The following is a 108,853-nucleotide window of genomic DNA, read 5'->3' on the forward strand; positions in this document are numbered from 1 at the left end:
CATGACGCGCCTCGGATTGCTCGAATTCGAGCACCCATTCATCGGTACGGGCCCTGCCCGACTGCATCGCGTTCTTGGGTCGCTGATAGATTCTGGCGGTCATGTGGAGCCCTGTAATTCAGCCTTCGCTTCTTGAAAAGGCGTTCTTGGTCTTCAAACTGGGCTTTTCCGTCCAAGGTTCCTCCGGCCAGCGGTGCCTGGGATAGCGGCCCTTCATATCTTTGCGCACATCGTCCCAGCTGCCGCGCCAGAAGCCGGGCAAGTCGCGGGTCGCCTGGATCGGGCGTCCGGCGGGGCTGGTCAGCTTGAGCAGGAGCGGAGTCTTGCCGACAAGCGGATGACGATCGAGGCCGAACAGCGCCTGCACGCGGACTTCGACGCTTGGGGCATCGTCACCAGTGTAATCGATCCGGTGTGAGGTCCCGGCGAGCGAGGCGAATTCGCGCGGCGCCTCGCGGTCGAGCCGCTGGCGGGTGTCCCAATCGAGCATGCCGAGCAACGCGTCGACGAGCTTTCCCCTGGGCACGTCGCAATCGCGCCGCCCCTCGAGCAGCGGCGCCAGCCAGAGATCGGCGGTGTCGGCCAGCCTGGAGGCAGCGAACGCGTCCAGCCCGATGAAGGCGGCGCGCGCCTGCAGGTCGGCAGGAACAAGTTTTGCCGCGTTCTTCAACGCCTTTTCCACAAGCATATCCACAAGCGCCCGAGGATCGGGTTCAGGATCGGGGCCGGAGGCGAGCGTTATGGCGCCAAGCCGCTTCTCCAGCAGCGCTTCGACTCGGTCGCCTTTCCAGCGCAGGACCGGGCGGCGTTCGATCCGCTCGTCCAGCCAGCGTTCCAGATCGCGCTCATCCAGCGCGATAGCGGAGGTAATCCGTGCGCCCTTCGCCTGTCCCTGTGCATCGCCGATCACCAGGAATTCGGCACGCGCCAGAGACGATGCCGGATCGAGCATGAAACCGCGCCCCCCCGCAGCAATCCAGTTCTCGCCCGAAGAATCGCGGCGCTTGGCCACGAAGTCTGGACGACCTGCGGCAAGGAGGATCGCCGGCGGGACGTCCCGTCTCTCACGCCGCTCGGTCAACCTGTTCGCCAGCTTCGCCCATCGTCCGGCCAGCTTGCTGCTGGCCTCGGCGCGCGCTCCGCGATCGCCGTTCCACCGGGCAAGGCGGGCCTCGAGATCCTCGCCGCGCCCACCCAGTCCGCGCTCCTGCAGGAGTAGCGCCAGCCGTGCGGCAGTGTCTGCCGCGCCATGCTCTGCGCCGAACAGCACCATCGCGGCCGAGGACGGGTCGAGCGGCAGGCCTGCAAGTTGCTGCCCCCGCTCCGTAATACGCCCTTCCCCGTCCAGTGCACCGAGCCCTTCGAGTGTCTGGCGCGCCGCTGAAACCGAGGCGGCTGGCGGCGGGTCGAGCCATTGCAGGCTTGCCGGATCGCTCGTTCCCCATTTGGCGAGATCGAGCACCAGCGGCGCAAGGTCGGCAGTCTCCATTTCGGGCGGATCGAAAGCGGGCCTCCCCGCATGTCCGGCTTCCTCCCACAGACGGTATGCTACGCCCGGCCCCTGCCGAGCCGCGCGCCCTGCCCGCTGCGCGGCGGCGGCCTGGCTGGCCCGGTGAGTCACGAGATGCGTCGTCCCGGCCGCCCGGTCGAATTCAGCACTTCGCGACAGGCCCGCATCGACTACCACGGAAACCCCTTCCAGCGTCAGCGACGTTTCGGCAATCGCGGTCGCCAGCACGATCCGCCGGCGGCCTTCAGGATCGCGGCGGATGGCGGCGCGCTGGTCGGCGGGCTGGACCTGGCCGTGAAGCGGCAGGATCAGCGCTTGGGGCAGCCGGTCCGCCAGTCTCTCGCGGGTCCGCTCGATCTCCCCCACGCCCGGCAGGAAGGCGAGGATATCGCCCTCTTCCTCGCGCCAGGCGATGGCGATCGCAGAGGTCACCGCGTCTTCCATGCGCGTCTGGGGCGAGGAACCCAGCCAGCGGATGTCCAGCGGATATGCGCGGCCCTGGCTTTCGATGACAGGCGTGTCTTCGCCCATCAGCGAAGCGAAGCGCGACCCGTCGATGGTCGCCGACATGACGAGGATACGCAAGTCCTCTCGCAGCACCGCCTGCGTTTCCAGCGCCAGCGCCAATCCAAGGTCGCTATCGAGATGCCGCTCATGCGCCTCGTCAAACAGCACGGCGGAGATGCCGGACAATTCGGGATCGCCAAGGATCGTGTTTACGAAGATCGCTTCAGTCACCACGAGCACCCGGGTCTTGCCCGAACGCTTGCTGTCGAGGCGAGTAAGGTACCCGATGGTCTCGCCCGGCTTCTCGCCCAGCACCTGTGCCATGCGTTCCGCCGCAGCCCGCGCGGCAACGCGGCGGGGCGAAGTCAGGATGATCGTGCCGGTACACCAATCCTCGCACAGGAGCGCAGGCGCGACGGCCGTTGTCTTGCCCGCACCGGGCGGCGCGACAAGCACAGCTTCACTTTTTGCGCGAAGGGCCGACAAAAGGTCGGGCAAGACAGCATGTATGGGGAGCGCCTCGGTCACGGATTCGCTCTTCGCATACATCCCGCCCCTGCACAGCCCCCACTCCAACTGCATTTTTCAAGCCGTTGTAAAATGACCCTTTCACCATTGCATTAGGTGAAACCGAGAGAAAGCTGCTATTCCGCTGCTTCCTTGTTCTTCCGATCGGGTGGGTGGAGCGGGGTTTTTTGCCGATGCGCCGCCAACGGGCGGGCATGCGAAGGGCCGCGAAACAAGGGAGAAATACATGAAAAAGATGATGACGGCGCTTGCCGCCTTTACACTCGCTACGAGCATGACCGCTTGCAGTAGCGCGGACGACACTGAGGCCGTTGCAGAAACCGCCGGCATTGCGGGCGACTGGATGATCGATGTCGATTCGGCACAATGGGAAAACGATGTCGGCGAATATGTACTTGCCAACGGCACCTACAACTGCCTTTCCTGCAATCCACCCTTTGAGGTGGCAGCCGATGGCGGCTGGCACGATGTCGAAATCCCCGCAACCGACAGCATCATGATGGAAGTGGTCGATAATAATACGGTTCGCTCCGCGGGCCGCCTGAATGGTGAAGACACAGGCAGTTCGACCTGGACCGTGAGCGAAGACGGCAATGCACTGGAAGTCAGCTGGACGAACCTTCGCGGCGATCAGCCAGTGACCGGCAAGACCAACTACACCCGTAGCGAGGCAGGGCCCGAAGGCTCACACGCGGTGTCGGGCAAATGGACTACTGCCGGCGTGAGCGACATCGACGAGGCGGGCCTGCGCTTCAGCTTCGGGCTCGACGGCGACACGATCACCAGTCAGGGCAATTCGGAAAGCTACACGGCCACTCTTGGTGGTGATGCCGTCGCGATCGACGGAAACGATGCAGGCGAAATGGTCAAGGTCGAAAGGACCGGCGACAACAGCTTCCTCGAAACCTACACGCGCGATGGCGAGGTTGTCGGGACTACCGAACTGACGATCGACGGTGACACGCTGAATGGCGTCTCTACCGATCCCCGCAACGGCAGCGTTGTACGCTGGTCGGCTACACGCCAGTAACATGTGATCTCCCGGCCGCTACGCGCGGCCGGGAGCCATGTTCGTCGAAGTCAGTATCCCCGGGAGACCGCGAAAAGCGCAGCCTGCGTCATGGCGCGGCGGGCTTGGCCGTCGGGGAAAATCGACAGGGCATCGATGGCGCGCTGGGCGAAATGGCGGGCACGGGCCTTGGTGTCGGCGACGGCGTTGTGGCTGTCGATCAGGCGGATCGCTTCTTCTAGGTCTTCGTCCGACGTGCGGAAACCGCCGATGGCGGCCTTCCAGAATTCGCGCTCTTCCGCGCTCCCGCGTGCATAGGCGAGGATCACCGGCAAGGTCATCTTGCCTTCGCGGAAATCGTCGCCGCGATCCTTACCCATCTCCTCGGCATCCGAATCGTAATCGAGCGCATCGTCGACTAGCTGGAATGCAACGCCGAGATTGCGGCCGTATTCGTCGAGCGCGCGTTCTTCTTCCTCGCTGCATTCGCCGACCACCGCCGCGATGCGGCTGGCAGCGGCGAAGAGCGCGGCAGTCTTGGCGCGGATAATGTGGAGGTAGCGTTCCTCGCTCGTGTCGATCTTGCGCTGGGCAGTCAGCTGGTCGACCTCGCCCTCGGCGATAATCGCGCTGGCACCCGAGAGGATCTTGAGCACCTTCAGGCTGCCGTCCTCGGTCATCAGTTCGAAGCTGCGGCTGAAGAGGAAATCGCCGACCAGTACGGTGGCGGGATTGCCGAAGATGATGTTCGCCGCCGCCTTGCCGCGCCGCAGGTCGCTGCCGTCGACGACATCGTCATGTAGCAGCGTGGCGGTGTGAATGAACTCCACCGCGGCGGCGAGCTTGTAATGACGTGCGCCGGTGTAACCGACCAGTTCAGCGCCCGCGAGGGTCAGCATCGGCCTCAGGCGTTTACCGCCGCCGGAAATCAGATGCCCAGCCAGCGCTGGGATCAGCGGGACCTCGCTCTGCATCCGGCCGAGAATGACCTGGTTGACCTGGTTCATGCCCTGTGCGGTCAGCGCCAGCATGGGCTCGATCGAGGGCTGCGGGGCCTTGCGCGGAAGGGGAACGACGTCTGCTGTCATGTCAGCTTGGCCATGTCCTGCCTAACCTTTCTTGGCAAGAGCGGGATTGGCGCTAATCTGGCAAGCAATGACGCAAGACGCGCAACAACCAGTCGCCGAAGACCCAACGCTCGCGAGCTTTCGCAAGAGCATCGACAATATCGATGCCGCGCTGGTCCACATACTCGCCGAACGATTCCGGATCACGCAGGCGGTCGGCGCCTACAAGGCGAAGGCTACCCTGCCCCCCGCCGATCCGGCGCGCGAGGCCGAGCAGATCGCCCGCCTTCGCCACTTGGCCGAAGAGAGCGAGCTTGACCCCGAATTCAGCGAGAAATTCCTCCGCTTCATCATCGACGAGGTCATCCGCCACCACGAACGGGCGCGGCAGGACGAAGCCTAGTCGTCGACCTTGCGGTCCCTGCCTGATGGACTGGGGACGGCAGTCGCGCGCCGCTGCGGCCTTGCAGGGCGTTCCGCACGTACGGGAGCGCTGGACCGCGGCGGGGCAGGACGGGCTCGTCTCGCGCCAGTCGCAGCCGGCGGCGCGGCTCGTTCGCGCCGGGACTCCCGGCGTTCCTCACGCTGGTTGCGCGCTGCGGCTTCGGCAGCACCACGCACGGCACCGGCGGCGAAGCCTTCGTCCCGGTCGCGGCGACCACCGGAGCGATGATCCCGGTGATGTCCATCTCGGTCGCGCCTGTAGCCGCCCCAGTTGTCGCGAATTTCACGAGCGCCACCGCGCCGCGCTACCCAGTAGTTGCGATGACGGTCGTTCCAGCGATGGCGATGGCCGCGCTGGTCATAGACGTAGTAGCCGGTGCCCGGATAATAATAGTCGTCGTACCAGCCGTAGTAGGAGTCATAATACGGGTCGTAATAGGGATCGTAGTACCCGCCCGAATTATATCCCACGCCCACCGACACGCTGGACCCGTAAGGATCGAGCATCGTGGCGCAGCCTGACAGTGCAAGGCCGGAAGCCATGACGAGCCCCATGCGAAGAGGGGGGAATTTGCGGGGGGATATTCTTTCCATGACCCGTGTCTTGCCAGCGATGGATTGAACGGATGGTGAACTAAACACCCGGTCGCGGCAGGCGCAGCGTAACCATCAGACCGCCGAGATCCTCGCTTTCGCCAAGTTCGACGGTGCCCGCGTAGATTTCCGCGACGTCGCGCACGATCGCCAGTCCCAGTCCGGTGCCAGGCTTACCTGTATCGAGGCGAGCGCCGCGGTCGAAGATCCCCGCGCGCTGCGCTTCGGGAATGCCCGGCCCGTCATCCTCCACCCAGATGGTACACATCTTGCCGTGCGGTTCGGCATCCACGGTCACGAACACGCTTCCTCCACCGTATTTTGCCGCATTCTCGATGAGATTGCCGAGGATTTCGTCGAGATCCTGCCGTTCGATGGCGACGGCGGCCTGTCGATTTCCGTCCAGATCGAAACGCGTATCCTCGTAAATCCGCGTTACGGCGCGCAATACGCTTTGTACGCTGGGCCATACCTCTGCACGGGCATGTCCCGATGCGCGGCGTCCGACCGCCCTCGCCCGTGCGAGATGGTGTTCGACGTGGCGCTGCATCGTCTTCGTCTCACGGCAGACGAGATCCGAAAGCCTGGGATCATGGGCGGTCGCCGCATTGGTGAGTACGGTCAGCGGAGTCTTCAGGGCATGGGCAAGGTTGCCGGCATGTGTCCGGGCCTCTTCGGCCTGCTTTTCGCTATGGGCGAGAAGCGCGTTGATTTCTTCGACCAGTGGCTCAACTTCGAGCGGTAGCGGATCGTCGATCCGGTTGGCCCCGGCCGAGCGCATCGACTGGATCGCAGCGCGTACGCGGCGAAGCGGAGACAGGCCGTAATAGCTTTGCAGAACTGCCATGATCAGCAGTCCAAGGCCGAGAGCCGCGAAGCTCCAGACCAGGATCGAACGAATGCGCGAAATCTGGAAGTCGAGTTCTTCCCTCGCCGAGGCTACGGTAAAGGTCCACTGCGTCTCGCTGTCGGGCAGGATGATACTCCGCTCGACCACACGCAGCGGCTCGTCCGGGAACTGGTTGCTGTCGTAAAAATGCGGCTCATCGTCCACGTGATCGCCTTCGACCTCCAGCGTCCGGTCCCAAAGGCTGCGGCTGGGATAGGGATCCTTGCCGGGGCCGGTGATCTGCCAGTACACGCCGCTGTTCACCTCGAGAAACCGCTGGTCACCAAGCGAGCGATAAAAACGGACGTCGCCCCAATCGTCGACCTCTGCGGAAGCGATCAGGGCGGTCAGGACATATTCCAGCTGATCGTCGAAATTGCTCTGGACCTGGCTGGTCAGCGCCCTCTCGAGCGCAAACCCTCCGCCGAGAAGCAGGACGGAAATCCAGATCGCCGCAATCGCCATCATGCGTGCGGCCAAGCTTCGCCTTGGTGCAAGCGGAGTGCCGATCGTCACCGGATCGGCATCGACGGCGCTAGCAGGCGCAGACGCACCTCCGGTCGGGGAACCCGACGCCGGATGCGCCTCGCCTATGTCCTTTTCAGGATGCGCGCGGCTGTTCGGCGGGGTCGTCGAGGCTGTAACCGAGTCCACGGATCGTTGTGATTACCTCTGCACCCAGCTTCTTGCGGATGCGTGTGACGAAGACCTCGATCGTGTTCGAATCGCGGTCGAAATCCTGATCGTAGATGTGTTCGATCAGTTCGGTACGGCTGACCACCTTGCCCTTGTGGTGCATGAGGTAGGACAGCAGCTTGTATTCCTGTGCAGTCAGCTTGACCGGCTCGCCCTTCAGCGTGACGCGGCCAGAACGCGTATCGAGCCGTACATCGCCCGCAGTCAGTTCGCTGGAGGTGTTGCCCGAGGCGCGGCGGATCAGCGCGCGCAAGCGGGCGATGAGCTCCTCGGTCTGGAATGGCTTGGCAAGATAATCGTCCGCGCCGGCATCGAGGCCCGCGACCTTGTCCGACCAGCTGTCGCGAGCGGTGAGCACCAGCACGGGGAACTTGCGCCCTTCTTTCCGCCACATGCCGAGCACGGTGAGACCATCGATCTCGGGCAGGCCGAGATCGAGAATGACGGCGTCGTAATCTTCCGTCGAACCGAGGAAGTGTCCATCCTCGCCATCGGTCGAAAGATCGATCGCATAGCCGTTCTGTTCGAGTGTAGTCTTGAGCTGCAGACCGAGCGTGGGCTCGTCTTCGACGATCAGGATTCTCATGAATTTCCGTCCTCGCTAATAATCTTGCGCGTGTTGTTCATGTAGATGAACGCGTCAAGATGAACGAGGTTTCTGATTGCGAAATACTCAGCGGCTGCGGCGCAGGATCCGGCCGGTGCGTGCGTCGACATCGACATAAAGCACGCGCCCGTCGCGAATGAACTTGAGGCGGTAAGCCATGGCCGTCGAATCGTAATCGAAGCCCAGATATTCCGCATTCTTCATCATCGGCAGGATGCGGTTCTCGATCTCGCGAGCGCGCAGGATATTGCCTGCGCGCATTTCCTTGCGCGCTTCGCCCTGGTCGGAACGACGCTGCGCTTCCGCCGGGGTGGCAGTAAGCGGCCCGGCGATGAGGCCGAAGGCGAGCAAGGATGCGAGGATCGGTTTCATGATGGCTGTGTGCCTATCGGCGGAGCATTGAACAAGGTGTGAATACCCTTGTTCACACCGGTTCAGCGGGTCATCTCGTATTTCACGGTGACGCTGATGCCCGTGCTGACGAGGCCCGGTTCGACCGGTGCGGATTCGGCCTTGTCCATCATGCGGCTGGCAGTGACCACGATTGGCTGCGGACCTGAACGGCCCTGTATGGATTCGTTGATCTCCAGCAGACGGATGTTCGAGTAGCCTGCCATCGAGGCGTATTCACGCGCCTGTGCTTCGGCTCTCTGCATCGCGGCACGGCGGGCCGAAGCCTTGGCGGCCTCGTCATCTTCGAGACTGAACTGCGGACCATTGAGGTCGGTCGCCCCTGCCGCGACCAGCGCGTCCAGCACTTCGCCCGTTTCCTCAATCTCGCGCAGCTTGACCGTGACGCGGTTGCTGGCCTGATACCCGCGGAACACCTGTTCCTGGCGCTGCTGGTCGTAATCGTAGCGCGCGTTGAGGTTGATGCTGCTGGTCTGGATATCGCGCTCAGCAACACCCAGCGACTTGATGCGGTCGATCACCGCGCGCATCGCCTGCGAGTTCTGACGCAGCGCCTCGACGGCAGTCGGTGCGTTGGTCGTCACCCCGGCGCCCACCGTCACGATGTCCGGCTCGGCCTCCACTTCTTCCATCACGGTCAGTTCCACCACGGGGCCGGAAGACGCGATCTGTACTTCGGCGGCATGGGCGCTCATCGGAAGGGCGGCAGTAAGCATCAGGGCTGGAACGGCATAACGCGTCATGGGCAAATCTCCTTTTTGTCGAGCGGTATGTCCGCTTTGCAGCTTTACGCACGGCTGAACAAAGCCGTTCCGCTAAATACTTTGCCGGAAAGGAAATTGGTCGCTAGCCAGCGGCTGAGCAGGGGAAGAGTAGTGATCAGATTACCGAAATTCACGGCCATCATCTTTGCGGCATTGGCAAGCGTACAGGTTGCAGCCCAGCCGATGGAGCGGGTTCCGGATCGGAGTGAAGGCGAAGGCCCCTTCCCCGTGCTGATCATTTCGGGCGCCAACATGATCGAAGGTTCGGGCGCGCCCCCGACCGGTCCGGTGGATATCGTGGTGGAGGGTAATCGCATCACCGCCATCCACGGCGGCAGCGCACCCGACGAAGTTCGCGCAAGGGCCGGAAGGATTGTCGATGCGCAGGGCATGACCGTCCTTCCCGGCTTCGTCGATACGCATGGACACAATGGCGACACCGGCAAGGCTTCGCAGCCTGCCTATGGCTACAAGTTGTGGCTCGCCCACGGGGTCACGAGCGTTCGCGGCCTCTCGTTTTACTGGGGGCCGGACCAGCCGGATCTTTCGGATACGCGCCGCAGCGCCGCCAACACCATCACCGCCCCGCGCCTGTTCCCCTATGCCGCAATGGGCGACAAATGGGAGGGCGGCGCGATCGACAGCGAGGCGCAGGCACGTGCCTGGGTTCGCTGGGCGAAGGCGCAGGGATATTGGGGCATCAAGTTCTTCAACTCGCTCGAACCGGCCATCCTTGAAGCAGCACTGGACGAGGCCGAGCAGCAGGGCCTCGGCACGGTCGCGCATCTGGCGCAGCCCGGCGTCCAGCGCGTGAATGCGCGCAAGGCCGTCGAGCTCGGGATGGACGGCATCACCCATTTCTACGGCCATTTCGAAAGCCTGCTCGATAACAACGCCCTCCCCCGTTATCCGCAGGGCTATAACTACAGCGATGAACAATCGCGCTTCGGCTGGGTTGCACGGCTGGCCGATCAGGTGGTCGAGCCGGGCAGCGAGGAGTGGGACGAGTATATCGACTTCCTCGTGGAAAGCGACGTGACGCTGAGCCCGACGTTCAACATCTATTCCGCCAGCCGCGACGTCATGGCGGCCAAGAACCGCGATTGGCACGCACGTTACACGCTCCCAAGCCTGATGGATTTCTACGCACCCAGTGCAACCAATCACGGCAGCTATTACAAGGACTGGAGCACCGAGGACGAAGTCGCCTGGCGCAAGTTCTATCGCTACTGGTTCGATCTCACCGCCGAGTTCCATCGCCGCGGCGGACGCGTCACCGCGGGTAGCGATCCGGGCTATATCTACCAGACCTGGGGCTTTGCCTATATCGGCGAACTTGAAATGCTGCGCGAGGCAGGACTGTCGCCGCTGGAGGTCGTTCGCGCTGCCACCGTCGCAGGGGCCCGGGAAATCTACGAACCGCGCGGAGAGGCGCCGCCCATGGGCACCATCCAGGTCGGCAAGCTGGCAGATCTGGTGATCGTCCCGGGTAATCCGCTCGACAATCTCAAGCTGCTCTACGGCACCGGTCATACGAGGCTGAATTACGACAGCGGAGAGATCGAGCAGGTCGGGGGCGTTCGCTGGACCATCAAGGACGGCATCGTCTACGACGCGCCAGCTTTGCTCGAAGATGTGGCGCAGATGGTGGAAGCACAAAAAGCGGCGCGCTAACCGCTTGCAGCATGGGGACAGCGCGACTACCTCGCGCCCCCTATGGCACAGCCCCCTATCCTCAGCCTCGAAGGCATGGGCCTGCAGCAGGGCGGCAAATGGCTGTTCGGCGGGCCCGACCACGCGCCGCTCGACCTGCACATCGGCCCTCGTGACCGCCTGGCACTGATCGGCCGCAATGGCGTCGGCAAGACAACGCTGTTCCGCATGATCGACGGGCAGATCGAAACCGATGCGGGCGCCCGCAAGATCAAGCCGCACGCGAAGATAGTCCTGCTCGAACAGGACCCGGACCTCTCCGGCCACGCCACCTTGATGGACTGGGCGCTGGACGGCACCCACGCGCCGGAGGAATTCGAGGTTGAAGCCATTGCGGGACAGCTTGGCATCGACATGAGCCGCGAAACGAGCGGTGCCAGCGGGGGCGAAAGGCGCCGCGCCGCCATTGCACGCGCACTGGCGCAGGACCCCGATCTCCTGTTGATGGACGAGCCGACCAACCACCTCGACCTCGGCGCGATCGACTGGCTCGAAAGCTGGCTCGACCGCTACAAGGGCGCTTTCGTGGTCATCAGCCACGACCGCACGTTCCTCAAGCGCCTGACGCGCGCGACCATCTGGCTCGACCGCGGCGAACTGCGCCGCAAGGAAGTCGGCTTCGGCGGTTACGAGGCCTGGGAAGAGCAGGTCTATGCCGAGGAAGCCCGCGCGGCGGAAAAGCTGGACGCGAAACTCAAGCTCGAAGCGCACTGGCTCGAACGCGGTGTAACCGCGCGGCGCAAGCGCAATCAGGGGCGGCTCGAGAAGCTGTGGGAAATGCGCGCGCAGCGGGCGTCGATGATCTCTGCTGGCGGAACCGCCAAGCTGAAGCTTGCGACGGAAGCGGAGTTCAAGTCCAAGTCGGTCATCACCGCGGACAAGATCACCAAGGCTTACGGTAATCGCACCATCATCAAGCCCTTCTCCCTACGCATCCAGCGCGGCGACCGGATCGGCATCGTGGGTGCGAACGGCGCCGGCAAGACAACGCTGCTCAAGATGCTCACCGGCGAGCTGGAACCCGACAGCGGCACGGTGGACATTGCCAAAACGCTGACCGGCGTGATGATCGACCAGCAGCGGCAAATGCTCACGGCCGACAAGACCGTGCGGCAGGTGCTGGCCGAAGGCGGCGACTGGATCGATGTTCGCGGGGTGCGCAAGCACGTGCAGGGGTATCTGAAGGAATTCCTGTTCGACCCCAAGATCGTCGACATGAACGTGTCGGTGCTGTCGGGCGGCGAACGGTCGCGCCTGCTGCTGGCGCGCGAGTTCGCGAAGGCATCCAACCTCCTCGTCCTCGACGAGCCGACCAACGACCTCGATCTCGAAACGCTTGACCTGTTGCAGGAAGTCATCGCCGATTACGAAGGCACCGTTCTGATCGTCAGCCACGACCGCGACTTCCTCGACCGTACCGTGACCATCACGCTGGGCCTCGATGGCACCGGCAATGTCGACGTGGTCGCAGGCGGCTATGAAGACTGGCAGGCGAAGCGGCGGCAACCAGTCGCTGGCAAGACGAGAGCGGACAAGGCAGGGGACAAGCCCGCACCCCCGCCTCCGCCGTCAAAGCCAACCAAGCTGTCCTACAAGGACCAGCGCGATTACGAGCTTCTCCCGGCGCGCATCGAGGAGCTGGAAGCCGCGATTGCGCGCGGTGAGCAAATCCTCGCCGACCCAGATCTCTATACTTCCGATCCGCAACGCTTCGCCAATGTCTCGAAAGGCATCGAAAACGCCCGGACCGAAAAGGACGCTGCCGAAGAACGCTGGCTGCAACTGGCCGAGCAGGTCGAGGCACTTTGAATCACGAAGAACTCGCCCGGGAAATAGCGGGCTGCCGCGCCTGCACAGCCCACCTTCCCCACGGCGTTCGACCCGTTGCCAGCTTCTCCCCCACCGCGCGCCTGCTGATCATCGGCCAGGCCCCGGGGTCGAAAGTCCACGAAACCGGCATTCCCTGGGACGACAAGAGCGGCGACCGGCTGCGCGACTGGACGGGCCTCTCGAAGGTCCAGATGTACGATGCTGCGTGCGTTGCGCTGGTGCCGATGGGCTTCTGCTATCCCGGCAAGGCAAGCGGAGGGGACAAGCCGCCCCGCCCCGAATGTGCGCCGCAATGGCACCCGCGGGTGCTGGATGTTCTGCCCGATGAGCGGCTGACCTTGCTGGTTGGTACTTACGCGCAGGCGCATTACCTGCCCGGTACGCGCAAGATGCCGATGACCGAACGCGTCCGGGCTTTTCGCGAATTCCTGCCGCGCTTCTTCCCCTTGCCTCACCCCGCCTGGCGAAGTGCGATCTGGATGAAACAGAACCCATGGTTCGAAGCGGAAGTCCTGCCGGTCCTGCGTGACGAGATCACTCGGATACTGGAGACATAAGCCTGTCAGGTTGACACAGTTGACACAGTTCTGGGCATCCATTCGATCCGGTAGAAATCGGCCACCCGGTCGAGCGCAAGCTTGAGAACAAGCTTGCCGCTACGCGCGGGCCAACCGAGATCCCTTTCGGCTTCGGGCAGCCCGTCGCAGGCGCAGACAACGCGCCACAGTATGTCATTCAGCCCCGCACCGGCTTCGGCCATCGCACCGTCGAACCGTGCCTTGGCGGATAGCTGGCGTTCCGTCGGCGTTAGGCCATCACCGCCGCCGCCGTCGACGCGCACCGGGTCCCAGCACATTGTTACCGATGGCGATAGCTGAGCGCGTTCGTAATCCGCCCTCAGCCGCTCGCCAGCGTCGAAGAGGCGATCGTCGAGGTGCCCGCGCGCATGCGAGAGGGGATTCGCCGAGGTTCACCGTGACGGTGCGCCTCTTTCCCCTGACCGAGTCACCACGCTTCGGCCCTACTTCCGTCAGTTCGCGTTCGACCAGTTTCCTGCGCATGCGTTCCCTCCAAATAATGCGGGCAAGCCTTGCGTTGAAGCGGTTCGTGTAGGAAAGACTAAATCACCGTTTTGGTTAGCAGGGAGTTGGAAGTGATCAACCGTATCCGCGATATCCGCAAGCAGAAGGGAATGACGCTGGCGGACCTTGCCGAGGCGTGCGACCCGCCGACCACGCCGCAGACGCTTGGCCGGCTGGAAACGGGCATGCGCAATCTCTCGCTGAAATGGATGGAGCGGATCGGTGCGGCCCTCGGGGTCGAGCCGGAAATGCTCGTCCGCTCGGAAAAGGCAGGCCACCCGCAGGTGGTGGCGACGCTCGGGCAATCGGGGGCGGAAGCGCTCGGCATAACGCGGGATGCCATCCTCGCCACCGATCTGGGCGGAGACGGTGCGCTGGTGGTCATGACAATCGATTATCCCCACGGGGAATATCGCCCGGGTGACCAGCTATGGCTTCGCCAGCTGGCACCGGAAGACTCCGCCCGCGCCGTCAATCGCGATGTGCTGGTGCCCAGAAAGGGCGGCCGCTTCGCCTTCGGCCGCCTGATCGACCGGCAGGGCAAACTGGTCGGCCTGCTGCCCCCCGGTCATGGGGAAAAGCAGCAGGTGGTGGACAGCCCTGCATGGATCGGCGTGGCCGAAATGCTGGTCCGCCGCCTTTGATTGCGGCGGCGGACATCAGCCTTACACTTCGCCGCGCAGCTTCTTTTCCTGCTTGTCGGCCACGGACTCCTCAGGGATGAAGCTGTTCGAATTGACACCCATCCACACGAGCAGCGGCGCGGACATGTAGACCGAGCTGTAGGTGCCGACGAAAATGCCCAGCGTGATGCCTGCAGTCAGGCCGAAGAGGCTGGCCGGACCGAAGAACAGCAGCGGGACCAGCGCGATCAAAAGCGTCAGCGAGGTCATCACTGTACGCGCTAGCGTCTCGTTTACCGAGAGGTCGAGCAGCTCCGGAAGCGGCATCTTGCGATACTTCTTCAGGTTCTCGCGGATGCGGTCGTAGATGACGATCGTATCGTTCAGCGAATAGCCGATAATGGCCAGGATCGCCGCGATGATCTGCAGGCTGAACTCTATCTGGAACAGCGCGAACATCCCCAAAGCCAGCGAAACGTCATGGAACAGGGCGAACAGGCCGCCAACGCCGAATTGCCATTCGAACCGGATCCAGATGTAAAGCGCCACGGCGAGCATTGCCGCCAGCAGAGCAAAAACGGCGTCCTCGCGGAATTCGCCCGATACCTTGCCGGAAACGTTGTCGTTACCGTCCAGCCGGAAATCGGGATAATTGCCCTGCAATTCCGCCACTACCGTATTCGCAGCTTCCTGCGCGGCCTCGTTATTGGCCGACACGTCGTCGGGCAGGCGGACGCGGATCGAAACCTGATTGTCCTCGCCGAAGCGTTGGACCACCGGCGTACCGTAACCGAGACCTTCAATGTCCTCGCGGAGTTCGGCGACCGGCGCATCCGTCCGTTCGGTGAATGTCGCGCGCACTTCGAGACCACCGGCGAAATCCACGCCGTAATTGAGCCCCTTCGTCATCACGAGGGCCCAGCTCGCCGCGATCAGCAGGAGGCTGACGACGAAGAAAGGCACGCGCCATTTCAGGAACTTGATGTTGGTATCGTCGGGGACGAGCTTGAGCAGTTTCATCTTCCGTCGTCCTTAAATGTTGAGGTCCGTCGGCCGCGCCTTGCGCAACCAGCCCGCCACCCACATCCGGGTAAGCGGAACGGCGGTGAAGACCGAGGTAAACAGGCCCACGACCAGCACCACGGCGAAGCCCTTGATCGGGCCCGAACCGAACTGGAACAGCAGTACGCCGGCGATGAAGTTGGTGACGTTGGCGTCGTAAATGGCGCGGCTGGCTTCGATATAGCCGTTTTCCACCGCCGCCATGACCCTGCGCCCGCGTTTACGCTCTTCGCGAATACGTTCGTTGATCAGCACGTTGGCGTCGACCGCCGCACCGATCGTCAACACGAAACCGGCGATGCCGGGGAGCGTTAGAGTCGAACCGAGCGCTGCCATGATCCCCAGCAGCATCAGGACGTTGATGACCAGAGCCACAGTCGCATAGATGCCGAAGCGGCCGTAAGTGACAATCATCAGCACCATGACCAGCAGCGTTCCGATAGCCATCGCAAGAAGGCCCTGCTTGATCGAATCCGCCCCCAGGTCGGGCCCGACGGTGCGTTCCTCGACCACGGCGAGGTCCACCGGGAGCGCACCGGAACGCAACTGGATCGCCAGTTCGTTGGCCGATTCGGTTGTGAAGCTGCCACTGATCTGTGACTGGCCGTTCTGGATCGGCTCGAGCATCCGAGGGGCGGAAATTACCTCCCCGTCGAGGATGATGGCGAACTGGCGTCCTGTGTATTGAGTAGTGAGGGTTGCGAAGCGGCGACCACCTTCGGGATTGAAGGTGATGCTGACGACCGGTTCGTTGGTCTGCTGGTCGAAGGTCTGGATCGCACCGGTGAGGGTTTCCCCGTCGATGCCGCCCAGCCGCTGCACGACCACGCCCGAACCCTGATAGACCTCTTCGTCTGCGTAGGGGAGCACTTCGCCGCCGGAGACGAACCCGCGGCTGACTTCTTCCGCCGTGGCTTCGCGCTCGACCAATTTGAATTCGAGTTGCGCGGTCTTGCCGAGCAATTCCTTCAGCTGTTCGGGATCCTGCAGGCCCGGGACCTGCACCACGATCCGCGTATCTCCCTGACGGAGGATTGTTGGCTCGCGCGTGCCGAGTTCGTCGACGCGAATTCCGATGGTGCGCAGCGCGCCTTCCATGGCCGCATCTACCGCATTGCTGAGCCCGGCTTCGGTCGGGGTGAGGACGAAGCGCTGCCCATCGACGACCTGGAGTTCCCATTCCTGCACCGGCCCGGTGCCTGCCATCAGATCCTCGATAGCGGCGCGCGCCCGGTCGATATCCGCGGCATCGTCGAGCAGGAAGCTCAGCTGGCCATCCTCGCTGGAGACGTCGCCGATACGGATCCGCGGTTCGGCGCGGCGCATGGCGTTGCGCACGCCTTCTTCCATGTCCTCGAGCCGCTTGCTCGCCACCTGCGCACGCTCCGCTTCGAGCAGGATGTGGCTGCCCCCAGCAAGGTCGAGCCCGAGATTGACGGTCGGATTGGGAAGCTGCTCGGGCCAATCATTGTTGGTCAGCGAAGCGATCGAGGGAAGCGCTGCGAGCACGCCAAGTATGGCGATGCCCCAGAGCATGACCTTCTTCCAGGTCGGGAATTCCAGCATGTCGGCGTTCTATCCTTTTCGCGCGCTCAGTCGTTCGCAGGCTTGGCGGGCTTCGCGTTCAAGACCTCGCCGATGGTCTGCTTGACCGCGCGCACCTTGACGCCCTTGGCGAGTTCCAGTTCGACGAATTGTTCTTCGACCTTGGTGATCTTGCCGACCAGTCCGCCTGCGGTAACCACCTCGTCGCCCCTCTTCAGCCGTTCGACCTTTTCCCGATGAGCCTTCTGCTGACGGAGTTGCGGACGGATCATCAGGAACCAGAAGACCGCGAAAATCGCGACCCAGGGCAAAACCTGCAGCCAGATCGGCGGCTGGGCAGCGGCGGAGCCGGCGGCGGCGAGAATGTCGAGCATGGAAGTCTTGCCTGTCTTTATGAAGCGTGTCGAACCGATGTCAGTTGGGCGCTGGCCGCACACGCTTCAAGGCACGCGGTCATCCCCTCCTGCAAATTGTGGCGCGCGACTAGCAGCAATGTATGGGGCTGGCAACGAGATGGGCCGAGACAGGTGCTTGCCATGCGCAAAACCCCCGCCTATAGGGCCGCCTCCACTGGCTTCGGGACGTAGCGCAGTCTGGTAGCGCACCACACTGGGGGTGTGGGGGTCGCTGGTTCGAATCCAGTCGTCCCGACCAGTGGAGATTTTCCAAACATAAGAGCAATTCCGCCGTGTGGCGGGATGGAATGCTAAGGTTCGCGCCGCAAGCCAGCGGTTCGCACTTTCCTACACAAACCGATCTGGTTCAGCTGACCATTTGGAGGTTAGCATTATGGCACTTATAGATTCGCTTATCGGCCCTATCGCTTCGATCATCGACAAAGTCATCCCCGACAAGGAAGCGCGCACCAAGGCCAAGCTCGAACTGATCGCGCTGGAGGGTTCGCACGAACTGAAGGCGATCGAGGCGCGGTCGTGGGCCATTGTTGCGGAGGCCCAGTCGCCCGATCCCTGGACGAGCCGCGCACGACCGAGTTTTCTCTATGTGATGTACACGATGATCCTGTTTGCGCTGCCGATGGGAATCATTGCGGCCTTTTCCGCCGAAACGGCAAAGGATATCGGTGCCGGGATCTCCGCCTACCTGCGCGGTCTTCCCGAAGAACTCTATGCACTCTTCGGCACCGGCTACCTCGGTTATACCGCCGCTCGGCAATAGAGTAAGGTGAAAGGCGTTGAAGGGCGATGACTTACCGCTAAGAGTGGGGCCATGACCGGAACGGTATTTGTCCTGAATGGCCCCAACCTCAACCTGCTCGGTACGCGGGAGCCGGAAATTTACGGGTCCGACACGCTGGCCGATATTGAGCGGGCGCTCCACGAACAGGCCGGGACGCTCGGGCTGGACATCAGCTTCCACCAGACCAATCACGAAGGCCAGCTGGTCGACTGGCTGCACGAAGCCAGCCGGCAGGGGGCGAAGGCAGTCCTGCTCAATGCGGCCGCCTATACGCATACCTCGATCGCCCTGTTGGACGCCATCAAGGCGATCGAGGTGCCGGTGATCGAGGTTCACCTTTCCGACCCCACCAAGCGCGAAGAGTTCCGGCACGTGTCCTATGTCGGCATGGGCGCCGCCGATTGCGTGCAAGGACTTGGCGCACGCAGCTATTCCGTAGCGTTGGAGAAGGCGGCGGCGCTCTAAATACGCCCCCTCCCCCTTGTCTTGGCGCGCCAGCCAGAGCATAGGCGCGTCCGATAACAGACAAGGGACCATTCATGGCCGATCGCAAAGGCGCCGGACATTCCGGCATGAACGTCGACACCTCTCTCGTACGCGAACTTGCCGAGATGCTGGGTGAAACCGGGCTCACCGAAATCGAAGTCGAGGATGGCGACCGCAAGATCCGCGTTTCGCGCGGTGGCGGCGTGGCCATGGCGGCGGCTCCCGCACCGCAGACGGCCCCGGCGGCACCCGCCGCCCCCGCTTCGCCTGCGGAAGCCGCAGCACCGGAAGCCGACACGGCTGGTGCCATGAAATCGCCCATGGTGGGGACTGTCTATCTTGCCCCCGAGCCGGGTGCTTCGGATTTCGTAACGGTCGGCGACAGCGTCAAGGAAGGCCAGACGCTGCTGATCGTCGAAGCGATGAAGGTCATGAACCCGATTACTGCCGACAAGGCAGGGACGGTAAAGTCGATCCTGGTCGAGAACGCCCAGCCGGTCGAATTCGACCAGCCGCTGATCGTTATCGGGTAAGCCATGCCGATTTCACGCATCCTTATCGCCAACCGCGGCGAAATTGCGCTCCGCATCCACCGCGCCGCGCATGAGATGGGCATCGAGACGGTTGCGGTTCACTCCACCGCAGATGCCGACGCCATGCATGTGCGTCTTGCGGACCATGCGGTCTGCATCGGCCCCCCTGCCGCAGGCGACAGCTATCTCAACGTCGCCAACATCATCTCTGCTGCCGAAATCGCGCAGGCCGATGCGATCCACCCGGGCTACGGCTTCCTCTCGGAAAACGCCAAATTCGCCGAGATCGTCGAGGCGCATGACATCAAGTGGATCGGCCCCAAGCCCGAACATATCCGCACCATGGGCGACAAGGTCGAAGCGAAACGCACCGCAGGCGCGCTCGGCCTGCCGCTTGTCCCGGGCAGCGATGGTGCGGTGTCGGATTTCGACGAAGCACGTAGTATCGCGGGAGAGATCGGCTATCCAGTAATCATCAAGGCGGCCAGCGGCGGCGGCGGCCGCGGCATGAAGGTCTGCGAAAGCGAGGACCAGCTCGAAACCCTGATGCAGCAGGCCGGCAGCGAGGCGAAGGCCGCTTTCGGCGATGCCACCGTCTATATCGAGAAGTACCTCGGCAATCCGCGCCACATCGAATTCCAGGTCTTCGGCGATGGGCGCGGCGGTGCCGTGCACCTTGGCGAGCGTGATTGTTCGCTGCAGCGCCGCCACCAGAAGGTTCTGGAAGAGGCGCCCTCGCCCGTGATCTCCGAGGAAGACCGGATGCGCATGGGCGAAACCTGCGCCAAGGCGATGCGCGACATGGCCTATCGCGGCGCCGGCACCGTCGAGTTCCTGTGGGAAAATGGCGAGTTCTATTTCATCGAAATGAACACCCGCCTGCAGGTCGAACATCCCGTCACCGAGATGATCACCGGGATCGATCTCGTTCGCGAACAGATCCGAATCGCTGACGGCAAGGACCTTTCCTGCAAACAGGAAGACATCCGGTTCACCGGCCACGCGATCGAATGCCGCATCAATGCGGAAGATCCATGGACCTTCGCGCCCAGCCCCGGCAAGGTGACCTACTACCACGCCGCCGGCGGCATGCATGTGCGCGTCGATAGCGGTCTCTACGCCGGTTATTCGATCCCTCCCTATTACGACAGCATGATCGCCAAGCTCATCGTCTACGGCCGCGACCGCGAACGCTGCATGATGCGCCTGAAGCGCGCGCTAGAGGAGATGGTGATCGAAGGCGTGAAGACCTCGGTGCCCCTGCACCAGGCATTGCTCGAACAGGACGACGTGAAAAGCGGCGACTACTCGATCAAGTGGCTCGAGGAATGGCTGAAGACGCGGACCAGCTAAGGCAAGTTCGCGAAGGCCTTTTTGGTTGGCCCACATCGATGTTGCCCCCTATCGGGATGGGCGGTTTGCCAGCGTGCCCGTCGCGGGTGTATGCCGGGTACCATGAACCGAACCCCGATCCTGATCATGTCCGCTCTTCTGGCAGCATGCCAGATTGCGCCTGCCGAAAATCCTGTGCCCCCGACATATGGATCGGGCGTTTTCGAAAGGGATACGGCCGAGTATCGCGGGCAAAAATTCGCGCGCAACCGGTGTTCGGATTGCCACGCAGTCGAGCCCTTGCAGCTATCGCCCAACCCGTCGGCGCCCAGCTTGGTAGATGTCGCTAACACGCCGGGCCTCAGCCGGGAAAGCTTGGCGAGCTGGCTCAAAACCACGCATGACTTCCCGAGCGAGATGTATTTCGAGATTCCGGAAGAACATATCGACGATCTGGTCGCCTACATGCTGACACTGCAAAGCGCGGACTACGAACCCGCGATCTAGGTGCGCTGAGAAAAGCGTCGGAGAACCCTTAGAATGGCGGACGATTGACGCCCGCCATCCAGAAGTCAGAGCGGAACGCCGGGATCGTTCTTGCTGGTCCGGATGGTCAGTGAAGTCTTCACGCTCGCCACATTCGGTGCGGGGGTGAGCTTGCTGGTCAGGAATTCCTGGAACGCCTGCAGGTCGCGCGCCACGATCTTGATGATGAAATCGATCTCGCCATTGAGCATGTGCACTTCGCGCACTTCGGGCAGGTCCTTCATCGCCTGTTCGAATTCCTGCAACGCTGTTTCGGCCTGGCTCTTGAGGCTGACCATGGCGAAGACCGTGATCGAGAAGCCCAGCTTAGAAGGGTGGAGTTCGGCGTGATAGCCGCGAATGACACCTTCTTCTTCCAGCGAGCGGACACGGCGCAGGCACGGCGGTGCCGTCAGGCCGACACGATGGGCCAGTTCGACATTGGTGATCCTGCCTTCATTCTGCAATTCGCGAAGCAGACGACGATCGATCTCGTCGAGATTGGCCATGAGACGGTTCCTTTATTAGTCCGGAGCCTTTGCGAACACATTGCGCATATGAAATGTTGAAAACGCGCAACCATCCGATTGGCTAACATTATTATGTTTGCCAGCAATTGTCCTCTTTTGCAACGCCGTGTTGCAACCATCTTGGGTAAATGAGCGCTTAACCATACCTGTTGTCCGTCCTTGAGTGCGATTCTGCGATGGCGGACACTCTAGAGAAGCCCCGTTTGCCGGAGATGGAATGCATTTCGATGACCGCCTTGCTACCGTATTGCGTCTTCGCGCAACCGGTGAGCGTGCGGCCAACACGCAGTTCCGGCAGCTCATCGACTTGCTCGGCGAGCGTCCGCAGGCGGGTGATCCCGCGCTGAAGGCGGCCGCTTATCTTCGCCTGATCGCCCTGGGGGAGATGATCCCCGTGAAAGTTCGCGCCGCCCTTGTCGGCGAAAGCGGATGGCGTTTTCGCAACCCCGAACTGGTGAAGTGGTTTGGCGGCGCGCATCCACATATCGCTGCTGCGGCGCTTTACCGCGCGCAGCTTACCGGGCCCGAATGGGCCGCACTCATTCCCAAACTGCCGATCCGGGCACGCGGCTTCCTGCGCCACCGCCGCGACCTCCCGCAGGAGGCGGTGAAAATCCTGGACCGGCTGGGCGTATCCGACCGCGCGCTGCCGCAACCCGAGCCGTTCGAGCTGATCGACGAACTCATTCCGCCGGACGATGTTGAACTAGCCCCCGCAGAGCCGGAAATCACTGAGCAAACAGAGCAGAAATCCGGACAGTCCCCCGGCAAGGAGGACGTGCGCTCGCTGGTCGAACGGATCGAGGGCTTTCGCCGCGCTCGTCAGGAGCAAAGGGAGAGCGAGCCAGACGCGCAGTCCCCACGCCTGCCGATGGGCGACGAGGACCGGCATGACGATTCGGAGCTCGATCACTTCCTCTTCGGTGCCGATTACCAAGGAAGGATCGACTGGGCGGAGGGGAACATCGCGCCCATGGTGGTTGGGATCGACTTGGCAGGGCTCGGGTCGACTGCGGTCGCGCAGGCGCTTTCGCGGCGTCAACCGCTTCATAACACGCGTATCACCCTACGCGGCGCCAAGCGCATCGAAGGCGAATGGATCGTCGATGCCACCCCGCGATTTACGCGCGCCGAAGGACGATTTTACGGCTATGTCGGGCGTTTCCGCCGGGTGATGCCCGAAGTGGCCGACACGCGCGGTGCCGAGGCGGATCGCCTGCGCCAGTTGCTTCACGAGCTGCGCACGCCGGTCAACGCCATGCAGGGCTATGCCGAGATCATCCAGCAACAGGTGATCGGCCCGGTCCCGCATGAATATCGGGCAATCGCGGCAACCATCGCTGGCGATTCGGCGCATATCCTGGCGGGCTTCGACGAACTCGACCGGCTGGCAAGGCTGGAGACGGGCGCACTTGATCTCGAAGCCGGGCAATGTGACTTCGCCGAAATAGCCCGCCGTCAGGTGATGCAGCTCCAGACGGTACTCAGCCCTCGTGTCGCGCGTTTCGATGCGAGCCTGGGAGAAGTGCGCGCGCCGCTCGGACTGGCCCAGTCGGAGGCCGAGATACTGGCCTGGCGCCTGCTTGCCACGCTGGCCGGGGCGACCAGCGCAGGCGAGGCGATCCGCCTTGATCTTGATACGGCAGGTGACCAGATCGAGTTCGCGGCAACCCTGCCCGCGACCTTGCGCGAGGCGGAGGACATTTTCTCGGTCGAAACGCGTCCCGCCATGGGAGCCCTCAGTGCGGGCATATTCGGAGCGGGTTTCTCGCTCAGGCTGGCCCGCGCCGAAGCCCGCGTCGCAGGCGGCGACCTGATGCGCGACGGCGAGCGGCTGGTGCTCTCGCTCCCGCTGCTGACCGGCGCCGAAGCCGTCCCTGCGCCGGAAAGTGCCGCCGGATAGGCAAAAGGCGTGCATCGCCGCTTGCCCTTGGCCTGAAGCGCGGCTAGGCGGCGTTTTCGCCTTCTCGGACGGTTGGCGGGGGCCCGTAGCTCAGTTGGTTAGAGCTGGCCGCTCATAACGGCTAGGTCGCGGGTTCGAGTCCTGCCGGGCCTACCAACCCGCCGTCCGGCATGAAGATCGACGTATGTGTCGGGGAGTGGCGCAGCCTGGTAGCGCACTTGTTTTGGGTACAAGGGGTCGCAGGTTCGAATCCTGTCTCCCCGACCACACGTCGATAAATCCGGAGGAGCGATAGGTGACAGCGAGCACTGCCTCCCCGCCTCTGGATACCCGCGCGATCTGGGTGATCGCTATTCCCGCCATGGTCACGAATGTCGCCACCGCGCTGATCGGAATCGGCGACATGTGGATCGTCGGGCGGCTGGGCGATGCACCGACACAGGGCGCGGTCGATATCGGCGCGCGACTGTTCGCCGTGCTCTTTACCGTCATGAATTTCCTCAAGACCGGGACGACCGGACTGGTCGCGCAGGCAGGTACCCGCTTGGGTGCCGACGAGCAGGCTGCGGTCCTTCTGCGCGGGCTTCTGGTCGGGCTGGCCATCGCGGCGATCCTTTTGCTGGTAAAGCCTCTGCTGCTGCCCCTGGCCCTCGATGCGCTCGGTGCAACCGGGGAAGTGCGCGAGGCAGCTGGCGTCTATGCCGACATCCGTTACTGGAGCGCACCTGCGGTCATGGCCAACTTCGCGGCCATCGGCTTCCTCGTGGGCCAGCGGCGGATGCGGACGGTCCTGCTGGTGGAAGTCGCCTACAATCTGCTCAACGTCAGCCTTGGTCTCTGGTTCGTGCTGGAGCTGGAGTGGGGCATTGCCGGGATCGGCTGGTCGAGCCTCATCGCCGAATTCGCCAAGCTGGCGGCGCTCTCCGCTATCCTGCTTTCGGGCGCGAAAGGCAAAGCCCTGATAGCGCGGGCACGGTCTGGCGGGATCGCGAAGCTGGCCGAACTTCGCCCCTTTCTCTCGGTCAACCGGGACTTGTTCCTGCGAACACTGGTCCTCGTCATCGCATTGGCGGGCCTAACCCGGCTGTCCGCAGAACGCGGTGCAGTGGTACTGGCCGCCAACGGCATCATGTACCAGCTGTTCGTCTTCACCGCCCTGCTGCTCGACGGGTTCGAGAATGCCGCGCAGGTGCTCAATGGCGAGCGTGCCGGGGCTCATGACCGGTCCGGTTTCGTGGCCTATGTGCGGGCGATCCTGCTGCGCGGCATCGCTGTGGCCGCCGTCGTGGCGCTAGGCTTCGCACTCTTCGCCGACCCGATACTAGCAAGCTTTGCCGCAACCGAGGCGGTGCGGATCCAGGCACAGGATCTGGGTCCGTGGCTGATCGTCATTCCCTTCCTGGGCCTTGCTGGTTTCGTGCTGGACGGCGTCTATGTCGGCGCCAGCTGGACGCAGCGCCTGTTCGTGACGATGGTCGGCGCAGCACTCGTCTACGCCGTGGCACTTTGGCTCAGCTGGCCGTTGGGAAGTCACGGTTTGTGGCTATCTTTCAGCCTCTTCCTCGTCGTGCGCGCCGCACTACAGCTAGCGTTCATGCCCTCGCTCCTAAATCGGCATTTCGGAAGATCGGGGACATAACCGGGTGCCGTTCGTTCCGTTGGCGAAGGATGATGAGACGAAATTGATATGACGCCGACATCGATCGCATTGAACCGTTTCGGCCTCGGCTATCGCCGGGACGCCCCGCTGCCGAGCGATGCCAGCGGCTGGTTGAAGCGGCAGATCGCGGCTTTCGATCCCGCCCCGCCTGCCCTGGGAGACAGGGCCATCGGTAGCGCCGAGTTTCGCAGGGTCGTCGAGGACAGCTTTGCCTACCGCGACGAGCGCAACGAAGCGCGCAAGATGGCCGGTAATGTCGAAGAACGCCGGAAGATGGCGCAGTCGCGGAAGCAGCAGGTGCGCAATCGCCTCGTCGGTGACATCGCGCTGCGCGCACGCATCGCCCTCGAAAGCGAAACGCCATTCATGGAGCGCATGGTCCATTTCTGGTCGAACCATTTCGCCGTCTCGGCCGACAAGCCGCATGTCCCGCTGCTTGTCGGGCCTTATGAATTCGGCGCGATCAGGCCGCATATCGGCGGATATTTCAAGGACATGCTCAAGGCCGCTTCACTCCATCCGGCGATGCTCGCCTATCTCGACCAGTTCCGTTCGCAAGGTCCCGCCAGTCAGGCGGCAAAGGCGCGCGAGAAGCGCGGAGCATTGGAGCGAGGCCTCAACGAAAACCTCGGTCGTGAGATTCTCGAGTTGCACACACTGGGCGTAGGCGGCGGTTATACGCAGGAAGACGTGAAGGAGCTGGCCAAGGCGCTGACCGGCTGGACCCTGCAAGGCATTCCTTACGCGAAGCGCGCTCGCCCGCAGGAAAATGGTGCGGCCTTTTTCGGCTGGATCCACGAACCCGGCAGCCGAACGGTACTGGGACGTACCTATGCGGAGGGGCAAGCAGGACAAGCGTTCGCCATTCTCGACGACCTTGCTGAACATCCATCGACTGCGCGGTTCATCGCCACCAAGCTGGCACGGCATTTCGCTGGTGATGTGCCTCCCGAGCCGCTGGTAGACAGGCTTGCTCGTACTTTCACCGAAAGCGGCGGGCACCTGCCCACGGTTTACGAGGCGCTGATCGATGCGCCAGAGCCATGGGTGGAGCAGCCCGTCAAGTTCCGCCAGCCATGGGAATGGGCCGTCGGCATGCTCCGTGCCAGCGGCGACATCGCCCTGGCCGACCGGCAGTTCGTCCAGATGATGCGCGCTCTCGGCCAGGAAGTCTGGTTGCCCGGATCTCCGGCCGGTTGGGACGATCGCGAGGGCAGTTGGGCCGGCTCGAATGCGCTTCTGCGTAGGATCGAAGCTGCCGAGCGTTTTGCCGCCGAAACCCGGCTGGACGATGCGCGGGAATTGGCTGAGGCAATGTTCCCTGGCTCCCTGTCCGAGACTACCGCGCAAACCATTCGCGGGGCCGAAAGCAACGAGATGGGCTTCGCGCTCTTGCTCGTCTCGCCCGAAATGATGAGGAGATGAGCATGCTGACACGCCGTTCCATGCTGGCTGCAGGCGCCACCGGCCTTGCAGTTGCTTCTCTCGGGCCGACGTTCGCCTTTGCCAAGACGCCGGGCCACAAGCGGCTGCTGGTGCTGGTCATGCGCGGAGCTGTCGATGGTCTGGCGCTGGCCGCGCCGCTGGGCGATCCCGCCTTCCGCCAGCACCGTGCAAAATGGCTCGATACCTACGCCGACGCGTCAAAGCTGGACGGCATGTTCAGCCTTCACCCCCAGTTGGGCGAAATTGGCAAGCTCTATACCCAGGGCGATGCCCTGATCGCGCATGCCGTGGCCACCGATTATCGTGACCGTTCGCATTTCGATGCGCAGAACATGCTGGAGACAGGCGGTACGCAGCCCTACGCAAGGCGCGACGGTTTCCTCAACCGCCTCGTCGGGATGATGGCTGGCGAAAAAATGTCCGCAGTAGCGCTCGCCTCGGCCCTGCCACTTGCCCTGCGCGGCAAGAACCCGGCCTCCACCTATGCGCCAAGCACGCTACCGCAGGCGAGCGAGGGACTGATTGACCGGCTGCCCGACCTTTATGCCGGTGACGAGCAATTGGCCTCGCTGTTCCAGCAGGCCCAGGCGGCAGAGGACATCGCCGACGCTTCCGGCATGCGCAACATCAACCGCGCCAAGGACGCAGGCACGCTGGCAGCGCGGATGCTGAGCGATCCCCAAGGTGCACGCATTGCCATGCTCGACCTGCCAGGGTGGGATAGCCATGCCGGGCAGCTGCGGATGCTCGACAAGGGCTTCGGCCAGCTCGACATATTGATGTCCGCCTTCCGCGGCGGGATGGGCGAGGTCTGGAACGATACGCTGGTTCTCGCCGTGACGGAATTCGGACGTACCGTCGCGATCAACGGCACCTTCGGCACCGATCACGGCACCGCCAGCGCAGCCCTGCTAATGGGCGGCGCGGTCCGCGGCGGCCGGGTGGTTTCGGACTGGCCGGGACTAGCCCAGGGTCAGCTCTACCAAGGGCGCGATCTCAGGCCGACAATGTCGCTCGAGGCGCTGATCGCGGGCGCGCTGGGCGAGCACTTCGCCCTCGATTCCGCGAAGGTCATGCGCGAGCTGTTCCCCGACCGCAACGAGCGTCCGGTCGAACAGCTGATCGCCTGAGGGCCCTATTCGGCGCCCGGCAAGACGATCTCTTCACCGTGATTGGCTAGCACCCCCACCGCTGCGGTCCACACTGCCACATTCTGGCGAAGCTCGGCCGGATCAACCTTGTCCAGCGTATCGTCCGCCGTGTGGTGCAGGTCGAAATAGCGCGTGCCGTCCTGCTGCAAGTCGATCAGCGCACCCTTCTGCTGGCGGACCAGATTGAGGTCGGCACCGCCGGTCGCCACGGTCCCGCTCGGCGCCACGCCGAAGCGCGCCACTGCTGCAGCGAGCTGGCGATAAAGGGCAGTATCGCTCGAGGTGAAATTGCTTTCCAGACGCCAGATACGCCCTGCCCCGAAATCGCTTTCAAGCCCCACGAACACCGGTTCATCGGCATGGGCAACGGCATAGGCTTCCGAGCCCCACAGGCCGGTTTCCTCCGCCCCTGCGAAAAGCACGCGGATCGTGCGCAGCGGCTGGCCCTGCGCCGCCACATGCTTTGCCGCCGCCGCGATGATGCCGCAGCCCGCCCCGTCGTCGATCGCGCCGGTGCCGATATCCCAGCTGTCGAGATGGCAGGCCAGCAGCACTGGCTGCAGCGAGGGGTCGCGGCCGACAATTTCGCCCACCACGTTCCCGCTGCGCGTCGTGCCCAGATCGCGCGGGGTCATGACCAGCTTCATGCGGATCGGCTGGCCCTCAGCGCGGGCGAACATACGTTCGAGATTGTCGGCATCGGGATTTGACAGCGCACCTGCGGGCGTCGGCTCGACACCTTCGGCAAAAGTCGTGGTCCCGGTGTGGGGGACGCGGTGATTATCGGTGCCGATAGAGCGGATCACGGTTGCAATCGCGCCCTTGCTCGCGGCGAGCGAAGGAGCCGTCCAGCGCGCCGGACCGGCAAAGCCATAATGCGATCCGTCCTGCGATGCGCGCATATCGTGGCTGACGAAGGCGATCTTGCCTGCAAGGCTTCCGGGGGCGGCAGCCTCGAGATCGGAATAGTGCGGGAAATAGACCACTTCCGCCTCGATCCCCTCGGCCCCGGTCGAACTCGATGTCGAGAGTGCGGTGATCGCCATCGGCTGGGCGAATGGCGCAGTCACCTCGGCCATCTCCTCGCCGCGGACCCATGTTTCCATGTCGAAGGGTTCGTCGGCGATATTGGCGAAGCCATTGGCGCGCAGCCAGTCCATCGCCCAGACACGCCCCCTCGCCTCCTGCTCGGTGCCCGGCATGCGTGGGCCCACTTCGGTGGTGATCCCTTCCACGAAATCCCACGCGTTCGTATCGCTTTCCAGCGCCTCGTCGGCGCGGTCGGCGGTGGCGGGAACGGAGAGCGAGAGCGCGGCAAGCGCGATGAGCGACCTTTTCATGGGGCCGCTTGCTAACAGCCCCAGCGCGTTTGCCAAGCCCCGACCATTTGCTCTCCCGCCTTGCCCATCGCCCCTCGCGCGACTATCTGGCGCACCAACTCTCCCATTCTCGCAGATACATCCAAGGATTCGCCCGATGGCCGCGCAATACGCCTTCGTCATGAAGGACATGACCAAGACCTTCCCCGGTGCCAGCAAGCCGGTACTCAGCAACATCAGCTTGCAGTTTTACCAGGGCGCCAAGATCGGCATCGTCGGCCCCAACGGTGCGGGCAAGTCCACGCTGATCAAGATCATGGCCGGGATCGACAAGGATTTCACCGGCGAGGCATGGCCGGGCGAAAACATCACCGTCGGCTATCTGGAGCAGGAGCCCGAACTCGATCCGACCAAGACCGTGCTCGAAAACGTCAAGGACGGCGCGCGTGGCATTGCCGACATGGTTGAACGCTTCAACCAGATCGGCATGGAAATGGGCGAGGAAGATGCCGATTTCGATGCGCTCAGCACCGAGATGTCGGAACTCCAGGACAAGATCGATGCGGTCGACGGCTGGACGCTCGACAACCAGCTCGAAGTCGCAATGGAAGCGCTGCGCTGCCCTCCCGGCGACTGGCCTGTTACCGACCTTTCGGGCGGTGAGAAGCGCCGCGTGGCGCTCACCCGCCTGCTGATCCAGAAGCCGTCGATCCTGCTGCTGGACGAACCGACCAACCACCTCGACGCAGAATCCGTCCAGTGGCTGGAAAACCACCTCAAGGAATACGCGGGCGCGGTGCTGATGATCACCCACGATCGCTACTTCCTCGACAATGTGGTGGAGTGGATCCTCGAACTCGACCGCGGTTCCTACTATCCGTACGAAGGCAATTACTCGACCTATCTCGAAAAGAAGGCCAAGCGTCTCGAACAGGAAAGCCGCGAGGAATCGGGCCGCTCGAAAGCCCTGTCGCGCGAACTTGAGTGGATCCGCCAGACGCCCGCCGCCCGCCAGACCAAGTCGAAGGCGCGTATCCGCAAGTTCGAGGAACTGCAGGAAGGCCAGAAGGACCGCAAACCCGGCAAGGCGCAGATCGTCATCCAGGTGCCAGAGCGTCTCGGCGGCAAGGTGATCGAGGCCAAGAACATCTCAAAGGCCTATGGCGACAAGCTGCTCTTCGAAGACCTGTCCTTCATGCTGCCCCCGGGCGGCATCGTCGGCGTGATCGGGCCGAACGGCGCGGGTAAATCCACGCTGTTCAAGATCCTGACCGGCAAGGAAACGCCCGACAGCGGGACGGTCGAAATCGGCAGCACCGTCCACCTCGGCTTCGTGGACCAGAGCCGTGATCACCTGAACCCGAAGAACAACGTCTGGGAGGAAATCTCGGACGGGCTCGATTACATGAAGGTCAACGGCCACGACACCAGCACTCGTGCCTATGTCGGCGCGTTCAACTTCAAGGGCGCGGACCAGCAGAAGAACGTCGGCAAGCTGTCGGGCGGTGAACGCAACCGCGTGCACATGGCCAAGATGCTCAAGGAGGGCGGCAACGTCCTGCTGCTGGACGAACCAACCAACGATCTCGACGTGGAAACGCTGGGCGCGCTGGAAGAGGCGATCGAGAACTTCGCCGGCTGTGCCGTGGTCATCAGCCATGACCGCTTCTTCCTCGACCGTCTGGCCACCCACATCCTCGCCTTTGAAGGCGACAGCCACGTCGAATGGTTCGAAGGCAATTTCGAAGCCTACGAAGAAGACAAGCGCCGCCGCATGGGCGACGCTGCAGATCGTCCGACGCGTTTGGCGTACAAGAAGCTGACGCGCTGAGCTCCCGCAACGGGTCGTAGGCTGCTGGTCGGCTTACGACCCGATCACCGACACTGGATGGCTTCTGGCTGTGACGCAAAAGCAGCCATACAGGCTTGACCCGACCCTCTTAATTCCATATTTCGAGATTTATCGAATCGTTGGAGTAAGAGATGCAGCCCGACCGCGTCATCCGCGCCTTGTCAGCGCTCGCGCAGGAACACCGCCTCGCCGCGTTCCGCCTGCTGGTACAGGCAGGTGAGCAAGGCGTTGCCGCTGGATTGCTTGCCGAGAAGCTCGAGGTCCCGCCCTCTTCCATGAGCTTCCATCTTGCCCAGCTTGCCAATGCAGGGCTCGTCACGCAGCGCCGCGAAAGCCGGTCCATCATCTATTCGGCCGACTATGCCGCGATGAACGGCCTGATGGGCTACCTCACCGAAAACTGCTGCGGCGGCATGTCCTGTTCCGAAGATGCCGCCTGTCTTCCTACCGAGCAACGAAAGAGCGCCTGATGAAACGCTTCCATGTGCATGTCGGCGTGACCGACGTCGACAAATCCATCGCCTTCTATTCGGGCCTGTTCGGCAGCGAACCGAGCGTCGTGAAGACCGATTATGCCAAGTGGATGCTGGACGATCCGCGGATCAACTTCGCCATATCCGCGCGCGAGGATGCGGTTAAGGGCATCGAACACGTCGGGCTGCAGGTAGAAGACAGGCAGGAGCTGGAAGAAGTCTATGGCCGCCTGCGGGCCGCCGACCGCCCGGTGCTGGAAGAAGGCGCGACGACCTGCTGCTATGCGCAGTCGGAAAAGAGCTGGATCGCCGACCCCGATGGCGTGGTATGGGAAGCCTTCCTGACCGACGGCGATAGCACAGTCTATGGCGGCAATCCCGACCTCGACCGGCTGGCTTCGGCCAATGCCGCGACCAGCGCCTGCTGCGTACCGCAAATGGCTCCGGCCAAACCCGCCTGCTGCTGAGGCGAACCATGTCCGACCGACAGCTGAACGCGCTGTTCCTGTGCACGGGCAATTCCGCTCGCTCCATCCTCGGCGAGGCAATCCTCAATCACAATGGCGCGGGTCGCTTCAAGGCCTATAGTGCCGGAAGCAATCCCACCGGCACGGTCAACCCATTAGCGATCCATACGCTCAAGACCCTGGGGTATCCGGCAGAGGGCTATTCCTCCAAGAGCTGGAGCCAGTTTGCCGATGGTCCGGAATTCGACCTCATTTTCACCGTGTGCGACAGCGCGGCGGCGGAAACCTGCCCGGTCTGGCCTGGCCGCCCGACCAGCGCGCACTGGGGCATCCCCGACCCCGCCGCCGTCGAGGGAAGCGATGCCGAAAAGGCAGCAGCCTTCCTCGAAGCCTTCCGCATGCTCAAGCGGCGCATCGACCTGATGCTGGCATTGCCGGTCGCCAGCCTCGAAAGGGTCGCCTTGCGCGACGAATTGCATGCCATCGGGCGGGAGGCGGAGGGGCAATGACCGCGACAACTGCGGAAATCGACGCCCGCGCTGCAGGCCTGGGCCTGTTCGAGAAATGGCTCTCCGTCTGGGTGGGCGGGGCGATCCTTGCGGGGATTATCCTGGGCAATCTGACGCCGGGAGCCTTCGCCCTGCTCGCGTCCATCGAATACGCTTCGGTGAATCTGGCAGTCGCCTTGCTGATCTGGGCGATGATCTTTCCCATGATGGTCGCGGTGGATTTCGGGGCGGTGCGCCGCGTGGGAGACAAGCCGAAGGGCCTGATCATCACGCTGGCGGTCAACTGGCTGATCAAGCCGTTTACGATGGCTGCATTGGGCGTGTTGTTCTTCGAAGTGGTTTTCGCCGACCTGATCGACCCGGCCGACGCACAGCAATATATAGCCGGGCTGATCCTGCTTGGCGCGGCGCCTTGCACCGCCATGGTTTTCGTATGGTCGCAACTGACGAAGGGCGATCCCGCCTATACGCTGGTGCAGGTGGCGGCGAACGATCTCATCATGATCGTCGCCTTTGCGCCGCTTGTTGCGCTGTTGCTGGGCGTGACCGACATTTCCGTGCCGTGGGAGACGCTGCTCCTGTCGGTCGGACTATATGTCGTCGTGCCGCTGGCCGCCGGGGCCTACGTGCGTCACCGCTTGCTCGCCCGCCACGGGGGCGACGAAAGCGCAGTATCGGGCTTCACCTCGCGCATGAAACCGCTGTCGATCATCGGCCTGCTGCTGACGGTGCTGCTGCTGTTCGGTTTCCAGGCCGAAACCATCGTTTCCCGCCCCTTGCTCATCGCCCTGATCGCCGTTCCGATCATCGTCCAGAGCTATGGCATTTTCTTTATCGCCTACGGGGCTGCCAAAGCATGGAAGGTGCCGCATGCGGTGGCCGCGCCATGCGCGCTGATTGGCACGTCCAATTTTTTCGAACTGGCCGTGGCAGTCGCGATTGGCCTATTCGGATTGGGCAGCGGCGCCGCCCTTGCGACGGTCGTCGGCGTTCTTGTCGAAGTGCCGGTCATGCTGTCGCTGGTAGCCATCGCCAACAGGACGCGGGGCGGCTTTCCTTCAGAGTGATCCAAGGGTGGCGGCCTGCTTCACCGACATGGTGTACGGACAGTTTCCTACACGCGCCGCCTGTGCTCCACGCTTGGCAATGAACCGGACAAGCGACACGCTTTCTCGCGCGGGCCCTTCGCCGCATCCTTTCCTTTCACATCACCCCCGGCCACACGCGCAGCGAAGGCTCGACGCCCGTGAGCAGACCAAGTTCATCGGCGAGTTGGCGGAAAAGCGCTCTGTGACGGAGGTCGCGCGGCGGGTGGGTATAGCGCGGCTAGGGCCGATCTCTGCCGAGGACACAGCGCCCCTTTCAAAAGTCACGAATGCCGAACTGGCATGGCGCTGCGAAACGGGGATATGGAGTGTTATCCTGGGCGCGGAAAATAGGTCGGGGTGCTTCAGAAAGCCGACGATTCCGCGCTTCTTGGGCTGGTCGCACGCACGGACCGCCTTGTACGCCGCTACGCTGCGGACGCGAGCGCAGGCGAAAGGTCACGGGTTTGAAAACGTGCGCGGGCGTAACACTTTTGATCCGCGATCGACGATCCATGAAACGAACCGTCCTGCCGCACGCCTCGATGTGCCGCAGGCGATTTGAGATCAGCCTTGCGACCTGCTAAGCTGATGAATGCAAAACATATTTGTAACACCGCTCTGGATCCCGGATACGCTCCGGGACTTCCCGAAAGGCCGGACATGCCGCTTTATTCGCTTCAATTCGAGGATGACGATCTCGGACAGCCCAAACGCATGGAATTCACTAGCGATAGCCCCGCCACCGCCCTCTCGCTCCTCCAGACCGAGGGTGTGCGCCGCAGTGTGAAGCTGTGGGAAGGCGACCGCCTGCTCGGCACGCTGATGCGGGACCGGAGGGGCGTGTGGCACCTGGGCAAGGAACCGCTGCACCTCTCCTGAATCCTTCGATCCATTCACCAGGTGCCGCTTCATTTGACTCACCCCCCCATGGTTTGACAGAATCGCGCGCGAGGCGCCCGGTACGCGGGCGCGTTTCCCATGCGGCCCATCTGCGCCGCGAACACGAAATTCGAAGGACTTCCATGACAACTCCCAACAACGGTGACACCGTGACCATCGATTACGTCCTTAAGCGGGGCGACGGCGAAATCGTCGGCAATACCGAACAGGCAGGCCCGCAGGAAATCACCCTCGGCAGCGGCCAGATCTTCCCGCAGATCGAAGAAGTGCTGACCGGCATGGAAGTCGGCAGCGAAAAGTCGGTCGCGATTCCCGCTGACAAGGCCTTCGGCCCGCGCCGCGAGGAACTGGTGATCGATATTCCTCGCGAAAACCTGCCCGCAGAACCGGCGCCGCAGCCGGGCATGGCGATGCAGGCGCAGGCGCAGGACGGTTCGCCGCTGACGCTCTACATCCTCGAAGTGGGCGAACAGGTGGTCAAGGCCGACGGCAACCACCCGCTGGCCGGCGAAGACGTGACCTTCGACCTTACCCTGCGCGATATCAAGCAGGCGGCCTGACGCTATCCGGCGGGCGGCCAGCTGCGGAGACAGACATGTCCGACGAACAGCTGATCGCCCGCCACCTCATCGTCCAGGGCGTGTTCTATCGCGACTGGAAGGTGAAAACTGCTCGCGAATCGGGGCTGGTCGGCTGGGTCCGCAACCTCCCCGACGGGACGGTCGAGGCTCATATCGAGGGCACTCCCGGTTCCGTCGACTGCATGGTTTCCGCCATGCACCAAGGCCCACCCCGCGCCGATCCTACCCGTATCGAGCAGGCGGACGCGCCGATTTGTAAATTTCCGACATTCGACAGGCGCGCTTAGCGGCTCGGCACTTAATTTGCTAAACCTACTGTAGGGACTTGTGGCATATGGTCCGCTGCAAGGGGGAATCAGTGCATCAATCGCGTGACTGGGGTTATTACGGCTGGCCGATGCTGTTCGGCATCGCGTGGCTCGTATGCGCCCATATCGCGCTGGAATTGACCCAGGGTGCAGACGGCATCGCCGCCGTTTGGCCACCAAGCGGCATCTTCATCGCCGCCTTGTTATTCTTCGATAGAAAACGCCGCCTCATGACGGCAGCCTGGGTCGCTGCCGCGAGCATGGCTTCGAACATGTGGGCCGGGTCGGGTTTCCTTGCAACAACGGGCTATACCGTTGCCAATCTGGTAGAAGGCTATCTCGTCTACCTGATCATGGGAGGCAGCCATTCCGCCCGGCACTCCCTTGCCCATCCCTGGCACATGGCCCGGTTCGGATTTGCCGCCATCTTGGCGGGAGTCGCAAGTGCGCTGATGGCGGGCGTATTGTCGGGCAATCTGGCTTTCGCTTTTCTCTCTTCCTGGTTCAGCACCGTGACGCTGGGCATGCTCATCGTCACCCCGGTGATCCTTTTCATCGCAACAGATGGGCCGAATCGGCGCGAATTGGTCTCGCTGAAATCGCTCTGGACGATGATGGTCGTAACGATCCTGAGCGTGGCGGCTTTCGGACAAGCCGGTATCCCGCTGACCTTCCTTCCCGTCATGGCCATCGCGATCGCCACGGCGACCCTGCGCCTTAGTGGTGCTGCAGTCGCCTTGGTCATCGTCGCGGCGGTCGGATCGATACTCACCGCAGCAGGTGCGGGGCCCGTCAGTCTGTTTTTCGGGACAACCGAAGAACAGGTGCTCTTTTTCCAGGTCTACCTCGTGGCATTACTCGCATCCTCCATGCCCCTGGCCTACCTGTTGTCACAGCGCGAAAGCGACCTCGCGACCATCGCCGGGAATGCCGCCCGCCTCGAGGCCGCAGAACGCGCGGCCAAGGTCGGCCATTGGCGGTTTGGGCCGGCAGACAATTCCGTTCACTGGTCGCGCGAAGCGCTGCGCATCTGTGGTTTCGAGGGAAACGTGCAGCCCAGTTTCGAACAATGGGTCTCGCTCCACCTTCCGGATGACCGCGAGAGGGTACGGTCGTTCATCGTGGAAGCGACGACGCATGGCCTCCCCTTCGCATTCGAATCGCGCATCGAGAGGGCACAGGGCGATGTCGTGCATATCGATTGCCGCGGCGATGTCGAAACCGACCATCAGGGGCGCGTGACGGCCCTTTTCGGTACCATGCTCGATGTCACCGACCGCGCCGAAACGATGCGGCAGCTCGAACTTGCCCGCGCTCGCGCCGAACGCGAAGCCGCCGAAGTGCGCTTGCTGGCCGCGACCGATCCATTGACCGGCATGCCCAACCGCCGCTGCATCCTCGCCAATCTCGCCGAAGCGATGGACTCGGCGCAGCTGAGGAATACGCCCCTGTCGTTGGCGATGATCGACATCGACCATTTCAAGGCAGTCAACGACAAGTTCGGGCACGGTTATGGTGATCAGGTAATCAGGAAGATTGCCGACATTCTCTGCGACGAAGCACGCGACCGCGATAGCGTGGGTCGTTTGGGCGGAGAGGAGTTCCTGTTCGTATTCCCAGGACGCAAGGCAGACGAACTGGACGAGCGCTGCATCGCCATCAAGAAGCGGCTCGCCGATGTCGAATGGGATCAGGAACACGACGTGACCCTCAGTATCGGATTGGCGCAACTGTGTGCCGGTTGGGACGAGCGCGACCTCATGCGTGCCGCGGACGAGGCCCTATACGATGCCAAGGATGCCGGACGTAACCGGCACGCTGTCCACGCGGCATGAACGCGATGCTAATCGCTGCTTGATGAGTAAGACCAGTGAATGACGAGCCTAAGGTGTCACCCATTGCCCCTTGCCTCGGGTGAATATCGCTCTCTTGTGCCCGTCGCTGGAAAGCCGGTACCAATCCATAGTTTCTATCGTGACCAGCATGACAGCGAAGTTCTCTCTCGCCGGTGCAAGTTGTTCTTCCGACGGGCGACGACCCTCGACATCCTTGGGCAATCCGCTGGATGGCTCGTCGCGTTCCTCACCCGGTGGGGCACCGAGATAACAGCGGCGCGCAAACGTATCGCTTTCCTGCCACGCTTTATCTGCGATTGCGGCATCACATACGATCCGTGCCAGCCCACGACAACGTAACTGCACCTTCTCGGTCTGGTCGTAGAATAGCACCGCCACTGGCGCACCATTGCCGATCACGGCGACTTTCGGTGAACGCGCGTCCGTATGGAAACGCAAGGTCCAGTTCTCTGGATTGAATTCCCGCAGCACCATGACACGGGCATCTGCGTCGGCTGTCGCGACCACCGGCGTATGCATTGGCGAATTCCGGTCACCTGCTGCGCCAGACAGCAAGCGGACGATATCAGCTTTTATTTCTTCCAAGGTCCATTCCATCCTGACCTAACGCTTAGTCGCCCATCGAGTTCGCATTCATTTTTCAGAGGACGAACCTGAACAATCACCTGCAGGTGCGGTTCAGTTTCGGGACAGTCGGATATGATACAACTTGCGACATCGAAACATGAGGCCGCAGGTGTGGAGCGGCTTTCCGAGCCACAAGGACCAGCTCCATGACACTTACCAAGCTGATGAAAGGCAGCGCGTTGAGCGCACTCGCCATTGCGATGACAATGACCGCCTTGCCGCAAGCTGCACAAGCGGCCGAAAGCGCATCTGAACAGCGCAACCAGCGTGATCGTGACAATCGCAACGATCGTCGCAGCGAACGTGGCCAGGAACGACGCAGCGAACGTGGCCAGGAACGACGCAGCGAACGCCGTGACAATCGACAGGAACAGCGGAGCGAACGTCGCAACAATCGACAGGAGCAACGCAGCGAACGCCGCGATGACCGACAGGGACAGCGCAGCGACCGTCGTGACGACCGGCAGGACCGGCGCGAGGTCCGCCAGGATCGGCGCGAAGATAGTCGTAATGATCGCGACCGCGACTATCGTAGCGACCGCAATCGCACCTATCGCGACACACGGCGCGGCGACCGCGATGACCGCCGCGAGTGGAGGCAGGAACGCCGCGAAGATCGGCGCGACGACCGGCAGGACAGGCGCGAGGATCGACGCGAGTACCGGCAGGACAGGCGCGAGGATATTCGCGATGCCAACCGCCGCGCGCGTTATTACGATGGTCGTAGTTGGCACAACTACAATCGCTGGGACCAGCGTCGCTGGCGTGCGGACCGGCGTTACGACTGGAATCGCTATCGCACCAGCAACCGAAGTCTCTATCGGCTGGGTCGCTATTATGCCCCCTATCGCGATTATCGCTATCGCCGCCTGAACATCGGCTTCCGTCTCGGCAACCTGTTCTTCGGTAGCCGTTACTGGATCAACGATCCCTGGCAGTACCGTCTGCCAGAAGTCTACGGCCCCTATCGCTGGGTCCGCTATTACGACGACGTGCTGCTGGTTAACATATACAGCGGCGAAGTCGTCGACGTGATCCACGACTTCTTCTGGTAATAGAACTCTCTTCGCCTGTCCGGGTTGAGAGTGGACCGGAGAGGCAGATGACCCCCGCCGAGCGATCGGCGGGGGTTTTTCGTCAGCCCGGCACCTTGCCGAAGGGCAGCATGCGGAAAATCCCGCCGTTCTTGTCGAAGAACGTATGTTTCAATGCGCCGAGGATATGCAGCGCGATGAGGTAGATGAAGATGCTACCGCCCGTTGCATGAAGGCCGAAGATTGATTTCGCTGCATCCTCGTTTGTGCCCAATGGCAGCGGCGGAATGGTAAACAGACCGAACATGTCGATTTCGCGCCCGGCCAGCGAATTGGCAGTCCATCCGCCCAGCGGGAGGCCGATCAAAAGGACGTAGAAGATGACGTGGACCGTTCGCGCCAAGATCGCTTCCCATCTGGCGAGGTCGGATGGAAGCGGCGGAACCGGATGCGTCCAGCGCCACAGCAGCCGGCCGATGGTGAGGGCGAGGATCGTGATCCCCAGCGCCTTGTGATTGCCCATCGCGGCTCCGCGCGCCGCGCCTTCAAGCTGTTCTGCATTTTCGACGATCCGCCAGTTCACGATCACCGCAACGGCAATCACCCAGTGAAAGATCATCGCTCCGGTCGAGTAACGGCGTGCAGTGGCTGTATCGGTCATATCGGCAGGCTCCCATCCCGTTGGATCAGCATGAAACTAGCTGGAAGTTGATTTCGCACAAGATGCCCGGTTGCGAGACGCCTTCGCATCGCTAACACTATGGGAATGACGAAGACTGCCGTGATTCCCGACCAGGACGCCCTCAAACGTATCGGCGCTCAGGTGCGCCAGCGGCTGGAGTCCGATCCCGAAATCTACAAGGTGCCGACCGACATAGCGGAGATCTTCGCCGTGCCGAACTTCCTCACACCCGAGGAATGCCGCCGCTTCATCGCCATGATCGACGTGGTGGCCCGGCCCAGCGAGTTGCACGAAACCGCCTATATCGAGAAGTTCCGCACGTCCTATTCGGGCAATTTCAATCCGCACGACCCGTTCGTGAAAGGAATCTCCCGCCGAATCGACGACCTCCTGGGCATGAACCCCGCTACCGGCGAGGCGATCCAGGGCCAGCGCTACCTGCCGGGGCAGGAGTTCAAGCCGCATAACGACTGGTTTTATACCGATCAGGAATACTGGAAGATGGAGCGCAAGCGCGGTGGCCAGCGGTGCTGGACGGCCATGGCCTTCCTCAACACCGTGCCCCAGGGCGGCCACACGCATTTCACCCATGTCGGCGCCTCGATCGAACCCAAGCCCGGTGTGCTGCTGATCTGGAACAATGCCAAGCCCGACGGTTCACCGAACGAGGATACGATGCACGCCGGGACGCCGGTGATTGAAGGTTCGAAATACGTGCTCACCAAATGGTACCGCACGCGCAAGCACAATTGACAAGAGCTGTTAGGCGCGTGCCAGCGCCTCGGCAATCAGCTTGCGACTGTTCTCGATCCCGTAAAGCGCGATGAAGCTGCCCATGCGCGGGCCCTGATCGCTGCCAAGCAGGGTCTGGTAGAGCGCCTTGAACCAGTCGCGCAGGTTTTCGAAACCGTATTCCGCGCGCTTGCCGATTTCGTACACCTGCGTTTGCAGGTCCTCCGCGCTGGTGCCAGGCGCGGCATCAGCCAGATAGGCATCGAGCGCCTTAAGCGCCTCCGCTTCGTTCGAGGTCGGAGCGCGCTTGTCGAGCGTCGGCACGATGTAGTCCCGCGTATAGGCCACCGCCGTGCCGATCAGCACTTCGAGTTCCGGCGTAATACGGCCCGCACCGATATAGCTTTCGAGGTAATCGCGCAGGCTCGCCTCGCTCGCTTCCGCGCCCAGCACACTGGCGAGGTTGAGCAGTAGGCCATAAGTTACCGGCAGACTGTTGCCCGCGCCGGGCGCCTCCGCACCTTCGAAGCCGCCATTGGCGCGCGAAAGGTGCCACACCGGATTGCCCAGTTGCTTGTCGAGCTCCTGTTCCGCCAGCCGTTCGCGGAACTGCCAGTAATCGTCCACTGCGCGCGGGATCACCCCGGTGTGCAGGCTCTTCGCGCTCTTGGGATTGGGGAAGATGTAGAATCCCAGGCTCTCTTCGCTGCCATAGGTCAGCCATTGCTCGATGGTGAGGCCGTTGCCCTTGGACTTGCTGATCTTTTCGCCCTTTTCGTCCAGGAAAAGTTCGTAGATCAGCCCTTCCGGCTTGCGGCCGCCCAGCGCCTGGACAATCTTGCCCGATTGCACGCCGCTGTCAGTCAGGTCCTTGCCGTACATCTCGTAATCGACGCCTAGCGCATACCAGCGCATAGCCCAGTCGACCTTCCACTGCAGCTTGCTCATCCCGCCAAGGCCCGACTGTTCGACGACGGTTCCGTCTTCGTCGGTGAAGCGTACGAGACCGGCATCGGCATCAACCACCTCGACCGGGACCTGCAATACCCGGCCCGTCTTGGGCGAGATCGGAAGGACCGGCGAATAAGTCTTGCGCCGTTCCTCGCGCAGCGTCGGCAACATGATGTCGAGGATGGCTTCGTTCTTGCGCAGCACCTGCTTCAGCGCATCGTCGAAACGGCCCGAATTATACTCATCGCTCGACGCGATGAACTCGTAGTCGAAACCGAACCGGTCGAGAAAGGCCCGCAGCATGGCGTTGTTGTGCGCGGCAAAGCTCTCGTGACCCTTCTCGAAGGGATCAGGCACGCGCGAAAGCGGCAGGTGCAGGTTTTCCTGCAACAGTTCGCGGTTGGGCACATTGTCGGGCACCTTACGCAGCCCGTCCATATCGTCCGAGAAGGCGACGAGACGCGTCTTGCCATCATCCGGCTTGGCCCCGATCATCGCCTCGAAAGCACGGCGGACCAGCGTGGTGCGCAGCACTTCTTGGAACGTGCCGATATGCGGTAGGCCGCTCGGACCGTACCCCGTTTCGAAGAGGACCGGCGAGCCATCGGGCTTGACCCCATCGGGATAGCGTTTGAGCAGTCGCTGTGCCTCCTGGAACGGCCAAGCCTTGGACACGCGGGCGGCTTCGATCAGATCGGTCATGCTCATGCCCTCCCTCTTGCCGCTACGCTGTGGTGTTGCAAGTGCGAAGTGCCGGGCGCCATTGGAAATGGAAGATCGTTTCCCGTGGAGGCAAAACGGTCGGAAAATCGGTTGAAGGCTGACCAAGCCGTCTGGAAAGAGCCGCGCCAAAGGAGAGGGCCCCCGCCATACTTATGGCGAGGGCCCTTGTTTCGGATGAGACTGACTATCAGCCGGCCGGTTGCGGCTGCATTTCTGCTGCTGCCGTCCGTACCCGATCTGCGAGCGCAGGATCGGTCTGCATGGCCGTACCAATCGCGTTGAAGGTCTCGGGGTCGATGCCAGACTGGGCAACGATGTCGGCAGCCTGTTGCTGCTTCGCAGCTTCATCTCCGTTCAGAGACTGAATTTTCAGTGCGGCTGCCGCGAAGCTTTCGATTTCCGCGTCACTGAACGTATCGTCACTGGCGGCATCGTTCATGGCGGGCTCTTTGGGCACCGCCGAATCATCAGGAAGCTCTTGGCTCGGCATCTGCGGCATGGCTTCAGCTTCCGGCGCCGTGGTCTGCGCCGCAGCGCCGCTGGCGAGAATGAGCGCAGAACCAGCGAGGAGAGTGGAGAGGGTTTTCATAGGTTGGCTCCTTTAGTCATGTGTCCACTAGAACCAGAAGATCGGAACGGTGCTTGCGATTGCGAAGGTCTCGCGGGCTCAAATGTGGCTGAAAGAAGGCAATCAGTCAAAGATGCCTCTTGCGCACGACGATCTGACAGCGCTCGGCCAAACAAAGGGTTAGCTCGCATTTCCTAGATGAGGAGACGCGCAAAAGGGACGCCCAACTCGGTCGTGGACGCCCCTTCCGCTGCGACACCTAGGGAGGGTCGGGAGACTAATCAGGTAGTCGCAGGTCTCCAGCCACGCAGTTCGGGCCAGATATTGGTGTATTGGCTAAGGTCGATCCGCGGCTTGCGGCTGGTGAACCGCGTCCCGATCGACTGCATTATCAGGCGAGCGCGCTTGGCGCGGGCCTTGGGCGAGCGGAACGGGTTGGCCCGGTCCGGGCGTGCCGCGACCATCCGCTCGAGCAGGCTGCTGCGCTCCTCGAAGGTCTCGGGCAACTCGGGAGGCAGTTCCACTGCCGCGCCGCTGCTCGGGCTCGCGGTGGCCGCAAAAGCGGGTGCCGGATCGACTGCTCGGGTGGTGATAGTCGGCGCGCGATCCCTGATCGGAGCCGGCTTCGGCTCGACCGTCTTGGTTACGACCGGCTTTTCGATCACAGGCGCAGCCGAACGGCGGCGACGCATCAGGAAAAAGGTCAGCAGGCCGATCCCGCCAACGCCGAGCAGCGCGAGGATCAAGGCGGAGGTCGACCCGTCCTCGATGGGCTGACCAGCAGGAGCCAGCTCGGCGCGGGCGACGGCCAGTTCGGCTTCGCTCGGCACCGGAGCAGCGGCAGTCGGCAGCATATCGGTGTTCGACACGCTCTCATCGGGCGGAGTCGGAGCCGCTATCGCCGGAGCGGGATCAGCTTCTGGTGCCGGAGCGGACGAAGGCGCTGCGGGGCGAAGTGCCGCGGCAAGGCGCGGAGTAGTGACAGCTGGTTCGGCCTCTGCAGGCGTCTCGATTGGGGTTGCTGTCTGGATCGGTTCCGACGAGATAATCACGGGTTCAGTTATTATCGGCGCGGGATCGGGCGACACGACGGTCGGTTCAGCCGTCGTCGCGGGCTGCGCGGTCGAAGTCTGCGCTTCGGGGACATCGATCACGATCTGCGGCTGCGACTGGGCGGACGCAGGGGTTGCATTGAGCGCGGCCATTGCAGCAATCGCAAGGGGGGCGCAGGCGATCTTGAGGTTTGTTTTCGTCATGCCCCTTAAAACGGGCACAGTTTTGCCACAGTTCCTGTAATGCACGGTTCAGGATTGGATAAGTAATTGTTTTTGCTTCATCTCACCGCCGGGAATCGGGACGGTTCGCCGACCGTCTGCGGCGAACCGAAAGGCCTTCGGCACATTCCTGCGCGCTTCTGTTTACTTTTCGTTCCCCCGCTTTCATGGTCGATAGCGTGAGCCCTGCACTACCCCTCCCGGCCCTAAGCGCCAGCCACGCGGGCACCTGGCTGCGCGATGCGAGTGGAACCACGCGCGAATGTTCCAAGGGTGAAGCGGTGATGGCGGCCGCTGATACCCCATTGCTGCTGCTGAACGCTCCGCTGGTGGCGAGCAGGCTGGGCTATCCCGACCTGTCCGGCCTCGATCTGCTCGAACTATTCGCCTTCATCCACCCTGCCCGATTTTGCGTGCCGACCCCGAAGGGTCTGGCGCATGCGCTCGGCCTTGACGAACCGGCAGACGATGCCGGTGTGCCCCTGCTCCTACAAAAGGCAGCGGGAGCACTGGTGGAAACCTGCGAAACCGCCGATTGGGCGGAACGTGAGGGCGCATGGTCGTCGCTCCAATCGCTCAGCCGGCTGCGCTGGCCCTGGGCGAACATCCTCGCGCCGCATGTGCGCAAGCCGGAAACTGCCGAGAAGTGGTTGTTCACACGCTTGCCCGAATGGGAGGAGACGCCCGAGCGCCCGCAGCCGGCACAGGTCCTCATCGAAGAGCCCGAAATCGAGGCCCATCTCGAACGTCTGACCGGCGAAGGGGCCGAGCGGCGCGAGGGGCAGCGGCTGTTCGCCCGCGGTGCCGGACATGTCTTCGGCCCGCGAGACAGGCAGAAACGTCCGCATGTCCTTCTCGCGCAGGCCGGCACTGGCATCGGCAAGACGCTGGGATACCTCGCCCCCGCCTCGCTCTGGGCGGCAGCCTCCGGGGGAACCGTCTGGGTCAGCACTTACACCAAGAACCTGCAGCGCCAGTTGCGGCGCGAGAGCACGCGCGCCTGGCCCCTCACCCGGCCTGACGGATCGCCGCCGGTAGTGGTGCGCAAGGGCCGTGAAAACTATCTCTGCCTGCTCAATCTGGAGGATGCGTTGCAGGGCGGGTTCGCAGGCCGACCGGCGATTCTGGCACACCTCGTCGCGCGCTGGGCGGCCTATACGCAGGATGGCGACATGATCGGCGGGGACCTGCCCGGCTGGCTCGGCACGCTCTACCGCAAACGCGGGATTGCCGCACTGACCGACCAGCGCGGCGAATGCATCTATGCCGGCTGCCCGCACTACCGGAAATGCTTCATCGAACGCAGCGCGAGGAACGCCGCGCAGGCTGATCTCGTCATCGCCAACCATGCGCTGGTGATGGTCAATGCCGCCCGCGGACGCGACCCGGCGAGCAGGCCGACGCGCATCGTGTTCGACGAGGGCCACCACGTCTTCGACGCCGCCGACCGCACTTTTTCTGCCGCGCTCACAGGGCAGGAAGCCATCGAACTGCGGCGCTGGATCGTGGGGCCCGAACGCAATTCGCGCGGCCGCCGCCGGGGGCTTGCGGCACGGCTGGCCGATGTCGCGAGCTATGATGACGCAGGAGGCCAGGCGGTGGAAGCGGCAGTTCAGGCTGCACAGGAATTGCCGTCCGAAGGATGGCTTGGCCGACTGGCCGAAGGCGCACCGCTCGGGCCGCTCGAGGCACTCCTCGCGCAGGTGCGCGCGGTCACCTACGCGCGGGACGAAAGCGGACAGGAGGCCGGATACGGCATCGAAACCGAGACTTCGCAGCTTCCCGGCGAACTGGTCGAGGCTGCAGGAACGGCGGCGCAGGCCCTCGCCCAGATTCGCTCGCCGCTCCTGAAACTTGCGGGCAGGCTCGAGGCGATCATGACAGACGCGCCCGACTGGCTCGACGGCCAAGGCCGCGCGCGGATCGAAGGCGCGCGGCACTCGCTCGCCTGGCGGATCGACCTGATCGCTGCCTGGGAGGCGCTTCTTTCGCGGCTCGGCGGCCCGGCCGACCCCGAATTTGTCGACTGGCTGGCGGTCGACCGCAACGACGCTCGCGAATTCGACATCGGGCTCTATCGGCACTGGCTCGATCCCATGAAGCCTTTCGCCAAGGTCGTGCTCGAACCCGCGCATGGCGTCATGCTGACTAGTGCCACGCTTACCGATCGGGACGAGGCTGGTCCCGACTGGCCGCATGCAATCGCGAAAAGCGGTGCACCGCACCTCGAACTCATTCCGAAAACCGCGCAGGCCGACAGCCCCTTCGACTACGCCGGAAGGGCAGAAGTGCTGATCGTCACCGATATCAAGCGCGGCGACATTCCCGCGCTTGCGGGTGCCTATGCGCGGCTGATCGAAGCCTCCGAAGGCGGCGTGCTGGGCCTGTTCACCGCCATCCGCCGGATGCGTGCCATATATGGGAGGATAGCGGATCGCCTCGCCCGCGCCGGACTGCCGCTTTACGCGCAGCACGTCGATCCGATCGATACCGGAACGCTGACCGACATCTTCCGCGACGACGCCCGCGCCAGTCTGCTCGGCACCGACGCCCTGCGCGACGGGGTGGATGTGCCGGGACGATCCTTGCGCTGCGTAGTGATGGAAAGCGTCCCTTGGCCGCGGCCGACCATCCTGCACCGGGCAAGGCGAGCGGCTGCAGCCGAAGAGTCTGGCGGCGCGAAGCGGTATGACGACCGGATTATTCGCGCACGGCTGGCGCAAGCGTTCGGGCGCTTGATCAGGAGCGGAGAGGATTCAGGACATTTCGTGATCCTTTCCTCAGCTTTTCCAAGCCGGCTGCTGGCGGCCTTCCCCGAAGGCACGCCCGTCATACGCCTGACGCTTGCGGAAGCTTTACAGCGCGTTGCGAAGGGTGTTGGAGACGGCGCTCAAGCCGAAGTGACCGCAGCGGAGAACGAACACTCGTGAAAATCCTGGGATTATTGCGCCATGCCAAGTCCGACTGGGGCGAAAGCGACAAGCGCGATTTCGACCGGGGTCTCAACCGGCGTGGCCGCAAGGGTGCCGAACTGATCGGGGCACACATCCGCGATCACGGGGTGAAGTGGGATAAGCTTGTCGCCAGTCCCGCACAGCGGGTGAAGACGACGCTGGAAGAGGCCGATATTGGCCCCGCTCCCGATTGGCAGGATAGTCTTTATCTCGCCTCCACCGAAACGATCTGCGACGTGATCCGTGAACAGGGCGGCGATGCCGACCGCCTGCTGGTGGCGGGCCACAATCCGGGCTTCGGAGACATGGTTTTCGAACTTGTCGCCCCGCGCAATGAAAACGCCCTGTTCGACGAGGCCAAGGTCAAGTTCCCCACCGCCGCCTTCGCCGTATTCGAACTCGACATAGACGAATGGGCAGACCTTGCGGAAGGCTGCGGCAAGCTAGTGCATTTCGCCCGACCGCGCGATCTCGATCCGGAGCTTGGTCCGGAGCACGGATAAACGTGAAAGTGCCCTTTCATTCCGCGCACACTTCGCTAATGCGAACTCTTATCAAGTAAGAGGATTAATTTTATGCGTAAGATTTCCATCGTTACTGCGCTTGCAGGCGCAGCCATCACCCTGTCGGCCTGTTCAGGCGAAACCGAGGAAGCCGCCGAGGGCACGACTGCAGAAGCGCCGGTTGCCGACACAACCGAAGCTGAGGCTGCGAGCACCGTGGTCGACGCCAATACCGCAACAGAGGAACAGCTTGCAGGGATGGAAGGCATGTCCCCCGATCTTGCAGCAGCGGTCGTAGCGGGACAGCCCTATGAGAACGTTAGCGCCTTCAATGCCACGCTCCTCGAAACGCTGAGCGAAGAAGAAGCAGCCGCCGTGCGCGAAACGCTCTTCGTTCCGGTCAACCTCAACACCGCCAGCGAAGCCGATATCAAGCTGATCCCCGGCATGACCGACAAGATGGTCTACGAATTCCTCGAATATCGTCCCTATGAGGACATGGCCGAATTCGACCGCGAAATTGGCAAGTATGTAGACGAAGCCGAAGTCGCCCGTTTCCGTAGCTACGTCACTCTCTGACGCCGCTGGAGAAAGATCCGCACCAACTCGATCACGGCCAGGATACCTACGTGGATCCAGGCCGCGGTCGGGTCGAATGCCGACCATACCCAATGCAGGAAGGTCAGCACCGCCGCAGGATAGACCAGCCGGTGCAGCGACTTCCATGACCTCTTGAGCTTGCGCATCGACACATTGTTCGAAGTCACGGCCAGCGGCACGAACAGCACCAGAGCCAGCCAGCCGACGAGGATGAAGTCCTCATCGAGCTCGGCGAGAACCAACTCGAGCGAACCTTTCTTCCACAAATACATCGCCGTATGCCCCGCCGCATAGGCGAAGCTGGCCACACCCAGGTCGCGCCGTCGCCTCATGAGCCAGATCGCCCATCGCTGCTTGCGAAACAGCAATTTGATCGGCGTTACCGCAAGCGTCACCATCAGCAGCCACGCCGCCCAATCCCCGCTATCGCCGATTGCGTGGCCGTAACCATACTCGTCAGGCGTCATGAGCCAGCGCCAGCAGATCCAGAAACCCGGCAGCGCAAGGACGAACCAGAGAAATGGCTGGGATTTCAGGATCGATTTCAAGACAGAAGCAAGCTTGGTACGGGCATGGCCGCGCTATGGTGGGTTCGGTAACCTACCGCAAGACCCGCGGCCCGACGCCGTCTTCTCCCCATTTATCGCCCGCGTTGTAAAGCGCGCATTTCTTCAGGCTGAGGCAGCCGCAGCCGATACACCCGTCGAGATCCTCGCGCACCTTTTCAAGCGCGGCAATCTGCGCATCGATCCGGCGCCGCACCTCGCTGCTGATCTTCTTCCAGTCAGCTGCGTTGGGCGTCCGCCCCTGCGGCAGGCCCGCGAGTGCATCTTCGATTTGGCCAAGTGACAAACCGAGTTTCTGCGCAATCAGGATAAAGCTGAGCCGGCGGATGTCGCTGCGCAGGAAGCGCCGCTGATTGCCGGAAGTGCGCAATGGTTCGACCAGTCCCTTCCCCTCATAGAAACGGATGGCTGAGACCGAGAGACCGGTACGGCGGGCAAGATCGCCGATCGGCAGGAGGTCGTTCGCTTTCATCGATTACAGAGATAGCGCAAATGAAGCTTGACCTCAACTTAGCTTGAGGTTGCATATATCTCTGCATCGCAATCAGCGCCGCACCTTACCGAAGGTCGGCGTATCAGAAGGAGATGCATCATGGCGCAAGGACGCCTCGAACACGCCAATATTTCGGTTACCGACCCGGATCGCAGTGCCGCATTGCTGGCGGAGCTGCTTGGATGGAAGGAGCGCTGGCGCGGGACATCACAGCTCGGCGGGCGCTCGGTCCATGTGGGTGCGGAGCATGACTATATCGCGCTCTACACCGGTGACCAGGTGAAGGGCGATTATCGCAAGGGCCAGCCGCTCAACCATATCGCCTTCACCGTTGGCGATCTCGATGCTGCGGAAGCGGTGGTCGAAGGCCACGGCCTCAAACCTTTCGGGCATGACGATTACGATCCGGGCAGGAGGTTCTATTTCTTCGACTGGGACGGTATCGAATTCGAGGTGGTCAGCTATGAATGAGATCATGCTTCGCCGTCCGCCGTTCAGCCCGCCAGAGAAACCCGAAAAGCGAACACTCAGCCCGGAAGTGTCCCCGTCTGCCGAAGTGCCTCGGTCAGGGCGATCGCGGCGCTTGTCGCCAGGTTGAGCGATCGGACCTGGGGGCACATCGGCAGGCGGACGCTTGCGTCCACACCGGCGCGAACCGCATCGGTCACGCCTGCGCTTTCCTTGCCGAAGAGCAGGACATCGTCGGGGCGATATTCGAAGTCGTAAGAGGATTGAGTTGCCCTAGTGGTGAAGAGCACCAGGCGGCTGTCCGCGTGGGCTTCGCGGAAGGCCTCGAACCCGCGGTGGCGGACAACCTCGACGTGGTCGATGTAATCCATCGCAGCGCGCCGCACTCGCCGGTCGTCCCACGGGAAACCGAGCGGCTCGATCAGGTCGACGCCTGCGCCCATGCACGCGCCGAGCCGCATCACGGCACCGACGTTTCCGGCAATTTCGGGTTCGAACAGGGCTATTCGCATCGGATCAGAGCAGCCCAACTTGGCCCGTGCCCGACCACGGCTGACGCGTCCGATCGAGCGCCAGTTCGCCTTCCCAGGGTCGGCACAGCGTCAAGGCTTCTTCAGGAGAGCCCGCAGTCCATTGTGCCCAGTCACTTTCTGCCAACAGAACGGGCATGCGTGTGTGGCATTCAGCCGCTGCTCCGCAGGCGTCCGTCATGACCATGGAATAGCATTCACCCCATTCATCCGTATCGCGCCACACTCCTGCGACGGCGAACAGTTCGGCATCCGGTCGGGTGATCCAGGTACGCATCTTGCTACCCGAGGCCCCTTCGGCCTCCGCCCACGCGGTGACGGGGATCAGGCATCGCCGGCCCTCGAAACTGAAGCGCCAGAAGTAGCTGCGGAGCTTGTCGGTCCGCGTGTTGTTGACCGGCTTTGGCTTGAGCGGCTGCCCGCTCTTGCCCTTCATCACCAGCGGGAAACCCCAGTTCATCTGCCTGAGACTTCCCTCGGCCACCACCGCACCCGGATAGCCGGGAAAGACCTCTTCGCCGAGATTGGCCCGGCCGAGTTCGTTGACCGCTTTGAACCAAGCAGCGACCTCGTCCTTACCCTTGGTCATCCGGTAGAGGTTGCACATCAGGCGTTGCCCACCACGAAGCAGGCGGCAGCGACTAGGGCCCCCGCCCAGCGGTTCGAACGGAAGCGTTCAAGCGGGTTGGCGGGATCGTCCCCATCGAGAGTCGAGACTTGCCACGCTAGATGGCCGGCCGCAGGGACGAGCGCCAGCAGAGCAATCCAGTCCGCGCGGTAAAGCCAGAAAGCCAGTGCCCACAGCGCCACCGCCCCGGCGTAGAACAGCGCGACGCCGCCCTTCACCTGACCGCCCAGTCGCAGCGCAGAGGAACGGATACCGACCAGGGCATCATCCTCGCGGTCCTGCATGGCATATATCGTGTCGTAGCCGATTACCCACAGTGCCGCGCCCGCATACATTGCCGCCAGCGCATCGAGATTGTCGGCGCGCAGCTGCGTCCATCCCACCAGCAGGCCCCACGAAAACACGAGGCCGAGCCAGGCCTGCGGCCACCATGTGATCCGTTTCATGAAAGGATAAGCGGCCACCAAGGCGAGGCTCGCCAGTGCGACGATCTGTCCCAGCGGACGCAATTGCAGCAGCACGACCAGCCCGACCAGGCATAGAGCCAGCAACCACCCCCAAGCGAGTTTCTTCGGCACTCGCCCGCTAGCCACCGGGCGGCTGGCGGTGCGTGACACCTTCCGGTCGAGATCGGCATCGACGATGTCGTTATAGACGCAGCCCGCACCGCGCATGGCAATACTGCCCAGCAGCAGCCAGCCGAGCAGTGCCCATTGCCAGCCGGCGCCCGTCAGCCACACGCCCCAGACGCAGGGCCAGAACAGCAGCCACCAACCGATCGGCCGGTCGAATCGTGCCAGCTGTGCAAGGTCTCGCAGGCGCTGCGGAAGGCGCACGATGAGCCCGCGATGCTCGCTGTCCGGTACGATATCACTCGAAGCTGGTTCGCTCATGGGTTGCTCCCTACCCTCGCGCGTGCCACCTGCAAAGCCATGCCCGCAACTCCCGCCTGGCCGCCCAAGAGCGCACCGCGCCTGTTCGTCGCCACCCCCCTGTCCGAAGGTGCGGAAGTGCGCATCGAGGGCAATCAGGCGCATTACCTCGGCAAGGTCATGCGAATCTCGACCGGCGATACTGTGATCCTCTGCGATAACGAAACCGGCGAATGGGCCGCGGAAGTTATCGACATAGGCAAGCGGCACACAACCATGACGGCCCGGCAGCATCTGCGGGAGCGGGAGGAAGTCCCCGACTTCTGGCTCTGCGCCGCGCTGCTCAAGAAGGATCGGTTCGACATGGTGCTGGAAAAGGCGACCGAGCTGGGCGTCGCCGCTATTCATCCCATCGTCACTCGCCGCTGCGTAGCCGACAAGCTCAATTCCGAGCGCGCATCCGCCATCGTGACCGAGGCCGCGGAGCAATGCGCGCGCACCGCGCTCCCCCCAGTGGCCAAGCCGCGCAAGCTCGACGGATTGCTGCGTGACTGGCCCGAGGACCGCATCCTGTTCTTCGCAGATGAGGAAGGCGGTGAACCCGCTGCCGACGCTTTCTGTTACGCAGACGGTCCAGCTGCTCTGCTCACCGGCCCGGAAGGCGGATTCGACGATGAGGAGCGCGCAGCGATTCGCGCCCATCCCAATGCCCGGCCCATCAGCCTCGGTCCACGAATCCTGCGCGGCGAAACTGCCGCGCTTGCGGGGATCGCCGTATGGATGGCGGAAGCGGGCGACTGGATCGACGCGGAATAATTCTCTTTCCTCGCGAGGTTGGGTTTCCTAACGCAACTTTCATGAGCACGCGCGACACATCCGCCAAGGAAGACCCGATCATCGAGAGCCGCGACCAGCTGGTCGCTCCGATGCAGTTGGGCGAGAAACCCAAGGCGGACTGGCGCATCGGGACAGAGCACGAGAAGCTCGTCTTCAACAGATCGGACCACCGCGCCCCGTCTTACGAGGAAAAGGGCGGTATCCGCGATATCCTGCTGAGTTTACAGGAGTTCGGCTGGGAGCCCGTGGAAGAAGGCGGCAAGGTCATCGCCATGCGCGGCGAGGACGGTACTGTCAGCCTCGAGCCTGCGGGCCAGCTGGAACTTTCCGGCGCGCCGCTGGAGAATCTCCATGAAACCTGCGCGGAAACCGGCCGCCACCTCGATCAGGTGAAGCAGGTCGGAGAAGCCTGCGATGTAGGATTCCTCGGCCTCGGCATGTGGCCGGACAAGACCCGCGATGAGCTGCCCATGATGCCCAAGGGCCGATACGACATCATGAAACGGCATATGCCGCGGGTCGGCACGCTGGGCCTCGACATGATGCTGCGGACCTGCACGATCCAGGTAAACCTCGACTATTCTTCCGAAGCCGACATGGCGCAGAAATTCCGTACCGGTCTCGCGCTCCAGCCGCTAGCCACCGCCCTGTTCGCCAACTCGCCTTTCACCGAAGGCAAGCCGAATGGCTTTCTATCCTACCGCAGCCATATCTGGAGCGACACCGATCCACACCGCACAGGCATGCTGCCGTTCGTCTTCGAGGACGGTTTCGGCTACGAACGGTGGGTCGATTACATGCTCGACGTACCGATGTATTTCGTCTTCCGCGACGGGAAGTATATCGATGCCGCTGGCTTTAGCTTCCGCGATTTTCTGAAGGGCGAACTGTCGGTTCTTCCGGGCGAAAAACCCACCGAAAGCGATTGGTGGGATCATCTTTCAACTGCCTTTCCCGAAGTGCGCCTGAAGAGCTTCCTTGAAATGCGCGGGGCGGACGGCGGCCCGTGGAGCCGGATTTGCGCCCTGCCCGCCTTCTGGGTCGGACTACTTTACGAACAATCCGCGCTCGATGCGGCCTGGGACTTGGTGAAGCACTGGTCGATGGAAGAACGCGAGGAGCTGCGCAATGCGGTTCCGAAACAGGCTCTCGATGCGCCCATCCCCGGCGGCGGCAATTTGCGGGACCTCGCGAAAGACGTCCTCAAGATCGCGCGCTCGGGGCTGACCGCCCGCGCCCGCTTCAATGCATCGGGTGACAACGAGACAGGCTTCCTCGAAACGCTCGACGAGATCGTGGCCAGTGGCAAGGTACCCGCGCAGGTCTTGCTCGACCGTTATCACGGCGAATGGGGCGGCGATATCAGCCGAGTCTACAAATACAGTTTCTGACTACGGGAGAGCACGGATGATCCAGATTAACGGGACGATCAAGCTGGGGCGCACGATCGACGCCTCGATGCAGAAATCCCTTGTCGAGATGGTCCGCGCCAGCCGTGCCGAGGAAGGTTGCCTCGATTACAGTTTCGCGCGCGACCTTGCCAATCCCGATACGCTGGTACTGTTCGAGCGCTGGCGCGACCATGCGGCGCTGGATGCGCACGGCCAATCCGAACACATGGCGGAATTCCAGAAAGTCATGGCGGAAAACCCGCCTGCCTCGCGCGACCTCAGAGTCTACGAGACCGATGAGGGCCAGCCACTCGGCTGAGCCCTCGGTTGCGTCCTAACGGAAAGCGGTAATCCGGCCACTGTCGTCAAGCACGTAAAGCGTGTTGTTGGCAACGACCGGCGGCAGGCTGATCGGCTGTTCAAGATCGCGGAACAGCGTGGCCGAACCTTCAGCCGTGCTCACCGTGTAGATCTGACCTTCCGAATTGACCGCCCACAGGCTGCCGCCTGCGAGAACCGGACCCTGCCAGAAGATCGGATCTTCCTTGTCCTCTTCATCGCGGAAGCGCGGAAGCTGGGTCAGCCAGCGGACCTTGCCGGTGCTGCGTGCGATCGCGAGCATGCGTGCATCATCGGTCAACGCGAAAATCCAGTCACCCGCGATCGCCGGAGTCGAAATTCCCGCAACCGTGAGTTCCCATAAACGCTGGCCGGTGACGAGTTCGTAGGCCGCCATGCGGCCACCCTGACCGAGAGCGAATACTTGGCCGTTGTCGATGATCGGATCGGCGTCGATATCGCTCAGCGCACCGACCTGCGTCGAGATCGAGGTGCGCGCCAAGGCATCGGCCCACAGGCTGCGACCGTTTTCGTAGCGATAGGCAACGATTTCGCCCGAAGTATAGCCGGCCACTACGGTGCCGTTGCCAGCTGCCGGTGCGGCCACGCCGAAGACGCCGGCCATCGTGGTCGAACCCGATTCCTGCCAAACTTGCTTGCCGTCCGCTGCATTGAGAGCAAACAGCTGATTATCCTGCGACATGACGAAGACATTACCGAAAGACACCGTTGGCGAACCGCGCAGCGGGCCGCCGGGCTGAACCTTCCAGAGTTCGGCCCCGGTATCGGCATTCAGCGCGTAAACGAAGCCTGCACCATCGGTGCCGTAGAGCTTGCCGTCATCGAAGCTCACCCCGCCACCGAACGCTGAGGGACGCGTGTCGTCAGTCAGCTCGCTCTGATAGGTCCAAACTTGCGATCCGGTCTGCGCATCGAAAGCGGTGACCCGACCGTCGGCGCCAACGGCAAAGAGCTTGCCGCCGCCAACCACCGGCGCCGCGCCTAGCCGACGTTTGTTGCTTCCGCCTGCTACCTGCGCCGTAAACGCTTGCACAGGAGCCGATGCCAGTGCCAAGTGGCCATAGCTCTTGCTCGCAGTACCGCCAGCCTGGGCCCAGCTATCGTTGGCTCTTGCCGCTGGAAGCGTCACTGCGGTTCCCGCGAGGGCGGGATCGACCTTGGCGCCACTTTCGATCCGGGAAAGGATCGGCTGGCGTTCGCCGAGGGTCGGAGTGTCTTTCTTGCCATCGCCGCCGCCGAACAGGCCGCCGCTGCATGCACCGAGTGCAATCACGGAACATGCGAGGATCACGCCTCTGACGAGGGATTTAGCGTAGGTCTGGCTCATGGATTTTCCGTTTCGTGTCATTCGCTGACGATTTCGGCGCCTTCGCTCCCGACGCTCTGTGTGTCGAGAATGTCCTGCACATCGTCAACCGCGTCGACGCCGAGAATACCCGCCATGTTCAGCATGCGGGCGCGCGCCGGTTCCGGCGTATTTTCATCGCGTGCGATTTCGGCAAACAATGCACCTGCTTCGCTGCGCTTGTCCTGTTCGAGATATGCGTGCGCGACCAGTTCACCGGCGCTGGCAAAGAATGGCTCGCCCGGTACCGCGAGCGGTTTCATCGCGGCAATTACCTCGGCCGGTTCCATCTGGTCGAAGCGCAGAGCGGTTCGGCGGATCAGTGCCAGATTTCGCATAACTTCCGGCGCGCTTTCGTCATCGGCAATCTCACCGAACAGGGTAGCGGCCTCTGCGGCATTGCCGCCTTCTGCGGCAATGCCGGCGCGCAGCATCTTGGCGCTGATAGCAGGCGTGCCTTGACCTTCGAAACCGGCGACCTGGGAGGACGCAGCATCGACATTGCCCGCCTGCAGCTGGTCAAGCGCGGTAACGAGTTCCTCGCTCGACGATTCTAAAGACGATTCCTGACGGTTGTCCCAGTAAAGGTATGCGGCGAAAGCCAGCAGGCCAACGACGACCACCCCGATTAGCGGCTTGCCATAGCGGCCCATGAAGCCTTCGAGATCGCTCTGGCGCACGGCATCGTCGACTTCGCGTAGCAGTGCTTCCTGCTCTGCGGCGCTCGCCTTGGCCTTCTTCTCTTCGCGAGTGAGTGCGGTATTGGGTGTGCGTGCCACTGCGGCGCGGTCTCCGGTCCTTGGATATCAGGTTTGCGGGTCTTTAGGCATCGCACTTGCGAAGGGCAATGCCTTGGATACTGTGGGCCCCTGCCTGTCCCCGTTCGCGTGAATGCGTGATGAAAGCTCTTTTCAGAATTCCCTCTTCATGGCGCTCGAATAAAGCCGCCGGTAACTTGCAATCGCTTTTTCGCGGTCAAATTCCTGCACGGCCCGCGCTCTGTTGGCTTCCCCGATTACCTTCCGCAGGTCCTTGTCCGTGGCGAGTGCGGGAAGATTGGCGGTGAGCATGCTTTCACTCGTGCCCTGGAGCAACCATTCGCGATTGGGTTCGGCGACGGTGTCTTCCGTTCCGCCACCCCGCGAAGCAATGACAGGCAGACCCGATGCCATCGCCTGAACCAGTCTTTCCGAAGAATCTCGTACCGGATCGGGTTCGACGAAAATGTCGAAAAGGCCCAGCACCCGCGCGGGTTCCTTCACCGCACCCGGGAAGTGGACCCGATCGTTCAGCCCAAGGCGATCGATTTCGGTCTCGACATTGCCGGTATCATGACGCTCTCCCAAGAGGATTAGGTGCCATTCTTCGCTGAGGTTGGCGAACGCTCTGACAAGTGCCGCGCTGTTTGGCGAACCGGGATTTTCAGGCCACGCACCAACCCATTTTTCGCCGGTGTGCTTGATGAGGCGAAATCCGTCCTTCTTGGGCCGGTTGGCGAAGATCTTCGTGTCGATACCCGGAGAGATGCGCTTTACCCGGCCCATCGGCTGTTGCCAGTCAACCAGTGCCGCTTCTTCGAGCTGTTCGCCCGGTACGACGACCCCGGACGATTTGCCCAGCGCGAACCGCCGATACCATTTGCGCCGCAAGCTTCGCTGACGGTCCGGCACATATTCATGATGAACAAGAGGCGGCAGGTGCATGGCGTCTTTGAACAGCGTGTGGGCCATGGCCACGTCGAGCGCGTCGGGTCCGTGGGTGAGCACGAGATCGAAAGGCGTCATCGCCCGAGCCAGCTTCTGCATCCGGCCGGGCAGGGGCAGGCCTACAAGACTCGGAAAGTCGCTGGCCGCTTTCAGGTAAGCGCTCTGTCGCAGTCCGACAGGTAATGCGCCATCTTCCGTGACCAGAGTGTGCCGCAGCCTGTTGCCAAAGGCGCCAATCAGCTCGACCGAGGAACGTTGAGGCAGGACATGCAGGATATGCGGCGCCAGATCGCCCTTGGCTCCGCCCATCAGAGGTTTCCAAGCAGCGCGTCGACGGCGCTGCGCACCTCCGGCTCGTCGAGCGTCGGGGCATGTCCGGCATTCGGGACAACCACGACGTCTGCATCCGGAGCGCGGCGCTGCATTTCGGCGAGCGTCTCTTCGCTCAGGATTGCGGAAAGTGCGCCGCGGACCAGCACCAGCGGTTTGCCGGCCAGTGCTTCAAATCCGGGCCAAAGATCGGGCGGAACGGCATTGTCGTCGGTGTCGTTGAACGGATCGGCGATCTTCATGTCGTAATCGAATGCGATCCGGCCGTTGTTGCACAGCGTCATCGAACGCTTGGCCATCCTGATCCAGTCGTTCGTGTCGAAAGAGGGGTGCGAATCGCCGTGAACTTCTTCCAGGGAACGTGCAGCGTGCATCCACGTGGGGTAGCTGCCGCCCTTGCCCAGATAGGTCTTGATCCTGTCGATCCCCTCTGGGTCCACGACCGGCCCGATATCGTTGATCACCGCCCCGGCAATCCGGGTAGGCGCGAACTGGGCAATGAGCATGGTCATCAGGCCGCCCATCGACGTGCCGATCGACACGAAGCGTTCCACATCCTCCTGCTTCAGCAGGGCCATGACATCCGCGATATAGGTCGGCACAGCATAGCTCATGCTGTCTTCCGCATAGGCGCTTTGCCCCCGGCCCCGCATGTCGGGCACGATGACCCGGTGACCCAGCCCCGCGATATGCGGCGCCAGCGCATCGAAATCGCGGCTGTTGCGGGTAAGGCCATGCAGGCAGACGACGGGAACCTTGCCTGCGTCTCCGCCCGCATAATCGCGGAAATACAGCTCCAGCCCGTCGGGGCTTTGCCAGCTGCGTTCGCTGAATTCACTATCCATGATTGCTCCGGTAGCGCCACTGCGTGCAAATTTCGAGAGACGACTTGCATGGATGGTGCATGACCCCCATCCCATATATGATGCCCAGTCCCCCGAAGCCTTCCGAATATCGCCCCGACACACCGATTCAGGGGATCTCGGACTGGCTGGCAGACCCGGTCCAGTCAGCCGATTTTCCGGGTACCCAGCTGCGCTTCCGCAACGATCGCTGGGCAAAGGCTGTGGGGCTTTCAGGTTTGACCGACGAAGAATGGCTCTGCCATTTCGGTCGCTTCGAGCCGCTCGACGGCAATCTGCCCCAGCCGATCGCGCTGCGATACCACGGGCACCAGTTCCGCGTTTACAATCCCGAGATCGGTGACGGACGCGGCTTTCTGTTTGCGCAGCTACGCGATGGCGACGACCGGCTCCTCGATCTCGGCACCAAGGGGTCCGGCCAGACCCCGTGGAGCCGCGCAGGGGACGGCAGGCTGACGCTGAAAGGCGGCGTGCGCGAGATTCTCGCCACCGAAATGCTCGAGGCACTGGGAGTTTATACTTCCAAGACCTTCAGCATCGTCGAAACGGGCGAGGAACTGGTGCGCGGCGACGAGCCCTCACCGACCCGCTCGGCCGTGATGACCCGGCTCAGCCATGGCCATATTCGTATCGGCAGCTTCCAGCGCCTGCTCGCGCTCGAAGAAAAGGCGCATATGGAACAACTGGTCGACTATTGTCTCGCCCAGTTCCCCGGGCCTCCCCCTCCCGAAGACGCACCGGGGCGCGACGAGCCGGCCGTAAAGCTGATGCATCTGGTCGTCGAACGTCTCGCCGATCTTGCGGCAAGCTGGATGGTCGCAGGCTTCGTTCATGGCGTCCTGAACACGGACAACATGAACATCACGGGCGAAAGCTTCGACTATGGCCCTTGGCGGTTCCTGCCCAAATGGGAGCCGGGATTCACCGCCGCCTATTTCGATCATGCAGGACTATACGCCTTCGGCCGCCAGCCGGAAGCGCTGCACTGGAACTGCGGTCAGTTCGCGATCGCGCTGCGCCTCATCGCCGAATCTCCGCCGCTGATTGCCGCGATGGAGCGCTTCGGCCCGCTCTATATGGAAGCGGTCGGGCGGCGCTGGTGCTGGCGGCTGGGGATCGAGAGCAAGGGGCTTGAAGAGGACGGCAAGCTGGTCGGGGCCTGCGAGGCATCGATGGCCCAGAGCGGCGAACAGCCGGACGCCTTCTTCTATCGGCATCGCGTCGGAAAAGGCGGCGAAGGCGAACTCGGCGATCTGCTTTCGGCCTATCGTGCGGTGGTCGATAGCCATACCTATTGGGCCGAAGGTGCGCCCGAGAGCATGGTGATCGACGAAGTTGAAGCGATCTGGTCGGCGATCGCCGAGAGGGATGACTGGCAGCCGCTTCAAGGCAAGATAGCCCGCCTGCGCCGGATGGGAGATGCCCACGGCGCAGCTCCTGTTCCGTCAGGCCACACCCGCTAGGCGCGATTTGACGCACGAAGTCAGAAAGCACATAGGCCGTTTCACCCAGGGCAACCGTTTCAAGGACAGACTATTCAGTGTCGGACAAGATGATTTCCACCGAACCAGCGACAGGAAACCAGATCTGGCGCGGCAAGGTCGGCAATGTGGACGATGCCCTCGAGCGTGCGCTCGCAGCGAAGCGCGCATGGGCAACCGAATCCGTGTCGCGGCGGATGGAGTTCATGCGCCGCTTTGCCAATCAGGTGCTCAAACACGCTGAACCCTTTGCAGAACTGATTGCCAGGGAAACCGGCAAGCCCTTGTGGGAAGCGCGGACCGAAGTCGAGGCGGTCAAGAACAAGGTCGAGATTTCGATCACGGCGTATGCCGAACGGACGGGCCAGAAAAAGCTCGACAGCGCGCTTCAGGGAAGTGCCGCGCTGCGCCACAAGCCGCATGGCGTGATGGCGGTTCTGGGACCCTATAACTTTCCCGCGCACCTGCCCAACGGTCATATTGTCCCGGCGCTCATTGCGGGCAACGTCGTCGTGTTCAAGCCGAGTGAGAAGACGCCGGCGGTGGGCGAATTCCTGACCAAGCTGTTCCATGAAGCAGAAGTGCCGGAAGATGTTATCCAATGCGTCCATGGCGGGGCCAATGTCGGAAAGGCTCTGGTCGCGCACCCCGATATCGACGGACTGTTGTTCACCGGGTCGGCGCCAGCGGGGATCGCCATAAACAAGAAGCTCGCGGGCGATCCGGCCAAGATCGTCGCGCTGGAGATGGGCGGCAACAATCCTATCGTGATCCTCGATACGCCGAAGATCGAAGACGCGGCGGCGACCATCATCCAGTCCGCCTTCACCACTGCCGGGCAGCGCTGTACTGCAGCCCGCAGGCTGGTCGTGCTCGACAGTATGTACGACCAGATCGTACCTGCCGTGAAAAGCATGGCGCAGCGCCTCATCGTGGGCGAACCCTTCGCCGACCCGCAGCCCTTCATGGGTACGGTGATAGATAATGACGCGGCCGATCTCCTGCTCCAAAGCAGAGCGGCGCTTCTGGATCATGGCGGCAAGGACATCCTGGCCATGGAGCGAACGCAGGACAACCTGCCCTTCCTCACGCCCGGACTTATCGACACCACCGAAATCGACGAACGGCCGGATATCGAGCTATTCGGCCCTCTACTTCAGATCATTCGGGTGGAGGATTTCGACGAAGCCATCACCGAGGCGAACAACACACGGTACGGTCTTTCGGCCTCGCTTGTCGGTGGGAAACCCGATGATTTCGATCGCTTCTGGAGCGAAACCCGGGCCGGAATCGTGAACTGGAATCGTCCGACCAATGGCGCTTCCTCGGCCGCGCCATTCGGTGGAATTGGCCTCTCCGGAAACCACCGTCCGGCGGCCTATTACGCCGCGGACTATTGCGCTTATCCGGTTGCAAGCACCGAGATGGACCAGCCGCGAGCCAGTATTGGTGTGGGGCTGAAAGACGGTACCAAGCCTACTCGCAAGGTTAAGGACACACACAAATAAAAAGGGCGCCGCCCGCTCCTCTTATCATGAGGATACAGACGACGCCCACTACGACCCGAAGGCCGTCTTCAAGCTACGGGTGGGCGCAGCTCGAAGCTCTTGAATTATCCGCAGCGAGTGCTGGAGCGGTCGATCGAACGGCCAAGCAGTGCGCCGGCGGCTCCGCCAAGGATGGCGCCGAGCGTGCGATCCCCGCCCCGTCCGGCAACTTCATGGCCAAGCAGTGCGCCGACTCCGGCCCCGACGAGGAGGCCTGTCGTGCCGTCATCCTTGCGGCAATAATAACGGTTGTCGCGGCCACGCCAGATGCGGGTGTCGCGGCGGACCGGCTGGCCCCAATTACGCGAGTAGCCCTGATAGTATCCGCGCGCCTGCCGGTCGCGGCCATAGTGATGACGGTGCTGGCGGTGGCGCTTATGCTCATATACCGTATCGGCCACAACTATGGTGTGCGCCTGCGATGCCCCACTGGCTGGCACGGCGGCAGAAGCAGGCATGGCGAGTGATAAGCCTGAAGCGGCGAGCGCCAGCGAGAGGGTCTTGGTCAGCTTCATCACGGCAATCTCCTTTGGTCGTTTTCGACTCGTTAGTTGTTGATGCCGTTAATGATTAGAGGGCTTTTGCTGAACAGATTGCAACGGCAGTGTCAGATTTCGATTAATCGACGAGTCGTGCCGCACTGGCGGACAAGATGAGGCTTGCAGGCCAATTCAAGCGCTCGTAGGCGGCCAGTATTCATGCAGAAGACAGAAACCGAACACCCCAAGACAGGCCTTTGGGCAGCGGTCGGTGCATATCTGATTTGGGGATTTCTGCCGCTCTACCTCATTCTGGTGCGCAGCGTACCGGCAATGGAATTCGTCGGCTGGCGGATTATCTGGACCCTGCCGCTCTGCCTGCTGATCGTGGCCGTGCGCCAGCAACTGCCGCAGCTACGTGCTGCGCTGAGCAATGGACGCACCATGGGATGGCTTCTGATCTCGGCTACGCTCATTGCGGTCAACTGGGTGGTCTATGTCTGGGCGATCCAGAGCAATTACGTCTACGCGGCAAGCCTGGGCTATTACATCAACCCGCTGATAAACGTGCTGCTTGGTACCCTGCTGCTGAAAGAGAAGCTTTCGCGATTCCAGTGGGCGGCTGTCGCGCTGGCTGCTGTGGGCGTGTCGCTGCTGCTCGGCGGTGCTCTGACCACACTATGGATCAGCCTGACACTGGCTTTGAGCTTCGGAACTTACGGGCTCATACGCAAGCAGGCGGATGTGGGCGCCCTGCCCGGCCTGACCATCGAATCGCTCTTGTTGCTGGTCCCGGCTTCGGGCGTGATCTGGTACTATTCCGGCACACCTGCGGGTTCGTCCTTCGCCCAATCGACGGAACTAAGCCTCGCGATCATGCTGGGCGGCGTGCTCACTGCGATCCCGCTGCTGATGTTCGCCATCGCTGCCAAGCGCCTTCCCTATTCGACGCTCGGATTCATCCAGTTCCTCGCGCCAAGCATAGTTTTCGTTCTTGGGCTGACAGTCTTCGGTGAGGAATTGAAACCCGTCCAAGCTGCCTGCTTTGCCTGTATCTGGGCGGCTGCCGGGATTTTCGTGTGGGACCTGTGGTCGCGTTCTAGGAAGCCAGCCGCCATTTGAGTGTTTCGCCGGTGTGGAAGGGGACGATGGCGGCATCTCCGCCCTCCACTTCTGATGGGACTTCGACGGGCGCTTTTTCCAGAGTAATGCGCGCCTCATTAACCGGCAGGCCGTAAAAAGCCGGACCGTTGAGGCTCGCAAAGCCCTCGAAGTTGTCGAGTGCATTTTCTTGGTCGAACACGGTGGCGTAACTTTCGAGCGCGAAGGGCGCATTGAAAATACCCGCGCAGCCGCAATCACTTTCCTTGGCGTGGCGATGATGCGGCGCGCTGTCCGTGCCAAGGAAGTATTTCGCCGAACCACTCGTCGCCGCCTTGCGGAGCGCAAGACGGTGCTCCTCGCGCTTGGCAACCGGCAGGCAGAACATGTGCGGGCGGATGCCACCGACGAGGATCGCGTTGCGGTTGATGTGCAGATGCTGCGGCGTGATCGTCGCCCCGATCCGCGGTCCAGAGGCATCGACGAACTGCACGGCCTGTTTGGTCGTTATGTGCTCGAAGATGACCTTAAGCTCAGGCAAACGCTCAACCAGCGGGGCAAGAACACGGTCGATGAAGACCGCCTCTCGGTCGAAGATATCGATGTCTGCGTGTGTAACCTCACCGTGAATACATAGCGGCATGCCAACCTGCGCCATGCGTTCGAGAACGCCGGATATATTGGCAACGTCTGTCACGCCATGGGCGGAATTGGTCGTCGCCCCCGCGGGATAGAGTTTCGCCGCGGTGAGCACGCCATCGGCGAAGCCTGCGGCCAGATCGTCGGCATCGGTCTCGTCCGTGAGATAGGCGGTCATCAGCGGCGTGAAATCGAGCCCTTCGGGCACGGCCGCGAGGATCCGTTCGCGATAGTCGTCGGCGAGCGCACTGGTTGTGACGGGCGGCGCAAGGTTCGGCATCACGATGGCGCGAGCGAACTGACGTGCAGTATGCGGCACTACAGCGCGCATCGTATCACCGTCGCGGAAATGAAGATGCCAGTCGTCGGGGCGGCGGATCGTCAGCGATTCGGTGGCAGTGCTCATGGTGGTTGCCTATGGCGGCAGGCGGCCTATCTGTCACCCATGACAGCTACCCGTCTGACGAACCGCGCGGTCATCCGCCTTTCCCCCCGGGACGACAGCGAAAGCGTCGTGGAATTCCTCCAGGGACTGCTGACCAATGATGTGAAGCAGAAATTGCCGGTTTATACGGGGCTGCTCACTCCGCAGGGCAAGACGCTGTTCGACATGATCGTCTGGCCTGCGGGAGATGGTCAGTTGCTACTGGACTGCGAGGCAGAGTTTGCCGAGGAACTGGCCAAGCGGCTCACCCTTTACCGCCTGCGCCGGAAGATCGACATCGCGATCGACGAACAGGTCGCGGTGCATTGGGAAAAGCATTGCGGCGACGGCGGCGCGCCTGATCCGCGCTTGAAGGCTCTGGGCCAACGCTGGCTCGCCCCCGCGTCAGACGGAGATGAAAGGGTCGACGAGGCATATCTCGCCCACCGGCTGTCGCTAGGGGTGCCGGAGGGTCGCGCTGAACTCGGCGACATATTGTGGCTCGAGACCAATGCGGTCGAGCTCCATGGTGTCACCTTCAACAAGGGCTGCTATATCGGCCAGGAAAACACCGCGCGGATGAATTGGCGCAGCAAGGTCAACCGGCGGCTGGTGGTGGTGCCGTTCGCAAAATCAGAAGAGAAGCGCCGCAAAGCTGGCTATCCTGACCTTGGCTTCGCCGTCGATCACCTGCGTGTGAGCGATATCGATCCCCAGTTGGCACCCGAATGGATGCGTTCGGGCCTGGTACCTACAGAGTAGTGGTTTCGAGCGAGCGGACCAGCATCCGTTCCGCCCGGTCACGCGCCGCCGTTTCCGGAAGACCGAGAGAGCGCGCAAGTGCTGATCCGATCAGCGCATCGCCCATTGCCATCAGCACCAGCGCCAGCGTTTCTTCATGAACCTGCGTCGCGTTGCCCGAATGCGCAGCCTCCTCAGGCGCTATCTCGTCAACCAGTACATGGATCGTCTCGACGATGGGCGTCAATGCATCCTCGTTACCGGTCAGGATCATCCAGCTGGCGAGCGCCCCTGCACCTTCCTTGTCGAAAGCATCGAACGCGAGGTCCACCACTTCGCGCGGATGTCCAAGACCGGCCCGGCTGGCACGCACGGCATCGGCGATGGTAGAACAGACGGCCTTTGCCAGATGGCCAGCAAGCTCCTTTTGCAAGCCAGCCGCCGAACCGAAATGGTGCAGAAGATTTGCATGTGTGCGCCCGATCCGGCCCGCCACCGCCTTGAGAGTCACCGACTGCGGACCGGTCTCGATGAGCAGGATACGCGCCGCCTCGAGTGCGGCTAGACGGGATTCCTCGGGAGATAGACGCTTGCGGGTTGCCATTGGCGCGTAGCGTTATCGTATCCGGCATTTTACGCAAGGCGTTAAGCGGACGTTATTGACATCAATGTAAGTAAGCACTACTGACATCAATGTAAGTTAACCTCGGAGCCGTCCCATGAACGCCCCCGCGCATTTCGATACCCCCCAGACAAAATTGACGCCCACCCCGGCTGACCTCACGATCACCGTTCGTGACGAGCGCTTCAATCGTGACACGACACCGCGTCGCTGGTGGGCGGGTGAGCCATTCGGCACGGCCTGGCACAATGCCCTGTCTGCAACCTTTCCGCGTGGCGAGGCCTTTTTCATCGAAGCCGTGAAAGCACATCGAGACGGCGCCGACCCACAGCTTGCCGCAGAGATTCGCGCTTTCGTTAAGCAGGAAATCAATCACACGCGCGAGCATATCGCGTTCAATCGCCTCGCCGAGGATCATGGCTATGACATCAAGGCGATCGACCGGCGGGTGGAGGAAATGCTCGCACTGACCAAGGATAGGCCGGTTATCGTGAACCTCGCCGCGACCATGGCGCTGGAGCATTACACCGCCATGATGGCCAGCGAGTTCCTCGCCAATCCGCAGCATTTCAAGCACGCCGATCCCGAGGTGCGTGCGATGTGGGAATGGCATGCGGTCGAAGAGATCGAACACAAGGGCGTCGCGTTCGACACCTGGAACCATGCCACGAAGGACTGGTCGAAGTGGCGGCGCTGGAAGCTGCGCAACCTGATGATGCTGATCGTCACCTTCAACTTCTTCCGCAATCGCTGGATCGACACGCTCGATCTGCTCGCGCAGGACGGGATCACGGGCGGCAGGGCCAAATTGGGTCTGCTCAAATACCTCTTGGTCAGCCCGGGCGTGGTGCGCCGGATATTCCCCGCATGGATCGCCTATTTCAAGCCGGGCTTCCATCCCTGGGATCACGACGACCGCGAGTTGATCGGCAAGTACGAGGGCGAGTTCGAAGCCGCTCTCATGCCGGCGGAATAACTTCGCGCGTTTCGTCGGAGAACAAGGGCCCCACGATAGCCGCGGGGCCCTTTTCTATGCAGCCCGAAGCGGAGCCGCGATCTCTTCGCGCAGGTCGATGCGGTAGAGCACGCATTCGGCGTCTTCACCGCGTCCGCAGCTATGCCGCAGCGCCAACTTGCCGGTCGGCTGGAAGCCCAATTTGCGCAACACCCGGCCAGATGCCGGATTGTCCGTGAAATGGCCAGCGCTCAGGCTATCATGACCAAGCAGTCGGGCGATCTCCATAACTCCGCGCGCCGCTTCTGTGGCATAGCCCCGCCCCCAGAATGGCCGGGCGATCCAGTAACCCAGTTCGGTGCCGTCCACTCCAGGATCGATGCCGATGCAGCCGATCAGATCCGAACCACCGGCCGTCGGACGGGTAATGAGGAACACCGGATGACGCGGATCGTGATCGCGCTGGACGAAGCTTCGCGCATGTTCGGGAAGATAGGGCCAAGGTGCCGACGCGAGATTGCGGACGACTCCCTGATCGGCGATCACGCCAAACAGCGCTTCCGCATCTTCGGGCCAGGCAGGCCGCAACAGCAACCTTTTCGTAACATGGAACATCGGTATTCTCCCCGTGAGGTCCACGCTCCGGGCTCCTAGGCCGGACGCGTGACAATTGCGTGGCGGCGATACAAAATTTCGCCGAATGGAGAGGGAGAAACGACAAGAGGGAGACGGGTCGGCCCCATCTCCCTCTTCGTCTGCCGGATCGTTAGCCCGGCTGGGACCGTCCCGTCTGGACGATCCCGTTATCGGAGCGTCCTGTTATTCGGCGGCTTCCGCCATCATGTCGACCGATACGTATTTGCGGCCGAGCTTACCCGAGTGGAATCGGACGACGCCGTCGGTAAGCGCGAACAGCGTGTGGTCCTTGCCAATGCCGACGTTGACGGCAGGATAGAACTTCGTGCCGCGCTGGCGCACGATGATGTTTCCGGCGACCACGGACTGGCTGCCGAACTTCTTCACACCAAGACGACGACCGGCCGAATCACGACCGTTACGCGACGAACCGCCTGCTTTTTTATGTGCCATGGTCCGGTTTCCTTACTTCTTGGATTCGGTCTTCTTAGGCGCTGCCTTCTTGGCCGGAGCCTTCTTGGCAGGTGCCTTGTCGGTAGCTGCGGCCTTCTTCGGCGCAGCCTTCTTTGCCTTGGGCGCGGCCTTCTCTTCGGAAGTGTCCTTCTTCGGAGCGGCCTTCTTGGTTTCAGCCTTCGGCGTGTTGTCCTTGGCGGCTTCCTTCTTCGGAGCTGCCTTCTTCTCGGCCTTCGAATCGCCCACTGCGGTGATGCGCAGCAGAGTCATCATCTGACGATGGCCGTTTTTGCGACGATAGTTGTGACGACGGCGCTTCTTGAAGACGAGGACCTTTTCGCTCTTCGCCTGCGCAATGATTTCGGCCGAAACGGTAACCTTGCCAGCGTCCGAAAGCTTGTCGCCCTCGCCTGCCAGCAGGACGTCGCCCAGCGTGATGGTGTCACCGGCTTCGCCAGCGAGCTTCTCAACCGCGATCTTGTCTCCGGCGGCAACCCGGTATTGCTTGCCGCCCGTGCGCACTACTGCGAACATGGTACGTATCTCTCGTTCAAATTGCTGTGCCGCAATTCACAAAACGAACTCTTGCGAATCCGCGGCGCACCCGTCGACCAACCGATTGGCGGGCCCGGAAAGAAGCGTGCCGTTAGGCGAATGCCGGGCCCAAGTCAACGCCGGACAATACGCTTTTTTGCATTCCCGCTGGCACGAAGCCGTACCCGTGCTATGTGGCGGGCATGCCGCGTCATGCAAGAACTACCATTCTCTCCTCGCTGGCAATCTTGCTGGGTGCCTGTGCTTCGACCGAGGGAAATTATCCTTCGCTCGCCATACGCGACGCCGAACGGGCGGAAGGACAGTTCGACACGGGCGAACCCGCCCGCCTCGACGTCCCGCCAGTCGCAGTAGACCTGACCGGCGGACTAGACTCACGTCTGTCCAACCTGGTGGCGTCTGCCGAGGAAGCGCATGCCGAATTCCTTGAAGTCCGGCCTCGCGCCGAACGCCTTGTTTCCACAGCAGCAGGCAGTTCCGTGGGCAGCGACAGCTGGGCCAGCGCCCAAGTCGTCTTGGCCGAACTCGATTCGGCTCGTAGTCGGGCAGCAGTTCCGCTTGGCGATCTCGATGCATTATACGCGGCGGCGCGCGTTGCGGCCGAAGATACCGCCACTATCGATGCCGCCCGCGACCGGGTTATTGCTCTGGTCGGCGAAGAGGACGCGGTCCTGGAATCCCTGCGCGCTCAGATTCGATGAGTCTCGCGTGCTCGACCTGCCCGGTTCGCGATCGGGCAGCCTGCGCGGTGCTGGACGAGGCCGAACGCGAAGAACTCGCCAAGGCCGGCCGGACCCGCAAGCTAAAAAAAGGCGAAACGCTGTTCACCGCGGGAATGAGCGAGGCTGCCTGCGCAACGCTGTTGAGCGGCGCGCTCAAGATTACTTCGACCGATGTCGATGGACGAGAACGCATTCTTTCGCTGGTTCACCCGTCGGGCTTCGTGGGTGAGATGTTTGCACCTTATATGCGGCATGACGTTGTCGCTTTGGGCGATAGCGAGCTTTGCGTATTTTCCGGTCCGGCCTTTGCAGAGGCGATCGAGCGTTACCCGAAACTGAGCCAGGCGCTGCTGCGGCGGACGCAGGAGGATCTTTACGCTAGCCGCGAATTGCTGGCGCTGACTGGCAATGCTTCCGCGGAACAGCGCGTTTCAGGCGCCCTGCTTTCGATTTCCCGGGCGGCGAGCGATTCGCCCTGCCATCTGGCCAGGCGGTTCGATTTGCCGATATCTCGCGGCGAACTTGCCGACATGCTGGGCCTGACGATCGAGACGGTTAGCCGGATGCTGACCCGCTTCGAACGGGAAGGCGCGATAAGGCGCGACGGAAAGCGCGGGATCGAACTGGTCGACCCCGCGCTCCTCCCCCTGTCTTGAGGCGATCTAACGGACCAGGGTCGCGATAGAGACCGTCGCCACGCCCCAGCAGAAGACGATGATGGGCAGAATGAGCATTTGAACACTGGCATCTTTGGCACTCAATCGCCCCGTCAGCGTGGAGATGCCTTCGCGCTGCAACCTTGAAAAAGTGATCTGCTTCGATTCCGTGATCGGGGAAAGCCGCGTCCAGACGGCTGGGACACCGAAGCCTGCCACGATGATAATCGTGAAGATCGCCATCGGGATGATGAGGCCGGGCGTCGAAAAGCCAACTGCCATGACGACCAGGAAGCCGAGATATAGCCCGACCGTGGCGGCGTAGAGTCCCTTGGGAAGCTGGAAAGTTCGATCGACCTCATGAAGTGGTTTCGGCGCAGCAACGATAGTGGCCTGTTCGGCAACGAGTTCGCGAGTGAGGTGCTTGGACATTTCCGATCTCCTTCGTTGGAGATGGATTGCCTCTTTGGCGGGCCGTTTTCCTTGATCGAGATCAAACGGCCGAATTTATTTCCAGCGTGCGAGATCGAGCCGGTCTTGTGGGCGCGGTTCGATCCAGTGCCAGCCATCGGCACGCCGTTCGCGTTTCCAGAACCACGCAGCCGATTTGAGATGATCCATCAGATAGTCGGCCGCACCGAAGGCGCTGCGCCGATGGCGGGCGGCTGTAGCGACAAGCACGATCGTCTCGCCCGGACTCATTACGCCGACCCGGTGCCAGACAAGAGCGCCTTCGAGGTCAAAGCGGCTACCTGCAGCTGCGGCCAGCTCTTCCATTCCCAGAAGGGTCAAGGGTTCGTAGTGCGAGAGTTCGAGGGCGCGGACGCCGTCACCGGGGCGAACCTTGCCAAGGAACGAGACGATCCCACCTGCTTCTTCATACGCTGCGTTGAACGCGGCGAGTGCCTCTCCGACCGATAGCCCCTTATCGAGCAATCGCACGTCGAGCGGACTGGATAGCGCGAGCCTAGCCACCGCTTACCGGAGGAAGCAACGCAACCTCGTCGCCGTCTTCCGCTTGCAGCGCGCATTTGTCGGCCAACACTCGGCCCTTGCAAGCGACATTGACGCGATCCTCATCCAGTTGCGCGGCGACCTCTGGCCCGACCGCGTCGCGCAAGCCCGCCCAATCGAGTGGACCATCCACCTCACGCAATTGCTCACCCGCGATATCGCGCAGGGGGCCCAGGAAAAGGATGGTGACGCTCACGAAGCGGCCTGGAGATATTGTCCGGTGATGCCAGGTGCAGTGGCGAGATAGTCTTCGACCGCCGCCAGAGATCCGCCCGTGCCCGCGACGAGATTCACGCGCTGCGGCGTGTGCTTGCGAGCGAGCATGGCGGCGGCGGCCTTGCGCCATTCGCCGTGCGTGTGGTCCGCAGGTTCCAACGTCACCATTACGTCGAGCCCTGCCTCCAGCGCCCGTTCGATGGGATCGAGCCAGTTCTGGTGAAACAGACCTGCCGCCCCGAGGGGGTCGTCCGGCAAGCCTTCGACCTCGATCCGTTTCATTCGCGGCGCTCACGGTGGAGCGTGATGCCGATCTTCTCGCCCGCCTCGGCTATGGCCAGCTTGACGATCTTGACCGTTACCGACTCGACGCGCCGATCCTGCAGGAACAGCGTTTCGCAGATATGGTCGGCCACCGCTTCGATCAGCTTGAAATGCACACCTTCGGGCAGCGCGCCTGAAGCTGCGAACTTGAGATCCATGTAGTTCTTCGAATCGTCGAGCGACGTATCCGCATGATAGTGCCGGAGCGGTTTCATCCGTGCCTGGATGGTGAAGCGCAAAGGCTGCGGCTTGCCCGTTTCTTCAGAGTAAATTCCGGTGAGCACGTCGTGTTCGAAATCGGCGACTTCGAGGATAAGCGAATCGTTCATGCGAAGAGGCTTTAGCGCGGATTGGACCAGCGCGCGAAAATTGCGGTCGGCAGTAGGCGTCCGCCCTCTTCCTGCACCGCCAGATCGCCATGTTCGATGGTGCCGGGAAGTTCCGCGAATACCTCTTCCAGCAGACCGCCCAGCGCAAGGCTGCTCATGCGCACGGCATAAACGGTTAGGAACAGGAAGCTGCTTTCGGCATCGAGCAGCTGGCGGCAATCGGAAACGAGATCGGGCAGGCCCTGCTCCAGCCGCCAGACTTCCCCGTCCGGACCGCGACCGAATTTGGGCGGATCTAGGATGATGCCATCATACCGGCGTCCGCGGCGAACTTCGCGCGCCGTGTATTTCATCGCATCTTCGACCAGCCAGCGGATCGGACGATCCTCCAGCCCCGCCAATGCAGCATTTTCGCGGGCCTGCGCGACGGACTTCTTGCTCGCATCGACGTGGGTGACGCGGCCAAAGCGGGACAGCGCCTGACTGCCGACACCTGTATAGCCGAAGAGATTCATCGTCTCGGCCTCGGTACGGCCAGCCAATTGCTCGCCCATCCACGTCCATACCGGGGCCATGTCCGGGAAGAACCCGAGATGGCGGAAAGGGGTGCACTGTGCGGTAAAGCGAGCTTCGTCGCCCCAGCCGAGTTCCCAGCCGTCACGCGGAACGTCGCGGGAGAATTGCCAGCGACCACCGCCGTCTTCGTCGCTTCCGGGGACAAATTCGCCATGGGCATCCCATTCATCGAGCCGCGGTGACCACATGGCCTGCGGCTCGGGCCGGATAAAACGGTAATCGCCATAGGTCTCAAGCTTACGGCCATGCCCGCTGTCGAGCAGGCGGTAGCCCTCCCAGCCTTCGCCGATCATCAGTACCGGATTGCGTTGCAGCTCTGCCATCAGGCGGCGTTCCCGAGGATATGATCACGCACGTCCTCATATGTGCCCGGCAATTCGACATAGCTTTCTTCGCGCGCGAACAGGTCACCTGTTCGGGCAGGAAGGCCGGGGCGGATGCCGGTAGATCGCTCGACCGCGTCGGGGAATTTCGCCGGATGCGCGGTGGCCAAAGTGACGACCGGAACTTCAGGATCGACATCCGCCTCCCGCGCGGCGTGGAGACCGATCGCGGTATGCGGATCGAGCAACTGACCGCACTCCTCATAGGCCCAGCGCATGGCATGCGACGTCTTGTCCTCATCCGCGCGGGTGCTGGTGAAAAGCGATGCCGCGCCTTCACGCTGCGCATTGGTCAGGCGCATTGTTTTTTGCATGTCGAAGCCACGCATCTGCTGCGCCAAGGCCGCCCCGTCGCGCCCGCCGACATCGAACAGCAGCCTCTCGAAGTTCGAACTGACCTGGATGTCCATGCTGGGCGCGGCAGTGGGTGTGACCGTACCGGCGGAATAATCCCCCTGGCTCAGCGCACGGTGCAGGATGTCGTTGACGTTGGTGGCGACGATCAAACGCTTGATTGGCAGACCCATTCGCGATGCGACATGGCCGGCGAAGACATCGCCGAAATTGCCCGTCGGGACGCTGAAGGCAATCTTCCGCTCGGGCCCGCCGAGTTGGAGCGCAGCAGCGAAATAATAGACCACCTGCGCCATCAGCCGCGCCCAGTTGATTGAATTGACTGCGCCGATGCGGAGCTTGGCTGTCACGTTATCGTCGGCGAAGATGCGCTTCACCATCGCCTGAGCGTCGTCGAAACTCCCATCGATGGCGATATTGTGAACATTTGGTGCGCGCACCGTGGTCATCTGGCGTCGCTGGACTTCGCTCACCCTGCCTTTGGGGTGAAGCATGAAGATCTCGACATTCTCGAGTCCTGCCACTGCATCGATCGCTGCGCTGCCGGTATCGCCGCTCGTCGCCCCTACAATCGTCAGCTTGCCATCGTTTTCGCCAAGAAATTCCTCGAACAGCAGTCCGAGCATCTGCAGGGCCACATCCTTAAAAGCCAGCGTCGGTCCGTGGAAGAGTTCCAGGATCCAGTGCTGTTCATCCAGCTGGACCAGAGGTGTGACGGCCCTGTGCGAAAAGCGGGAATAGGCTCGGGCGGTCAGATCGCGCAGACGTTCGGGCGTCAGGCAGTCGCCTACGAAAGGCTCCATCACCCGTGCAGCAAGCTCCGAATAGGGGACCCCTCGCATGTCCTGAATTTCCCCGAAGGTGAACGGGGGCCACTCTTCCGGAACGTAAAGACCGCCGTCGCTGGCCAGACCAGCGAGAGTGACTTGGGCAAAATCGAGGCTCTGCGCCTGCCCTCTGGTGGAGATGTATTTCATCGCCCGAACGCGGTTAGCGATGCGTCGCAATGCGGGCAAGCAAGCGGGTCTTTAATCGCGCCTAGTCCCGGTCACACCCTTTTTCAGTGCGAGGATATAAATGACCAGCGCGGTGAGGGCGAAGAAGAACCACTGTCCCGCATAGGCGAGGTGGTTATTGGGGATGTCCGCAGGATCGGGCGGTGACAACGGCTCCAGTCCAGACTGCGGATCAGACGCGACGAGGCGCGCTTCCGGCCCTGCCGGTCCGACAGTTCCCTCGACGGGCCCCCCGCCCCATTCGACTACCTGTGGCCGTGCGCTCCAACCGAAGGCGACTTCGGCCTCACCGCCCTCTGCAAGTCGGCACCGCGCCATCTGCGCGACGCCGCTCTGCCCCGCGAGGTTTCGTCCCGGTGTGGTCCGCTGGGAAAGGACCTCTTCACAGACAACACTGCTGCGCCTGTAGAGGGCACCCTCTATCTCCTGCGAACTACGGGGGAAATGGACCGGTTCCGAGAGTTCCTGAACAGAAGCGAAGCGTGCCAGCATCGCTTCTTTTTCGTCCATCCGGGCGAGTTGCCAGAAGCCCAATGCGACCATGGTCGCGATCGCCGCAGCTACGACTATCGTCGGGATGATCGGAACGCGCATCACAGCTTTCGCCTTCCCGCCTCACGCGCGTCGTTCCCGTATTCGCTGGCCAGCAGTCCCGCCTTCGTTATCCGCAGCAGGCCGATGACAAGCGCGAATGTCAGCGGAATCCAGAGCAACGCATGCACCCACCAAGGCGGTTCGACAGACAGTTGGAGCCAGATGGCTAGCCCGACGGTAATCGTCCCTACCACCAGCGTAACCAGCGCAGCGGGGCCGTCACCCACGTTGAAACGCGAATAGTCGAGGCCGCAACTCGAACATTTGCCGGAAAATGCGAGCACGCCGTCGAACATGGTCTTCTCACCGCATCGCGGGCACAAACCGAAAAGGGCAGCCTGGCCGATGCCGGGCTGCCCCTTATTCGTTTCCGGACTACCGGACGTCATCAGTGGGTCGCAGCGCCCCAGCCGCCCCAGACATAGACGACTGCAAAAAGAAACAGCCACACCACGTCGACAAAGTGCCAGTACCACGCTGCCGCTTCGAAACCGAAGTGCTGCCGCGGGGTGAAGTGTCCCTTGTAGGTGCGGATCAGGCAGACGATCAGGAAGATCGTGCCGACCAGCACGTGGAAGCCGTGGAAGCCGGTCGCCATGTAGAAAGCGGAGCTGTAGGTGTTTCCGCCGAACTCGAAGGGTGCGACGGCATATTCGTAAACCTGGATAGCTGTGAACAGCGCACCGAGCAGGACGGTAAGCCACAGACCTCTCTTGAGGCCTTCCCGGTCACCGTGGATCAGCGAGTGATGCGCCCAGGTTACGGTCGTGCCCGAACAGAGCAAAATCAGTGTGTTGAGCAAGGGAAGGCTGAAAGGATCGATGACGTATTCGATCGCCGCAGGCGGGAATGTCCCCCCGATCACTTCGGAAATCTCGCTCGGGAACAATGCGAAGTCGAACCAGCTCCAGAACCAGCCGACGAAGAACATGACTTCCGAAGCGATGAAAAGGATCATGCCGTAGCGCATGTGCAGCTGTACGACCGGCGTATGGTCGCCGCGCTCGGCTTCCTTCACGATGTTCGAGAACCAGCTGAAGAAGGTCGCGATCAGGCCCGCAATTCCGAGGCCGAGCACGAGATGCGCTGACGGCAATTCGTGCATGTAGAGCACCATGCCGCTGGTGAAGGTCAACGCCGACAGCGAACCGATGAACGGCCAGATGTCGGGTTCGAGAATGTGATATTCGTGATTGACGTTACCAGCCATTGTACTCGTATCCTGGGTTTCGCTTTGCGTGAGGCCCTTAATGCGCGATCGCCTGCGGGTCTAGGGGCTTGGGGCGCTTAATCCTTCGCCTCGTGGAAAGTGTAGGAAAGGGTGATCTGCTCCACGCCTTCCATGTTCGGGTCGTCCAGCGCTTTGGGATCGACGAAGTAAAGCACCGGCATGCGCACCTCCTGCCCCGGCTGGAGCGTCTGCTCGGTAAAGCAGAAGCACTGGACCTTATTGAAATAGGCGCCGGCCTGCTCGGGCTCGACATTGAAGGTCGCGGTCCCGGTAATCGGGCGATTCGAGTTGTTCTTGGCGAGGTAGATGGCCATGTCGCGCTGCCCGATGGTGACCATATCCGTCACCTGCTCGGGACGAAACGACCAGCCGAGGCCCGGCGCAACCGTTCCGTCGAAACGGATGGATATCTCCTGCCCGCCTGCAGCCTGTCCCAAGCGTTCGGCAATCGCAGCCTCGCTTTCAGTGGCACGCTGCGTGGTACCGCCGAAGCCCGTAACCTGACAGAATAGCTGGTAGAGCGGCACCGCCGCATATCCAAGGCCCAGCATCCCCGCCGCCGCCGCCAGCGCGAGCAGCGCAGTCCGGTTCTTGCGGGATTCGAGCGTCGCGGTAGTCATGTCTGCCTCACATTCTCACAATGGTGATAGCGTAGAACAGGATTGCCATAAACAGCAGGATGCCGCCGACCACCAGGTTGCGGCTCTTCTGGCGCCGGCGATATTCCTTTTCCTCTTCGGGGGTCATCCGAATACTCCAAATTGGGCTGCGACACGGTCGATCACCAGCGCGGCGAACAAGGCGAATAGGTAGAAGATACTGAAAGCGAACAGGCGCTTCTCCAGACTCATCTTGTCGCATTCTTCCGCGGTTCGGAATGCGACCGGCAAGCTCATCAGCAGGAAGACCAGCGACAAAAGGATCGCGGTCACACCGTAAAATGCACCAGTCCCGCCGATCAGCCAGGGTGCTGCAGCTATGGGCACGAGGACGATGCAATAGGCCAATATCTGGCGGCGAGTCGACTTCTCGCCCTTCACCACCGGCATCATGGGGATGCCGACCTTGGCGTAATCGCTCTGCACGAACAGCGCGAGCGCCCAGAAATGCGGCGGCGTCCAGAAAAAGATGATGGCAAACAACAGGACCGGCATCAGCGTGATGTCGCCCGTTACGGCAATCCAGCCGATCATCGGGGGAAACGCCCCTGCCCCGCCGCCGATCACGATATTCTGCGGCGTGCGTGGCTTCAGCCAGATCGTGTAGACGATCGCGTAATAGACAATGCTGAACGCGAGGATACCGGAAGCCAGCCAGTTGACCCCCAGCCCCATGATTATGACCGAAGCGGCAGAAATAAGGACGCCAAAGTCGCGTGCATCGGTGCGATGCATCCGGCCTGCGGGCAGCGGACGCTTCGATGTGCGTTTCATTCCCGCGTCGAGATCCGCTTCCCACCACTGATTGAGTGCCGCCGCTCCGCCCGCGCCCAAGGCGATGCACAGGATGGCGGTGAAACCGATGATGGGATGGATGCTCCCCGGCGCAGCGAGCAGGCCGCACAGACCAGTGAAGATAACGAGGCTCATCACACGCGGCTTGGTCAGCGCGAAAAAGTCGCGCCAGTCCGCAGGGAGCTGGGTTGTTGAGACGACGTCGGTCATGGGATTCGCTTGTGGCAGCGCCTATAGTCGGTCACACCCGCTTAATCCAGTCAATCAGCAAGCGATTGACCGCTTCAGGCCGTTCCTGTTGCGTCCAGTGGCCCACTCCATCCAGAATATGCCCTTCAACCTGAGGAGCGAACATCTTCATCAGCGCTACGGGATCAGTCACGGCGCCGAAAAGATAGGTCGCGGGATCGCGCGTTCCACCGATGAATAGTGCGGGCTGCTCGATCCGCTTGTCTTTCCAGCCCTGTAGCCATTCGTAATCGCGTTCATGGTTGCGATACCGGTTGAGCGGACCGCGGAAACCAGACTGGCTAAATTCTGCTTCGTAGAAGTCGAGATCTTCCTCCGTTAGCCATGGCACAGGCTTCGGGTCGGGCAGCCCTTCGAGGAATGTCGCACCAAGCGGCTTCGTCCAGTACTCGCCTGACGGCACGTCCCCGCTGATCGAATACATCATCCGCGCGACCCAATCGCGCGGATTCTGCTCCGCTTCGGCTTCCGCAACCCCCGGCTCCTGGAAATACTCCTGGTAGAAGAACTTGCCCTTGCTGGTGAAATGTTCGTGGAAGACTTCGGTGAACGGGCGCTGCGGAACGCCTGCGAAGGGGACGGATAGGCCCGCGACGGCCTTGAAGTGCTCCGGACGGGTCAGTGCCGTGTTCCAGACGATCGGCGCACCCCAATCATGGCCCACGAGAATGGCTGGCTGCTCAGGTTGCAGGGCCATCTTGAGGCCCACGAGATCGCCGACGATCCGCTCCATCGCATATGCTTCGACCGGATCCGGTTTGTCAGAATCACCATATCCGCGAACGCCGATTGCGCAGGCGGTGAAACCTGCTTCAGCGAGCGGGGCGAGCTGGTGACGCCAGCTATACCAGCTTTCCGGGAAGCCGTGGACGAGAATGACGAGCGGCCCCGCCCCTTCAATCGCACAGCGAAGGTTCAGTTCTCCGACGTCGACGTTCCGCATTTGAGCCATGATGTTCCTCGATCCGCACAAAAGAAAACGGCCGGCCCTTCATGGGGCCGGCCGCTCTCACTTGTCCAGTGGCGGTAATACTCAGGCCTTGGAAGGCTCCGGATCGCCGATGTGGTCGTGATAATCGTGATGCTCTTCGATCACCGGCAGTTCGCTGAACTGATGGAACGGCGGCGGGCTCGACAGGCTCCATTCGAGCGTGGTCGCACCTTCACCCCAATAGTTGGCTTCCGCCTTCTTCCCGGCCACGAACGCGTAGATGATGTTGATAAAGAAGAACACCATCGAGAACGCCATGATCATATAACCGATGGTGCTGACCTCGTTCCAGTATTGATACGCGTCGGCATAATCGGGATACCGGCGCGGCATACCCTGCCAGCCAAGGAAGTGCTGCGGGAAGAAGATCACGTTCACGCCGACGAAGAAAAACCAAAAGTGAAGATGGCTTAGCAGTTCGGAGTGCATCTTGCCGCTCATCTTCGGGAACCAGTAATAGAAACCCGCGAACAGCGAGAACACTGCACCCATCGACAGTACGTAGTGGAAGTGCGCCACTACGAAATAGGTGTCGTGCACCACGTCGTCCACGCCGCCATTCGCGAGATAGACACCGGTCACGCCGCCTACGGTGAACAGGAAGATGAAGCCCAGTGCCCAGACCATGGGCGACTTGAACTCAATCGAGCCGCCCCACATGGTGGCAATCCAGCTGAAGATCTTCACGCCGGTCGGGACCGCAATGACCATTGTCGCAGCCGTGAAATACATCTTCGTATTCACGTCGAGGCCCACGGTGTACATGTGGTGCGCCCAGACGATAAAGCCGACCACGCCGATTGCGACCATGGCATAGGCCATGCCGAGATAGCCGAACACCGGCTTGCGGCTGAAGGTCGCCACGATCTGGCTGACCATGCCGAAGCCCGGCAGGATCATGATGTAGACTTCCGGGTGGCCGAAGAACCAGAAAAGGTGCTGGTACAGGACCGGATCGCCGCCACCTGCCGGATCGAAGAAGGTCGTGCCGAAGTTGCGGTCGGTCAACAACATGGTGATCGCTGCAGCCAACACCGGCAGGGCGAGCAGCAGCAGGAAGGCGGTGACCAGCACGGACCACACGAACAGCGGCATCTTGTGCAGGGTCATTCCCGGCGCACGCATGTTGAAGATGGTGGTGATGAAGTTCGTCGCGCCCAGGATCGAACCGGCACCGGCAAGGTGGAGCGAGAAGATCGCGAAATCGACCGCCGGACCCTGGCTACCGCTGGTCGAAAGCGGCGCATACACCGTCCAGCCCGTACCCGCACCCGGCCCCGTACCGCCGGGCACGAAGAGCGAGAAGATCAGCGAGAAGAAGCCGGCTACGGTGAGCCAGAACGAGATGTTGTTCATGCGCGGGAAGGCCATGTCCGGCGCACCGATCATGAGCGGTACAAACCAATTACCGAAGCCGCCGATCATCGCAGGCATGACCATGAAGAAGACCATGATCAGGCCGTGGGCGGTGATGAACACGTTCCACATGTGCAGCGAGGTGTCGAAATCGGCATTGCCGCCCATGAATTCGGCCCAGAACTGCAGGTACTGGATGCCCGGCTCTGCAAGCTCTGCACGCATGATGCCCGAGATCGCACCACCGACGACGCCGGCGATGATCGCGAAGATCAGGTAAAGCGTACCGATGTCCTTGTGGTTCGTGGACATGAACCAGCGTGCGAAGAAGCCGGGTTTGTGATCGGCATGATCGTGCGCGTGGTCGGTATGGGCCTGGAAAGTGTCGGCGGTGGTAGCCATGATGCTAGTCTCTCGCGTAGGAATTCGTCGTCGGTCTTATCAGGTGGTCGCGTCTTCGACCGGCGGTGCGCCTGCTCCCGGAGCAGACGGTTCGGCACTTTCCGGCTCCTGCAGCGGGACGGCGGCAGGGTCGGCTTCGACACCTTCCTCTTCCGCGCCTGCAACGGTGCCGCCCTGCGCTAGGACCCAATCATTATACTGGTCCATCGGCAATGCTTCGACGGCGATCGGCATATAGCCGTGGCGCGCGCCGCAAAGTTCGGAGCACTGGCCGTAATAGACACCCGGCTCGTCAACCTGGAAAATCCGTTCGTTCAGGCGACCCGGCACGGCATCCATCTTGAACCAGAGGCTAGGCACGGCGAAGGAGTGGATCACGTCGGCCGCAGTCACCTGCAGGCGGATCGGAACGCCGACCGGAACGACCATGCGGTTGTCGACGGCAAGCTGGTGCGGCTCGCCACGCGCATTGGCTTCGTCCTTGTCGAGCATGTTCGATATAATCTCGAAATCGCCGTTGTCGGGATAGGCATATCCCCAGTACCACTGATAGCCGATTGCCTTGATCGTAATCGCATCCTTGGGCGGCGTTTCATACTGCTTGGCGATCAGGGTGATCGACGGGATAGCGATGGCAAGCAGGATGAGCGCGGGCACAACAGTCCACACGACTTCGATCAGCGTATTGTGACTCGTCTTGGAGGGAACCGGGTTCGCCTTCCGGCGAAAACGGAACATGGTGTAGAGCATCAGGGCGAGTACGAAGGCGCATATCACCACCATGACCCAAATCAGGCCGATGTGCAGTCCATAGGCAAATTCGCCGTCTTCGGAATATTGGGGCTGGATATCCCAACCCGCATCCACCGGCATACCCTTGCCCTCGGTCGGCGCCATCGGAGTGTAAGCGCCGCTGCCCTCGGAAACCGCGTCGGGATCCGCGACATCTGCTGCTTCCGCCGGGTCGACAGATTCGAGTTGTTCCGCCGCCGCCGCGTCCGAAGCATCCTGCGCCAAAGCGATGGGCGCGCCGAAAATCAGCGAGAATGCCATCGCGAGGCTGGCAACGATCCGGTGAAATCCGAGAGTTTTCATTACTTTGGCACTCTTCCGTGTCGTGTCGTATTTCGGGTATGCGATGCCTGCGGAGCCTGCGTGCGCGCGGGAATCCGCCCCTCATGCGAGGCCCGATTGCGTTGGGCCCTATAGGCAGGGTTTCCGCCAGCCTCAAGCGGATGGTCGATAAAAATGTGCAAGTCCCATTGCCTCTTGCGCAAACGCGCGCAAGTCGCTTTGGCATTCAGCACCATGACAGAAGACGAAATCCTCTCTGAATTCCGCGCGAGTGAGGCCTTGCTCGAGGGCCATTTCCTGCTCTCCAGCGGGCGCCACAGCGGCCATTATCTTCAATGTGCACGGGTACTTATGAATCCCGACCGGGCAGGACGGCTTGCCTTTGCGCTTGCGCAAAAGATCCCCCGCGACATCCGCAGCCAGATCGACGTGGTGGTCAGCCCTGCCATGGGCGGTATCATCATCGGGCAGGAAATGGGCCGCGCATTGGGGAAGGATGCAATGTTCCTCGAACGGCCCGGGGGCGCCTTCCACCTGCGACGCGGTTTTCGGCTGGAGAAGGGTGCGAAGGTTCTGATGACAGAGGACGTCGTGACTACCGGCCTCTCCAGCCGCGAGGCCATTGCGGCCGTAGGGCGCGAGGGCGGCGAGGTAATTGCGGAAGTCGCATTGGTCGACCGCAGCAATGGAGAATCGGATCTGGGGGTTCCGTTCTATCCGCTGATCGACATCAATTTCCCGACCTATGCCGACGATAAAGTCCCTGCCGAGCTCACAGCCATCGAGGTCACCAAGCCCGGGAGCCGGGAGGCTTGACTCGTCCCCTGCGCCTCGGCGTCAATATCGACCACGTCGCCACGATCCGCAATGCGCGCGGCGGCGACCATCCAGATCCGGTGCGCGCAGCGGAAATCGTGGCAAGCGTAGGCGGCGACGGGATTACAGCACATCTGCGGGAGGACCGGCGGCATATCCGCGATGCGGACCTCAGGCGTATCCAGGAAGCGACCGACCTTCCCCTCAACCTTGAGATGGCGGCGACCGAGGAAATGCTGGAGATCGCGCTGCGGCATAGTCCGCACGCCGCCTGTATCGTCCCAGAGAAGCGGGAGGAGCGCACCACCGAAGGCGGTCTCGACGCCGCGGGCCTCCACAACACGCTCGCGCCGATCGTATGGAAGCTCAAGGATAACGGCATTCGCGTTTCGCTTTTCATCGAAGCTGAAGAACGCCAGCTGGAGGCGGCACTAAAACTTGGCGTGCCGGTGGTAGAGTTCCATACCGGCGAATATGCTCACGCCCACGTGGCCGGAGATGGCGAGAAGACTGCGCGCGAACTGAAGCGAATTGCCGACCTGTCCGCCCTGGCCGCGAAGAACGGGATTGAACCGCACGCAGGGCACGGCCTCACTTACGAAAACGTCCAACCCATTGCCGCAATCCCGCAATTGGCAGAACTCAACATCGGGCATTATCTGGTCGGCGAAGCGGTGTTCGTCGGACTGGAACAGGCAGTGCGCCACATGCGCGAGCTGATGGACGAAGCACGGTGAACGAGGCGCTTACCCGCAGCGTCAAGTTCTGGGCGCTTGGCGCGGCGATCCCATTCCTTGCAAGCATAGCGCTGTTGGGCATTGCGATTTCGCGGCAAACCCTGCTTGCTTTTTCCGTTGGCTGGCCGATCATACAGGTTCTGGGCTATTCCGGGGCGCTCAAGCGCGCGAAGGGTCAGATCGATCACGCCTTGGTCAAGACGCAGGTCGTCCTGCATTGGATGATGCTAGCGATGCTGATGGCGATTTTCGCGAGGGTCCTATGATCATCGGAATGGGCAACGATCTCACCAACATGGACCGGATTGCCAACTCGCTCGAAAGGTGGGGCGAGAAATTCGAGGCGCGGTGCTTCACCGATATCGAGCGTGCGAAGGCGGAGAGACGTCCTTTCACCCGCGTCGGCACTTTCGCCAAGCGCTGGGCGGCGAAGGAGGCCTTCGCCAAGGCGGTGGGTACAGGCTTCGCACGCGGCGTGTTCCATAAGGACATCGGCGTGGTGAACGCGCCCTCGGGCAAGCCGACGCTTGCGCTTACCGGCGGGGCGGCGGAAAGGCTTGCCGAAATGCTGCCACCCGGCCATGAGGCGCGCATTCATCTCACCCTCACCGACGACCATCCATGGGCACAGGCCTTCGTGATTATCGAGGCCTCCCCGCATGAGTGCTGACACCGCCGACGTGACCGACACTACCAAAAAGAAGAAGCAGGACGAAAAGAAGGTCGACTGGATCGCGGAAATCCGGGGTCTGGCGCTGATGCTGCTGGCCGTTTTCGCCTTCCACAGCTTCATCGCCAAGCCCTTCTACATCCCATCTGAATCGATGCTGCCCAACCTGCTGGTGGGTGACCGATTAGTGGTGAGCAAGTATCCTTATGGATGGAACTGGTCCTCTGTCAGTTTCCACCTCGCTCCACGCGGTGATTGGCGCGTGGCCGCCTCGACCCCAGAATATGGCGACATCGTGATCCCCGTCCATCCCGAACGCGACGAGGATTACATCAAGCGCGTGGTCGGCCGACCGGGTGACCGCCTGGCGGTACGTAACGGCCAGATCATCCTCAACGGTGAGCCGGTACCTCAGGAAGCAGAGCCGCCGCTGGATCTGCCGATTGATGCGAATTCGGATTGCATGGGTTTCTACGAACCCTCCTTCCTAGCCACCGATGAGGCGGGAAACCGGGTCTGCCGCGTACCAGTCTATCGCGAGACACTACCCAATGGCGCGAATTACCTGATCATCGACCACATGAACGGCGGACTGGATAATTTTGTGGAGATGACGATCCCCGAAGGCCATGTCTTCGTGATGGGAGACAACCGTGATCATTCTTCCGACAGCCGCGAACTCAACTCGTCGCGCGGGTTGCTCGGTCCCGTGCCCCTGGAAAACATCGGCGGGCGGGCGGAGTTTATCAGCTTCTCGCTCGACGGTTCGACCACGCTTAATCCCGTAAGCTGGTTTACGAGCTTGCGTGAAGGCCGTGCGTGGACCACCTTGCGGCCGGCAGTCGATGCAGGGGCAAGCGCCGAATGAAAGATACGACGTCGGATGGGGATCGCGCGAGCAAGAACGATCTTGCCTATCATGACGATCCCGGGGCCAGCCCCACTTATATCGGCAACCCCAAGCTTCGCTTCGAAGCCGGCCGTGCACTGGTCTGGGGCCTCGTCATCGGACTGCTCTGGCTAACCGTACATATCTCGCAATCCCTGCTGGTTATCTTCGGTGCGATGGTCTTTGCCTGCATGATCGACGGCGGTGCCCGTCTGATCGCCAAGGTCGCGCCGATCGGGCGCGGTTGGCGGGTGGCCATCGTGCTGCTTTTCGTCACGGCATTCTTCGTGTGGCTCGGCTATTTTGCCGGTTCACAGATTTCTCAGCAGGCCGCCCAATTCCCTTCGATCATCAACGAGCAGCTGGCCCGGGCGTTCGCCTACCTGCAGGAACAGGGCTTCGCGATAGGAGCGAACGACATCGAACGGCTCGCCGGCAATATGGCCAGCGGAGTGGGCACGGTAACCAAAGCGATCGGGGGCATATTCGGCGGCGTTACCACGCTGGCGCTCATCGTGATCATCGGCATCTATTTCGCCATCGATCCGCGCATTTACGAGCGGGGCGTGGCCTGGATGGTACCCGCCAAACAGCGCAGCGCGTTCTATGACACACTGAGCCACCAAGCCTACACACTGCGTCGCCTCATGGCGGGCCGGCTCGTCGGCATGGCCTTCGAAGGGTTCTTCACCTGGATCATGCTGGCGTTCGGAGGCATGCTGATCGGCATCGATCCGGTACCGATGGCTGCGCTATTGGGACTGCTGACCGGGCTTCTCGCCTTTATTCCCAATATCGGCGCGATCATTTCGGGCGTACTTATGGTTCTGGTGGGCTTTTCTGGTGGCGTCGACATGGGCCTTTACACGGTTTTCGTGTACTTTCTCGTCCAGAACTTCGACGGTTACGTCCTCGTCCCGATGATCGCCAAAAAGACCGTCGATCTCGCTCCCGGGCTGGTGCTTTCGGCGCAGCTCATTTTCGGCGTATTGTTCGGCATTCTCGGACTAGCCCTTGCCGATCCGTTGCTGGCGATGATCAAGGTCGCGCTCGAACGGCGCAGCTCGCGCCGCAAGGGCGATATCGAACCCGCCCAAGCACCGGAGCCCGCCTGACATGGCCCGTAAGTTTCTTTTCATCGTCGCTCTGATCATCGTGCTGGTAATCGGCGGGGCCATCGCACTGTCTATCTGGTCACGTGAAGCGACGGAAATCGCGTTCGTCCCGCGCGGCGAGTTCGTGGAGCAGGAGGCGCTCGCCGCCAACGCCTATGAAGATCCCGAGATGTGGTATTCGCGTCCAGGCCTCGGAACCAACGATCCTTCGCGATACCAGCCCGCCATCGCCGAGCCGGCAGCTGATCCGGCCAGTAAAGCTCCGTCGCCCGAACGACCTGCGGCCGAGCAAAGCCTCGATGCCCCCGGGAAACTTGATACCGGCAGTTCAAGCACTGGTGAAGCGGCGGAGGCCGCAGAAGTACCCAGCTTTGCAGTGTTCTTCGTGCCCCCGACAAGTTTTCTCAAAGCCGGCGGTACCGAGTGGAACGCCACGCTCGACGACGCTACCACCAATAGTCGTGCCCGCACCTTTCTCCGCGGACTGGCGAGCCCCTTCAATCGCGCGGATGAACTATGGGCACCCAAATATCGCCAGGCGGCGGCGGGGGCATTCCTAACCGACCAGCCTGAAGCACAGATGGCTATCGACGCGGCCTTTGCCGACGTTGCCCAAGCCTTCGACTACTTCCTCGATAGCGTGAATGAAGATAAGCCCATCGTTCTGGCAGGACACAGTCAGGGATCCGTCCACATCCTGCGGCTCCTCATGGAAAAGGCCGAGGCGCGGGGCATCACCGACCGGATAGTAGCCGTCTACGCCATCGGTTGGCCCATCTCGGTCGAACATGACTTGCCCGTCCTTCCTCTTCCTGCCTGCGCATCCCCGGATCAGCAGGGGTGCATACTTGCCTATTCCGCATTCTCAGATGATGGAAACGCCGACTTTTTCGAGCGACGCTATGAAGCGACACCGGGTCTGGATGGCGAGCCGCGAGGGGATGGACCGATTCTCTGCGTCAACCCGCTGACCGGGAGCACGGGCGGAGAGGCTCCGGCCTCGGCCAATCTCGGCACTCTGAAGCCGAGCGAGGATCTGAGTTCGGGCGAACTCGTGGCCGGTGCCATTCCAGCACGATGTGACGAGCGCGGGCTCCTGCTGATCGGCGATCCGCCCGAGCTGGGGCCCGGCGTTCTTCCGGGCGGAAACTATCACGTCTACGATATCCCGCTCTTTTGGAAAAACCTTCAGGAAGACGTCCTCCGGCGCGTGAATGCATGGGCGAACCGGGAAGCGTGATCACCGACAGCGCGCTGGAATATGGCGACGCTCTTCCAGAGGGTGGCGCACTGCTTGGACTCGATCTCGGCACCAAGACCATTGGCGTCGCCACTTGCGATGCAGGTTGGCGCTACGCCACCGCTGGCAAGACAATTCCTCGCAGCAAGTTCACGAAGGATTGCGGCAAGCTGCGCGAGATCGTTACCGAACGCTCCATCAAGGGTATCGTCATCGGTTTGCCGCGCAATATGGACGGCAGCGAGGGTCCCCGCGCGCAAGCCAGCCGTGCCTATGCAAGAAACTTATCCCAAACGGTTGAACTTCCGATACTTTTATGGGACGAACGCTGGTCCACTTCGAGCGCCGAAGGCGCCATGATCGGCCAGGACATGAGCCGGGCGAAGCGGGCGGAGAAGATCGACAGCCATGCCGCTGCGATCATCCTGCAAGGCGCAATAGACACGCTGGCAGGGGGAGGAATTTGATGGGAGAGGGTCGCGCAATGATTAATTTCGACGAGAGGCTGGATGCCTTGTCCGGCCGCAGGCGCAACGGACTGGTCAATGCGATCGGCCGGCTGGTTGGAATTGGCCTTGTCGGATTGCTCCTTATCCTGACTATCGCGATCCTGCTCTAGCGCGAATCTGCGGGTCTAAGCCGGGTACCTTGTCCACCAGCCCCAACAGGTCCCAATCCAGGCGAATTAAAAGATTGGCTTCGACGGGAGCGCACGGCTATCCGCGCAATCGCATATGAGCCAGCAAGCTGCCTTCGATCCTAAAACGGCCACTCCGTTTCTCACCAGCAGGGGGCATCCCGGGTGGCTCGGCATGCGGTATTCCGACCATGGCGACGATTGGGTCGAACTCGAACTGCCATGGCGGGAAGATCTGCTGGGCGAGGAAGGTCAACACGTGCTTGCGTCCGGCCCCATCCTCAGTCTTATGGACATGGCGAGCGGCCTTGCCATCTGGAAAGCGATGGACCGGTTCGAGGCCATCGCCACTCTGGACCTTCGCGTCGATTATGTTCGCCCGGCCCGCGACGGTGCGGCGGTATTCGGTCGTTCGCAATGCTACCGGATCACCCGGAGTGCGGCCTTCGTCAGGGGGCTCGCGCATGATAGCGATGCGGATGATCCGGTTGCACACATACAGGCGGTCTTCATGAAGATCGGCGGCGATCCGAAGCGGGAGCTCCCGGGTGGCTGACAACCCCGATATCGAGGCGCTGACGCCCTATGCGCGTTCTCTCGGGATCCAGCTTGCCGACTGGGAAGATGGCGTGCCGATCATGTGCGTGGAGTTCGTCGAGGCGGTCGAGGGACGTCCCGAACATTTCCACGGCGGAGCCACGGGCGGATTGCTGGAAACGGCGGGCTATGCCGCCTTGCGCGCCGAACTGGCGCGCATCGAACGCGATGCCGTTCTCAAGCCGATCAACATCACCGTCCAGTATCTCGCGGCGGGCAAATCGCAGACCTGCTTTGCAAAGGGCCGGATAACCAAGCTCGGGCGCCGCAGTGCCAATCTGACCGTAGAAGCGTGGCAGGATGACCGTTCGCGCCCGATAGCTACAGCAGTCATGAACGTCTTGATGGCCCAGCCTGAAGGCTAGTTGCTCTCGATGCGCCCTCCGCTCTCGAGCTGGTCGCGGATCTCCTCGTAGCGCTCTTCTTCTTCCCGGCGTCTTTCCTCGGCCCTTCGGCGCGCGGCTTCGATCGTCTCTTCATCGACACCGATGCCCCGATCGTCGAGCCTGATGTCGATCGGGATACCATCGACTTCGGTACTGAAGACGGCCTCGCCATCGCGGATGCGGATGCGCGAATTGCCATCGCCCAGGGGAATGTCTTCGAGGTTCGGCACATCGAGCGGCTCGACCGGGCCCTCCGGATCGGGACTGGTGGTCGAGGCCGGACCTGAGGGAGCGGCAGACGCGCCAAGAGCCTGGCTTATGAAATCGCGCCAAATGCGGGCGGGCAGGCCGCCGCCCGATACGCCCTGCAGGGGCGAGTTGTCGTCATTGCCGATCCAGATGCCGACCACCAGATCGCCCGCATAGCCAACGAACACTGCATCGCGATTGTCCTGCGTGGTGCCGGTCTTCCCGAAAGCCGGCATCGAAACACGTGCCGCGCTTCCCGTGCCGCTATCGATCGCGGCGCGCAGCAGGCGATCCATGTTCGCGCTGGTCGAGCCGGAAAAGCTCGACGGTCCATCGACCATGTTTTCGAACCACCCGCGATCCGGCGCAGGAAACGCGCGCGGTTCGACCGGATAGGCATTCGCCGCCACTGCGGCATAGGCGGAAGTGAGTTCCAGCAGGCTCATGGTCGAAGTTCCCAGTGCCATACTGGGATCGCCCTGCGCGAGCGGAGACGTCACGCCGAGGTCGCGCGCGGTCTCGATCACCTTCTCGCTGCCCACTTCGCCAAACAGGCGCACGGCGGCCACATTGCTCGACTGGGCGAAGGCCTGTTCGAGCGTCAGGCTTTCTGAGTAGCGCCCACCGGAATTCTCGGGCCGGTAGCCTCCCTGTTCGATCTTGGTGTTGGCGATTCGGTCGTCCGGGCTCCATCCATCGCGCATCGCCGCAAGATAGACGAACAGCTTGAATGTGGACCCGGGCTGGCGCTTCGCCTGAGTCGCCCTGTTGAAAGGCGATTTCTCGTAATCCTTGCCGCCGATCATGGCGACGACCTCGCCATTGGGGCGCATTGCCACAAGTGCCACCTGCGCTTCACCTAGCGGCGCATTCGACGTTACGCGGCGGGCGATATTCTGCAGCCGCGCGTCGAGCGTGGTGGTCAGCGTCTGGCGCGAATACCCCGTTTCGGACATTTGCCGCGCTTCGGGCAGAGCCCAGTCGGCAAAATAGGTCCCCGTCGGAAGATCGCTCTTGAGCCTTACGTCGAGCGCGGGCGAACGCATGTTGCGCGCTTCCGCCTCGGTGATGAATCCCGCCGCGACCATCGACTGCACGACCAGTTCCATACGCTTCTCCGCCCGCTCGTAATGCCGGGTGGGTGCGTAAGCGCTCGGAGCCTGCAACAGCCCGGCGAGCATGGCCGCCTGGTTCGGCAAGAGGTTTTCCGGCTTGCGGTAGAAATAGTGAAGGCTCGCCGCGCGCAGACCATAGACGTTGTCGCCGAAATAGGCGTTCGACAGATAGCGTTCGAGGATTTCGTCCTTCGTCAGCCAGGCTTCCAGCCAGAAGGCGATCAGCGCCTCGCGCGCCTTGCGCGTCAGCGTGCGTTCGGGCGTCAGGAAGGTGAACTTGGCGAGTTGCTGGGTAATGGTGGAGCCGCCACCCGTCCCGGTGAAGGCCGCGCGGGCGATGCCGCGCGGGTCGACGCCCCAATGATCGTAGAACCGCCGGTCCTCGATTGCGAGGAACGCCTCGACCACATGCGGCGGCAGCGTATCGATATCGACCGGCTCGTCCACCACGGCCCCGTTGCGCGCAATCGGCGTACCGTCGGACGCGAGCAAGGTGATCTGCGGCGGCGCAATGGGTTCGAGCGACTTGTTCAGCGGCGCGGTAATCGCCAGCCAGGCTACCAGCGCGATGAAGAGCGCGAGCAGCACCGCGACGATGCGCGCGACCCACCAGCGCTTGCGGCGTCCGAACCAATGTTCCCGCTGCCACCATTTCTGCCGCTTGCGCTCTTCGGCGAGCACGGCATGGTCGACTGCGTCGAGCCGATCATCCCACGCATCGTCGTCGTCCCAGTCGTCGCTGAGCGAGTAATAGCCGCGATGGCCGGACATTTCCGGTTCGCGCTTCCTGCGTCGGAACATGGAGTCGATTACGCCCATCGGTTTACTGTGCTACACGCATAACACAGCCATGCATAGGCCATGCAACCTTAACTCTTGCCAACCACGCTCTCGGGCAGGTCTTCGCCGAAGACGCGCTGGTAATACTCGGCCACCAGCATGCGCTCTTCCTCGTCGCACTTGTTGAGGAACGACAGGCGGAAGGCGAAGCCGACATCCTTGAAGATCGCATAGTTCTGAGCCCAGGTGATCACCGTCCGCGGGCTCATCACGGTGGAGATGTCGCCGTTGATGAAGCCCTGCCGCGAAAGGTCGGCCACCTTGATCATATCGGCGAGGATCTTGGCATCGATCTCGGGATTCTTCGCTTCGACGATCTTCTGCTCGGTCTCGGCGGGCAGGTAATTCAGCGCGGTGACGATGTTCCAGCGGTCCATCTGGCCCTGGTTGATCGCCTGCGTGCCGTGATAAAGCCCGCTCGTATCGCCGAGCCCTACGGTGTTGGCCGTCGCGAAGAGGCGGAAGTTCGGATCGGGCCGGATCACGCGGTTCTGGTCCAGCAGGGTCAGCTTGCCCTGCTGTTCGAGCACGCGCTGGATCACGAACATCACGTCCGGGCGGCCCGCATCATATTCGTCGAACACAAGCGCAACCGGATGCTGCAGCGCCCAGGGCAGCAGGCCTTCGCGGAATTCGGTCACCTGCAACCCGTCCCTGAGGACGATAGCATCGCGGCCGACCAGATCGATACGGCTGATATGCGCATCGAGATTGATGCGGATGCACGGCCAGTTGAGCCGTGCCGCGACCTGTTCGATGTGCGTCGATTTGCCGGTGCCGTGATAGCCCTGCACCATCACGCGGCGATCATGCGCGAAGCCGGCGAGGATGGCGAGCGTGGTATCCGCATCGAATACATAGGCTTCGTCGAGATCGGGCGTGCGCTCGTCCGGCTTCGAAAAGGCCGGGACCTTCCAGTCGATATCGATGCCGAAAGTCTCGCGCACGTCCACCTCGGTGTCGGGCGCGGCAAGCACGGTCTTAGAGGAAGGTTCGAAGCTCTTGTCGGTCATGTCATTCATCGCCCCGGCGACGTAGGGATTTATCTCCGGCGCGCCAAGCCTATATTGGCTGGCGATGCCGCAAACTCCCCTTTCCGAAAAGCTGCGCCTGAGGCTGGTCGACAAGGTTCGGGGCGTGTTCAACGATGTCGAAGACGGCGAGCAGCCCGTCCCGCCATCGGAGGAGGCACTGTTCGAAAAGGACACGCCGATCCGCATGGTCCACGCCGATATCGTGGCGATGATGGTCGGAGGTATTCGCGGGCTGCTGCTCCAGATGCTCCACCCCCACGCGTTGCAAGGAGTGCTCGATCATTCCAATTTCCGCAGCGACATGCATGGCCGGCTGCGGCGCACGGCGCGTTTCATCGCGGTGACGAGCTTCGGGCACAGGGATGACGCCAGGACAGCAATCGAGCGGGTCAACCGTATCCATGCCGCTGTCGGGGGCACGCTTCCGGACGGGGACCCCTACTCCGCCACCGATCCGCGCGTGCTCGCCTGGGTCCATGTGGCCGAGGCAACCAGCTTCCTCGCCGCCTATATGCGCCATGTCCGCCCCGATATGCCGGGCGGTGAGCAAGACGAATACTATCGCCAGTTCGCGATCATCGCCCGTGCACTGGGGGCCGATCCGGTGCCGACCGACCGGCGCGAGGCGGAGGCGATCTTCCGCGAGCTGCGCGCCGACCTGCGGACCAGCCCCGAAGCGCGCGAGATCGCCGATCTCGTTCTCAACCAGAGACCGCAGGGCGCCCCGCCCGCCGTTCAGGCCATGCTCGGCGCGGAGGCAGTCGCCCTGCTCCCGCCCTTCGCCCGCTCGTTGCTCGGCCTTGAGCGCCCGGGCCTCACCGCCCTCCCCGCCCGCGCTGCGACATGGAGCATGGGCAAGACGCTGCGCTGGGCATTTCGGCAGGGGTGAGACACGCGTTCGGCCGTGGCCGAAGTTGGAATGCCCTCCGCCTTTTTCGAGACATGGACCACATGGACCACCGTTAAGGGGAAGAAAAAACCGTTGCGGCGTAAGGCCGGAAATGACGCTCCGCGAGACGGCGTGGCTGACTACAGCGAGTCCCAAGCTTTTCTCTATTCAGACCAAGCGCGAGGTGATCCCTATCGGTTGACATATCCTATTGATATGCAGTGTAAAACTAGTCTTCGGCGATGACTGCGGTTCACCCCAAGTCAGCTCTTTATGCGTTGATAGAAACTTGAAAAGTCTCACCCGATTTTCTCCGGCAGCTCGAACAACGCCATGAACTTATCTGCGGCGTTCAACTCGCCCTCGATGCGCGCGCCCACCTCCTCAGCCGGAACGCCGACGTAGAACATCGCGGCGAGCGAGGGTCCGGCGGGTGCAACGAAGATCGCGTCGCATTCCTCCGGTTCAATGCGTTGAACGGGCATCCGGCCGTCCGCCAGTTCCGCCACGAAGCCGACCTCGGGAAAACGGAAACCGATGCGCGTGCGCCAGTCGCCCGCCTTCCCCGGGTCCAGCATGGTGCGCAGCGAGAGCATGAAGCTCGTGGGTGACAGCGGCAGCGTGGGATCGTGCTGCGCGCTCTTCGCGGCCCAGCGGCCCAGTTCCTGGATCAGCGGCTCGGCGGCATAGCCCCATTCGGTGAGTTCATAGACCTGCGCGCCGGAAGGCGGCGGCAGCACGCGCTTCGCGAGGACATTGGCCGCTTCCAGCTTCTCCAGCCGTTCGGTCAGCACCTTGGCCGATATTCCGGGCAGGTTGGCCCGCAGCGCGGAAAAACGCAGAGGCCCAAACATTAATTCCCTGACTACGAGCAGCGACCACCGCTCGCCCACAAGTTCCATACCGAAGGCGGTACCGCAGGCATCGTTATACCACTTGCCGTGCGCGCCCGACCCAGTTGTGGTTTCTTTTTGTAACTGCATAGTTGCTTTTTGTAACTCATCCGCCCATCAAAGGCAAGTTCCGAGTCGCAGAGCGAAAGGAAGACGACCGATGACACAGATGATTTTCGTGAACCTCCCGGTCGCAGATCTGGACAGGTCCAAGGCGTTCTACGAGGCGATCGGCTTCACCAATAATCCCATGTTCAGTGACGACACCGCCGCCTGCATGGTGCTGTCGGATGCGATCTACGTGATGCTGCTGACCCACGAAAAATGGGGTGATTTCACCACCAAGGCGATCCCCGTGGGCAAGGACAGCGCGCAGGTCATGCTGGCGATCAGCCGCGACAGCAGGGAAGCGGTCGATGCCGTTACCGAAGCCGCCGCCGCGCATGGCGGTACTCCGGACTGCAACCCCAAGCAGGACCTAGGCTTCATGTACGGTCGCAGCTTCGAAGACCCTGATGGCCATATCTGGGAACCGCACTGGATGGACATGCAGGCAGCCGCCGAAGCGGTAGCGCAATAATCGCGCCGTAACATCGGCAATCCGAGGAGAGAGATGATGAGCTATTTCGACGGTTTCGTGATCGCGGTTCCCACCGCCAACAGGCAGCAATTCACCGATCACGCCAATCAGGCAGACGCCGTGTTCAAGGAACAGGGAGCAACGCGCATCGTGGAAGCCTGGGGCGACGATGTGCCCAAGGGCAAGGTCACCGATTTCCAGGGCGCCGTGCAGGCCAAGGACGACGAGACGGTCTTGTTCTCGTGGATCGAGTGGCCCGACAAGGCCACTCGCGACGAGGTCATGGCTCGCGTCGAAGAGTGGATGAAGGACCCCCGGATGGATCCGGAAAAGAACCCCATGCCCTTCGATGGCAAGCGGATGATCTATGGCGGGTTCGCGCCCTTGCTCGAAGAGGGGGAAGGCCGCCCGGGAAGCTATGTCGACGGCTTCATCATGGCCGTGCCGGATGCGAGAAAGGATGCCTACCACGACATGGCGGCCGGGGCCTGGCCGCTGTTCAAGGAATTCGGCGCGCTGCGGCTGGTCGAAACATGGGCCGACGACGTCCCTGACGGCAAGGTCACAGATTTCCGCCGCGCGGTGAAGGCCGAGGCGGGAGAGCAGGTCGTCTTCTCCTTCATCGAATGGCCCGACAAGGAAACGCGCGATGCGGGACAGAAGAAGATGATGCAACAGGATTTCGACGGCGAGATGCCGTTCGACGGCAAGCGCATGGTCATGGGCGGGTTCTGTCCGATCGTCGACCTTTGAGAAACGACGCGGTGGCCGATACCGTAACTATCTGGACGCTCGACTGGGTGCCTGAAATGCCTCGCGGGTTCGTGCGCGACTTGCGACTGCGCTGGGCGTGCGAGGAAGCGGGCGTCCCCTACCGGATCGAGACGGTGGCGTTCGACGACCGTCATACCAATCACCTCGACGCCCAGCCATTCGGACAGGTGCCGATGCTGCAGGACCGCGATCTGCACCTGTTCGAGAGCGGGGCGTGCCTGATGCACCTCGCGCACAAGAGCGAGGCGCTGATCCCGCCGGGTTCGACCCGCAGGATCGAAGTGCTCCAATGGGTCATGGCAGCGCTCAATTCAATCGAGATGGTGTCCATGCCCTGGATCGTCCTGAAATGGTCGGAGCTGGAGTTCGCCTCCATCACCGACTGGCTGGACAAGCGGCTGGAGCAGATGGAGGCCGTGCTGGCCGAGCGCGAATGGCTGGCGGGCGACCAGTTTAGCGCAGCGGACCTGATGATGGCCGACGTGCTGCGCGTCGATCTGGTCCGCAAGCACGGCGATCGACCGGCAAGCGAAGCCTATGTTGCGCGAATGACCGAACGGCCCGCCTTCCGCAAGGCGCATGCCGACCAGATGGCCCATTTCGCGGCCGCTGACGCAAGAAGAGAGGAAGTTTCAAATGGCTGACAAGCAGGGCGATTTCGTCTGGTACGAACTGATGACCACAGATGCCGACGCGGCGCAGGCGTTCTACGAACCGCTGCTCGGCTGGAAATTCGCGGGCAGCGACATGCCGGGCATCGATTACCGGATCGGCAGCAAGGACGGCACCCAAGTCGTCGGCCTGCTGGAACTGACCGGGGACATGACGAAGGGCGGCGCGCGCCCGGCATGGATCGGCTATATCGCGGCCGACGACATCCACGCCTCGATCACGGATCTGAAAGACAGGGGCGGGCAACTCCACATGGGGCCAAACCACCTCGAAGGCGTGGGCCACATGGCGCTGGTTGCCGACCCGCAGGGCGTGCCGTTCTACTTGATGCAGACCGAGGGCGAAGGCCCGGCGACATCTTTCGCCAAATACGAGCCGAAAGTCGGCCACTGTGCCTGGAATGAGCTGGTAATCGATGATCCGGACGCCGCCGACGCCTTCTATACCGGCATGTTCGGATGGCAGAAGGGTGAGGCGATGGATATGGGCGAGATGGGCGTCTACCAGATGTTCACGCAGGACGATTATGGCCTAGGCGCGATCATGAAGCGCCCGGAGCAGATGCCCGTCTCCGCCTGGGCCTTTTACTTCCGCGTGCCCGAAATCGAGGCGGCCAGAAGCCACGTTGAGAGCAGCGGCGGACAGGTGGTCAACGGCCCGATGGAAATTCCCGGCGGCGAATATGTCTGCCAGGGCTTCGACCCGCAGGGTGCCTTCTTCTCGATCATCGGACCCAAGGGAACCTGAGCCATGGCCGATTACACCCTCTTCACCAATCCGATGAGCCGCGGGCAGATTGCGCGCTGGGCGTTGCATGAGGCAGCTGCGGATTACGATACCGAGTTGGTCGACTGGCAGGACAAACCGCAGGCGCTGCTCGACGTGAACCCGATGGGCAAGGTCCCCACCCTCGTCCATCATCATCTTGGGCACGACCATGTCATCACCGAATGCGCTGCGATCTGCCATTACCTCGGGGCCATGCAGGCTCCGGAGCTTGGCCCCAAAGCAGAAGAAATGGCGGACTATTTTCGCCTGCTCTTCTTTGCGGCCGGACCGATAGAGCAAGCCGTCGTCTCGCGTTCGATGGGCTGGTCGGTCGACGATCCGCAGAAACAGGGCATGCTCGGCTTCGGCAGTTACGAGAAGGCGATGGATGCCTTCGAAACGCTGCTGTCGGATCGCGACTACGTCTGCGGCGAGCGCTTCACCATGGCCGATGTTTATGTCGGCAGCCAGGTCGACTGGGGCCTCAGCTTCGGCTCGATCCCCAAGCGGCAGGTGTTCGAGGATTATGCCGGCAGGCTGCGCGAACGCCCGGCGTACATGACGGCCAAGGCGATCGACATGAAGCTTATCGAGGAGGTCCAGAATGGCTGACAAACTCACCACCGTGCTCTGGTATGATGGCGATGCGGACGAAGCCGCCCGCTTCTATGCCGAGACTTTCCCCGACAGCTCGGTCGGCACGATCTTCCGAGCCCCCTCCGATTTCCCCAGCGGCAGCAAGGGCGACGCGCTGACAGTCGAATTCACCCTCCTCGGCCGCGCCTTTTCCGGCCTCAACGGCGGGGACCTGTTCAAGCCCAACGAAAGCGTCAGCTTCATGGTCGTAACCGAGGACCAGGCCGAAACCGACCGTTATTGGAACGCGATTGTCGGCAATGGCGGGCAGGAAAGCGAATGCGGCTGGTGCAAGGACAAGTGGGGCTTCAGCTGGCAGATCACTCCGCGCACGCTGCTCGAATCGCAAGCGGCAGGCGGCGAGGAGGCCCGGCGCGCATTCGAAGCGATGATGACCATGCAGAAGATCAACGTCGCGGCGATCGACGCTGCCCGGAAGGGAGACTGAACGATGCCGCGCAAGATCACCGGTGCCGCCTTCCTCTCGCTCGACGGGGTCATGCAGGCACCCGGCGGCCCGACCGAGGATCCCACCGGCGGGTTCGAAGAAGGCGGCTGGGTCTTCAAGCTGTGGGACGAAGGTATCGAGGAAACGCTCGGTTCGCTGTTCTCAGGCGATTACGACCTGCTGCTGGGCCGGCGGACCTACGACATCTTCGCCGCCTACTGGCCCTATGCCGAAGGCGATGAAAAGCCGATGGGCGAAGCCTTTGACCGCGCGAACAAATACGTTCTCACCCGCGGCAACCAGCCGCTCGAATGGCAGAACAGCCACCGGCTCGCGGGGGTAGAGGATGTCGCCGCGCTCAAGGAAAGTGACGGCGCGGACCTGATCATCCAGGGGTCCAGCACGATCTATCCGGCGCTGCTGGCCGCAGGGCTGATCGATACGCTCATCACCATGACCTATCCCGTCCTGCTCGGCAGCGGGAAGCGGCTGTTCGGGAGAGGCACACTCACAGATAGGCTGGAGATGACCGACCGCCGGGTGACCGACAAGGGCACGATCGTTGCCACCTATCGCCCCGGCGGAACGCTGCCGCCCTATCCCGACGAAGGCCCGATCCCGGTTACCAGCGAACGCGAACTGGCCCGCCGCGCGCTGATGGACGCGGGAGAGTGGTGATGCTGGCGCTCTATGGCCATCGCTTTTCGTCCTTCACATGGAAGGCGCTGATCCCGCTCTATGCAAACGGCACCGCCTTCGAATTTCGCGATGTCGATCCGGGAGCGGAGGATGGCCCCGCCAATATGGACTTCGTCCGCAAGGTACATCCGGCAGGCAAGTTTCCGGTGCTGGTCGATGGCGAGACGACCGTGATCGAGGCGACCTCAATCGCCGAATACCTGGCCGTCCACCATCCCGGAGAAGCCCCGCTGATCCCCGCCGATCCGGCCCAGGCGACCACCGCGCGAATGATGGACCGTGTGTTCGACAATTACGTGATGGGCACAGCCCAGCTCGTCGTGAACGCCTATCTAGCCGATGCGCAGAACCCCGACCCGCAGCAGGTGGAACTGGGGCGCGAAGGGTTGAAGCGCGCCTATACCTGGCTCGATGCCTGGCTGGCGGAGAACACCCTGCCACCGCACGTGAGCCTCGTCACCTGTGCAGCTGCGCCATCGCTGTTCTACGCCGACTGGGTGAAGCGCATTCCCGCCGACTGTCCGCGGGTCGCCGCCTTGCGCGAAGAGGCTCTCGCCCTTCCCGCAGTAGCGCGCTGCGTTGAGGACGCGCGGCCTTATCGCGACTATTTCCCGCTCGGCGCGCCAGAGAGGGACTGACATGCATCCGAGCTAATGATTGTATGACGAGAGATTGGCAGTTGCGACCGTGTTTCGGCCAGCCGCTTTAGCCTCATAGAGCGCCAGATCAGACCTCCGGCATAAGTCCGAAAGCTCATCAGTCTCCTGCAACTCGGCCACTCCGAATGATGCGGTGACTGCCGTGTCGGTATTGAAGCGATTTGGCAGCTTATCCGAAATTGAAATTCTGATATACTCGGCAAGCTCGCTGGCCTGAAGCGAATTGCGGCCCGGAAGCAGTATAGCAAATTCTTCGCCGCCCAACCGAGCGACCATGTCCCGGTCTTCAACCGAGTTGGCCAGCAAATCGGCAATATCGGCAATAACCGTATCGCCCGCGGCGTGACCGAAACTATCATTGATCGATTTGAACCGATCCAGATCCAGCGTGATCAAGGCCAGCGGCAAACCGTTCTTCTTTGCGCACTGGATCGAGATTTCTCCCCGAGCCTCGAATCCACGGCGGTTGAGGACGCCCGATAGCGGATCTGTTTCCGACTGGGCCACCATTTCACTGGTCGTGTCGCGCATTATCACCAGCAGCAAAGCCAGAGCCAGGGCGATGAGAATGACCGAGCCCATGGTCTGGGAAATCGCCGCATATTGAGAGGCGAGATACCCCTGTGGACCAGCCGCCATTCCCATTTTCCACGCGATCACGGGCTTGGCCAGATAAAAGATGACAGCCAGTCCGCTCACAATGATCAACAGCTTGTCGAGAGCCATTTTCCTACCTGAGCGGACGACGACCCATGCCATCAATGCTTGCAGTGTTGCATAAGGGGATTGGTAAAGTAGCGCCCGCACCGTCGAATCATATGGCAAGATAAGCAATGCCGGTGTGATCAGAAACGCCGCACCCCAGACGAGCGTAATTGGCAATCTCGGTGTCTTGACACGATAATGCCTCGCAACACCGATCAGTCCGAACGTCAGGGCAGTCAAATAAATAAGGTAGATCCCGACCACAGCAAGTTCGGGATCCACCAGCCAAGGGAGAATGAATTCCAGTACGACGTCAAGAACACCGGCTCCGTACGCTGCCGCCAGCCACCGGGCGCCTCGAACGGTCGGATGCGTGGAAGCAACCACAGCGAATGCAACCGCAAACAAACTTGCGATGAACATGTTGATGCTGAGGACAAAGGCAGCTGTCATAATGCGAAAAAGCGAAGGCAAGTAAGCGATAGCCTACGAGTGCGAACTGTTCCTTAACGCCTTATTATATTTTTCGGCAAACCCCGGTGGTTTTTGCCTGACGCGACATCCGTTATTCCAACCACAAGATAACGCGTCATTTTTCACAAATCCGGACGGAACGATCCCATCCTTCCTAACCGATAGAACGTGACTTCCTCAGCGTCTGGTAGGCTTGGACCACGCGGTTGAGGCGAGTTTCGAATTGCCGATCGCCGCCGTTGCGGTCGGGGTGATAGCGACGGACCAGTTCGGTATAGCGCCGCCGCAGCCTGCCCTTGTCGATGTTGGTGCCAAGCCCCATCACCTCCAGCGCCTCGGCCTCTTCGCGGCTGAAACGGCCGTCCATGGCCATTTCCGCTTCGCGCTGGGCGCGGCTCCTGATGCCGCTGGCACGCGCGGAGATCGCGTCGAGGGGATCGTCGTAATCCGCCCAGCGCGGCATCCCATCGACGCCGGCAGCGGGCCGGAAAGTCGGGCTTTCCGTACGCCAGCCGCTCGTCGGCCCCTGCGCATCGAGGATTTCTTCGGCGCTCATCCCTTCGAACCAGTCATAGCCCGCGTTGAATTCGCGCACGTGATCCAGGCACATCCAGCGCCACTGTCCCGGCCCGTCATACCGATGGCCGCTGCCCGGCGCGCGGAACTCTCCCGGCTCGTCGCAAGCGGGGTGATCGCACACCCTGCCGGTATCTTCGTATCTTCCGTGAAACCTTGACTGGCGCATTCGTTCTAGAATGGTGAGCGAATTGCGCTATGCAAACCTTAAAGAGGAGAATTGAGCGGATGGCCGAAACGGTCCAGCAGGAAATGGAACGTCTCTTGACAGAGGCTTTCAGCCCAACCCGGCTCGACGTGATCAACGACAGTGCCACGCACCACGGCCATGCCGGGGACGACGGCAGCGGGGAATCGCATTTCACCGTGGTCATCGAAGCCCCCGCCTTTGCCGACAAGAGCAGGCTGGAACGCCAGCGCATGGTCAACCGCGCGCTGGGCGACATACCGGGCGAGCGGGTCCATGCCCTTGCCATTCAGGCTTCGGCCCCGACGCCATGAGTTCGGCGCCGTACGATCTCTGGTACTGGCCCTCCATCCAGGGCCGCGGGGAGTTCGTCCGCCTGTTCATGGCCCCAGCCGGGATCGACTATCGTGACCGGGCGCGCGATCTGGATGCGCAGGCGCTGGTCGAGGATATGGAAGAGCGCGAGGAGCGCGGCGGCTTCGCGCCCTATGCCCCGCCCTATCTCGTTGAACGCGACAGCGGCTTCACCATCGCGCAGGCGGCGCATATCCTTACCTGGCTCACCGACCGGCACGATCTGGGCACCGGCGAAATGGAGACCGATCTCCACCTGATCCAGTTGCAGCTGACGATCACCGACATCGTTGCGGAGGTGCACGGCACGCATCATCCCATGGCCAGCAGCCTCTATTACGACGATCAAAAGGAAGCGGCGGCGCAGGCCGCGAAGGCCTTTCGCGAAGAGCGCATTCCCAAGTATTTCTCGTATTTCGAGCGCGCCTATGGCGTCCATCCGGGGCCCTTCGCAGCGGGCGGGAAGTGGTCCCATGTGGACACGTCGATCTTCCAGCTGGTCGAGGGTCTGCGCTATGCTTTCCCGCAGAGGATGGCAGCGATCGAAGGCGATTACCTGGCCCTGATGGACGCCCGGGATGCTGTCGCAAATCTGGGCGGTGTCGCAAGCTATCTGGACAGCGAGCGCCGGATACCCTTCAACGAAGACGGAATCTTTCGTCACTACGAGGAGTTGGACGGACAATGAGCCAGATCGAACTGACGCTTACGCCAACCACCCACGATCTGGGCCAGTTCGACGTCCGACGCGTGCTCCCGTCCAAGAAGCGAACGATGGTCGGCCCCTTCATCTTCGTCGACCAGTTCGGCCCGGCGCAGCTCGATCTCGGCAGCGGGATGGACGTGCGGCCGCATCCGCACATCAACCTCGCCACGGTCACCTGGCTGTTCGAAGGCGCGATCGATCACCGCGACAGTATCGGCAGCTTCGCCACCATCCGGCCCGGACAGGTCAACCTGATGACTGCTGGGAAAGGCATCGTCCATTCCGAACGCTCACCGGAAGCGGAGCGCAATGCCGGTCCGCGCCTTTACGGGATGCAGACCTGGCTCGCCCTGCCCGACGGGCGCGAGGAGATCGACCCGGCCTTCGAAGCGGTGACGGATCTTCCCATCGTCGAGGATGGCCGGGCGCGGGCCATCGTGATCATGGGCGAATTGTGGGGCGAACGTGCGCCCACCACCACCCATGCCGATACGATCTACGCCGAAATCGTTCTCGGTGCAGGCGGCGCCATCCCGCTTGAAGAGGATGCCGACGAACGCGCGGTGATGCTGGTAAGCGGCGAAGCGAGCGTCGACGGACACGAGCTCCGGCTATACGAACTCGCCGTTCTCCAGCCCGGTCGCGACATGACGCTGGAAAGCAGATCGGGCGCCCGCGTGATGCTGCTCGGCGGCGAGGCATTCGAGAACAAGCGCCATGTCTGGTGGAACTTCGTTAGCTCCAGCCGCGACCGGATCAACCAGGCCAAGGAAGACTGGCGCGAACGCCGCTTCGCCGAAGTGCCGGGCGACAGCGAAGAGCGCATTCCCCTGCCCGAAGGCGAGCCCAAGACCGTCACCTATCCCTGAAGGAAATCCCATGAGTTTCGAAGGCAAGACTGCCTGGATCACCGGCTCATCCTCCGGCATCGGGGCTGCCTTAGCGAAAGAATGGGCCAGCCGGGGCGCAAACATCATCCTGTCGGGCCGTGACGAGGGTCGGCTTAGCGCGGTCGCGGGGCGGCTCGAAACGGAGACGCTTACCCTGCCCTTCGACGTCCGCGACTCCCAGGCGATGAGTGAAGCTGCGGACACCGCCATCGGCTGGAAGGACGGGATCGACGTCTTCGTCGCCAATGCCGGCATTTCGCAGCGCAGCCCGGCAGTCGAAACCGCCATGCAGGTCTACCGCGACATCATCGAGATCGACCTCACCGCGCAGATCGCCGCGACACAGGCGCTGCTTCCGCACATGACCGGACGCGGCAGCGGAAGGCTGGTGTTCGTCTCCTCCATCGCGGGCAAAGTGGGCGTGCCCATGCGCACTGCCTATTGCGCGGCGAAGCACGGCCTGATCGGTTATGCCGACGCGCTGCGCGGAGAGCTGTCGCAAAGCGGGATCGACGTGCACGTCATCTGCCCCGGCTCGGTCGCCACCGATGTCAGCCGCAACGCGCTTACATCCGACGGAACCAAGCGCGGGCGCAGCGACGAGGTGATCGACAAAGGCATCGCGCCCGATGATGCCGCCAAGCGGATCGTCGATGCGATCGAGCTCAACCAGCGCGAGATCATCGTAGCCGAAGGTATGGAAGAAGCGATGGGCGAGATGCGCCGCACGCCGGACCAGCTGTTCGACCAGGTCGCCGGCATGGTGGCGAAAGGGTATATGGAAAAGATGCAGGCCGAATGATGGACCAGATCCGCGTCATCCTCGCCAACGGGATCGAACTCGATTGCGTGGATAGCGGCCCGCGCGGAGCGCCGGTGCTGATCTTCCTTCACGGCTTTCCCGAAAGCCACCGGACCTGGCGGCACCAGATCGCGCATTTCAGTGATCGCTATCGCTGCATCGCGCCCGACCAGCGCGGCTATCGCGGATCGTCCAAGCCGGAGGGAGAGGAAAATTACTCCCCGGACAAGCTGGTGGGCGATATCTTCCTGCTGGCCGACGCCTTGGGGGTGACGGAATTCACGGTGGTCGGCCACGACTGGGGCGGCGCAATCGCCTGGGGTGTGGCCATGGCGGGGCAGGAAATGGGCAGCGTGAAGCGCGCCATCATTGCCAACGCGCCGCACCACGCGGTCTTCCAGAAGCTGCTCTACACCTCGCCCGTGCAGCGCAAGGCGAGCCAGTACATGCGCGGCTTCCGCGATCCCGCCAACGATGCGCTGGTGCACGAACATGGCCTTGGCGGCCTGCTGATGCAGGAGATCAAGTGGGACGCGCCCGACAAGATGGAGCCGGAGGAGCGCGAACGCCTGCTGGAAGAATGGCAGGACCGCGATGCCGCCTTCGCGATGCTCAACTGGTACCGCGCCAGCCCGATCGATATTCCGCCGATGGATGCGCCCTTCGAGCTTCCCGAAGACTGGTCGCACACGCCTTTCCCGCGCCTGCGCATCCCGACGCTGGTCATCTGGGCGCAGAACGATCTTGCCCTGCCGCCGGAAAACACCGCCGAACTCGGCGACCATGTCGAGGACCTGACTCTCGTCGAAGTGCCGGACTGCGGCCATTTTGTGCCGTGGGAAGCGCCTAGGGCAGTCAACGCGGCAATGGAGGAATTTCTCGAGCGGACGGCCTAGCCGCCGAGCCACTCCACCCATGCGCCATGCGGATGCGCATTGGCGAGATGCACCGCCTCTTCGCCTCCGGGCCAGTATCGCACCTTGAGCTCGTGCTGGAAGGTCTTGCGATTGGTTTCGAGCGCGACATGCGCCAGCGGCCTCTCCGAAGTCGCTGTGGCTCCCGCCTCCTGCAACGCTTTCTCGATCCGCTCCTGCGTGAAATCGGGCAGATATTGCCACATGATCGAATGCGCGATTACGCGCGTCGCGCCCTCGCCTTGTTCGCGTGCGAGTTCTTTCTCGACCCAGTCGCCGGCATCCATCCGCTCGATCTCGGGGGGCATGCGCTCGGCCAGTGCAATCGCCGCGTCGATGCGGGCCATCCTGCCGGTGGCATCGGGCCAGACGTAGCTCTTGAGACGCAGCGCCTGCCGCACGTCGGTCAGGTCGACCGGCGAGATGTCGCTGCCTCGGGCATCGGTGAAGCCGATGTCGTTGACAGGCGGGGGGCGGCCGCGCCATTCCGGCTCGATCTGCATCCGGCTGGTGCTCGGGCCAGTGGCCACGCCACCGAGATTATAGCGATAGCGGCCCATCATCGTATTGATGCCGGCGCTCGCCCCGATCTCGAGGAATTCGAACTGCCCCGTCGTGCGGCCATCCGCCAGCCACAGCAGCGCTGCGGCGAAACTGGCAGAACGCCCTGCCTCGTTGGTCTGCGGCGGTCCGTCGAGCCAGGGCATGAGCTGGGTATCATAGGCTTCCACGATTTCGCGAATGAGCGCGTCGACATCGTCCTGCGATGCGACACGGCCTGCGTAGACATCCTCCAGCCGGGGCTCCTCGCCCGCCAGCAGCAAGTTGTGGATTCCGCCCGCAATCCTGAGCGGCATGGCGTCACGCAGTCCCAGGCCCTGCCAGGCGAATATCCGGCGTGCGGTGGCAGCTTGGCTTCCCTCCAGCGCCAGCAGCGCGCGGATGACCTGCGCCGTACCCGGTGCACCTGCCTTTTCGGCGTGCTCTGCCTGCCATTCGATCGCTTCAGGGACCGAAACCATATCCATCACGCCGTCATCGGCCATATCCGTTGCCCTTTTTCGTCCGTGACCCTATCTGCCGCACCGCAATGACCGACAGTCTTACCTTTGCCATACCCAAGGGCCGCATCCTCGAAGAGGCGCTGCCCGTCATGGCGCGCGCGGGCGTCGTGCCGGAAGATGCCTTTCACGACAAGGCGAACCGCTCGCTGACATTCGCTACTACGCGCGAAGACATGCGCCTGATCCGCGTGCGGGCCTTCGACGTGGCGACTTTCGTTGCCCATGGCGCAGCGCAGCTGGGCATCGTCGGTTCCGACGTGATCGAGGAATTCGACTATGCGGAACTTTATGCGCCGGTCGATCTCGATATCGGCCGATGCCACCTCTCGGTGGCCGAACCTGCGGGCGCCCGGGCGACTAACGGGGCCAGTCACCTGCGCGTCGCGACGAAATATCCCAACCTGACCCGCCGCCATTTCGAGGCGCGCGGTATCCAGGCCGAATGCGTGAAGCTGAACGGCGCGATGGAGATCGCCCCCGAACTCGGCCTCGCCGGGCGGATCGTTGATCTCGTGTCGACCGGTACCACGCTGCGCGAAAACGGGCTCGTCGAGACCAGCCGGATCATGGACATCACCGCGCGTCTGATCGTGAATCGCGCTGCGCTGAAAACCGATCCGCGGGTCGGTGCACTGGTCGAGGCCTTTCGCGCGATCAGCGAAGAACGGACAGCCGCCTGATGCAGTTGCTCCGCACTTCCGACGCCGATTTCGAGTCGAAGTTCGAGCGTGTCGTACGCGACCGGCGCGAGAGCGATGCGCAGGTGGGCCGCGATGTAAGCGACATCCTCAATGAGGTGCGCGAGCGAGGCGACAGCGCGCTGGTGGAATATACCAAGCGTTTCGATCAGCATAACCTGACCGGAGATGCCGACTGGTCGATCTCAAAGGAGGAGTGCAAGGCAGCCTACGACCGGCTCGACGGCGAACTGCGCAAAGCGCTCGAAACCGCCGCGACACGCATCCGCGCCTATCACGCAGGCCAGCTGCCCGAGGACCGCGATTATACCGACGATATCGGAATGCGGCTCGGCGCGCGCTGGAACGCTGTGGAGGCGGCCGGTCTCTACGTCCCCGGCGGACGCGCGGCCTATCCGTCCTCGCTGCTGATGAACGCCATCCCCGCCAAGGTCGCGGGCGTCGAGCGGCTGGTGGTCGCCACGCCCACGCCCAAGGGCGAAGCGAACGACCTTGTACTGGCCGCCGCGCATGTCGCGGGCGTGGACGAAATCTGGCGTGTCGGCGGCGCGCAGGCGGTGGCTGCGCTCGCCTATGGCACGAAGCGGATCGAACGCGTCGACGTGATTACTGGGCCGGGCAATGCCTGGGTCGCCGAAGCCAAGCGCCAGCTTTACGGCGTGGTCGGCATCGACATGGTCGCAGGGCCCAGCGAAATCCTCGTCATCGCCGACGGTAACAACGATCCCCAGTGGATCGCCGCCGACCTCCTGAGCCAGGCCGAGCACGACCCTACCAGCCAGTCGATCCTGATCACCGACGATCGCGGGCTTGCCGCACAGGTCGAGGATGCGATCGATCTCGAGTTTCTAAACCTTCCTACCGCGAAGACCGCCAGGGCAAGCTGGGCCGATCACGGGCTGATCGTCATCGTCGACAGCCTCGACGAAGCGCCCGCCCTGTCTGACCGCCTCGCTGCCGAGCATGTCGAAATCGCGACCGACGATCCCGAGGCGATCTTTGCGAAGCTGCGGCATGCGGGCAGCGTCTTCCTCGGCCGCAATACGCCCGAAGCGGTGGGCGACTACATCGCCGGCCCGAACCACGTGCTACCCACAGGCCGCCGCGCACGTTTCGCCAGCGGCCTGTCGGTGCTCGATTTCATGAAGCGCACCAGCTTTATCGGCGCGTCCGAAGATGCGCTGCGGGCCATCGGCCCCGCCGCCGTGCGCCTGGCCGAGGCCGAGGGCCTCCCCGCGCATGCCCTTTCGATTTCCAGGAGGCTTGCTTGAGCCAGAATTCCCGTTCCCAGTCCCGCAGCGCCGCCCGCCTTGGCGCGGTGCAGGCACTCTACCAGCAGCAGATGGAAAAAACCGCGACCGCGAAGCTGCTGAACGAGTTCCACCAGCACCGCCTCGGCAAGGTGATCGAGGACGACGAATATGCCGATGCCGACGTCGATTTCTTCGACGATGTGGTCAGAGGCGTGGATGCCCGCCGCGAAGAGATCGACGAATTGCTGACAGCGCGGCTCGCCTCGGGCTGGACGCTCGCACGGCTCGACAAGACCATGCTCCAGATCCTGCGCGCCGGCACCTATGAGCTCATTGCGCGCAGCGACGTGCCCAAGGCCGCAGCCATCAGCGAATATGTCGATGTGGCCAAGGCCTTCTTCGACGACCGCGAAGCCAAGTTCGTCAACGGCATCCTCGACGCTGTGGCCAAAGAGGCGGGACGCTGAACGAGCGCGAGTTCATTTCCGCCCTGCGTGCGCTGGCAACCAGTCCCGAAGCGCGCGGGCTGGAAGACGATGCCGCGGTCATAGAGATCGGCGGCGAAACACTGGTCCTGACCCACGATACGCTGGTCGACGGCGTGCATGTCCTCGAAGGGCAGGACCCGGCAGACATTGCGTGGAAGCTGGTAGCGGTGAACCTGTCGGACCTCGCCGCCAAAGGCGCGGAGCCAGTGGGCATCCTCGTCTCGCATATGCTGGGCGACGACGATCACCGCTTCATCGCCGGGCTGCGCGAGATTTGCGAGACATATGACGTCCCCCTGCTGGGCGGTGATACCGTGCGCGCCGAAGGCCGCCGCGTCTGGGGCTGCACCGCCATAGGGCGCGCGGCCCACCGACCCGTGCCATCGCGGAGCGGAGCCACCGCAGGCGACACGATCTATCTGGGCGGCCCGATCGGCAGGGCGATGACCGGGTTCGAAAGCCTCCGGGATGACGGCGAGCAGGACGACACCAGTTACCGCCGCCCTACCCCGCAGCTTGAATTGGGCGAAAAGCTCGCATCACTCGTCACCGCGATGATGGACGTTTCCGATGGGCTTCTGCTCGATGCTTCGCGTATCGCCCATGCCAGCCAGGTCACCTTGTCGCTCAGTAGCAAGGCGCTGGAGCCACTCGCGCCGCAAGGCAGGCTGGACGAAGCCCTTCGTTGGGGCGACGACTACGTTCTCATATGCACCGGACCCGCCCGGCTGGAGGCGGAATTGCCACTCACGCCCATCGGTGAAGTCCTCCCAAGAGGTGCTGCAGCAGTGATGCTCGACGGTGAACCTCCCCACGGCGATCTGGGCTACACGCACTGAACTTTCGGGCAGGGGCAGAAAAAGGCGCGGAAATGTGCGCGACTGCCCCCTTGCCAGCAATTCAATGCCCCTTATACCTTCCCGCCATCTTGCGTCGGCGTCTCCCATGCCGGGTCGCATCGAACATATAATCGGGAGGGGAGTTTTTCGTGAACCTTGTAATCCTATCCATAGGGTTGGGACTGTTGGCCGTCGTGTACGGTTTCGTCACCAGCCGCCAGGTGCTCAGTGCGGGCGCAGGCAATGAGAAAATGCAGGAAATCGCCGCCGCCATCCAGGAAGGCGCGCAGGCCTATCTGAAGCGGCAGTACACTACCATCAGCTTCGTCGGCGTCGTCGTCGCCGCGCTGGTCTTCGTTTTCCTCGGAATCATTCCGACTGTCGGTTTCGTTATAGGGGCGGTCCTGTCGGGCGTCGCGGGCTTCATCGGGATGAATATCTCGGTACGTTCCAATGTGCGGACAGCCGCCGCCGCGCAGAGCGGGTTGCAGCAGGGTCTCACCCTCGCCTTCCGCGCAGGTGCCATCACCGGCATGCTTGTTGCAGGTCTCGCCCTGCTCGCGATTGCCGTGTTCTTCTGGTATCTTGTCGGTCCGGGCGGTCATGCGCCCAATAGCCGTGAAGTGATCGACGGTCTGGTCGGCCTCGCCTTCGGTGCCTCGCTTATCTCGATCTTCGCACGTCTGGGCGGCGGTATCTTCACCAAGGCTGCCGATGTCGGCGCCGACCTTGTCGGCAAGGTCGAGGCAGGTATTCCCGAAGACGACCCGCGCAACCCCGCGGTGATCGCGGACAATGTGGGCGACAATGTCGGCGACTGCGCCGGTATGGCTGCCGACCTGTTCGAAACCTATGTCGTCACCGTGGGTGCGACCATGGTACTCACCGCCTTGCTGCTGGGCGAACGGCTGGGCGACCTGCTGCTGCCGATGATGGCGCTGCCCCTGCTGAT

Annotated in this window: 124 protein-coding genes, 3 tRNA genes and 2 pseudogenes (2 of these 129 only partly in view); 74 read left to right on the forward strand and 55 right to left on the reverse strand. The window is 62.3% G+C overall.

Features of this window, described 5'->3' with window-relative positions; translation table 11 throughout:
- Both GRI69_RS05150 and hrpB read right to left on the reverse strand, forming a co-directional pair.
- A protein-coding gene (locus GRI69_RS05150; protein ID WP_160727202.1) for an ETC complex I subunit crosses the window boundary here: on the reverse strand, positions 1–103 show its beginning. Its footprint begins 176 nt before the window's first position; 103 of the gene's 279 nt are visible here — the first part of the coding sequence; its start codon is at positions 101–103; the stop codon falls past the left edge of the window.
- Between the two features lie 15 nt (positions 104–118).
- Complete coding sequence (hrpB, locus tag GRI69_RS05155) at positions 119–2,566, reverse strand: ATP-dependent helicase HrpB (protein ID WP_160727203.1); 2,448 nt, start codon at positions 2,564–2,566, stop codon at positions 119–121.
- A 205-nt stretch (positions 2,567–2,771) separates the two neighbouring features.
- Here hrpB and GRI69_RS05160 point away from each other — a divergent pair, with 205 nt between their 5' ends.
- Positions 2,772–3,575, forward strand: coding sequence for a hypothetical protein (locus GRI69_RS05160; protein WP_160727204.1), 804 nt, complete (start codon positions 2,772–2,774; stop codon positions 3,573–3,575).
- A gap of 50 nt (positions 3,576–3,625) precedes the next feature.
- Here GRI69_RS05160 and GRI69_RS05165 read toward each other — a convergent pair whose 3' ends face one another.
- Complete coding sequence (locus GRI69_RS05165; RefSeq protein WP_160727205.1) at positions 3,626–4,642, reverse strand: polyprenyl synthetase family protein; 1,017 nt, start codon at positions 4,640–4,642, stop codon at positions 3,626–3,628.
- Positions 4,643–4,709: 67 nt separating this feature from the next.
- Here GRI69_RS05165 and GRI69_RS05170 point away from each other — a divergent pair, with 67 nt between their 5' ends.
- Positions 4,710–5,024 carry a chorismate mutase gene (locus GRI69_RS05170; protein ID WP_160727206.1) on the forward strand — a complete coding sequence of 105 codons (315 nt, stop codon included), beginning with the start codon at positions 4,710–4,712 and terminating at the stop codon, positions 5,022–5,024.
- Here the strand turns inward: GRI69_RS05170 and GRI69_RS05175 are convergent.
- The 5 genes from GRI69_RS05175 to GRI69_RS05195 form a co-directional block, all read right to left on the reverse strand.
- On the reverse strand, positions 5,021–5,608 hold the full coding sequence (locus tag GRI69_RS05175; RefSeq protein ID WP_237452956.1) for a hypothetical protein: 588 nt from the start codon (positions 5,606–5,608) through the stop codon (positions 5,021–5,023). The two genes, GRI69_RS05170 and GRI69_RS05175, sit on opposite strands and share 4 nt — an antisense overlap.
- 91 nt (positions 5,609–5,699) lie before the next feature.
- Positions 5,700–7,016, reverse strand: a complete 1,317-nt coding sequence (locus GRI69_RS05180; RefSeq protein WP_160727488.1) for a sensor histidine kinase — start codon at positions 7,014–7,016, stop codon at positions 5,700–5,702.
- A 133-nt stretch (positions 7,017–7,149) separates the two neighbouring features.
- Positions 7,150–7,830, reverse strand: a complete 681-nt coding sequence (locus GRI69_RS05185) for a response regulator transcription factor (RefSeq protein WP_160727208.1) — start codon at positions 7,828–7,830, stop codon at positions 7,150–7,152.
- A gap of 87 nt (positions 7,831–7,917) precedes the next feature.
- Positions 7,918–8,223: a PepSY domain-containing protein gene (locus GRI69_RS05190; protein ID WP_160727209.1), complete on the reverse strand. Its 306-nt coding sequence runs from the start codon at positions 8,221–8,223 to the stop codon at positions 7,918–7,920.
- 62 nt (positions 8,224–8,285) lie between these two features.
- A complete protein-coding gene (locus tag GRI69_RS05195; RefSeq protein WP_160727210.1) occupies positions 8,286–9,005 on the reverse strand; it encodes an SIMPL domain-containing protein in 720 nt (239 codons plus the stop codon).
- Positions 9,006–9,137: 132 nt separating this feature from the next.
- Between GRI69_RS05195 and GRI69_RS05200 the strand changes: the two genes are divergently transcribed.
- Genes GRI69_RS05200 through GRI69_RS05210 form a run of 3 tightly spaced genes read left to right on the forward strand, consistent with a single transcriptional unit; the run spans position 9,138 to position 13,126 of the window.
- On the forward strand, positions 9,138–10,700 hold the full coding sequence (locus tag GRI69_RS05200) for an amidohydrolase family protein (RefSeq protein ID WP_337191028.1): 1,563 nt from the start codon (positions 9,138–9,140) through the stop codon (positions 10,698–10,700).
- Between the two features lie 42 nt (positions 10,701–10,742).
- Positions 10,743–12,548, forward strand: a complete 1,806-nt coding sequence (locus GRI69_RS05205) for an ABC-F family ATP-binding cassette domain-containing protein (RefSeq protein ID WP_160727211.1) — start codon at positions 10,743–10,745, stop codon at positions 12,546–12,548.
- Positions 12,545–13,126, forward strand: a complete 582-nt coding sequence (locus tag GRI69_RS05210; protein ID WP_160727212.1) for a uracil-DNA glycosylase family protein — start codon at positions 12,545–12,547, stop codon at positions 13,124–13,126. Before GRI69_RS05205 ends, GRI69_RS05210 begins: the two co-directional genes overlap by 4 nt.
- Positions 13,127–13,131: 5 nt before the next feature.
- Here the strand turns inward: GRI69_RS05210 and GRI69_RS05215 are convergent.
- Positions 13,132–13,630: pseudogene (locus tag GRI69_RS05215) on the reverse strand (DUF6456 domain-containing protein).
- A 92-nt stretch (positions 13,631–13,722) separates the two neighbouring features.
- Between GRI69_RS05215 and GRI69_RS05220 the strand changes: the two are divergent.
- Positions 13,723–14,295, forward strand: coding sequence for a helix-turn-helix domain-containing protein (locus GRI69_RS05220; RefSeq protein WP_160727213.1), 573 nt, complete (start codon positions 13,723–13,725; stop codon positions 14,293–14,295).
- A gap of 21 nt (positions 14,296–14,316) precedes the next feature.
- Here GRI69_RS05220 and secF read toward each other — a convergent pair whose 3' ends face one another.
- Genes secF through yajC form a run of 3 tightly spaced genes read right to left on the reverse strand, consistent with a single transcriptional unit; the run spans position 14,317 to position 17,255 of the window.
- The gene (gene secF, locus GRI69_RS05225) at positions 14,317–15,294 is read right to left on the reverse strand and encodes a protein translocase subunit SecF (RefSeq protein ID WP_160727214.1); all 978 of its coding nucleotides are present in this window, start codon (positions 15,292–15,294) and stop codon (positions 14,317–14,319) included.
- A gap of 12 nt (positions 15,295–15,306) precedes the next feature.
- Complete coding sequence (gene secD / locus GRI69_RS05230) at positions 15,307–16,902, reverse strand: protein translocase subunit SecD (RefSeq protein WP_160727215.1); 1,596 nt, start codon at positions 16,900–16,902, stop codon at positions 15,307–15,309.
- Between the two features lie 26 nt (positions 16,903–16,928).
- Positions 16,929–17,255 (reverse strand): preprotein translocase subunit YajC, encoded by a 327-nt coding sequence (gene yajC / locus GRI69_RS05235; RefSeq protein WP_160727216.1) that lies wholly within the window; start codon positions 17,253–17,255, stop codon positions 16,929–16,931.
- Between the two features lie 203 nt (positions 17,256–17,458).
- On the opposite strand from yajC, the gene GRI69_RS05240 reads away from it, so the two are divergent.
- From GRI69_RS05240 to GRI69_RS05265, 6 genes are all read left to right on the forward strand, one after another.
- A tRNA-Pro gene (locus tag GRI69_RS05240) sits at positions 17,459–17,535 on the forward strand.
- Between the two features lie 135 nt (positions 17,536–17,670).
- Positions 17,671–18,057, forward strand: coding sequence for a holin family protein (locus GRI69_RS05245; RefSeq protein WP_160727217.1), 387 nt, complete (start codon positions 17,671–17,673; stop codon positions 18,055–18,057).
- A 51-nt stretch (positions 18,058–18,108) separates the two neighbouring features.
- Complete coding sequence (locus GRI69_RS05250; protein WP_160727218.1) at positions 18,109–18,543, forward strand: type II 3-dehydroquinate dehydratase; 435 nt, start codon at positions 18,109–18,111, stop codon at positions 18,541–18,543.
- Between the two features lie 74 nt (positions 18,544–18,617).
- Entirely contained in the window at positions 18,618–19,097 is a 480-nt protein-coding gene (gene accB, locus GRI69_RS05255; RefSeq protein ID WP_237452957.1) for an acetyl-CoA carboxylase biotin carboxyl carrier protein, read from the forward strand.
- A 3-nt stretch (positions 19,098–19,100) separates the two neighbouring features.
- Positions 19,101–20,450: an acetyl-CoA carboxylase biotin carboxylase subunit gene (accC, locus tag GRI69_RS05260; RefSeq protein ID WP_160727219.1), complete on the forward strand. Its 1,350-nt coding sequence runs from the start codon at positions 19,101–19,103 to the stop codon at positions 20,448–20,450.
- 102 nt (positions 20,451–20,552) lie between these two features.
- The gene (locus GRI69_RS05265; protein WP_160727220.1) at positions 20,553–20,936 is read left to right on the forward strand and encodes a c-type cytochrome; all 384 of its coding nucleotides are present in this window, start codon (positions 20,553–20,555) and stop codon (positions 20,934–20,936) included.
- Positions 20,937–21,001: 65 nt separating this feature from the next.
- Here the strand turns inward: GRI69_RS05265 and GRI69_RS05270 are convergent, their stop codons facing one another.
- Positions 21,002–21,463 (reverse strand): Lrp/AsnC family transcriptional regulator, encoded by a 462-nt coding sequence (locus GRI69_RS05270; RefSeq protein ID WP_160727221.1) that lies wholly within the window; start codon positions 21,461–21,463, stop codon positions 21,002–21,004.
- Between the two features lie 238 nt (positions 21,464–21,701).
- On the opposite strand from GRI69_RS05270, the gene GRI69_RS05275 reads away from it, so the two are divergent.
- The 6 genes from GRI69_RS05275 (at position 21,702) to GRI69_RS05300 (ending at position 27,623) form a co-directional block, all read left to right on the forward strand.
- Positions 21,702–23,387, forward strand: coding sequence for a sensor histidine kinase (locus tag GRI69_RS05275; protein ID WP_160727222.1), 1,686 nt, complete (start codon positions 21,702–21,704; stop codon positions 23,385–23,387).
- Between the two features lie 79 nt (positions 23,388–23,466).
- A tRNA-Ile gene (locus tag GRI69_RS05280) sits at positions 23,467–23,543 on the forward strand.
- Between the two features lie 34 nt (positions 23,544–23,577).
- A tRNA-Pro gene (locus tag GRI69_RS05285) sits at positions 23,578–23,654 on the forward strand.
- Positions 23,655–23,682: 28 nt separating this feature from the next.
- The gene (locus GRI69_RS05290) at positions 23,683–25,026 is read left to right on the forward strand and encodes an MATE family efflux transporter (protein ID WP_160727223.1); all 1,344 of its coding nucleotides are present in this window, start codon (positions 23,683–23,685) and stop codon (positions 25,024–25,026) included.
- Positions 25,027–25,074: 48 nt separating this feature from the next.
- Positions 25,075–26,472, forward strand: a complete 1,398-nt coding sequence (locus GRI69_RS05295) for a DUF1800 domain-containing protein (protein WP_160727224.1) — start codon at positions 25,075–25,077, stop codon at positions 26,470–26,472.
- Positions 26,473–26,474: 2 nt separating this feature from the next.
- Positions 26,475–27,623: a DUF1501 domain-containing protein gene (locus GRI69_RS05300; RefSeq protein ID WP_160727225.1), complete on the forward strand. Its 1,149-nt coding sequence runs from the start codon at positions 26,475–26,477 to the stop codon at positions 27,621–27,623.
- A 5-nt stretch (positions 27,624–27,628) separates the two neighbouring features.
- On the opposite strand, the gene GRI69_RS05305 is transcribed toward GRI69_RS05300, so the two are convergent.
- Complete coding sequence (locus GRI69_RS05305; RefSeq protein WP_160727226.1) at positions 27,629–28,984, reverse strand: M20/M25/M40 family metallo-hydrolase; 1,356 nt, start codon at positions 28,982–28,984, stop codon at positions 27,629–27,631.
- 136 nt (positions 28,985–29,120) lie between these two features.
- Between GRI69_RS05305 and ettA the strand changes: the two genes are divergently transcribed.
- The 9 genes from ettA (at position 29,121) to GRI69_RS05350 (ending at position 36,976) form a co-directional block, all read left to right on the forward strand.
- Positions 29,121–30,794 (forward strand): energy-dependent translational throttle protein EttA, encoded by a 1,674-nt coding sequence (gene ettA, locus GRI69_RS05310; RefSeq protein ID WP_160727227.1) that lies wholly within the window; start codon positions 29,121–29,123, stop codon positions 30,792–30,794.
- Positions 30,795–30,946: 152 nt separating this feature from the next.
- The gene (locus tag GRI69_RS05315) at positions 30,947–31,285 is read left to right on the forward strand and encodes an ArsR/SmtB family transcription factor (RefSeq protein ID WP_160727228.1); all 339 of its coding nucleotides are present in this window, start codon (positions 30,947–30,949) and stop codon (positions 31,283–31,285) included.
- Positions 31,285–31,755, forward strand: a complete 471-nt coding sequence (locus GRI69_RS05320; protein ID WP_160727229.1) for an ArsI/CadI family heavy metal resistance metalloenzyme — start codon at positions 31,285–31,287, stop codon at positions 31,753–31,755. The genes GRI69_RS05315 and GRI69_RS05320 overlap by 1 nt, the downstream gene beginning before the upstream one ends.
- 8 nt (positions 31,756–31,763) lie before the next feature.
- The gene (locus GRI69_RS05325) at positions 31,764–32,264 is read left to right on the forward strand and encodes an arsenate reductase ArsC (protein ID WP_160727230.1); all 501 of its coding nucleotides are present in this window, start codon (positions 31,764–31,766) and stop codon (positions 32,262–32,264) included.
- A complete protein-coding gene (gene arsB / locus GRI69_RS05330) occupies positions 32,261–33,331 on the forward strand; it encodes an ACR3 family arsenite efflux transporter (RefSeq protein ID WP_160727231.1) in 1,071 nt (356 codons plus the stop codon). Before GRI69_RS05325 ends, arsB begins: the two co-directional genes overlap by 4 nt.
- 681 nt (positions 33,332–34,012) lie before the next feature.
- Positions 34,013–34,231: a hypothetical protein gene (locus GRI69_RS05335; protein ID WP_237452958.1), complete on the forward strand. Its 219-nt coding sequence runs from the start codon at positions 34,013–34,015 to the stop codon at positions 34,229–34,231.
- A 143-nt stretch (positions 34,232–34,374) separates the two neighbouring features.
- On the forward strand, positions 34,375–34,812 hold the full coding sequence (locus tag GRI69_RS05340) for an FKBP-type peptidyl-prolyl cis-trans isomerase (protein ID WP_160727233.1): 438 nt from the start codon (positions 34,375–34,377) through the stop codon (positions 34,810–34,812).
- Positions 34,813–34,847: 35 nt separating this feature from the next.
- On the forward strand, positions 34,848–35,120 hold the full coding sequence (locus tag GRI69_RS05345) for an acylphosphatase (RefSeq protein WP_160727234.1): 273 nt from the start codon (positions 34,848–34,850) through the stop codon (positions 35,118–35,120).
- A 71-nt stretch (positions 35,121–35,191) separates the two neighbouring features.
- Positions 35,192–36,976, forward strand: coding sequence for a diguanylate cyclase (locus GRI69_RS05350; RefSeq protein WP_160727235.1), 1,785 nt, complete (start codon positions 35,192–35,194; stop codon positions 36,974–36,976).
- Positions 36,977–37,024: 48 nt separating this feature from the next.
- Here the strand turns inward: GRI69_RS05350 and GRI69_RS05355 are convergent, their stop codons facing one another.
- Positions 37,025–37,582, reverse strand: a complete 558-nt coding sequence (locus GRI69_RS05355; RefSeq protein ID WP_237452959.1) for a PNPOx family protein — start codon at positions 37,580–37,582, stop codon at positions 37,025–37,027.
- 188 nt (positions 37,583–37,770) lie between these two features.
- On the opposite strand from GRI69_RS05355, the gene GRI69_RS05360 reads away from it, so the two are divergent.
- Positions 37,771–38,679 carry an RcnB family protein gene (locus GRI69_RS05360; RefSeq protein WP_160727236.1) on the forward strand — a complete coding sequence of 303 codons (909 nt, stop codon included), beginning with the start codon at positions 37,771–37,773 and terminating at the stop codon, positions 38,677–38,679.
- An 82-nt stretch (positions 38,680–38,761) separates the two neighbouring features.
- Here the strand turns inward: GRI69_RS05360 and GRI69_RS05365 are convergent, their stop codons facing one another.
- Complete coding sequence (locus GRI69_RS05365; protein ID WP_160727237.1) at positions 38,762–39,319, reverse strand: cytochrome b; 558 nt, start codon at positions 39,317–39,319, stop codon at positions 38,762–38,764.
- A gap of 105 nt (positions 39,320–39,424) precedes the next feature.
- Here GRI69_RS05365 and GRI69_RS05370 point away from each other — a divergent pair, with 105 nt between their 5' ends.
- On the forward strand, positions 39,425–40,093 hold the full coding sequence (locus GRI69_RS05370) for a prolyl hydroxylase family protein (protein ID WP_160727238.1): 669 nt from the start codon (positions 39,425–39,427) through the stop codon (positions 40,091–40,093).
- A 9-nt stretch (positions 40,094–40,102) separates the two neighbouring features.
- Here the strand turns inward: GRI69_RS05370 and GRI69_RS05375 are convergent, their stop codons facing one another.
- The 3 genes from GRI69_RS05375 to GRI69_RS05385 all read right to left on the reverse strand — a co-directional run bounded on the left by GRI69_RS05375 (position 40,103) and on the right by GRI69_RS05385 (position 43,570).
- The gene (locus tag GRI69_RS05375) at positions 40,103–41,731 is read right to left on the reverse strand and encodes a lysine--tRNA ligase (RefSeq protein ID WP_160727239.1); all 1,629 of its coding nucleotides are present in this window, start codon (positions 41,729–41,731) and stop codon (positions 40,103–40,105) included.
- A gap of 202 nt (positions 41,732–41,933) precedes the next feature.
- Complete coding sequence (locus tag GRI69_RS05380) at positions 41,934–42,335, reverse strand: DUF4168 domain-containing protein (protein ID WP_160727240.1); 402 nt, start codon at positions 42,333–42,335, stop codon at positions 41,934–41,936.
- Positions 42,336–42,595: 260 nt separating this feature from the next.
- A complete protein-coding gene (locus tag GRI69_RS05385; RefSeq protein WP_160727241.1) occupies positions 42,596–43,570 on the reverse strand; it encodes a hypothetical protein in 975 nt (324 codons plus the stop codon).
- A 185-nt stretch (positions 43,571–43,755) separates the two neighbouring features.
- On the opposite strand from GRI69_RS05385, the gene GRI69_RS05390 reads away from it, so the two are divergent.
- From GRI69_RS05390 to GRI69_RS05400, 3 genes are all read left to right on the forward strand, one after another.
- Positions 43,756–46,518, forward strand: coding sequence for an ATP-dependent DNA helicase (locus GRI69_RS05390; protein ID WP_160727242.1), 2,763 nt, complete (start codon positions 43,756–43,758; stop codon positions 46,516–46,518).
- Positions 46,515–47,045 (forward strand): histidine phosphatase family protein, encoded by a 531-nt coding sequence (locus GRI69_RS05395; RefSeq protein WP_160727243.1) that lies wholly within the window; start codon positions 46,515–46,517, stop codon positions 47,043–47,045. Before GRI69_RS05390 ends, GRI69_RS05395 begins: the two co-directional genes overlap by 4 nt.
- A gap of 72 nt (positions 47,046–47,117) precedes the next feature.
- On the forward strand, positions 47,118–47,624 hold the full coding sequence (locus GRI69_RS05400; protein WP_160727244.1) for a type II secretion system protein GspK: 507 nt from the start codon (positions 47,118–47,120) through the stop codon (positions 47,622–47,624).
- Here the strand turns inward: GRI69_RS05400 and GRI69_RS05405 are convergent.
- Both GRI69_RS05405 and soxR read right to left on the reverse strand, forming a co-directional pair.
- The gene (locus GRI69_RS05405) at positions 47,609–48,193 is read right to left on the reverse strand and encodes a protein-methionine-sulfoxide reductase heme-binding subunit MsrQ (protein WP_160727245.1); all 585 of its coding nucleotides are present in this window, start codon (positions 48,191–48,193) and stop codon (positions 47,609–47,611) included. The genes GRI69_RS05400 and GRI69_RS05405 overlap by 16 nt on opposite strands.
- Positions 48,194–48,245: 52 nt before the next feature.
- The gene (gene soxR, locus GRI69_RS05410) at positions 48,246–48,683 is read right to left on the reverse strand and encodes a redox-sensitive transcriptional activator SoxR (protein ID WP_160727246.1); all 438 of its coding nucleotides are present in this window, start codon (positions 48,681–48,683) and stop codon (positions 48,246–48,248) included.
- A gap of 120 nt (positions 48,684–48,803) precedes the next feature.
- On the opposite strand from soxR, the gene GRI69_RS05415 reads away from it, so the two are divergent.
- Positions 48,804–49,175: a VOC family protein gene (locus GRI69_RS05415; protein ID WP_160727247.1), complete on the forward strand. Its 372-nt coding sequence runs from the start codon at positions 48,804–48,806 to the stop codon at positions 49,173–49,175.
- A 56-nt stretch (positions 49,176–49,231) separates the two neighbouring features.
- Here GRI69_RS05415 and GRI69_RS05420 read toward each other — a convergent pair whose 3' ends face one another.
- From GRI69_RS05420 to ubiA, 3 genes are read right to left on the reverse strand one after another with little or no spacing between them, the layout of a single operon-like run.
- A complete protein-coding gene (locus GRI69_RS05420; RefSeq protein ID WP_160727248.1) occupies positions 49,232–49,684 on the reverse strand; it encodes a tRNA (cytidine(34)-2'-O)-methyltransferase in 453 nt (150 codons plus the stop codon).
- Between the two features lie 4 nt (positions 49,685–49,688).
- On the reverse strand, positions 49,689–50,309 hold the full coding sequence (locus tag GRI69_RS05425; RefSeq protein ID WP_160727249.1) for an SOS response-associated peptidase: 621 nt from the start codon (positions 50,307–50,309) through the stop codon (positions 49,689–49,691).
- Entirely contained in the window at positions 50,309–51,223 is a 915-nt protein-coding gene (gene ubiA, locus GRI69_RS05430; RefSeq protein ID WP_160727250.1) for a 4-hydroxybenzoate octaprenyltransferase, read from the reverse strand. The genes GRI69_RS05425 and ubiA overlap by 1 nt, the downstream gene beginning before the upstream one ends.
- 39 nt (positions 51,224–51,262) lie before the next feature.
- On the opposite strand from ubiA, the gene GRI69_RS05435 reads away from it, so the two are divergent.
- Genes GRI69_RS05435 through GRI69_RS05445 form a run of 3 tightly spaced genes read left to right on the forward strand, consistent with a single transcriptional unit; the run spans position 51,263 to position 53,749 of the window.
- The gene (locus GRI69_RS05435; RefSeq protein ID WP_160727251.1) at positions 51,263–52,018 is read left to right on the forward strand and encodes a 16S rRNA (uracil(1498)-N(3))-methyltransferase; all 756 of its coding nucleotides are present in this window, start codon (positions 51,263–51,265) and stop codon (positions 52,016–52,018) included.
- Positions 52,019–52,059: 41 nt separating this feature from the next.
- The gene (locus tag GRI69_RS05440; RefSeq protein ID WP_160727252.1) at positions 52,060–53,430 is read left to right on the forward strand and encodes a glutamate--cysteine ligase; all 1,371 of its coding nucleotides are present in this window, start codon (positions 52,060–52,062) and stop codon (positions 53,428–53,430) included.
- Positions 53,431–53,446: 16 nt separating this feature from the next.
- Positions 53,447–53,749 (forward strand): putative quinol monooxygenase, encoded by a 303-nt coding sequence (locus tag GRI69_RS05445; protein ID WP_160727253.1) that lies wholly within the window; start codon positions 53,447–53,449, stop codon positions 53,747–53,749.
- A 15-nt stretch (positions 53,750–53,764) separates the two neighbouring features.
- Here GRI69_RS05445 and GRI69_RS05450 read toward each other — a convergent pair whose 3' ends face one another.
- From GRI69_RS05450 to GRI69_RS05465, 4 genes are all read right to left on the reverse strand, one after another.
- Complete coding sequence (locus tag GRI69_RS05450) at positions 53,765–55,117, reverse strand: outer membrane protein assembly factor BamB family protein (protein ID WP_237452960.1); 1,353 nt, start codon at positions 55,115–55,117, stop codon at positions 53,765–53,767.
- 17 nt (positions 55,118–55,134) lie between these two features.
- A complete protein-coding gene (locus GRI69_RS05455) occupies positions 55,135–55,914 on the reverse strand; it encodes a tetratricopeptide repeat protein (RefSeq protein ID WP_337191029.1) in 780 nt (259 codons plus the stop codon).
- A 132-nt stretch (positions 55,915–56,046) separates the two neighbouring features.
- The gene (locus GRI69_RS05460) at positions 56,047–57,150 is read right to left on the reverse strand and encodes a glycosyltransferase family 4 protein (RefSeq protein WP_160727255.1); all 1,104 of its coding nucleotides are present in this window, start codon (positions 57,148–57,150) and stop codon (positions 56,047–56,049) included.
- Positions 57,150–58,016 carry an alpha/beta fold hydrolase gene (locus GRI69_RS05465; RefSeq protein WP_160727256.1) on the reverse strand — a complete coding sequence of 289 codons (867 nt, stop codon included), beginning with the start codon at positions 58,014–58,016 and terminating at the stop codon, positions 57,150–57,152. The genes GRI69_RS05460 and GRI69_RS05465 overlap by 1 nt, the downstream gene beginning before the upstream one ends.
- An 80-nt stretch (positions 58,017–58,096) precedes the next feature.
- Between GRI69_RS05465 and GRI69_RS05470 the strand changes: the two genes are divergently transcribed.
- Both GRI69_RS05470 and astD read left to right on the forward strand, forming a co-directional pair.
- The gene (locus tag GRI69_RS05470; RefSeq protein ID WP_202391857.1) at positions 58,097–59,497 is read left to right on the forward strand and encodes a protein adenylyltransferase SelO family protein; all 1,401 of its coding nucleotides are present in this window, start codon (positions 58,097–58,099) and stop codon (positions 59,495–59,497) included.
- A 77-nt stretch (positions 59,498–59,574) separates the two neighbouring features.
- The gene (astD, locus tag GRI69_RS05475) at positions 59,575–61,023 is read left to right on the forward strand and encodes a succinylglutamate-semialdehyde dehydrogenase (RefSeq protein WP_160727258.1); all 1,449 of its coding nucleotides are present in this window, start codon (positions 59,575–59,577) and stop codon (positions 61,021–61,023) included.
- A gap of 104 nt (positions 61,024–61,127) precedes the next feature.
- Here astD and GRI69_RS05480 read toward each other — a convergent pair whose 3' ends face one another.
- A complete protein-coding gene (locus GRI69_RS05480) occupies positions 61,128–61,577 on the reverse strand; it encodes a glycine zipper 2TM domain-containing protein (protein WP_237452981.1) in 450 nt (149 codons plus the stop codon).
- Positions 61,578–61,760: 183 nt separating this feature from the next.
- Here GRI69_RS05480 and rarD point away from each other — a divergent pair, with 183 nt between their 5' ends.
- Positions 61,761–62,663: an EamA family transporter RarD gene (gene rarD, locus GRI69_RS05485; protein ID WP_160727259.1), complete on the forward strand. Its 903-nt coding sequence runs from the start codon at positions 61,761–61,763 to the stop codon at positions 62,661–62,663.
- Here the strand turns inward: rarD and pyrC are convergent.
- Positions 62,641–63,687 carry a dihydroorotase gene (gene pyrC / locus GRI69_RS05490; protein ID WP_160727260.1) on the reverse strand — a complete coding sequence of 349 codons (1,047 nt, stop codon included), beginning with the start codon at positions 63,685–63,687 and terminating at the stop codon, positions 62,641–62,643. The genes rarD and pyrC overlap by 23 nt on opposite strands.
- A gap of 39 nt (positions 63,688–63,726) precedes the next feature.
- Here pyrC and ygfZ point away from each other — a divergent pair, with 39 nt between their 5' ends.
- Positions 63,727–64,467: a CAF17-like 4Fe-4S cluster assembly/insertion protein YgfZ gene (gene ygfZ, locus GRI69_RS05495; protein ID WP_160727261.1), complete on the forward strand. Its 741-nt coding sequence runs from the start codon at positions 63,727–63,729 to the stop codon at positions 64,465–64,467.
- Here the strand turns inward: ygfZ and GRI69_RS05500 are convergent.
- Complete coding sequence (locus GRI69_RS05500) at positions 64,457–65,050, reverse strand: TetR/AcrR family transcriptional regulator (RefSeq protein WP_160727262.1); 594 nt, start codon at positions 65,048–65,050, stop codon at positions 64,457–64,459. The two genes, ygfZ and GRI69_RS05500, sit on opposite strands and share 11 nt — an antisense overlap.
- A gap of 115 nt (positions 65,051–65,165) precedes the next feature.
- Here GRI69_RS05500 and GRI69_RS05505 point away from each other — a divergent pair, with 115 nt between their 5' ends.
- The gene (locus GRI69_RS05505; protein WP_160727263.1) at positions 65,166–66,044 is read left to right on the forward strand and encodes a metal-dependent hydrolase; all 879 of its coding nucleotides are present in this window, start codon (positions 65,166–65,168) and stop codon (positions 66,042–66,044) included.
- Positions 66,045–66,098: 54 nt separating this feature from the next.
- Here GRI69_RS05505 and GRI69_RS05510 read toward each other — a convergent pair whose 3' ends face one another.
- The 3 genes from GRI69_RS05510 to rplU all read right to left on the reverse strand — a co-directional run bounded on the left by GRI69_RS05510 (position 66,099) and on the right by rplU (position 67,646).
- Positions 66,099–66,638: a GNAT family N-acetyltransferase gene (locus tag GRI69_RS05510; RefSeq protein ID WP_160727264.1), complete on the reverse strand. Its 540-nt coding sequence runs from the start codon at positions 66,636–66,638 to the stop codon at positions 66,099–66,101.
- Positions 66,639–66,842: 204 nt separating this feature from the next.
- Entirely contained in the window at positions 66,843–67,112 is a 270-nt protein-coding gene (gene rpmA / locus GRI69_RS05515; protein ID WP_160727265.1) for a 50S ribosomal protein L27, read from the reverse strand.
- Between the two features lie 12 nt (positions 67,113–67,124).
- Positions 67,125–67,646, reverse strand: coding sequence for a 50S ribosomal protein L21 (rplU, locus tag GRI69_RS05520; RefSeq protein WP_160727266.1), 522 nt, complete (start codon positions 67,644–67,646; stop codon positions 67,125–67,127).
- Between the two features lie 203 nt (positions 67,647–67,849).
- On the opposite strand from rplU, the gene GRI69_RS05525 reads away from it, so the two are divergent.
- Together GRI69_RS05525 and GRI69_RS05530 are read left to right on the forward strand one after the other, a co-directional pair.
- Complete coding sequence (locus GRI69_RS05525) at positions 67,850–68,368, forward strand: hypothetical protein (RefSeq protein ID WP_160727267.1); 519 nt, start codon at positions 67,850–67,852, stop codon at positions 68,366–68,368.
- Entirely contained in the window at positions 68,365–69,045 is a 681-nt protein-coding gene (locus tag GRI69_RS05530) for a Crp/Fnr family transcriptional regulator (RefSeq protein ID WP_202391858.1), read from the forward strand. The genes GRI69_RS05525 and GRI69_RS05530 overlap by 4 nt, the downstream gene beginning before the upstream one ends.
- A 6-nt stretch (positions 69,046–69,051) precedes the next feature.
- Here the strand turns inward: GRI69_RS05530 and GRI69_RS05535 are convergent, their stop codons facing one another.
- From GRI69_RS05535 to coxB, 15 genes are all read right to left on the reverse strand, one after another.
- Positions 69,052–69,477, reverse strand: a complete 426-nt coding sequence (locus tag GRI69_RS05535; RefSeq protein ID WP_160727268.1) for a hypothetical protein — start codon at positions 69,475–69,477, stop codon at positions 69,052–69,054.
- Positions 69,478–69,552: 75 nt separating this feature from the next.
- Positions 69,553–70,020, reverse strand: coding sequence for a molybdenum cofactor biosynthesis protein MoaE (locus tag GRI69_RS05540; protein WP_160727269.1), 468 nt, complete (start codon positions 70,018–70,020; stop codon positions 69,553–69,555).
- On the reverse strand, positions 70,013–70,255 hold the full coding sequence (locus tag GRI69_RS16025) for a MoaD/ThiS family protein (protein WP_160727270.1): 243 nt from the start codon (positions 70,253–70,255) through the stop codon (positions 70,013–70,015). Before GRI69_RS16025 ends, GRI69_RS05540 begins: the two co-directional genes overlap by 8 nt.
- On the reverse strand, positions 70,252–70,557 hold the full coding sequence (locus GRI69_RS16030) for a Rossmann fold domain-containing protein (protein ID WP_160727271.1): 306 nt from the start codon (positions 70,555–70,557) through the stop codon (positions 70,252–70,254). The genes GRI69_RS16025 and GRI69_RS16030 overlap by 4 nt, the downstream gene beginning before the upstream one ends.
- Positions 70,554–70,928 carry a dihydroneopterin aldolase gene (locus tag GRI69_RS05555; protein ID WP_160727272.1) on the reverse strand — a complete coding sequence of 125 codons (375 nt, stop codon included), beginning with the start codon at positions 70,926–70,928 and terminating at the stop codon, positions 70,554–70,556. The genes GRI69_RS16030 and GRI69_RS05555 overlap by 4 nt, the downstream gene beginning before the upstream one ends.
- Before the next feature lie 11 nt (positions 70,929–70,939).
- Positions 70,940–71,827, reverse strand: coding sequence for a class I SAM-dependent methyltransferase (locus GRI69_RS05560; RefSeq protein WP_160727273.1), 888 nt, complete (start codon positions 71,825–71,827; stop codon positions 70,940–70,942).
- Complete coding sequence (thrC, locus tag GRI69_RS05565; RefSeq protein WP_160727274.1) at positions 71,827–73,218, reverse strand: threonine synthase; 1,392 nt, start codon at positions 73,216–73,218, stop codon at positions 71,827–71,829. The genes GRI69_RS05560 and thrC overlap by 1 nt, the downstream gene beginning before the upstream one ends.
- Positions 73,219–73,269: 51 nt before the next feature.
- The gene (locus tag GRI69_RS05570) at positions 73,270–73,851 is read right to left on the reverse strand and encodes an SURF1 family cytochrome oxidase biogenesis protein (RefSeq protein WP_160727275.1); all 582 of its coding nucleotides are present in this window, start codon (positions 73,849–73,851) and stop codon (positions 73,270–73,272) included.
- Positions 73,851–74,240, reverse strand: coding sequence for a DUF983 domain-containing protein (locus GRI69_RS05575; protein WP_160727276.1), 390 nt, complete (start codon positions 74,238–74,240; stop codon positions 73,851–73,853). The genes GRI69_RS05570 and GRI69_RS05575 overlap by 1 nt, the downstream gene beginning before the upstream one ends.
- On the reverse strand, positions 74,240–75,061 hold the full coding sequence (locus tag GRI69_RS05580; RefSeq protein WP_160727277.1) for a cytochrome c oxidase subunit 3: 822 nt from the start codon (positions 75,059–75,061) through the stop codon (positions 74,240–74,242). The genes GRI69_RS05575 and GRI69_RS05580 overlap by 1 nt, the downstream gene beginning before the upstream one ends.
- Before the next feature lie 77 nt (positions 75,062–75,138).
- The gene (locus GRI69_RS05585) at positions 75,139–75,702 is read right to left on the reverse strand and encodes a cytochrome c oxidase assembly protein (protein ID WP_160727278.1); all 564 of its coding nucleotides are present in this window, start codon (positions 75,700–75,702) and stop codon (positions 75,139–75,141) included.
- A 123-nt stretch (positions 75,703–75,825) separates the two neighbouring features.
- Positions 75,826–76,746 carry a heme o synthase gene (locus GRI69_RS05590; protein WP_160727279.1) on the reverse strand — a complete coding sequence of 307 codons (921 nt, stop codon included), beginning with the start codon at positions 76,744–76,746 and terminating at the stop codon, positions 75,826–75,828.
- A 31-nt stretch (positions 76,747–76,777) separates the two neighbouring features.
- Positions 76,778–77,737 carry an alpha/beta fold hydrolase gene (locus GRI69_RS05595; RefSeq protein WP_237452961.1) on the reverse strand — a complete coding sequence of 320 codons (960 nt, stop codon included), beginning with the start codon at positions 77,735–77,737 and terminating at the stop codon, positions 76,778–76,780.
- An 81-nt stretch (positions 77,738–77,818) separates the two neighbouring features.
- Positions 77,819–79,534 (reverse strand): cytochrome c oxidase subunit I, encoded by a 1,716-nt coding sequence (ctaD, locus tag GRI69_RS05600; RefSeq protein WP_160727280.1) that lies wholly within the window; start codon positions 79,532–79,534, stop codon positions 77,819–77,821.
- 39 nt (positions 79,535–79,573) lie between these two features.
- Positions 79,574–80,629, reverse strand: a complete 1,056-nt coding sequence (coxB, locus tag GRI69_RS05605) for a cytochrome c oxidase subunit II (RefSeq protein WP_160727281.1) — start codon at positions 80,627–80,629, stop codon at positions 79,574–79,576.
- A gap of 213 nt (positions 80,630–80,842) precedes the next feature.
- Between coxB and pyrE the strand changes: the two genes are divergently transcribed.
- The 11 genes from pyrE (at position 80,843) to GRI69_RS05655 (ending at position 87,674) form a co-directional block, all read left to right on the forward strand.
- Positions 80,843–81,424 carry an orotate phosphoribosyltransferase gene (pyrE, locus tag GRI69_RS05610; RefSeq protein ID WP_160727282.1) on the forward strand — a complete coding sequence of 194 codons (582 nt, stop codon included), beginning with the start codon at positions 80,843–80,845 and terminating at the stop codon, positions 81,422–81,424.
- Entirely contained in the window at positions 81,421–82,161 is a 741-nt protein-coding gene (locus tag GRI69_RS05615; RefSeq protein WP_160727283.1) for a pyridoxine 5'-phosphate synthase, read from the forward strand. The genes pyrE and GRI69_RS05615 overlap by 4 nt, the downstream gene beginning before the upstream one ends.
- Entirely contained in the window at positions 82,158–82,427 is a 270-nt protein-coding gene (locus tag GRI69_RS05620) for a pyridoxal phosphate biosynthetic protein (protein WP_160727284.1), read from the forward strand. Before GRI69_RS05615 ends, GRI69_RS05620 begins: the two co-directional genes overlap by 4 nt.
- A complete protein-coding gene (gene acpS / locus GRI69_RS05625; protein WP_160727285.1) occupies positions 82,424–82,831 on the forward strand; it encodes a holo-ACP synthase in 408 nt (135 codons plus the stop codon). Before GRI69_RS05620 ends, acpS begins: the two co-directional genes overlap by 4 nt.
- Positions 82,821–83,699 carry a signal peptidase I gene (gene lepB, locus GRI69_RS05630; protein ID WP_160727286.1) on the forward strand — a complete coding sequence of 293 codons (879 nt, stop codon included), beginning with the start codon at positions 82,821–82,823 and terminating at the stop codon, positions 83,697–83,699. Before acpS ends, lepB begins: the two co-directional genes overlap by 11 nt.
- A complete protein-coding gene (locus GRI69_RS05635) occupies positions 83,696–84,835 on the forward strand; it encodes an AI-2E family transporter (RefSeq protein ID WP_160727287.1) in 1,140 nt (379 codons plus the stop codon). The genes lepB and GRI69_RS05635 overlap by 4 nt, the downstream gene beginning before the upstream one ends.
- A gap of 1 nt (position 84,836) precedes the next feature.
- The gene (locus tag GRI69_RS05640; protein ID WP_160727288.1) at positions 84,837–86,075 is read left to right on the forward strand and encodes a DUF3089 domain-containing protein; all 1,239 of its coding nucleotides are present in this window, start codon (positions 84,837–84,839) and stop codon (positions 86,073–86,075) included.
- Positions 86,054–86,542: a Holliday junction resolvase RuvX gene (gene ruvX, locus GRI69_RS05645; RefSeq protein WP_160727289.1), complete on the forward strand. Its 489-nt coding sequence runs from the start codon at positions 86,054–86,056 to the stop codon at positions 86,540–86,542. The genes GRI69_RS05640 and ruvX overlap by 22 nt, the downstream gene beginning before the upstream one ends.
- A gap of 17 nt (positions 86,543–86,559) precedes the next feature.
- The gene (locus GRI69_RS16245; protein ID WP_272916460.1) at positions 86,560–86,694 is read left to right on the forward strand and encodes a hypothetical protein; all 135 of its coding nucleotides are present in this window, start codon (positions 86,560–86,562) and stop codon (positions 86,692–86,694) included.
- Between the two features lie 115 nt (positions 86,695–86,809).
- Complete coding sequence (locus tag GRI69_RS05650) at positions 86,810–87,268, forward strand: PaaI family thioesterase (RefSeq protein WP_160727290.1); 459 nt, start codon at positions 86,810–86,812, stop codon at positions 87,266–87,268.
- Positions 87,261–87,674, forward strand: a complete 414-nt coding sequence (locus GRI69_RS05655) for a hotdog domain-containing protein (RefSeq protein WP_160727291.1) — start codon at positions 87,261–87,263, stop codon at positions 87,672–87,674. Before GRI69_RS05650 ends, GRI69_RS05655 begins: the two co-directional genes overlap by 8 nt.
- On the opposite strand, the gene GRI69_RS05660 is transcribed toward GRI69_RS05655, so the two are convergent.
- Together GRI69_RS05660 and cobS are read right to left on the reverse strand one after the other, a co-directional pair.
- Entirely contained in the window at positions 87,671–89,878 is a 2,208-nt protein-coding gene (locus tag GRI69_RS05660; RefSeq protein WP_160727292.1) for a transglycosylase domain-containing protein, read from the reverse strand. The two genes, GRI69_RS05655 and GRI69_RS05660, sit on opposite strands and share 4 nt — an antisense overlap.
- A 50-nt stretch (positions 89,879–89,928) precedes the next feature.
- Complete coding sequence (cobS, locus tag GRI69_RS05665; RefSeq protein ID WP_160727293.1) at positions 89,929–90,921, reverse strand: cobaltochelatase subunit CobS; 993 nt, start codon at positions 90,919–90,921, stop codon at positions 89,929–89,931.
- Positions 90,922–90,976: 55 nt separating this feature from the next.
- Here cobS and GRI69_RS05670 point away from each other — a divergent pair, with 55 nt between their 5' ends.
- On the forward strand, positions 90,977–91,822 hold the full coding sequence (locus tag GRI69_RS05670) for an oxygenase MpaB family protein (RefSeq protein WP_160727294.1): 846 nt from the start codon (positions 90,977–90,979) through the stop codon (positions 91,820–91,822).
- A gap of 299 nt (positions 91,823–92,121) precedes the next feature.
- Here GRI69_RS05670 and GRI69_RS05675 read toward each other — a convergent pair whose 3' ends face one another.
- A complete protein-coding gene (locus GRI69_RS05675) occupies positions 92,122–92,724 on the reverse strand; it encodes a winged helix-turn-helix transcriptional regulator (RefSeq protein ID WP_202391860.1) in 603 nt (200 codons plus the stop codon).
- A 151-nt stretch (positions 92,725–92,875) separates the two neighbouring features.
- Here GRI69_RS05675 and GRI69_RS05680 point away from each other — a divergent pair, with 151 nt between their 5' ends.
- The 9 genes and pseudogenes from GRI69_RS05680 to GRI69_RS05715 all read left to right on the forward strand — a co-directional run bounded on the left by GRI69_RS05680 (position 92,876) and on the right by GRI69_RS05715 (position 97,930).
- The gene (locus GRI69_RS05680; protein ID WP_160727296.1) at positions 92,876–93,295 is read left to right on the forward strand and encodes a VOC family protein; all 420 of its coding nucleotides are present in this window, start codon (positions 92,876–92,878) and stop codon (positions 93,293–93,295) included.
- A 36-nt stretch (positions 93,296–93,331) separates the two neighbouring features.
- Positions 93,332–93,691, forward strand: a pseudogene (locus GRI69_RS16035) (DUF1428 domain-containing protein); the annotation flags it as partial.
- Positions 93,680–94,048 carry a DUF1428 domain-containing protein gene (locus GRI69_RS16040; protein ID WP_272916463.1) on the forward strand — a complete coding sequence of 123 codons (369 nt, stop codon included), beginning with the start codon at positions 93,680–93,682 and terminating at the stop codon, positions 94,046–94,048. The pseudogene GRI69_RS16035 and the gene GRI69_RS16040, both read left to right, overlap by 12 nt.
- Before the next feature lie 11 nt (positions 94,049–94,059).
- A complete protein-coding gene (locus GRI69_RS05690) occupies positions 94,060–94,713 on the forward strand; it encodes a glutathione S-transferase family protein (protein ID WP_337191030.1) in 654 nt (217 codons plus the stop codon).
- The gene (locus GRI69_RS05695; RefSeq protein ID WP_160727298.1) at positions 94,706–95,488 is read left to right on the forward strand and encodes a VOC family protein; all 783 of its coding nucleotides are present in this window, start codon (positions 94,706–94,708) and stop codon (positions 95,486–95,488) included. The genes GRI69_RS05690 and GRI69_RS05695 overlap by 8 nt, the downstream gene beginning before the upstream one ends.
- Positions 95,489–95,491: 3 nt before the next feature.
- Positions 95,492–96,121 carry a glutathione S-transferase family protein gene (locus tag GRI69_RS05700; protein ID WP_160727299.1) on the forward strand — a complete coding sequence of 210 codons (630 nt, stop codon included), beginning with the start codon at positions 95,492–95,494 and terminating at the stop codon, positions 96,119–96,121.
- Positions 96,114–96,593: a VOC family protein gene (locus tag GRI69_RS05705; protein WP_160727300.1), complete on the forward strand. Its 480-nt coding sequence runs from the start codon at positions 96,114–96,116 to the stop codon at positions 96,591–96,593. The genes GRI69_RS05700 and GRI69_RS05705 overlap by 8 nt, the downstream gene beginning before the upstream one ends.
- A 3-nt stretch (positions 96,594–96,596) precedes the next feature.
- Positions 96,597–97,271 carry a dihydrofolate reductase family protein gene (locus GRI69_RS05710; protein ID WP_160727301.1) on the forward strand — a complete coding sequence of 225 codons (675 nt, stop codon included), beginning with the start codon at positions 96,597–96,599 and terminating at the stop codon, positions 97,269–97,271.
- Positions 97,271–97,930, forward strand: coding sequence for a glutathione S-transferase family protein (locus GRI69_RS05715; protein WP_202391861.1), 660 nt, complete (start codon positions 97,271–97,273; stop codon positions 97,928–97,930). The genes GRI69_RS05710 and GRI69_RS05715 overlap by 1 nt, the downstream gene beginning before the upstream one ends.
- A gap of 12 nt (positions 97,931–97,942) precedes the next feature.
- Here GRI69_RS05715 and GRI69_RS05720 read toward each other — a convergent pair whose 3' ends face one another.
- Both GRI69_RS05720 and GRI69_RS05725 read right to left on the reverse strand, forming a co-directional pair.
- Entirely contained in the window at positions 97,943–99,130 is a 1,188-nt protein-coding gene (locus GRI69_RS05720) for a GGDEF domain-containing protein (RefSeq protein ID WP_237452962.1), read from the reverse strand.
- 154 nt (positions 99,131–99,284) lie between these two features.
- Positions 99,285–99,875 carry a J domain-containing protein gene (locus tag GRI69_RS05725; protein WP_160727303.1) on the reverse strand — a complete coding sequence of 197 codons (591 nt, stop codon included), beginning with the start codon at positions 99,873–99,875 and terminating at the stop codon, positions 99,285–99,287.
- Positions 99,876–99,934: 59 nt separating this feature from the next.
- On the opposite strand from GRI69_RS05725, the gene GRI69_RS05730 reads away from it, so the two are divergent.
- From GRI69_RS05730 to GRI69_RS05750, 5 genes are read left to right on the forward strand one after another with little or no spacing between them, the layout of a single operon-like run.
- On the forward strand, positions 99,935–100,207 hold the full coding sequence (locus GRI69_RS05730) for a BolA family protein (protein ID WP_160727304.1): 273 nt from the start codon (positions 99,935–99,937) through the stop codon (positions 100,205–100,207).
- Positions 100,204–100,935, forward strand: a complete 732-nt coding sequence (locus GRI69_RS05735) for a glutathione S-transferase (RefSeq protein WP_160727305.1) — start codon at positions 100,204–100,206, stop codon at positions 100,933–100,935. The genes GRI69_RS05730 and GRI69_RS05735 overlap by 4 nt, the downstream gene beginning before the upstream one ends.
- Positions 100,932–101,822, forward strand: coding sequence for a pirin family protein (locus tag GRI69_RS05740; protein WP_160727306.1), 891 nt, complete (start codon positions 100,932–100,934; stop codon positions 101,820–101,822). Before GRI69_RS05735 ends, GRI69_RS05740 begins: the two co-directional genes overlap by 4 nt.
- Positions 101,823–101,832: 10 nt before the next feature.
- Complete coding sequence (locus GRI69_RS05745) at positions 101,833–102,645, forward strand: SDR family NAD(P)-dependent oxidoreductase (RefSeq protein ID WP_160727307.1); 813 nt, start codon at positions 101,833–101,835, stop codon at positions 102,643–102,645.
- On the forward strand, positions 102,642–103,541 hold the full coding sequence (locus GRI69_RS05750) for an alpha/beta fold hydrolase (protein ID WP_160727308.1): 900 nt from the start codon (positions 102,642–102,644) through the stop codon (positions 103,539–103,541). The genes GRI69_RS05745 and GRI69_RS05750 overlap by 4 nt, the downstream gene beginning before the upstream one ends.
- Here GRI69_RS05750 and GRI69_RS05755 read toward each other — a convergent pair.
- Entirely contained in the window at positions 103,538–104,605 is a 1,068-nt protein-coding gene (locus GRI69_RS05755; RefSeq protein WP_160727309.1) for a DUF2332 domain-containing protein, read from the reverse strand. The genes GRI69_RS05750 and GRI69_RS05755 overlap by 4 nt on opposite strands.
- A 44-nt stretch (positions 104,606–104,649) precedes the next feature.
- Here GRI69_RS05755 and hisG point away from each other — a divergent pair, with 44 nt between their 5' ends.
- The 5 genes from hisG to GRI69_RS05780 all read left to right on the forward strand — a co-directional run.
- Positions 104,650–105,303 carry an ATP phosphoribosyltransferase gene (gene hisG / locus GRI69_RS05760; RefSeq protein ID WP_160727310.1) on the forward strand — a complete coding sequence of 218 codons (654 nt, stop codon included), beginning with the start codon at positions 104,650–104,652 and terminating at the stop codon, positions 105,301–105,303.
- A complete protein-coding gene (gene hisD, locus GRI69_RS05765) occupies positions 105,303–106,592 on the forward strand; it encodes a histidinol dehydrogenase (RefSeq protein ID WP_160727311.1) in 1,290 nt (429 codons plus the stop codon). The genes hisG and hisD overlap by 1 nt, the downstream gene beginning before the upstream one ends.
- Entirely contained in the window at positions 106,589–107,041 is a 453-nt protein-coding gene (nusB, locus tag GRI69_RS05770; protein ID WP_160727312.1) for a transcription antitermination factor NusB, read from the forward strand. Before hisD ends, nusB begins: the two co-directional genes overlap by 4 nt.
- Positions 107,042–107,055: 14 nt before the next feature.
- Entirely contained in the window at positions 107,056–107,901 is an 846-nt protein-coding gene (thiL, locus tag GRI69_RS05775) for a thiamine-phosphate kinase (RefSeq protein ID WP_337191039.1), read from the forward strand.
- Positions 107,902–108,050: 149 nt separating this feature from the next.
- Positions 108,051–108,853, forward strand: partial view of a sodium-translocating pyrophosphatase gene (locus GRI69_RS05780; protein WP_160727313.1) — the 5' portion only. 1,354 nt of this gene lie beyond the right edge of the window; 803 of the gene's 2,157 nt are visible here — the first part of the coding sequence; its start codon is at positions 108,051–108,053; its stop codon lies off the right edge, out of view.

This window comes from Qipengyuania vulgaris (genome assembly GCF_009827325.1).
GTDB classification, from domain to species: domain Bacteria; phylum Pseudomonadota; class Alphaproteobacteria; order Sphingomonadales; family Sphingomonadaceae; genus Qipengyuania; species Qipengyuania vulgaris.

Coding starts and splice junctions, on each gene's coding strand:
- GRI69_RS16030 (WP_160727271.1), bottom strand. CDS start 70,557: ATGAAACGGATCGAGGTCGAAGGCTTGCCGGACGACCCCCTCGGGGCG.
- yajC (WP_160727216.1), bottom strand. CDS start 17,255: ATGCTCGACATTCTCGCCGCCGCCGGCTCCGCCGCTGCCCAGCCGCCG.
- rplU (WP_160727266.1), bottom strand. CDS start 67,646: ATGTTCGCAGTAGTGCGCACGGGCGGCAAGCAATACCGGGTTGCCGCC.
- GRI69_RS05735 (WP_160727305.1), top strand. CDS start 100,204: ATGAGTTCGGCGCCGTACGATCTCTGGTACTGGCCCTCCATCCAGGGC.
- GRI69_RS05385 (WP_160727241.1), bottom strand. CDS start 43,570: ATGACGAAAACAAACCTCAAGATCGCCTGCGCCCCCCTTGCGATTGCT.
- GRI69_RS05305 (WP_160727226.1), bottom strand. CDS start 28,984: ATGAAAAGGTCGCTCATCGCGCTTGCCGCGCTCTCGCTCTCCGTTCCC.
- GRI69_RS05710 (WP_160727301.1), top strand. CDS start 96,597: ATGCCGCGCAAGATCACCGGTGCCGCCTTCCTCTCGCTCGACGGGGTC.
- GRI69_RS05480 (WP_237452981.1), bottom strand. CDS start 61,577: ATGAAGCTGACCAAGACCCTCTCGCTGGCGCTCGCCGCTTCAGGCTTA.
- GRI69_RS05365 (WP_160727237.1), bottom strand. CDS start 39,319: ATGACCGATACAGCCACTGCACGCCGTTACTCGACCGGAGCGATGATC.
- GRI69_RS05190 (WP_160727209.1), bottom strand. CDS start 8,223: ATGAAACCGATCCTCGCATCCTTGCTCGCCTTCGGCCTCATCGCCGGG.
- GRI69_RS05460 (WP_160727255.1), bottom strand. CDS start 57,150: ATGGGCGGAGCCAAGGGCGATCTGGCGCCGCATATCCTGCATGTCCTG.
- GRI69_RS05165 (WP_160727205.1), bottom strand. CDS start 4,642: ATGACAGCAGACGTCGTTCCCCTTCCGCGCAAGGCCCCGCAGCCCTCG.
- GRI69_RS05315 (WP_160727228.1), top strand. CDS start 30,947: ATGCAGCCCGACCGCGTCATCCGCGCCTTGTCAGCGCTCGCGCAGGAA.
- thrC (WP_160727274.1), bottom strand. CDS start 73,218: ATGAAATACATCTCCACCAGAGGGCAGGCGCAGAGCCTCGATTTTGCC.
- GRI69_RS05500 (WP_160727262.1), bottom strand. CDS start 65,050: ATGGCAACCCGCAAGCGTCTATCTCCCGAGGAATCCCGTCTAGCCGCA.
- GRI69_RS05345 (WP_160727234.1), top strand. CDS start 34,848: ATGTCCGACGAACAGCTGATCGCCCGCCACCTCATCGTCCAGGGCGTG.
- accB (WP_237452957.1), top strand. CDS start 18,618: ATGGCCGATCGCAAAGGCGCCGGACATTCCGGCATGAACGTCGACACC.
- GRI69_RS05525 (WP_160727267.1), top strand. CDS start 67,850: ATGCCGCGTCATGCAAGAACTACCATTCTCTCCTCGCTGGCAATCTTG.
- GRI69_RS05425 (WP_160727249.1), bottom strand. CDS start 50,309: ATGTGCAACCTCTACCGGATGACCAAGGGTAAGGACGAGGTCGCTGCT.
- GRI69_RS05340 (WP_160727233.1), top strand. CDS start 34,375: ATGACAACTCCCAACAACGGTGACACCGTGACCATCGATTACGTCCTT.
- GRI69_RS05660 (WP_160727292.1), bottom strand. CDS start 89,878: ATGGGCGTAATCGACTCCATGTTCCGACGCAGGAAGCGCGAACCGGAA.
- secF (WP_160727214.1), bottom strand. CDS start 15,294: ATGAAACTGCTCAAGCTCGTCCCCGACGATACCAACATCAAGTTCCTG.
- GRI69_RS05465 (WP_160727256.1), bottom strand. CDS start 58,016: ATGGATAGTGAATTCAGCGAACGCAGCTGGCAAAGCCCCGACGGGCTG.
- GRI69_RS05670 (WP_160727294.1), top strand. CDS start 90,977: ATGCCGCAAACTCCCCTTTCCGAAAAGCTGCGCCTGAGGCTGGTCGAC.
- ubiA (WP_160727250.1), bottom strand. CDS start 51,223: ATGAGCGAACCAGCTTCGAGTGATATCGTACCGGACAGCGAGCATCGC.
- GRI69_RS05650 (WP_160727290.1), top strand. CDS start 86,810: ATGAGCCAGCAAGCTGCCTTCGATCCTAAAACGGCCACTCCGTTTCTC.
- GRI69_RS05580 (WP_160727277.1), bottom strand. CDS start 75,061: ATGGCTGGTAACGTCAATCACGAATATCACATTCTCGAACCCGACATC.
- GRI69_RS05755 (WP_160727309.1), bottom strand. CDS start 104,605: ATGGCCGATGACGGCGTGATGGATATGGTTTCGGTCCCTGAAGCGATC.
- GRI69_RS05560 (WP_160727273.1), bottom strand. CDS start 71,827: ATGGCAGAGCTGCAACGCAATCCGGTACTGATGATCGGCGAAGGCTGG.
- GRI69_RS05275 (WP_160727222.1), top strand. CDS start 21,702: ATGCATTTCGATGACCGCCTTGCTACCGTATTGCGTCTTCGCGCAACC.
- GRI69_RS05375 (WP_160727239.1), bottom strand. CDS start 41,731: ATGAGCATGACCGATCTGATCGAAGCCGCCCGCGTGTCCAAGGCTTGG.
- GRI69_RS05370 (WP_160727238.1), top strand. CDS start 39,425: ATGACGAAGACTGCCGTGATTCCCGACCAGGACGCCCTCAAACGTATC.
- GRI69_RS05680 (WP_160727296.1), top strand. CDS start 92,876: ATGACACAGATGATTTTCGTGAACCTCCCGGTCGCAGATCTGGACAGG.
- GRI69_RS05205 (WP_160727211.1), top strand. CDS start 10,743: ATGGCACAGCCCCCTATCCTCAGCCTCGAAGGCATGGGCCTGCAGCAG.
- secD (WP_160727215.1), bottom strand. CDS start 16,902: ATGCTGGAATTCCCGACCTGGAAGAAGGTCATGCTCTGGGGCATCGCC.
- GRI69_RS05175 (WP_237452956.1), bottom strand. CDS start 5,608: ATGGCTTCCGGCCTTGCACTGTCAGGCTGCGCCACGATGCTCGATCCT.
- GRI69_RS05445 (WP_160727253.1), top strand. CDS start 53,447: ATGATCCAGATTAACGGGACGATCAAGCTGGGGCGCACGATCGACGCC.
- GRI69_RS05450 (WP_237452960.1), bottom strand. CDS start 55,117: ATGAGCCAGACCTACGCTAAATCCCTCGTCAGAGGCGTGATCCTCGCA.
- GRI69_RS05555 (WP_160727272.1), bottom strand. CDS start 70,928: ATGAACGATTCGCTTATCCTCGAAGTCGCCGATTTCGAACACGACGTG.
- GRI69_RS05295 (WP_160727224.1), top strand. CDS start 25,075: ATGACGCCGACATCGATCGCATTGAACCGTTTCGGCCTCGGCTATCGC.
- GRI69_RS05360 (WP_160727236.1), top strand. CDS start 37,771: ATGACACTTACCAAGCTGATGAAAGGCAGCGCGTTGAGCGCACTCGCC.
- rpmA (WP_160727265.1), bottom strand. CDS start 67,112: ATGGCACATAAAAAAGCAGGCGGTTCGTCGCGTAACGGTCGTGATTCG.
- GRI69_RS05250 (WP_160727218.1), top strand. CDS start 18,109: ATGACCGGAACGGTATTTGTCCTGAATGGCCCCAACCTCAACCTGCTC.
- GRI69_RS05335 (WP_237452958.1), top strand. CDS start 34,013: ATGCCGCTTTATTCGCTTCAATTCGAGGATGACGATCTCGGACAGCCC.
- pyrE (WP_160727282.1), top strand. CDS start 80,843: ATGACAGAAGACGAAATCCTCTCTGAATTCCGCGCGAGTGAGGCCTTG.
- cobS (WP_160727293.1), bottom strand. CDS start 90,921: ATGAATGACATGACCGACAAGAGCTTCGAACCTTCCTCTAAGACCGTG.
- acpS (WP_160727285.1), top strand. CDS start 82,424: ATGATCATCGGAATGGGCAACGATCTCACCAACATGGACCGGATTGCC.
- GRI69_RS05595 (WP_237452961.1), bottom strand. CDS start 77,737: ATGGCTCAAATGCGGAACGTCGACGTCGGAGAACTGAACCTTCGCTGT.
- GRI69_RS05705 (WP_160727300.1), top strand. CDS start 96,114: ATGGCTGACAAACTCACCACCGTGCTCTGGTATGATGGCGATGCGGAC.
- GRI69_RS05180 (WP_160727488.1), bottom strand. CDS start 7,016: ATGATGGCGATTGCGGCGATCTGGATTTCCGTCCTGCTTCTCGGCGGA.
- GRI69_RS05640 (WP_160727288.1), top strand. CDS start 84,837: ATGGCCCGTAAGTTTCTTTTCATCGTCGCTCTGATCATCGTGCTGGTA.
- GRI69_RS05575 (WP_160727276.1), bottom strand. CDS start 74,240: ATGACGTCCGGTAGTCCGGAAACGAATAAGGGGCAGCCCGGCATCGGC.
- GRI69_RS05160 (WP_160727204.1), top strand. CDS start 2,772: ATGAAAAAGATGATGACGGCGCTTGCCGCCTTTACACTCGCTACGAGC.
- GRI69_RS05750 (WP_160727308.1), top strand. CDS start 102,642: ATGATGGACCAGATCCGCGTCATCCTCGCCAACGGGATCGAACTCGAT.
- hisD (WP_160727311.1), top strand. CDS start 105,303: ATGCAGTTGCTCCGCACTTCCGACGCCGATTTCGAGTCGAAGTTCGAG.
- GRI69_RS05245 (WP_160727217.1), top strand. CDS start 17,671: ATGGCACTTATAGATTCGCTTATCGGCCCTATCGCTTCGATCATCGAC.
- GRI69_RS05265 (WP_160727220.1), top strand. CDS start 20,553: ATGAACCGAACCCCGATCCTGATCATGTCCGCTCTTCTGGCAGCATGC.
- GRI69_RS05320 (WP_160727229.1), top strand. CDS start 31,285: ATGAAACGCTTCCATGTGCATGTCGGCGTGACCGACGTCGACAAATCC.
- lepB (WP_160727286.1), top strand. CDS start 82,821: ATGAGTGCTGACACCGCCGACGTGACCGACACTACCAAAAAGAAGAAG.
- GRI69_RS05470 (WP_202391857.1), top strand. CDS start 58,097: ATGCCCAGTCCCCCGAAGCCTTCCGAATATCGCCCCGACACACCGATT.
- GRI69_RS05195 (WP_160727210.1), bottom strand. CDS start 9,005: ATGACGCGTTATGCCGTTCCAGCCCTGATGCTTACTGCCGCCCTTCCG.
- GRI69_RS05435 (WP_160727251.1), top strand. CDS start 51,263: ATGCCCGCAACTCCCGCCTGGCCGCCCAAGAGCGCACCGCGCCTGTTC.
- arsB (WP_160727231.1), top strand. CDS start 32,261: ATGACCGCGACAACTGCGGAAATCGACGCCCGCGCTGCAGGCCTGGGC.
- ruvX (WP_160727289.1), top strand. CDS start 86,054: ATGGGCGAACCGGGAAGCGTGATCACCGACAGCGCGCTGGAATATGGC.
- GRI69_RS05635 (WP_160727287.1), top strand. CDS start 83,696: ATGAAAGATACGACGTCGGATGGGGATCGCGCGAGCAAGAACGATCTT.
- GRI69_RS05270 (WP_160727221.1), bottom strand. CDS start 21,463: ATGGCCAATCTCGACGAGATCGATCGTCGTCTGCTTCGCGAATTGCAG.
- GRI69_RS05390 (WP_160727242.1), top strand. CDS start 43,756: ATGGTCGATAGCGTGAGCCCTGCACTACCCCTCCCGGCCCTAAGCGCC.
- GRI69_RS05695 (WP_160727298.1), top strand. CDS start 94,706: ATGGCTGACAAGCAGGGCGATTTCGTCTGGTACGAACTGATGACCACA.
- GRI69_RS05415 (WP_160727247.1), top strand. CDS start 48,804: ATGGCGCAAGGACGCCTCGAACACGCCAATATTTCGGTTACCGACCCG.
- GRI69_RS05510 (WP_160727264.1), bottom strand. CDS start 66,638: ATGTTCCATGTTACGAAAAGGTTGCTGTTGCGGCCTGCCTGGCCCGAA.
- soxR (WP_160727246.1), bottom strand. CDS start 48,683: ATGAAAGCGAACGACCTCCTGCCGATCGGCGATCTTGCCCGCCGTACC.
- ettA (WP_160727227.1), top strand. CDS start 29,121: ATGGCCGCGCAATACGCCTTCGTCATGAAGGACATGACCAAGACCTTC.
- rarD (WP_160727259.1), top strand. CDS start 61,761: ATGCAGAAGACAGAAACCGAACACCCCAAGACAGGCCTTTGGGCAGCG.
- GRI69_RS05185 (WP_160727208.1), bottom strand. CDS start 7,830: ATGAGAATCCTGATCGTCGAAGACGAGCCCACGCTCGGTCTGCAGCTC.
- hisG (WP_160727310.1), top strand. CDS start 104,650: ATGACCGACAGTCTTACCTTTGCCATACCCAAGGGCCGCATCCTCGAA.
- GRI69_RS05505 (WP_160727263.1), top strand. CDS start 65,166: ATGAACGCCCCCGCGCATTTCGATACCCCCCAGACAAAATTGACGCCC.
- GRI69_RS05400 (WP_160727244.1), top strand. CDS start 47,118: ATGCGTAAGATTTCCATCGTTACTGCGCTTGCAGGCGCAGCCATCACC.
- coxB (WP_160727281.1), bottom strand. CDS start 80,629: ATGAAAACTCTCGGATTTCACCGGATCGTTGCCAGCCTCGCGATGGCA.
- GRI69_RS05730 (WP_160727304.1), top strand. CDS start 99,935: ATGGCCGAAACGGTCCAGCAGGAAATGGAACGTCTCTTGACAGAGGCT.
- GRI69_RS05590 (WP_160727279.1), bottom strand. CDS start 76,746: ATGACCGACGTCGTCTCAACAACCCAGCTCCCTGCGGACTGGCGCGAC.
- GRI69_RS16245 (WP_272916460.1), top strand. CDS start 86,560: ATGATTAATTTCGACGAGAGGCTGGATGCCTTGTCCGGCCGCAGGCGC.
- GRI69_RS05535 (WP_160727268.1), bottom strand. CDS start 69,477: ATGTCCAAGCACCTCACTCGCGAACTCGTTGCCGAACAGGCCACTATC.
- GRI69_RS05725 (WP_160727303.1), bottom strand. CDS start 99,875: ATGCGCCAGTCAAGGTTTCACGGAAGATACGAAGATACCGGCAGGGTG.
- GRI69_RS05170 (WP_160727206.1), top strand. CDS start 4,710: ATGACGCAAGACGCGCAACAACCAGTCGCCGAAGACCCAACGCTCGCG.
- hrpB (WP_160727203.1), bottom strand. CDS start 2,566: ATGTATGCGAAGAGCGAATCCGTGACCGAGGCGCTCCCCATACATGCT.
- GRI69_RS05440 (WP_160727252.1), top strand. CDS start 52,060: ATGAGCACGCGCGACACATCCGCCAAGGAAGACCCGATCATCGAGAGC.
- ctaD (WP_160727280.1), bottom strand. CDS start 79,534: ATGGCTACCACCGCCGACACTTTCCAGGCCCATACCGACCACGCGCAC.
- GRI69_RS05675 (WP_202391860.1), bottom strand. CDS start 92,724: ATGGAACTTGTGGGCGAGCGGTGGTCGCTGCTCGTAGTCAGGGAATTA.
- GRI69_RS05570 (WP_160727275.1), bottom strand. CDS start 73,851: ATGCGCGTTCCGATCATCCCGACGATAGTCGTAGCTGCGGCGATCGCG.
- GRI69_RS05530 (WP_202391858.1), top strand. CDS start 68,365: ATGAGTCTCGCGTGCTCGACCTGCCCGGTTCGCGATCGGGCAGCCTGC.
- GRI69_RS05585 (WP_160727278.1), bottom strand. CDS start 75,702: ATGACTACCGCGACGCTCGAATCCCGCAAGAACCGGACTGCGCTGCTC.
- accC (WP_160727219.1), top strand. CDS start 19,101: ATGCCGATTTCACGCATCCTTATCGCCAACCGCGGCGAAATTGCGCTC.
- pyrC (WP_160727260.1), bottom strand. CDS start 63,687: ATGAGCACTGCCACCGAATCGCTGACGATCCGCCGCCCCGACGACTGG.
- GRI69_RS05745 (WP_160727307.1), top strand. CDS start 101,833: ATGAGTTTCGAAGGCAAGACTGCCTGGATCACCGGCTCATCCTCCGGC.
- GRI69_RS05380 (WP_160727240.1), bottom strand. CDS start 42,335: ATGAAAACCCTCTCCACTCTCCTCGCTGGTTCTGCGCTCATTCTCGCC.
- ygfZ (WP_160727261.1), top strand. CDS start 63,727: ATGACAGCTACCCGTCTGACGAACCGCGCGGTCATCCGCCTTTCCCCC.
- GRI69_RS05325 (WP_160727230.1), top strand. CDS start 31,764: ATGTCCGACCGACAGCTGAACGCGCTGTTCCTGTGCACGGGCAATTCC.
- GRI69_RS05740 (WP_160727306.1), top strand. CDS start 100,932: ATGAGCCAGATCGAACTGACGCTTACGCCAACCACCCACGATCTGGGC.
- GRI69_RS05700 (WP_160727299.1), top strand. CDS start 95,492: ATGGCCGATTACACCCTCTTCACCAATCCGATGAGCCGCGGGCAGATT.
- GRI69_RS05420 (WP_160727248.1), bottom strand. CDS start 49,684: ATGCGAATAGCCCTGTTCGAACCCGAAATTGCCGGAAACGTCGGTGCC.
- GRI69_RS05300 (WP_160727225.1), top strand. CDS start 26,475: ATGCTGACACGCCGTTCCATGCTGGCTGCAGGCGCCACCGGCCTTGCA.
- GRI69_RS05715 (WP_202391861.1), top strand. CDS start 97,271: ATGCTGGCGCTCTATGGCCATCGCTTTTCGTCCTTCACATGGAAGGCG.